The sequence below is a fragment of the Pseudomonas frederiksbergensis genome (genome assembly GCF_001874645.1).
GTDB lineage: Bacteria > Pseudomonadota > Gammaproteobacteria > Pseudomonadales > Pseudomonadaceae > Aquipseudomonas > Aquipseudomonas frederiksbergensis_B.
The window spans coordinates 3629343-3744685 of the sequence record NZ_CP017886.1 but is presented as its reverse complement, the minus strand read 5'-3'; the positions used below and the strand labels follow the sequence as shown (position 1 = coordinate 3744685).

The window sequence follows — 115343 nt, the reverse complement described above, 5'->3', positions numbered from 1 at the left end:
GAAACTTCATCACTGCGTCTGCCGCCTGGCCAACGTGCTGAAAAACCGTGGCGTGAAAAAAGGCGACCGGGTGTGCATCTACATGCCAATGATCCCTGAAGCCGCCTACGCGATGCTCGCCTGCGCACGCATTGGCGCCGTGCACTCGGTGGTCTTTGGCGGGTTTTCCCCCGATTCCCTGCGCGACCGGATCCTCGACGCGGACTGCCGCACCGTGATTACCGCCGATGAAGGGGTACGCGGCGGTAAATATGTACCGCTCAAGCAGAATGTCGACAAAGCCCTGCAAAGTTGCCCCGCCGTCAGCACCGTCGTAGTGGTCGAACACACTCAAGGCGAGGTCAATTGGGTCGAGGGCCGCGACCTCTGGTATCACCAGGCACTGCGCGACGTCAGCGACGACTGCCCGCCAGAACCAATGGACGCCGAAGACCCGCTATTCATCCTTTACACCTCCGGCAGCACCGGTAAACCCAAAGGCGTGCTGCACACCACCGGCGGCTATCTGCTGCAAGCGGCGATGACCTTCAAGTACGTGTTCGATTACCGCGACGGCGAAGTGTTCTGGTGCACCGCCGACGTCGGCTGGGTCACCGGTCACAGCTACATCGTCTACGGACCGCTGGCCAACGGCGCGACCACACTGATCTTCGAAGGCGTGCCGAGCTACCCGAACAGTTCGCGGTTCTGGCAGGTCATCGACAAGCATCAGGTGAACATCTTCTACACCGCACCGACCGCCCTGCGGGCCTTGATGCGCGAAGGCCTGGAACCCTTGAAAGACAGCTCGCGCAGCAGTCTGCGACTGTTGGGCAGCGTGGGTGAGCCGATCAACCCCGAAGCTTGGGACTGGTATTTCAACGCGGTCGGCGAGCAGCGCTGCCCGATCGTCGACACCTGGTGGCAGACCGAAACCGGCGGCATCATGCTCAGCCCGCTGGTTAGCGCACAACGGATCAAACCCGGCTGCGCGACCCAGCCGATGTTCGGCGTACAACCGGTGTTGCTCGACGAGCAAGGCAAGGAAATAAGCGGCACCGGCAGCGGCGTGCTCGCCATAAAATCAAGCTGGCCAGGGCAAATCCGCAGTATTTACGGCGACCCTCAACGCATGGTCGATACTTATTTCAAACCTTATCCCGGCTACTACTTCACCGGTGACGGCGCGCGACGCGATGAAGAGGGTGATTACTGGATCACCGGGCGCATCGATGATGTGATCAACGTCTCTGGACACCGCATCGGCACCGCCGAAGTCGAAAGCGCGCTGGTGCTGCATGACAGCATCGCCGAGGCCGCAGTGGTCGGTTACCCCCACGACCTCAAGGGTCAGGGCATCTACGCCTTCGTCACCCCAATGAACGGCATCGAGCCTGGCGACGCGTTGAAGAAAGAGCTGCTGGCCCACGTCAGCAAGGAAATCGGCAGTTTCGCCAAACCCGATCTGATTCAATGGGCGCCGGCCTTGCCGAAAACCCGTTCGGGCAAGATCATGCGACGCATCCTGCGCAAGATTGCCTGCAATGAGCTCGACAGTCTCGGCGACACCTCGACCCTGGCCGATCCCGGCGTGGTCGCCGGGCTGATCGACAAGCGTTTGAACCCATGAGCCAATGATCTGATCACCCAGGCGCGGCCGCTGGCCGCGCACTTTTTTAATGCCGTAGCCACCGAGTTGTCATGGAATTCATCCGTAGCCGTATCGAAACCCAGATCATGAGCCTGTCCGGCCTTTCGCTGGGCAAGCTCGACCTGGAAAACCCCAAGGGCGATCCCGGGCTTTTCGGCCCCGACTCGGTGAGCTGGCAAGTGCACGGCGACTTCAGCAGCATGCTCATCGGCGGTATCAGCGCCCTGATGCTGCAAGCCCTGCACCCGCTGGCACTGGCCGGGGTCTGGGACCATTCGAACTTCCGTGAAGACATGCTCGGTAGACTGCGCCGCACCGGGCAATTCATCTCTGGTACCACCTTCGGCTCGCGCCAGGACGCTGACTGGCTGATCGAGAAAGTACGCACCATTCACCTGCAAGTGGTCGGCACCGCACCCGATGGCCGCCCTTACGCCGCCAGCGATCCGGACCTGCTAACCTGGGTGCATGTGGCCGAAGTCAGCAACTTCCTCGCCGCCCATTTGCGCTACCGCAACCCGAATCTTTCGCCTGCCGATCAGGACCGCTACTACAGCGAAATTGCCTTGGTCGCCGAGCGACTGGGCGCCCGCGATGTGCCGCGCTCACGGCGGGAAATCAGCGAATACCTTGAGCGAATTCGCCCACAACTGCTGTGCGATGAACGCAGCCGCGAAGTGCTGCGGTTGCTACTGAATGCTCCGTCACCCAGTCGCCTGGCCAGACCCTTCGGCGGTCTGATGATGCAAGCGGGCATCGACCTGCTGCCCGACTGGGCCAGCGACATGCTGGGTGTCAGCCAGAACCCGTTGCAACGCAAACTGATTCGCGCCAGCGTCAATCGTAGTGCACCGATGCTGCGCTGGGCGGTGCGCAATGGTTCGATACAGCGGGCCAAACGGCGGATGGGCCTGCCGAGCTGACAAAAGCTTGCCCGCGAAGGGAGCACCTCGGTTTGGCGCCAAGCTGTTAAACTCTCGCGCCAAATTCCCCAGCAAGGCGCGTCCATGTCTTCCTTGAATCAGGCGCTGCGCGCCGCCCTCGAGCATCGCCAAGACTTGCTCGCCGAGCTGCACTCGCAAGGTACCGACTGCTATCGGCTGTTCCATGGCAGCCAGGAAGGGGCCGGCGGCCTGACCATCGACCGTTACGGCCCGCAACTGCTGGTCCAAAGCTTTCACCAGTCGCTGGAACGCGATGACTTGCTCGCGTTGCACGCGACCGTCGACCAGCATCTCAACCTGGACACCCTGCTGGTCTACAACGACCGCTCGCGGGGTAACTCGCGCATTGATCGCGAAGACACGGTTTACCGCGCAGAAGAGGCCGCGCTGGCAGACATGGTCGGCCACGAATGGGGCCTGAACTACCGGGTCCGTGGCCGCCACGCCGGGCAGGATCCTCTGCTGTTTCTCGACCTGCGCAACGCCCGCGGCTGGGTCAAGGACCACAGTGCCGGCAAAAGCGTACTGAACCTGTTCGCCTACACCTGCGGCGTCGGCCTTGGCGCGGCGGCCGGCGGGGCACGCGAGGTGTGCAATCTGGATTTCGCCGAGGGCAACCTGGCCGTCGGCCGTGAGAACGGTCTGCTCAACCCGCAACTGCCCACCATGCAGTTCGTGCAATCCGATTACTTCCCGGCCATCCGCCAACTCGCCGGCCTGCCGATCAGTCAGCGCCGCGGGCAGAAACTGCCCAGTTATCCGCGCCTGGAACAGTGTCAATACGACCTGGTCCTGCTCGATCCGCCAGCCTGGGCCAAGAGCGCATTCGGCACCGTCGATCTGCTGCGCGACTATCAGAGCCTGCTCAAACCGGCGCTGTTGACCACCGCCGAGAATGGCGTGCTGATCTGCTGCAACAACCTGGCAAAAGTCAGCATGGACGACTGGCGTGAGCAGGTGCTGCGCTGCGCAGAAAAAGCCGGGCGTCCGGTGCGTGACTGGAAAGTGCTGACACCTGGCAGCGACTTCCCGTCGATGGATCAGCAGCCGCCGCTGAAAACCCTGATCCTGCAACTCTGAGATCGCACAGAAAAATCTGAACAATCCTGATCAAGGTCATTACTTCGGAACCAGAATCGCGTGCCATACTCCAACGCACTCCCGATTCTGATAGTTGAAGCCGAACATGCCCAAAGGATTGAATCGCGCCATCGGCGCCTTGTTGATTGCCGTCGCCCTTTACAGCGTGTTGGGGTTTCTGATTTTACCGGGCATCGCCTTGCGGGTTGCCAATCAACAATTGGCCAACTTCGCGACGGTGCCGGCGCACATTCAACGAATCGAATTCAATCCTTTCAGTCTTGAACTGACCGTGTGGGGCCTGAACATCGGCGAGCCGGGCAAGGAACAGATCGCCTTCGAGCGCCTGTACGCCAACCTGCAAATCGATAGCCTCTGGACCCGCGCACTGCACCTGGTCGATGTGCAGCTGGACAAGCCGAAAACCGAGATCCTGTTCAACAAGGACGGCAGCCTGAACCTTACGCAACTGTTCAAGTTGCCGGCCAGCGAACCGACACCCGCTGACCCGAATGCCAAACCCTTCCCGCTGCGCATCGACCACATCAACCTGGCCGGTGGTTATGTGCACTTCCAGGATCTGCGCCCGAGCGAACCGATCGAATTCCTGTACGACAAGCTCGATCTGGAGCTGAACAATCTCAGTACTCTGCCCGACGACAACGCCGCCATGACCCTGGTCGCGGCCGGCCCTGCGGGTGGGCGAATCGACTGGACCGGCCACATCAGCCTGGCGCCCTTCAGCTCCGAAGGCACACTGAAAGTCACCGATGGCCAGATGAAGTCCTGGTGGCCTTACGTGCATGACGCGTTACCGCTGGTGCTCGAAGACGGAACCCTGAATCTAAGCACCGATTACAAGCTTAACCTGGACAAGGGAACCGAACTGCTGCTGAACAATGCCTCGGTGAGCGTTGCACCGTTCGCCATCAAGGCCCCGGATGGCCGGCCACTGGTGCGCCTCGAACGTCTGGACGTCAGCGAAACCACGGTCGATCTGGCCAAGCAACAAGTGATCGTCGGCAAGATACGCAGCCAGAAACTCGAAACCTGGGCCGCCCGCGAAGCCGATGGCCAACTCGACTGGCAGAAACTCTTCGCCAGCCAACCGGCCAAACCCGCCACAAAACCCGAGTCCACCAAGGCCCCGGCTGCCGCAGACTCGCCGCAACCAAAACCCGACCCCGCTGCGCCGAGCAAACCCTGGCAAGTACTGCTCAAGGATGTCGAGTTGCGCAACTATCAAGTGCACCTGGCCGACCGTCAGGCGCAACCGGCAGTGGCACTGGAGCTCGGCCCGCTGAACGTCGACGTGAAGAATTTCGATAGCCTCAATGGCTCGCCGTTCACCCTCAAAGTCGATACCGGCCTGGGCAAGCAGGGCAAGATTCTCGTCGATGGCGAAGTCAACCTGGCTCCGATCAGTGCCAAACTCAAGGTCCAGACCAAAGACATCGACCTGCGTGTCGCACAGGCCTATATCAACCCGTTCATTCGTCTGGAGCTGCGTTCCGGGATGCTCGGGAGCGATCTGGCGGTTGACCTGAAAAGCACCGAGCCACTGGCATTCAGCGTCACGGGCAGGGCCCAGGTCGATCAATTGCACACCCTTGACACCCTGAAAACCCGCGACTTTCTCAAGTGGCAGCAAGTGGTGGTCGAAGGCCTGAACTACCAACACGGCGATAGCCTGTCGATCGACAAGATCAACCTGCAACAGCCGTATGTGCGCTTCATGATCAACGATGACCACACCACCAACATCAATGACCTGCTGATTCCGCAACCGGCCGACAGCGGCAGCAAAACCGCCGCCGCAAAACCTGCCGCAAGCAAAGACAAACCGCTGGGCATCCACATCGGCGCGATTGCCATCAACGACGGCTCGGCGAACTTCGCCGACTTCAGCCTGACCCCGAACTTCGCCACCGCCATTCAACAGCTCAACGGCCAGATCGGCACCATCGACAGCCGCCAGATCAAACCCGCCGCCGTTGACATCAAGGGCAAGGTCGATCGCTACGCTCCGGTGACCATCAAGGGCAGCGTCACCCCGTTCAACCCGATGGCTGCGCTGGATATCGCCACCAGTTTCAAACGGGTCGAACTGACCACCCTGACGCCCTACTCCGGCAAGTTTGCCGGTTACCGGATCCGCAAGGGCCGACTCAATCTCGACCTGCACTACCAAATCACCATGGGCCAGTTGAAAGCCGAAAACAAAGTGGTCGTTGAACAACTGCAATTGGGCGAAAAAGTCGACAGCCCGGACGCCGTGAGTTTGCCGCTAAAACTGGCCATTGCGCTGCTCAAGGACTCCGATGGCAAAATCTCCATCGAGTTGCCGATTACCGGTGACCTGAACAACCCGCAGTTCAGCGTGATGCCGATCATCTGGCAAACCCTGCGCAACCTGATCGTGCGCGCGGCCGAGGCGCCCTTCAAGTTCATTGGCGGGCTGATCAACGGCAGTGGGGCCGAGGATCTGGGTAGCGTGTCGTTCGCACCCGGTTCAAGTGAGCTGAGCAAGAACGCCGAGTCGGCGCTCGATACCCTGGCCAAAGCGCTCAAGGCACGTCCTGCCCTGCGCCTGGAAATCGAAGGCACCGCCGCCGAAAAGAGCGATGGTGCCTTGATTGCCGAACAGCGACTGGAACGTGAGTACCAGTACAACTACTACAAAATGCTCCAGCGTCGCGGCGACAAAGTCCCTGCGCAAGCCTCGTTGCTGGAAGTTCCAGACAGTGAAAAAGGCGCGTTGCTCGAAGCCATCTACCGCACGCGCCTGAAAACCCAGCCACCGGCCGAATGGACGCCGCTGGGCAAAGCCGAGCGCACCGCCAAACTGCGCGAAAGCGTGATCAAGTTCTGGGCTTCAGACAACGTGCTGCTGCGCAAACTGGGTCAGGACCGCGCCAGCAGCATCAAGGACTACCTGGTCGACAAAGCCCAACTGGCCGATGACCGTGTGTATTTCATCGACGCTAACCTGGGTGAGGCCGAAAGCGATGGTCGGGTCGTCACGCCCCTGCACCTGGACGCGGAGTAAGCATGAATAACCGATTGCTGATCAGCCTGGCACTGGCGTTCTTCGCCAGCCAGGTACAGGCCCAGACCGATACCTTGCGCTGCGGCAGTCAGTTGATCAGCGTCGGCGATCGCGCCGGTGAAGTACTGCAAAAATGTGGTGAGCCGGTTGCGCGTGATGCATTGGGCTACAAACGCAGCGCCAATCGCCGGGAAGAAGTCCCGGTTGAAGAGTGGACCTACGGCCCGAACAGCGGCATGTACCAATACCTGCGCTTTGAAGGCAACCGCCTGGTTCAGATCACCAGCAAACGCGGCAACTGACACAACTGATTGGAAAGGATCGCAGCCTGCGGCAGCTCCTACTGATCATGAGTTCGGCGTAGGAGCTGCCGAAGGCTCGGGCCGCGTTCGGACGATCTTTTGCGACTCCCGGTTCAGGCGAGAAGCCTTGAGTCTTACTGGGTCATCAGGCCATCAGCCGAAACGGCTTTGACGCCTTTGATTTTCTTGGTGATGGTCACTGCTGTGTCCTTTTGAGTCTTGGTAAGGGCTACAGTCGACGACAGCGAGACTACGCCCTTGTTGGTTTCGACTTTGATGTCGGTGCCAGGAATACCTTTCTCGGTGACCAGATCGCTTTTCACTTTAGTGGTGATCCAGGTATCGGAAGTAGCGTCCTCGGCCTTGGTCATTTCACCGGCAGCTACCACCATCGGCGACTGTGTGGTTTGAGTGGTCTGCGCAAATGCAGCGTTGGCCATGGTCAGGGTCAGAGCGGTTGCAGTGGCGGCAGCGATAGCGAACTTCTTCATACGAGTCACTCCTGTTCTTCCAAAAAGTCTGCTGCATGCCTTCTCAGCAGGGTTACGAGAGATATTGCAGAGGCTGTGCCAATTTCAATTCGCCAAATAATCACTTATAAATCAAAAAGTTATTAAAAATACAAGAAACCGTAATCATGCAAAATGCATGACCTGGCGATTCTCTACATGCAAGTTGCGGTTTTTATCGCAGGCCTAAGGCCATAAATTTTCGGGAGTTTCCCCGCTCAGCATCCGGTCGCCCATCAGCCAAAAAAAACCCCGCCCTCCAGGGCGGGGTATTCATCTGCAACCCTCGTCAATCAAACGCCAGGGCAGCCAGTGGGCGCGTAGTCTTTCAAGGCCGTGGTCGCACAAGACCAAGAGCCAGTCTGAATGCGAGTCAGCGTAATGACCTTACCCTGTATAATCGAAGGGGCATTAATCAGGGTGCAGGTAATGGTCCCGGCTCCACTGGCGACAGTACCCGTTACGCCCAGCGTGCAGTTCGAGGTTGTAGCCCCCGCAGGCGAAACAGTGCCGATCACCGGGTTCGTAGTACCTGTATTCATAATATCTTCGTAAGCCACTTTGAGCGCCGATACTTCCTCGACCCCGGCGGTGACCTTGGCCCGTGCCTGGTATTTGCTATAAGCCGGCAACGCAAACGTCGCCAGAATCCCGATGATCGCCACCACGATCAACAGCTCGATCAGGGTAAAACCTTTTTGATTATTCATAGACAGGCTCCATGCATGAGTCGGAATCTCATGATCAAAACCAGCTACAGCATCGATCATGCCAAGCCGCTCGGACCCTGCTGACGGGGCGCGGCACCACGGCTGCGCCCTTTCCTATCGCCTTGATCCGCACTATCTGACACTTATTGTCACCTCAACGCCGCTGGTTTCACGCCGTCCCTTGACTAGGCTATAAGTCATGAACTGTCTGCGCCTGGAATCCCCATGAATGACATCGCCCTCAGCGGTCTGGCCAAGCAATTGGTGCTGGCCGAACTGCTCACTGACCAAAGCGCGCAACAAGCGGATCAGCAAGCCCACCGCAATCGCGTTTCCCTGGTCAGCTATCTGGTACAAAACAAACTGGTGAACAGCCGCCAGGTCGCGGAAATCGCCTCTGAGCATTTTGGCGTCGCCTTCCTCGACCTCAACTGTCTCGACCAAGACTCCCAGCCCACGGATCTGGTCAGCGAAAAGCTGATTCGCCAGCACCATGCCTTGCCGCTCTGGCGGCGCGGTAACAAACTGTTCGTGGGCATTTCCGACCCGAGCAATCACCAGGCGATCAACGATATCCAGTTCAGCACCGGGCTCACCACCGAAGCGATCCTGGTCGAAGACGACAAGCTCAGCGACGCCATCGACAAATTCTTCGACACCCACAGCTCGGGCATGGAAGACATGGCTGAGGTCGACCTCGAAGGTCTGGACACCGACGCCGTCGACGAGCAGCACCAGAACGCTGTCATCGGCCAGGATTTAGACGATGCCCCGGTGGTGCGCTTCGTCAACAAGATGTTGCTGAACGCGATCAAAGGGGGCTCCTCGGACTTGCATTTCGAACCCTACGAAAAAACCTATCGGGTGCGGATACGTACCGATGGCATACTGCGCGAAGTCGCCAAACCGCCGATTCAACTGGCCAATCGCATCGCCGCACGCCTGAAAGTGATGGCTAGCCTGGACATCTCGGAACGTCGCAAACCCCAGGACGGGCGGCTCAAGATGCCCCTGCCGGAAAGCAAATCCATCGATTTTCGGGTCAACACCCTGCCAACGTTGTGGGGCGAAAAAGTCGTCATCCGGATTCTCGACCCCGCCAGCGCACAGATGGGCATCGACGCGCTGGGTTACGAGCCCGATCAAAAAGACCTGTACCTGACGGCGCTCAAGCAGCCTCAGGGACTGATTCTGGTCACCGGGCCGACGGGTTCGGGGAAAACCGTATCGCTGTACACCGGGCTGAATATCCTCAATACCGTCGACATCAATATCTCCACCGCCGAAGACCCGGTAGAGATCAACATGGAAGGCATCAACCAGGTCAACGTCAATCCAAAGCAGGGCCTGGACTTTGCTCAAGCGTTGCGTTCATTTCTGCGCCAGGACCCAGACGTGATCATGGTCGGCGAAATCCGCGACCTGGAAACCGCCGAAATTGCGATCAAGGCTGCGCAAACCGGGCACCTGGTGCTTTCCACCCTGCACACCAACAGCGCGGCTGAAACCCTGACCCGGCTGCACAACATGGGCATCCCGGGGTTCAACATCGCCACTGCCGTACACCTGATCATTGCGCAGCGCCTGGCTCGCAAGCTATGCAGCCACTGCAAAAAAGTCCTCGCGATTCCCGACGAAGCACTGATCAAGGAAGGCTTCCCGCGCGAACGCATCGGCTCCTTCACGATCTACGAACCCACTGGTTGCGATCACTGCAACAACGGTTACAAAGGGCGAGTCGGTATTTATGAAGTGGTGAAAAATACTCCGGAGCTGCAACGGCTGATCATGGCTGAAGGCAATTCTCTGGAAATCGATACGCAGATGCGCAAGGACGGCTTCAACGACCTGCGCACCTCGGGCCTGCTCAAGGCCATGCAAGGCATCACCAGCCTTGAAGAAATCAACCGGGTCACCAAGGATTGAGTCATGGCGATCAAAGCAATCAAGGTCAGCGTGTACGCCTGGGAAGGCACCGACAAGAAAGGCAGCAAAATAACCGGCGAGTTGAGCGGTCATAACCCGGCCTTGATCAAGGCGCAGCTACGCAAACAAGGCATCAACCCGGGCAAGGTGCGGAAAAAAACCACTTCACTGTTCAGTGTCGGCAAACGTATCAAGGCGCTGGACATTGCCCTCTTCACCCGGCAAATGGCGACCATGATGAAAGCCAGTGTGCCACTGCTGCAGTCGTTCGACATCATCGGCGAGGGCTTCGACAACCCGAACATGCGCAAGCTGGTGGACGAGGTGAAACAGGAAGTCGCCGCCGGCAACAGCTTCGCCACCGCGCTGCGTAAAAAGCCGCAGTACTTCGATGAGCTCTACTGCAACCTGGTCGATGCTGGCGAACAGGCCGGCGCTCTCGACACGCTGCTGGAGCGGGTTGCGACCTACAAGGAAAAAAGCGAAAACCTCAAGGCCAAAATCAAAAAAGCCATGACCTATCCGCTGGCCGTGGTCTTTGTCGCAGTCATCGTCACCGGCATTCTGCTGGTCAAAGTGATCCCACAGTTTCAGTCGGTATTTTCCGGATTTGGTGCAAAACTCCCGGCCTTCACCGTGATGGTGATCGGTCTGTCCGAGTTCATGCAGGCGTGGTGGTGGCTGTTGCTGGGCGGTCTGATCGTCGGGTTTCTGGGCTTTCGCCACGCGCTAAAACGCTCACAACCCTTCCGTGACTGGCTGGACACTCAACTGCTGAAACTTCCAATCGTCGGAGCGCTGCTCTACAAGTCGGCGGTGGCCCGTTATGCCCGCACACTGTCGACCACCTTCGCCGCTGGCGTCCCCTTGGTCGAAGCCCTGGATTCGGTGGCTGGCGCCACTGGCAATATCGTGTTCAAACGGGCGGTGTTGCGTATCAAACAAGATGTCTCCACCGGCATGCAGTTAAACTTCGCGATGCGCACCTGCGGGGTTTTCCCCAACATGGCGATTCAAATGGCCGCCATTGGCGAGGAGTCCGGCGCACTGGACGACATGCTCGACAAGGTTGCGACCCACTATGAAGCTGAAGTCGACAATATGGTCGACAACCTGACCAGCCTGATGGAACCGTTCATCATGGTGGTGCTCGGCATCATTGTCGGCGGGCTGGTGGTTGCCATGTACCTGCCCATTTTCCAACTCGGCTCAGCGATTTGAACATGCCCTTGAGTGAATTTATGGCCGCTTATCCACTGGCGTTTGTTGTCGCCGCGCTAGTGCTCGGGCTGGTGATCGGTAGCTTTCTCAACGTGGTGGTCTGGCGCCTGCCAAAAATGCTTGAGTGCGACTGGCGGCAACAAGCCCTGGATGTACTGGGTTTACCGCCCGAAGCAGCGGTCCCGACCTACAACCTGATGCTGCCGCATTCACACTGCCCGCAGTGCGCCCATCGAATCCGCGCCTGGGAAAACATTCCACTGCTCAGTTACCTGGCACTGCGCGGCCGATGCTCAAATTGCAAAGCGCCGATCAGCGTCCGCTACCCCTTGACCGAACTGGCCTGCGGCGTACTGTCGGCGTTTGTCGCCTGGCACTTCGGCTTCGGTTGGACAGCAGCGTGGGTGCTGGTCTTGAGTTGGGGGCTGCTGGCAATGTGCCTGATCGACGCCGACCACCAACTGCTGCCTGATGTGCTGGTGTTGCCGTTGTTATGGCTGGGCCTGATCGTCAACAGCTTCGGGCTTTTCGTGCCTTTGCAGGCGGCGATGTGGGGTGCGGTGACTGGCTATCTGCTGCTGTACTCGGTGTATTGGCTGTTCAAACTGATGACCGGCAAGGAAGGCATCGGTCACGGCGACTTCAAGCTCCTGGCGCTGCTCGGTGCCTGGGGCGGTTGGCAGATTCTGCCGCTGACGGTCCTGCTTTCATCGCTGGTGGGCGCCGTGGCGGGGGTGATTTTACTGCGTCTGAAAGAGGCCAAAACCTCGACGCCGATCCCTTTCGGACCGTATCTGGCAATTGCCGGCTGGATTGCCTTGCTCTGGGGTGGTCAAATAACCGGCTTCTATTGGCAGTTTGTCGGTTTCAAATGAATACCCCTGTGGAAAAACCCTGGATTCTCGGCCTGACCGGTGGCATCGGCAGCGGCAAAAGCGCGGCTGCCCGGCATTTCATCGATCTGGGTGTGCATGCCGTGGACGCCGATCATGCCGCGCGCTGGGTGGTCGAACCCGGTCGCCCGGCACTGGCACAGATTGCCGAGCACTTCGGTGTCGACGTGCTGCAAGCCGACGGCCAATTGAATCGCGCGACTCTGCGCAAGCTGATCTTCGAAGTGCCCGAAGAACGCCGCTGGCTCGAAGCATTGCTGCATCCGCTGATCGCTCAGGAAATCGCCACTCACCTGGCACGCGCACAATCACCTTATGCGATTCTGGTGTCGCCGCTGTTGATCGAGTCCGGGCAGTACGCCATGACCCAACGAGTGCTGGTGATCGATGCACCAGAACGCTTACAGATCGAACGAACCTTGCAGCGTGACCAGACCAGCGAACAGCAGGTTCAGGCGATCCTCAAGGCCCAGTCCAGCCGTCAGGACCGCATCAGCCACGCCGACGATGTGGTGGTCAACGACCGCGACCTCGCCTGGTTGCACAGCGAAGTCGAACGCCTGCATCACTTTTACCTTACTTTGCGTGGAGGCCAGTCATGAGCCAACCCCCTGTCGTCGAATGTCCAACCTGCGGCGCCCCTGTTGAATGGAGCGCGACCAGCACTTTCCGACCGTTTTGCTCGGACCGTTGCAAACTGATCGATCTGGGCGCCTGGGCCTCGGAAGAGCACAAGATTCCGGTCAGCCCGGATGCTGAAGACGATCTGTTCAGCGAAGATTTCGACCCGCGCCACTGATTCCGACCATCAGGGCCGCATGAACCCGTAGTCCTGGCCGTCATCGAGATTCTCGGCCAGAAACTGCAACTCATCGGCCAGGTCCTCGACACTGCGCACCGCCTTGCTCTGCTGCACCACCGCACTGAGCAAGGCACGCAGGCTCAACCCCTGTTCAAACCCTGCTTCATGCGCCGACTCCAGGCTGTCGCGCAACTCCTGCCTTGCCCACTCATAAACGCTCATGCCACTGCTCCTGAGGATTTTCCAGAGCATGGGATCGCAGGCCATTTGAGCATTTGATATGGATCAAGGCTTGTCGTCGTCCTTCCACGGCGCCGACAAATAACGCGTGCGGTTAAAGGTCTCCAGCCACTCGGGACAGAACACCACCAGGGCACTGATCACCATGCCGTTGATAAACGCCTCGGGGAAGAGGATCAGCCACAGGTAACCGACAAAATCCTCCAGCCATTCCGGCATCGCAAAACGCTCGTCGAACCACAACAGACCAAGCCCCACCAGCAGGCAGAGTAACGCCGAGAGCGCGGCGGCCAAAAAACCTGAGCAAAAGATATACACAAAAGGATTACGCGGTTGCGCCCGCTCCACCAGGATCGCGCAGCCTTCGGTGACCAGCACCGGCAACAGCATCAGCAACGCGCCATTGACCCCCATTGCGGCCAGATCCTGACGTCCGAGCAGCACCAGTCCCACCTGCGCCACCAATCCGCCGACAATCGCCAGCGGCCAATCGAGTAACAAGGTTACCGCTGTCATGCCAATAAAGTGATACGACACGCCGGTGTCGAAGTCCCGTCGCACCAACCAGAGGACGAACAGCGCGAACACGGTGCCAAACAGCAAATGTTGACGTCGTCTGTCGGTAAACAGCTCGACCCACGGCGCTCGTGCTACGGCCCAGATCAGCACCGGCACGTAGATCAACCAACCGACCGTGAGGGTTTCGGGTGACAGTAATGCAGCACTGATCATGAGGGTAAATCCTTCGACTCCACCGCTGACTCCTTGGCAACAGACCCCTATGCAGCAGTTTACACCGTCCCCAAGTCATGCCACTCGATGCAAAGCTTCAGCTTGTCGCATTTGGACGCTAAGCTTGAGCCATGGATGACTCAGATTATTTGCGCCTGCTGACCATCGCGGCCGAGCAAGCCAACGCGTTCCTTTCCAATGCCCGCAAATGGGAGCGTGAGCGTTGGGTTTGCCAACGCCTGCTGCAAGGCTTGAATATTCCCTACCGCGTCGACGAATTCAGCCCTGCCGGTGAGCCGCCGGACGTATTGTTTCGCGAGGCGAACTTCGAAGTGTTCTTCGTGCTCGACGAAGGTCGACGGTTGAACGACGAGTGGCGCGACGAACTGCAACGCCGGCGCAGTGCCTTCTCCCTGAGCCAACTGGTGCGCCGCGAAGCCAAGCCCAGGCGCATTCCAGCCAACGAATTCTTGCTGAGACTGGCACCGACCTTGCGCAAAAAAGCCCACAACTACAAAGAACGCGGCATGGACCTGGGCGAACTGGACATCATCGCCTTTGCCAGCCTCAAGCGCGAAGTGCTCGACCTCAACAGCCATTTCCCGCCGCCCACCGAATACCTGCGCCAGGGTTGGCGCTCGCTGTCGCTGGTGGGCCCGACCTTCGCCCGGGTGCTGTTCGCCCACCCCGAAGCGCCGGACTTTCTACGCGGCAATCTGGGACGCAGCATCCTCTTCGACGTCGGGATCAGCCTGTGAGTGCGTTGCCGGAATGACTGCCGCAGTACCAGCGCAAGGTCGTGCGCGGACATGGCGCAATCACCGCCCGAGTGATACAAAGTGCAATCATTCGCCTGGACGGTACGCTGTGCGTCGAGCCCCTGCCCGCTAGCGGCTATGCTCCGTTCAACGCGGGCCAGCTCGTCACTGGGCGCCGCGTTGTAGCTTCAACACATTTTGCAACGTCTACCTGACGAGGCCTTATATGACCAGCCGCCTGAAACCCGACGACCAGCAGCGTGTCGAAGAGTACCTGCAACTGTCCCAGCACCGAGTCGAGCGCCGGCCTTTCCGGCCGTGGATGCTCCTCGTGGTGTTACTGGCAGTGATCATTGGCTTGGGCCTGTTGAGCCGACTTGTGAGATACCTGACGCTATGAGCTGCCTCGCGCTCGCTCGGGTAACTGCACCGATTTCTTTTAGCCTTGCGAGATATCCCCATGACTCATCGTATTGTCATCGTTGGCGGCGGCGCCGGCGGTCTGGAGTTGGCTACCCGTCTGGGTAAGACTCTGGGCAAGCGTGGCACGGCCCGTGTGATGCTGGTCGACGCGAACCTGACGCACATCTGGAAACCGCTGTTGCATGAAGTGGCGGCAGGTTCCTTGAACTCTTCCGAAGACGAACTCAACTATGTCGCCCAGGCCAAATGGAACCACTTCGAGTTCCAGCTGGGGCGCATGAGCGGGCTCGATCGCGCACAGAAGAAAATCCAGCTGGCCGCCACCTACGACGAGAACGGCCTGGAACTGGTGCCAGCACGCGAAGTGGCTTACGACTCGCTGGTGATTTCAGTCGGCAGCACCACCAACGATTTCGGCACTCAAGGCGCGGCGCAGCACTGCCTGTTCCTCGACACCCGCAAACAGGCCGAACGCTTCCACCAACAATTGCTCAACCACTATCTACGTGCCCACGCCGGGCAATCCGATGCGGTTCAACAGATCAGCGTGGCCATCGTCGGCGCGGGTGCCACTGGCGTCGAACTGGCGGCGGAACTGCACAACGCGGCCCACGAACTGGCGGCGTACGGCCTGGATCGCATTCTGCCGGAAAACATGCACATCACCCTGATCGAAGCCGGCCCACGGGTACTGCCCGCCCTGCCGGAACGGATCGGCGGCCCTGTGCATAAAACCCTGGAAAAACTCGGGGTCAAGGTGCTGACCAACGCGGCGGTCAGCGAAGTCACCGCCGATGCACTGATCACTGCCAGCGGCCAGGAGATCAAGGCCAGCCTGAAAGTCTGGGCTGCCGGGATTCGCGCACCCGGTTTCCTCAAGGACATCGATGGCCTGGAAACCAACCGGATCAACCAGCTTCAAGTGCTGCCGACCCTGCAAACCACCCGCGATGAAAACATCTTTGCCTTCGGTGACTGCGCGGCCTGCCCGCAACCAGGCACTGACCGCAACGTGCCGCCACGCGCGCAGGCAGCGCATCAACAAGCCTCGTTGCTGGCCAAATCGCTGAAACTGCGCATCGAAGGCAAGCCATTGCCTACCTACAAGTACACCGACTACGGGTCCTTGATTTCGCTGTCGCGTTTTTCGGCTGTGGGTAACTTGATGGGCAACCTGACCGGCAGCGTGATGCTCGAAGGTTGGCTGGCGCGGATGTTTTACGTGTCGCTGTACCGCATGCACCAGGTCGCGCTGTACGGCCCGTTCCGCACGGCGATGCTGATGTTGGGCAGCAGGATTGGCCGTGGGACTGAACCGCGTCTGAAGCTGCATTAACCCTAAAAGATCGCAGCCTGCGGCAGCTCGATGAACCGTTGGTGGTGGAGCTGCCGATAGGCTGCGATCTTTTTTTGCGCCACAACCGAGACGGTACTTTATTCAACGCAAAAAAAATCCCCGTATCTTTCGATACGAGGATTTTTAATATGGTCGGGGTAAGGGGATTCGAACTCCTGACATCCTGCTCCCAAAGCAGGCGCGCTACCGGACTGCGCTATACCCCGGTAAAAAAAAGGCACCCTTCTAAAAGAGCGCCTTCTTCGATCAGCGCTTTTGGCCTCTGATCTTAAGATTCGATTCCAGCGCTAACTGGTTTCAAAAATGGTGGGTCGTGTGGGATTCGAACCTACGACCAATTGGTTAAAAGCCAACTGCTCTACCAACTGAGCTAACGACCCAAAAATGGTCGGGGTAAGGGGATTCGAACTCCTGACATCCTGCTCCCAAAGCAGGCGCGCTACCGGACTGCGCTATACCCCGGTTTGAAATTGGCTCCGTGACCAGGACTCGAACCTGGGACCCAATGATTAACAGTCATTTGCTCTACCGACTGAGCTATCACGGAACTACATATTTCAATTACAACTGTGAAGCTTGCTTCACCTCTTCGACCCGTTCGCATCGCTGCGTTCGTGTGTCTGAGGCGCGCTATTCTACAATCTTAAACACCTCTGTCAACCCCCTAAATTGCTTTCAAGACAATGATTTGCAACTTATTTCAGATTTCGACTTGGGGAGTAGAAACCCTTGGGGCGACTTACTGCGGGGCGCACTTTACAAGCCTTTTCCTTACAGTTCAACACCCTAAGAAAAAAAGACCCCGCAATGCGGGGCCTCCTCTATTGCCGTGCAGCGAACGGTCAGTTGAAAACGATTTCGTCGTTCGCAACGGTGGCCGTCACGGTGGCACCTGGCAGGAAACTGCCGGACAGAATCAGCTGCGCCAACGGGTTTTCGATCCAGCGCTGGATCGCTCGTTTGAGCGGCCGCGCGCCATAAACCGGGTCGTAACCTACCGCAATCAACTTATCCAGTGCCTCGCTGCTCAGATTCAGTTTCAGCTCGCGCTCGACCAGGCGGCTGCGCAGGCGACCCAACTGGATCTCGGTAATGCCGGCAATCTGATCACGCGCCAACGGTTCGAAGATCACCACTTCGTCGATCCGGTTGATGAACTCCGGACGGAAGTGCGTCGACACCGCATCCATCACCGCCGCACGTTGCGCTTCACGATCACCGACCAGTTCCTGGATCTGCACCGAGCCCAGGTTGGAGGTCATGACGATCACCGTATTACGGAAATCCACGGTACGTCCGTGACTGTCGGTCAGACGACCATCTTCCAGCACTTGCAGCAACACGTTGAACACGTCCGGGTGGGCCTTCTCGACCTCGTCCAGGAGGATCACCGAATACGGCTTGCGACGCACCGCCTCGGTCAGGTAACCGCCCTCCTCGTAGCCTACGTAGCCCGGTGGTGCCCCGATCAACCGCGCCACGGAATGTTTCTCCATGAACTCGGACATATCGATGCGCACCATTGCCTCTTCGGTATCAAAGAGGAACTCGGCCAAGGCTTTGCACAACTCGGTTTTACCGACACCGGTCGGGCCGAGGAACATGAACGAACCGCTTGGGCGATTCGGGTCGGACAACCCGGCACGCGAACGTCGCACGGCGTTGGCCACCGCCACCACGGCTTCGTTCTGGCCGATCACGCGTTGGTGCAACAGGCTTTCCATCTTCAGCAGTTTGTCGCGCTCGCCTTCGAGCATTTTCGACACCGGAATACCGGTCCATTTCGACACGACTTCGGCGATCTCTTCTTCAGTCACCTTGCTGCGCAGCAACTGGTTTTCGCTCTTGCCGTGCTGGTCGACCATTTGCAGGCTGCGTTCCAGGTCCGGGATCACCCCGTACTGCAACTCGGCCATGCGGTTAAGATCGCCTTTGCGGCGGGCGGCTTCCAGTTCCTGACGGGACTGTTCGATTTTCTGCTGGATTTGTGCCGAGCCCTGCACTTCGGCTTTTTCCGAATTCCAGATTTCTTCGAGGTCCGAGTACTCACGCTCGTGACGAACGATTTCTTCCTGGAGCTTTTCAAGACGCTTCTTCGCCGCTTCGTCGCTTTCTTTCTTCAGCGCCTGAGATTCAACCTTCAGTTGAATCAAGCGCCGCTCCAGACGATCCAGTACTTCCGGCTTGGAGTCGATTTCCATGCGAATGCGGCTGGCCGCTTCGTCGATCAGGTCGATAGCCTTGTCCGGCAACTGACGGTCAGTGATGTAGCGATGACTCAACTTGGCCGCCGCAATGATCGCGCCGTCGGTAATTGCCACCTTGTGGTGAACCTCGTAGCGCTCTTTCAGGCCACGCAGGATCGCGATAGTGTCTTCTTCGCTCGGCTCGTCCACCAGGACTTTCTGGAAGCGCCGCTCAAGGGCCGCGTCCTTCTCGATATATTGGCGATACTCGTTGAGCGTGGTTGCGCCGACACAATGCAGCTCGCCACGGGCCAGGGCCGGTTTGAGCATGTTACCGGCATCCATTGAGCCTTCGCCTTTACCGGCACCGACCATGGTGTGCAGTTCGTCGATGAACAGGATGATCTGGCCTTCCTGTTTCGACAGCTCGTTGAGCAGGGATTTCAGGCGTTCTTCGAACTCGCCACGGTACTTGGCACCGGCAATCAGCGCGCCCATGTCCAACGACAGCAGGCGCTTGCCTTTCAGGCCATCGGGCACTTCGCCATTGATGATGCGTTGGGCCAGGCCTTCGGCGATGGCGGTTTTACCCACGCCAGGCTCACCGATCAGCACCGGATTGTTTTTGGTACGACGCTGCAGAACCTGGATGGTCCGGCGAATTTCGTCATCACGGCCGATCACCGGGTCGAGCTTGCCTTCTTCAGCACGCTTGGTCAGGTCAATGGTGTATTTGTCCAACGCCTGACGCGACTCTTCGTGATTAGCGTCATTCACCGCTTCGCCGCCACGCAGGTTGTTGATCGCGTTTTCCAGGGCTTTCTTGCTGACGCCCTGACCGAGCAGCAATTTGCCGAGCTTGCTGTTCTCGTCCATGGCGGCGAGCAGTACCAGCTCGCTGGAGATGAACTGGTCACCCTTCTGCTGAGCCAGACGATCGGCCTGGTTGAGCAGGCGCGCCAGGTCCTGCGACATGTTCACGTCGCCAGTGGGATTCTGGATTTTTGGCAGATGGTCGAGCTCTTTGCTCAACTCTTTGCGCAGGCTGTTGATGTCAAAACCGACTTGCATCAGCAACGGCTTGATCGAGCCGCCCTGCTGCTCAAGCAGCGCTTGCATCAGATGCGCAGGTTCAATGCCCGGATGATCGAGACCGACAGCCAGGGATTGGGCATCGGACAAGGCTAACTGTAATTTGCTGGTTAAACGGTCTATACGCATTGGTCACCTTCCTAAATGGGCAGGCCGGAGCGATAAATACACCTTAACGAAGAAAACCTGCCAGATACCCCACTAGATGCGGTCGATTCTGGGAGTTTCAAGCGTCATACAGTTGATGCAGATCAGGAGAGTCTAGCGTTCGAGCCAGATCAGGGAGGCAAACCGACCGGTGCGAGGACTGCGGCGGTAAGAAAAGAAGCGTGGATCGGTCACGGTACAAAAACCACCACCATAAACAGCAGTAACACCGCAGGCCGCCAGGTGCAGGCGCGCCAGCATGTAGATATCGGCCATGAACTTGCCGGCATTATGGCTCGGGACAAAGGCTTGAACGGTTTCCGGGAGTCGCTGGACAAAGGCCTCACGAACCTCCGGGCCAACTTCGAAAGCTTTTGGACCAATGGCAGGACCCAGCCAGACGAGCACCTCGGCAGGGTCTACGGCCAGGCTGTCGACGGTTGCCTCAAGCACACCCGCCGCCAGACCGCGCCAACCGGCGTGAGAGGCGGCGACTCGCGTGCCGGCCCGGTCGCAGAACAATGCCGGTAAACAGTCAGCCGTCATTGCCGCACAGGCAACGCCCGGCGTGGCAGTCCAGCTGGCATCCGCCGTTGCCACGGTAGTCGGGTCGGCATGGGCCACGGCAATGCCGTGAACCTGTTGCAACCAGGCTGGCCGAATAGAAAAGTGTTCGGTCAGACGTCGGCGATTCTCGGCGACAGCCGCAGGACTGTCCTCGACATGATCGCCCAGGTTGAGGCTGTCGAACGGCGCCAGACTGACGCCGCCCGCACGGGTGGTGACGCAGGCTTTCACCCCGGCAGGCAGAGGCCAGTCAGGAATCAGCCAGTCAATCATCCGATGAACGCCTCACGGTCTTGCTTGAGCAGCGACAGCAACCAGACGAAGTCGTCCGGCAGTGGCGATTCCCAGCTCATGCGCTTACCGGTGGTCGGATGATCCAGTTCCAGGAAACGCGCATGCAGCGCCTGACGCGGGAAATGTTTCAGGGACTCGACCATGGTCACACTGGCTGCCGGTGGAATGCGGAAACGACCGCCGTAGGCAGGATCTCCAACCAACGGGAAGTTGATGTGAGCCATGTGCACGCGAATCTGATGCGTACGACCGGTTTCCAGTTTGACCCGCACATGGGTGTGGGAGCGGAAACGCTCGAGCACGCGGTAATGACTGACCGCCTGCTTGCCACCTTCCATCACCGCCATGCGCTGACGTTGCTGGCCGTGACGACCGATCGGCGCGTTGATCTTGCCGCCGGCGGTGACCACACCAATCACGATGCATTCGTAGATCCGGCTGACGCTGCGGCTCTGCAACTGTGTGACCAGCTGCGTCTGCGCCTGAATGGTCTTGGCCACCACCATCAGACCGGTAGTGTCCTTGTCCAGACGGTGCACGATACCGGCGCGCGGCACATTGATGATGTCCGGTACGTGGTGCAGCAAGGCGTTGAGCAAAGTGCCGTCGGCGTGACCGGCAGCAGGATGCACCACCAGGCCCGCAGGCTTGTTGATCACCAGGATGTCGTCATCTTCATAGACAATGTCCAGGGCGATGTCCTGAGCAATCCATTCTCCTTGAGCTTCCTGCTCGGCAGTCAGCTCAAGGATGGCGCCGCCGTGGACGATGTCTCGCGGGCGGATAACCGCTCCATCCACAGTCAGGTGGCCGTCTTTGATCCAGGCGGAAAGGCGCGAGCGCGAGTGCTCAGCGAATAGTTGTGCGGCGACTTGATCGAGGCGTTGGCCGCCCAATTCGGACGGCACCTCTGCGCGAAGTTCAATTTTATCGGACATGCTCAGACTAGGCGTCGGCTACAGCCTTTGGTTTCGGCTGCGCGCTTGTGGTTAAATACGGCGTCTTTTGCCCCGAGGCTTTCAACGGGGCACTCATCATAACAGGACGGCCCCGCCCAAGACAGCGGCCGTCATAGGGACGCAAGCCGCCATGCAAGTGAAACACCTGCTGCTGATCGCCATCCTCGCATTGACCGCTGCTTGCTCATCGAAGGAAGTCGTCGACGAAAACCTGAGCGAGGTCGAGCTGTACCAGCAGGCTCAGACCGATCTGGACAAAAGCAGCTATACCAGCGCCACAGCCAAGCTGAAGGCTCTGGAGTCGCGCTATCCGTTCGGTCGCTACGCTGATCAGGCTCAACTCGAACTGATTTATGCGAACTACAAGAACGCCGAGCCCGAGGCTGCCAAGTCTGCGGCCGAGCGCTTTATCCGTCTGCACCCGCAGCACCCGAACGTCGATTACGCGTACTACCTCAAGGGCCTGACCTCCTTCGATCAGGACGTCGGCCTGCTGGCGCGCTTCCTGCCGCTGGACATGACCAAGCGTGACCCGGGCGCCGCACGTGACTCCTACAACGAGTTCGCCCAGCTCACCAGCCGTTACCCGAACAGCCGCTACGCGCCAGACGCCAAGCAGCGCATGATTTATCTGCGTAACCTGCTGGCGTCCTACGAAATTCACGTAGCCGACTACTACCTGACCCGTCAGGCGTACGTTGCAGCGGCCAACCGTGGTCGTTATGTGGTCGAAAACTTCCAGGAAACCCCTTCGGTCGGTGACGGCCTGGCGGTGATGGTCGAGTCGTACCAGCGCCTGCACCTGGACGAGCTGGCCAACAGCAGCCTGGAAACCCTGAAGCTGAACTACCCGAACCACCCGACGCTGGTCGACGGCCAGTTCGTGCCACGGGTAGCCGAAGCCGACAACCGTTCGTGGTTGAGCAAGGCCACTCTGGGCCTGATCGAATCCCGTCCACCGCTGCCGCCGGGCGAGACCCGCGCCAACCAGGACGTGATGAAGCAATTCCAGGATGCCAAGGACGCGATCCCTGCCGAGCTCAAGCCTAAAGAAGGTGATGCGGTTGAAGAGCAGCACGAGGCCGAAGGCAACCACAGCGACCGTTCGTGGTTCAGCCGCCTGACCTTCGGTGTGTTCGACTGACCCCCGAGGTGCCAAAAAGGGAGACTTTCGAGTCTCCCTTTTTTATGACCGCGTTTTATTGCGCTGTGCGCTTCTCTGGTCCTTGGCTAAACTGCCGGATTATTCATTGCAAAGCGGCTCATCATGCTTCGTTTACTGTTCTGGATTGCCCTGATTGCTGCAGCAGTATGGTTCTGGCGCAAGTTCAAGCGCCCAGCCGACACCTCGCATACGTCCAGCGAACTCGATGCGCCGCCCATGGTTCGCTGCGCCCATTGCGGTGTACACCTGCCTCGCGACCGCGCACTGAGCCTTCAACAACAGTGGTATTGCAGCCAGGCTCACCTTGAGCAAGGCCCGAGCTCACGTGATCGCTGAGGCCTCAAGCCCTGGCATCAAACAGGCCCAGCGGCTGCTGCGCCTCTATCATCTCTACCGTTTAAGCATCGGCTTGATTCTGGTGCTGTTGGTCTCCAGCAACCTGGACAACCAGTTGCTGGAATTCGCCAACGGCGATCTGCTGCGCACCGGCAGCTGGTTGTACCTGATACTGAACATCCTGCTGCTGGTGTTTTTGCAGAACCCCAGACAACCCGTACAGATCTTCAGCCTCGCGCTGGCCGACATCCTGCTGTTGTCAGTGCTGTTCTATGCCGCAGGTGGCGCCCCCAGCGCCATCGGCAATTTGCTGATTGTGTCAGTGGCGATCGGCAATACTCTGCTGCGTCGGCGCATCGGTCTGCTGCTCGCGGCAGTCGCCGCCATCGGCATCATTTCCCTGACTTTTTCCCTGAGCGGCAGCCACCCGACGGGGGCCAATCACTACTTGCAGGCCGGCACCCTCGGCGCCCTGTGCTTTGCCGCAGCCTTGCTGGTGCAAGGTCTGACCCGACAACTGGAGGACAGCGAGAGCCTGGCCGAGCAGCGCGCCAGCGAAGTGGTCAGCTTGGAAGCGCTCAATGCGCTGATCCTGCAACGCATGCGCACCGGCATTCTGGTGCTCGACAGTGAGCGACGGGTTCAGTTGGTCAATCACAGCGCATTGAGCCTGCTGGGCCATGCACGCCTCGACGGCCAGCTCATCGACGATTACTCGACAGCCCTGGTCGAGCGCCTGCAACTCTGGCTCAACAACCCGACCTTGCGTCCACAAAGCCTGAAAGTCGCCAGTACTGGCCTGGAACTGCAACCGAGTTTCATTGCGCTGGGCCTGAACGAACAACGTCAGACCCTGGTATTTCTCGAAGACCTCGCCCAGGTCGCGCAACAAGCTCAGCAACTCAAGCTTGCAGCACTGGGCCGGCTGACCGCAGGCATTGCCCATGAAATCCGTAATCCATTGGGTGCCATCAGCCATGCGGCGCAGTTGCTGAACGAGTCTGAGGAGCTGATGGGCGCAGATCGGCGTCTGACGCAGATTATTCAAGACCACTCTCAACGCATGAACCGAGTGATAGAAAATGTCTTGCAGCTTTCACGCCGCCAACAAAGCGTACCGCAACGGCTCGACTTGAAACCGTGGCTGGAGCAGTTCGTGTGCACAGTGCGCGACGGTGCAACGGATCGCCAACAGATTCATCTGAACGCAGGCTCAGGCCCCTTCACCACATTGATGGACCCTGACCAACTGACCCAGGTGCTCGACAACCTGCTGCGCAATGCCTGGCGCCACAGCGCCCTTGCGCACGAGCAGGCCGAGGTCTGGCTCACGCTGTTTATCGACCCCGACAACCAGCTTCCCACCCTTGATGTGCTGGACAACGGCCCCGGTGTTTCAGCGGAGCAGCAAGCACATCTGTTCGAACCGTTCTTTACCACCAGTAGCCAGGGCACTGGCCTGGGTCTCTATCTGTCCCGTGAGCTGTGCGAAAGCAACCAGGCCCGCCTAGACTTCAAACCACGCCCAGACGGCGGCTGCTTTCGCATCACCTTTGCTCACGGACGGAAACAAAGTTGAAGACAAGCCCACGGCAAAAAGTCCTGATCGTCGATGACGAACCGGATATTCGCGAACTCCTGGAAATCACCCTCGGCCGAATGAAGCTCGACACGCTGAGCGCGCGCAATGTCGGCGAAGCCCGGACGTTGCTGGGCAAGGAGCGGTTCGACCTGTGCCTGACCGACATGCGGTTGCCCGACGGTACCGGCCTGGAGCTGGTGCAGCACATTCAGCTGACCCATCCACATGTGCCCGTGGCGATGATCACCGCTTATGGCAGCCTCGATACCGCCATCAACGCGTTGAAGGCCGGGGCCTTCGACTTCCTGACCAAACCGGTGGACCTTACCCGACTGCGAGAACTGGTGGTCAGCGCCCTGCGTTTGTCAGGCGCGGGCGACGCTGCCAATGCCATCGACCGCCGGTTGCTCGGCGACTCAGCGCCCATGCGCAACCTGCGTAAACAGATCGACAAACTGGCGCGCAGCCAGGCACCGGTGTACGTCAGCGGCGAATCCGGCAGCGGCAAGGAACTGGTCGCCCGACTGATTCATGAACAAGGTCCACGCAGCAGCCAGCCGTTTGTGCCGGTCAACTGCGGGGCGATTCCGTCCGAATTGATGGAAAGCGAATTTTTCGGTCATCGCAAAGGCAGTTTCAGCGGTGCCATCGAAGATAAACCCGGCCTGTTCCAGGCGGCCAACGGCGGGACGCTGTTTCTCGATGAAGTGGCCGACTTGCCGCTGGCGATGCAGGTCAAATTGCTGCGCGCGATTCAGGAGAAGGCCGTACGCAGCATCGGCGGACAACAGGAAGCCATCATTGACGTGCGAATACTCTGCGCCACTCACAGATATCTGGACGCCGAAGTGGCCGCCGGGCGCTTTCGGCAGGACTTGTACTATCGGTTGAATGTGATCGAGCTGCGCGTCCCGCCGTTGCGCGAGCGCCGTGACGACATCGAACTGCTGGCCAGTCATGTGCTCAAGCGTCTCGCGGCAGTCAGTGGCTTGCCGGCCGCCCACCTGCATCCGCAAGCCCTCGATGCGCTCAAGCGTTACCGTTTTCCGGGCAACGTCCGCGAGCTGGAGAACATGCTCGAACGCGCGTACACCCTTTGCGAAAACAAGCAGATCGAAGCCAGCGACCTGCGCCTGACTGACGGTAATTGCAGCGTCGAAACCGGATTGCCGGACCTGACGAAAATCGACAATCTTGAGCAGTATCTGGAGAACGTCGAACGCAAACTGATTCTTCAGGCCCTCGAAGAAACCCGCTGGAACCGCACAGCGGCGGCCCAGCGGTTGAAGCTGTCGTTTCGGTCGATGCGTTACAGGCTGAAAAAGTTAGGCTTGGATTGAGACCTTAAAAGATTGAAAGATCGCAGCCTCCGGCAGCTCCTACCAGGCGTCCAGCGTAGGAGCTGCCGCAGGCTGCGATCTTTTGATCTTCGCCCTAAATCCGGCCGGCTGGCGCATAGGGCGTCGGATCGATAACCGGTTCGCGCCCGAGCATCACGTCGGCGAACAGCTGGCAGGAGGCCGGCGCCAACACCAGACCATTGCGGTAATGCCCGCAATTGAGCCACAACCCGGCAAACCCGGGCACCTCGCCAATATACGGAATTCCCTCCGGCGAACCCGGGCGCAACCCCGCCCAATGCCCGACCACCTCGGCCTCGGCCAGCGCCGGAATCAGCTCGACCGCCGAAGCCTTGAGACTTTCCAGCGCCGACTCGGTCGGTGTCTTGTCGAACCCTTCGTGTTCCAGTGTGCTGCCGATCAGGATGTGCCCGTCTCGGCGCGGAATGGCATAACGACCCTTGGCCAGAACCATGCTCGACAGGAAGTCCGACGCGCACTTGTAGAGGATCATCTGACCTTTGACCGGCTCGACCGGCAAATCCAGGCCCAGGGTCTTGAGCAAATCACCACTCCAGGCACCAGCAGTCAGCACTATCTGATCGCCATGGATCGGGCCCTTCGAACTCTCGACACCCACCACCGCATCGCCATCACGAATGAACGCACTGACTTCGCACTGTTCATGAAGGGTCACGTTAGGCAGCGCCAGCAATGCCGCCTTGAGGGACTTCAGCAGTCGCGGATTACGAATATTAGCCACATCGGCCATGTAGATCGCCCGTGAAAAACCCGGCCCTAATACCGGCACGGCATCGTGGGTGGCCGAGATATCCACAACGCTCAGCGGACGGTTTTCCCGTTTGGCCCAGGCCAGCGCCTCGGCCTCGTCATCCAGATCCAGCCAATACAGGCCCGTGGTGTGCACCTCGGGATCGATTCCGGTGCTAGCAAACAGACGTTCAGCCAGTTGTGGATAAAAATCCTGGGACCAGTGGGCCAATGCGGTGACAGCCGGGTTGTAGCGCCACGGATACAGCGGTGAAACGATGCCGCCGCCGGCCCAGGAAGACTCCTGGCCCAGGTTTGAGCGATCCAGCAGGATCACGCTCTGCACCTGCGACGCCAGATTAAACGCAGTCAGCAGGCCGATTACCCCGCCGCCGACAATCACCACTTGCTGTTGCTTGGCCATCATCTGATCCAACCATAAAAAAGACAGAGGGCACAAAACGCGCCCGTGGAAAGGTACTCAGCGACCCCAGCAATCTTTGGTGGTCAGCCCGGTCGTCGCATTGTTCATGCCTCTGACGCCGGTATTGGTGAGGGTGAAATCCCCACACTTGTCACTGGCCATCGTTGACCCGGCCTTGCGCACGGCAGTCAGCAGGAAGGTCTGATCGGTCAGCGTCGGGGTGAGGGTGTAATAGTCGTTGCCGACACTCAGCCCCGTAGCGTTGGTGTACACATTGTTCTTCGAATAGAACCGTTCAAGGTTTTGCGCCTGCTCGGACAGCAGCCCGGCAACTTCGGTGCGATGGCTTCTATTCACGTACTCAGTCAGGAGCGGAGCGGAAATGGTCGCCACAATCCCGATGATCGCGATCACGATCATGATTTCGATCAGGGTAAAACCTTGGTTGGATCTGCGCATTGCCTCAACTCTCACTTACTGTATTTGTCGCCACATGATTCGACGGCTGCCGCCGCCGGATTTTTCAACCAGGGTAGTGATGCCACCACTGGAGTCGTTCACGATTTTGCGGGCCGCACTGTTGACGATCGCGTTCAGCGTCGGGATGCCACCGGTAAAAATCACCCCGCTGGAGATCGTGTCGTGAGTGTCGACCAGGCCATCGCCATTGGTGTCGAGCACCGCGTAGCTGAGCATCTTACCGCTGAACGCATCGAGTTCGACCAGTTTGCCGGTGCCAAAACTTGAACAGGGGTCCGTGGTGTCGACGCTGGCCGTGGTAAACACAATCCGCCCGAGCACCAAAGCAGCCTGACTGATCACCCGCTCGCCCGTGAGGACGTTGTTGTACACCAGCGGCAAGTACCAGCCGTTCTGTGCTGGATAGGTCACGGGGTTCTGCGAAGTGGTGATGAACTGCCCCCCGGCAGTTCCCGTGAACACCCCGGTCACAGCCTGGGCCTGCAAGCTCGACACGGTGATCTGCCCCGGACCGCCATCGGCATCCCAGACCCCATAAAACGCTTGCAGGTCCTTGCTGAGCTTGTCAGCGGTCTCGTTGAATTTCCCGGTACCGAAGAACACTTCTTTGCCGTTGATCGGATGGTCCGCCAGCAACGGTTGCGCAGTGATCGGCTGCGTCGCGCCGCCCGGCGCAGTGAATAGCGGCTTACCGGAAAAGGCCACGCCCCAACTGCTGGTGCTTGCACTGCTCAAGTCGAACTTCCACAACCGGCCTTTCAAGTCGCCGCCATAGGCCGCCTGCACAATGCTTTGCGAGTCGACCTTGAGCTTGACCGATGACAGGCCATTAGTGGTCTCGGTGCTGTCGATAACGATTTTCCTGATCAGCGAACCGTCGCGAATATCCACCACGTACAACGCAGCAACGCCCGAGTTACTCCCGTAACCGTTGGAGATGAACGCCGCCCAACGACCATCGGCCAAGCGTGCCACTTCCGGCCGCGCATAGGCATAACCCAGGTCATTGAAAGCGTTCGCGGTGTTGGCGGTGGCCGGCGCACTGATTTCCCACAAAGCATTGGTCACGTTCCCCGCTGTCCCGTCGAACAGCTGCACAGCGTAAAAAGTCTTGCCGCCCGCCCCTACGCCGCCCAGGGCCAGGGTTTTCCAGGCGCTGTTTAGCTGGGCATCGAACACGCCGACCTGACCATCATTGAGAAACTTGTGGCGGATGCCATTGATATAGCCGGTATCGGCAATGAAGTGCAGCGACGGCAGCACGCTGGAGGGCATGTAGGCGTAACGCCGCGCACCGTTGCCGGCATTGATGACATTCACGAAGCCGTCGTTGGCATTCACCACCAGGCTGGTGTTCATGTTCGCGGCTTTGCGGGTCAGGAACGTGCTGTAACTGGTACTACCGGCCAGATCAGAAGCGGTTTTGTCAGTGGGCGATGCCAGCGCCAACGGCGAGTTGATGATGTCCCCAAGCAGCACGGTACGAGCCTTCAAGCCGGTTTTGTTGGTGCCCTTGCTCCACTCCACCAGATCACTGCCGCTGATACCGGTCGGCAGGCTCTGGCTGAGGCTGGTTTGCTGGGTGCTGGAGAAGTTGCCGTAGGCCAGAGTGACCGCCGCGTTGGTCGTGGTGTTCCAGGACTGATAGGTCGGCGCTGTCGCACCGGGAACGATGGTCGTGTCGGTGGTCCACAGCACCGAGGCGGTGTTCACGGCACCACTTGCGGTGAAGCCAAAGGATTTGATGGTGCCGCGCCAGTCCTTGGGGTCGTAGCTGGTCTGGTAATAACTGGAGCCACTGGCCACTGTGTTGCTGCTGGTAACGCCGCTGCCACCCGAGCCGGCCTTGGCGGTAATGTCGCTCAACGCCGCTGACAGAGCGGTGTTGAGGCTGGCGCTGTCGGTTGCCTGATAATACTTGCCCTGCCCGTAGTTGGCGGCATCCGACAACATCTGATTGGCGGTTGTGAACCCCACCGTATAGGTGTTCATGTTCTGCTTGGGGAAATCTGGTGAGTTCCAGGCTTTACCCGCCAGATCGGTGCCGGTGGAGCGCATATCGATATCAAAAGCGAATTTGGCGATATCGTCCAGGTACAGGGTGTCACCCTCGTTATCGCCGTTAAGGTTGTTGCCATCGTTGTTGATCCCGTCCCAGTTGGGTAATCGGGTGCCACCCAGTGGATCATTGGTCGGGAAAGTCCGGTCGTAGGTCGGAAGACCATCGGTAATGACCACGCCGTAGTTCTTCTGGCAGCGGTACTGGATCGGGCTGGTGTAGGTGGCTGGCGTGGAGTTGTAGTACGGCGTCATGCCGCGAAAATAGCGGGTGATTTCGTAATAGGTTTCCGCCAGCGGTGTATTGGCTATCGCGCTCAAGCCGCTGATTGCGGAGATCATCGCGTTGTAGTTGGCGTCCGCCTGGGCCTGGGTCACGCTGCCACTGACCGGGGACAGATCACTGATAGCACGGGCGATGTATCCGCCATTGGCGGGACTGTGGTTGGTAGGTGGATTGAACGTCGACAGACCGAAACGCAGCCCGCGATTGCTGGCAACCAGCGCCGTGGCAACGTTACGCGCCACGTTGACTCGGTAATCGTTGGGAATCGAGCCATTGGTGAAGTCGCGATTGCTGCCATTGGCCAGGCTCACCAGATAAGAGATGTAGTCGTCGTAGTAACGGGTGTTGCCATTGCCCACCGGATCAGGGAGCTTGAGGCACAGCGGTGTCGTGCTGTTGTTGTAGAACGCGTAGTAACCGCTGGAACAACCGGATTGCGACAAACTGGACAGCAGGATCGGGTCGCCGATGATGTCTGAACCGCCATTACACAAGCCGGAAAACCCATTGCATTGCTTGGCTGGGGTCCGCGACACCGTTGGATCAAAACCGGGGGCATAGATGATGCTGTTCATGCTCCCCGAATTGTCGAGCAGCAGCATCACGTTCGGTGCGACTGCCGCAGCGCTGAGCAGCGGTGAATCCGATGGCGTGAAGGCATAGGCCCGTACGGCCAGATAAAGCCCCAGCAGCCCGCCGCACACTATCTGCGATAACCAACGGCGCCATGCCTGGCGACGAACATCAGTATTTCGCATAGATGCTCTCCACCACACTGCGCGAGGTGCCCGCCAACCCGACGGCAGTCACCCGATAGAGCGTCGCCGAGGTGTTGCTCGGAATATTCACGGCGCCCTGCGTGGTGCCGATGTTCTGTACACCATAAAAACCGTTGCCGGCAGCGATCCAGGTCACCCCGGAGGTTGAATTGAGCCCGGCAGCCGTGATCGCTGAAGATTCGGCCGGCGGTGCACACTGGGTGATGTTGGCACACGCAGCCAGGGTGTAAGCGCTCAACTGCACGGCGCTTTCACCCATACGCAACGCCGCCTCTGCGCCCTGGAAGGATTGATTGCGCAGCGTCACGCTGCCGGCCATTTTTTCCTGAAGCGTGGCGTTCTGCATCGACGAAATACCGATCAGCGTCAACAACAACAGAAACACCAGGCTCATCAGCAGCGCCATGCCGCGCTGAGCGTGTGCCTTGAGGGGAGAAAGAATCATCGGCATCGCCCCTACATCAACCGGTTGCGCAAAGCGGCAACCACGTTGAAGGTCTGATTGCGCACGCGGTTGCTGGGATCCGTCAGGGTCAGCGTCAAGCGCACGCTGCGGATTCGCGTCGGGTCGGTCGGATTGCTGCTGTAACTCGACGCTGCCACGTCGGTGGCGCTGGTGGCCATGCCGAAGGTCACGTTGAAAGCACTGACGTTGCTCACCAGCACCGCCGACGTGGTGCCGGTGCCTGTGTTCGTAGTCATCAGGATCTGGCCGTTGTTGAGGCTGTAGGCGAGCCGCCGGATCGGGAACCCCATCTGCCCGGCCGCCGGGGTGTGCGCACTGGTGTAGGCCGTTGCGCTGGTTCGGCAATCAGACACCACGGTCCAGGTGGGCGAGCCACCATTGCCGCCGACATCCGAAGTCACCAGGGTCAATTTGAGCGCGGTGTTATCCCAACTGATGGGGGTGATCTGACTGGCATTGAAGTCACCGGCCGAACTCGCATCGGTAATCGCCCCCAGGCAGCCGAACATCCCGACCACGCGGATTTCCTGAATCATTTTGCTCAGGACAAACCGCGCATCCTCCTGCATCCCGGCAGCCGTGTTCTGGCTGACATAGGTGCTTTTCGCCGAAATAAAAATTTGCGCCACGCCGAGCACCACGATCAGGCTGATCGACAGGGCGATCATCAGCTCGATCAGACCAAACCCTCGGGACGAACGCCTCATGGCGTCACCACCGGATCGACGGTGGCGCGACTGCTCAGGACAAAACTGCGGGTCGAATTAGCGGCGGCTGCCCGCGAGTCATCCCACGTTATGGTGATCGTGTACACCCGCTGGTTCAGGGTAATGCTGCCCGTGGCGGTCGGGCCGCCGAAACTGACAATATTGGTGGTGAAGTCGTACAGGTCCTGATCCCGAGCAACATTCAAATTGCCCGAGGTCGGCGGCGTGACGGTGTAGTCGGCCCCTGAATTGGCGCGAATCCGGTCCATCATGTCGTAGGCGATAAAACTTGCCTGGCTGGTCATCAGCGAGCTGTCGGTGTACTTCAGCGCATTGAGCTGAATCGCCGCCGCCCCCAGTAGCCCTACACTCAAAATCAACAGCGCAACCAACACTTCGATCAGTGTCATGCCGTCCTGTGCACGCGATCCCGACCCTGTCATCCGCAGCTTCCACCCAAGACAATCCGTCCGTTCAAACACACGCTGAGCGTCCGGCTCTGCGCCCCCAATACATAATTGATCACCACCGCCGTGGCGGGTGCCGACAACCCACCAAGGTTGTTGAAATCGACGCTGGTCACCCCAGAGGTTAGCGTCAGAGTGGCGCCGCTGCTCATCGCTGGAACAACCCGCAATACATTCGCCGGCGTGCCGGTGCTGTCGTACACCGTCAACTCCCCGGTCCAGGCGCTGCCGCCAGCGGTTGGCCGGATCCGCGTGGTGATACCCCGGTCAATCGCCTCCAGCCGGGCGTAATTGAGTCCTCGCTGCAGATCACTGATTTCGGTATCGGCTTTGGCGTTCTGTACTGAACTGTTGAACGCCGGCACCGCCAGGGTGAGCAGAATCGCCATGACCGCAAGGGTCACCAGCAACTCGACCAACGTGAAACCTTTTGTACGATAATTCATCGCTGCCCTCCACTGCCAACGACTACACCTAGCTGTATCAAGCTAGAACATTCGACCGAGGACCGTCGGGTTGTTTTGACATTCGTTGCACAACTCAACGCCCTCTCCAGGGAAGGAGATGTCATGCATCAGAAGGGTTTCGGCCTGATCGAACTGCTTGTCGGGCTGGCAATCGCGGCGATCGCTCTGCAACTGGTCAGCCCGGCGCTCAGTGAATACACCCAATCGGTGCGTCGGGAAAACGCGGCGCAATCGCTCGCCAGCGGCATGCGCAACGCCCGCACAGAGGCGATCCTGCGCAATCAGACCATTGTCATTCACGGGTTGAACGACGACTGGGGCCAGGGCTGGCGAATCACTCTGGACATCAATGGCGAGGGGCATAAGGACAGCCGTAATCCGCTGCTGATCGAGCGCCAGGCAGTCGCACGGGTACCGATTGTGGGCAATCGGCCGGTGAAGAGTTTTGTACGATTCAGCGGTCTGGGCGAGCCGCTGTTACCCGGCGGTGCGTTTCAGGCCGGGACGCTGCACATCTGCGCGGAACGCGAACCGGTCAGCCACCACCAGGTGGTGCTGTCCAGCAGCGGCCGCGTCAGCCTGCGCAGCGACAAGGCCGAGCAGGCCTTGTGTGCGGGAGGCGAAGAATCAGAGCAGGGAACGAACGCGTAGCTCTTTGGGCATGGAGAAGGTGACGTTCTCCTCACGACCGGCCAGTTCATCGGCACCGGTGGCGCCCCAGGCCTGCAGCTGTTCGATGACGCCACGAACCAGCACTTCCGGTGCCGATGCCCCGGCAGTGATGCCGATACGCTCGACGCCCTCGAACCAGCTGCGTTGCATGTCTTCTGCGCCGTCGATCAGGTACGCCGGGGTGGACATGCGCTCGGCCAATTCGCGCAAGCGGTTGGAGTTGGAGCTGTTCGGGCTACCGACCACCAGCACCACGTCGCATTCGTCAGCCAGTTGCTTGACCGCGTCCTGACGGTTTTGCGTGGCGTAGCAGATGTCGTCCTTGCGTGGGCCGCCAATGGCCGGGAAACGAGTGCGCAAGGCATCGATCACACGACTGGTGTCGTCCATCGACAAGGTGGTTTGCGTGACGAAGGCGAGTTTTTCAGGGTTACGCACGTTCAACGCGGCGACGTCTTTTTCGTCTTCGACGAGGTAAATCGCACCACCATTGCTGGCGTCGTACTGCCCCATGGTGCCTTCGACTTCCGGGTGACCGGCATGGCCGATCAGAATGCACTCACGACCGTCGCGGCTGTAGCGCGCCACTTCGATGTGCACTTTGGTCACCAATGGGCAGGTCGCATCGAATACCTTCAAGCCACGGCCTGCGGCTTCCGTACGAACAGCCTGGGAAACCCCATGGGCGCTGAAAATCACGATGACGTCGTCCGGCACCTGATCCAGTTCTTCAACGAAGATCGCCCCGCGTGCGCGCAGGTCTTCAACGACGAATTTGTTGTGGACCACTTCGTGGCGCACATAGATCGGCGGCCCAAAGACTTCCAGGGCGCGGTTGACGATTTCGATCGCCCGGTCCACACCGGCACAGAAGCCACGGGGGTTGGCGAGTTTGATTTGCATACTGTGCCTCGTGTCTTGCGCGCAAGAAATTAGATCATTTGTAGGCGCTGAGCTTGCTCGCGATGACTGAGTGTCAGTCAACATCAATGTTGAATGTCAGGCCCTCATCGCGAGCAAGCTCTGCGCCTACAGGTTACAGCGCTTTGACGTCGATGATTTCTACGTCAAAGGTCAATGTCTTGCCAGCCAGCGGGTGGTTGAAGTCGATGGTCACCTGAGCGTCATCGAACGCTTTGACCACACCGGGCAGCTCAGTATTCGCCGCATCGTTGAAGATCACCAGCAGGCCTTCGGACAGTTCCATATCCTGGAACTGCGAACGCGGGATGATCTGCACGTTTTGCGGGTTAGGCTGGCCAAAAGCGTTTTCTGGCTGAATCGTCAGATTACGCTTGTCGCCCGCCTTGAAGCCAAACAGCGCGGCTTCGAAACCTGGCAGCAGGTTACCGTCGCCGACCTTGAAGGTCGCCGGGGCTTTGTCGAAGGTGCTGTCGACGGTGTCGCCGTTCTCCAGGCGCAATGCAAAGTGCAAGGTGACTTCCGTGTTCTGGCCGATGCGTTGCTCAGCCAATACCTGTTCAGTCATGAACGGCTTCTCCGGTCTTCTTACTTTTGAACATATCCAGCGCGAGCATCACGGCCCCGACGCTGATGGCGCTGTCGGCAAAGTTGAACGCAGGGAAATACCAGCGGTTCTGCCAATGCACCAGAATGAAATCGATCACATGGCCCAGGGCAATGCGGTCGTACAGGTTACCCAGCGCGCCGCCAAGCACCAGTGCCAGCGCAATCGCCAGCCAGGTGTCGTTGCGCCCCAAGCGCTTGAGCCAGACCACCAGCACGGCACTGACCACCACGGCGATCAAGGCGAACAACCAGCGCTGCCAGCCGGAACTGTCAGCCAGGAAGCTGAAGGCCGCGCCCGTGTTGTAGGCCAGGGTCCAGCTGAAGTAATCAGGGATCACCACGATTTGCTGGTACATCGTCAGCGAGCTTTCGAAGTGGAACTTGCTGGCCTGGTCGATGACCAGAACCAGCACGCTCAACCAGAGCCAGCTCAGCCGTCCGAAACGGCTAGCAGCATTAGGCATAGTGACGAACCTCACCGGCACCGCTGATGTTGTCGACACAACGACCGCAGATTTCCGGATGCTCCGGGTTCACGCCAACGTCTTCACGGCAGTGCCAGCAACGGGCGCACTTGGCGAAGCTCGACTTGACGATTTTCAGTTTCAGACCGCTGACTTCGGTGACAACGGCATCGGCCGGAGCCTGCACGAATGGCGCAACGCTGGCGGTCGAGGTGATCAGTACAAAGCGCAGTTCGTTGCTCAGCTTGGCCAGGTCGGCGCTCAGCGCCTCTTCGGTGAACAGCGTCACTTCGGCTTGCAGGTTGCCACCGACGGCCTTGGCCGCGCGCTGGATTTCCATTTCCTTGTTGACCGCGACCTTCACCGCCATGATCCGCTCCCAGTAAGCGCGGCCCAGTTCGACGTTGTCCGGCAACTCGGTCAGGCCTTCGTACCAGGTGTTGAGCATGACCGATTCGTTGCGCTCGCCCGGCAGGTATTCCCACAGTTCGTCGGCGGTGAATGCGAGGATCGGCGCGATCCAGCGCACCAGCGCTTCAGAGATGTGGAACAGCGCGGTTTGCGCCGAACGACGGGCCTTGCTGTTGGCACCAGTGGTGTACTGACGGTCCTTGATGATGTCTAGGTAGAAACCACCCAGCTCCTGCACGCAGAAGTTGTGGATCTTGGAGTAGACGTTCCAGAAACGGTATTCGCCGTAGTGCTCTTGCAGCTCGCGTTGCAGCAGCAAGGTACGATCCACGGCCCAACGGTCCAGCGCGAGCATTTCTTCTGCCGGCAGGATGTCGGTGGCCGGGTTGAAACCGGTCAGGTTCGACAGCAGGAAGCGCGCGGTATTACGGATCCGCCGGTAGGCGTCCGCACTGCGTTGCAGGATCTGGTCGGAAACCGCCATTTCACCCGAGTAATCGGTGGAAGCGACCCACAGACGCATGATGTCGGCGCCCAGGGTGTCGTTGACCTTTTGTGGCGCGATCACGTTGCCCAACGATTTGGACATCTTGCGACCGGACTCATCCACGGTGAAACCATGGGTCAGCAGTTCGCGGTACGGCGCGTGGTTGTCGATGGCGCAACCGGTCAGCAACGACGAGTGGAACCAGCCGCGGTGTTGGTCCGAGCCTTCCAGGTACAGATCGGCACGCGGACCGGTCTCGTGGCCCATCGGGTGCGAACCGCGCAGGACGTGCCAATGCGTGGTGCCTGAATCGAACCAGACGTCCAGAGTGTCGCTGATCTTGTCGTACTGCGGTGCTTCGTCACCGAGCAGCTCGGCAGCGTCCATCTTGAACCAGGCTTCGATGCCTTCTACTTCGACGCGTTTGGCGACTTCTTCCATCAGCTCAACGGTACGTGGGTGCAGTTCGCCGCTTTCCTTGTTCAGGAAGAACGGGATCGGCACACCCCAGTTGCGCTGACGGGAGATGCACCAGTCCGGACGGTTGGCGATCATCGAGTGCAGGCGCGCCTGGCCCCAGGCCGGAACGAACTTGGTTTCTTCGATGGCTTTGATCGCCCGCTTGCGCAGGGTTTCGCCAGACGTCGGCTCTTTGTCCATGCCGATGAACCACTGCGCGGTGGCGCGGTAGATCAGCGCGCTCTTGTGGCGCCAGCAGTGCATGTAGCTGTGTTCGATGACGGTGGTATGCAGCAACGCACCGACTTCGGTCAGCTTGTCGACGATGGCCGGGTTGGCCTTCCAGATGAACTGGCCGCCAAAGAACTCCAGCGACGGCACGTACACGCCGTTGCTTTGCACTGGATTGAGGATGTCGTCGTTGACCATGCCATACGCTTTGCAAGTCACGAAGTCGTCCACACCGTAGGCTGGCGCGGAGTGAACCACACCGGTGCCGGCGCCCAGCTCGACGTACTCGGCCAGGTAAACCGGCGACAGACGATCGTAGAACGGGTGACGGAAATTGATCAGTTCCAGCTCTTTACCGGTGGTGGTCGCGATGACCGAACCTTCCAGGTTGTAGCGGACCAGGCACGACTCGACCAGCTCTTCAGCCAGTACCAGCAGCTTGTCGCCGACATCGACCAGCGCGTAGTTGAATTCCGGGTGAACGTTCAGCGCCTGGTTGGCCGGGATGGTCCACGGGGTGGTGGTCCAGATCACGATCGAAGCAGGCTTGGCCAGTGATGGCAGGCCGAACGCGGCAGCCAGTTTGGCTTCATCAGCAATCGGGAAGGCAACGTCGATGGTCGAGGACTTTTTGTTCTCGTATTCAACTTCGGCTTCAGCCAGGGCCGAACCGCAGTCGAAGCACCAGTTCACAGGCTTGAGGCCCTTGAACACAAAACCACCCTTGACGATTTCAGCCAAGGCACGGATTTCACCGGCCTCGTTCTTGAAATCCATGGTCTTGTACGGGTTGGCGAAATCGCCCAACACGCCCAGACGGATGAATTCGGACTTCTGGCCTTCGATCTGCTCGGTGGCGTAGGCACGGCACAGTTCGCGGGTTTTGTCCGCGCCCAGGTTTTTACCGTGGGTCACTTCGACTTTGTGCTCGATCGGCAGACCATGGCAATCCCAGCCCGGAACATAAGGCGCGTCGAAACCCGACAGGGTTTTCGAGCGGATGATCATGTCCTTGAGAATCTTGTTCAGCGCATGACCGATGTGAATGGTGCCGTTGGCGTACGGAGGACCGTCGTGAAGCACGAACTTCGGACGATCCTTGCCAATCTCGCGCAACTTACCGTACAGGCCAATGCTGTCCCAGCGCTGCAGAATCTGCGGTTCGCGCTGGGGCAGGCCGGCCTTCATTGGGAAGGCGGTGTCCGGAAGGTTTAGCGTGGCTTTATAGTCGGTCATTTAAGGCTCTTCATTAGCGATTGGCGCTAGGTGCGGCATAGGCACGGGCGGCGGCGATATCCGCATTGATCGCCGTCTTAAGCGCCTCCAGAGAGGCGAAACGCTGCTCTTCGCGCAGCTTGTGGTGGAAAACCACCGTCAAACGCCGGTCATACAGATCGCCGGCAAAATCTAGAATATGGACTTCCAGGTGGGCTTTGCCATCACCTGCGACCGTTGGCCGAACGCCGATATTGGCGACTCCGGGCCAAGTCTTGCCGTCGACCTCGACGCTGACCAGATAAACCCCGGTCAGCGGTACACGACGACGCTTGAGTTGCACGTTGGCCGTTGGCGTGCCCAGTTGGCGCGCCAGCTTCTGCCCGTGCAGAACCCGTCCGGTAATTCGGAACGGACGACCGAGCAATCGCTCGGCCAAGGCAAAATCGGCAGCGGCCAAGGCATTACGCACCTGGGTGCTACTGACACGCAAACCGTCCAGTTCAACGGTCTGCGCCGCTTCGACGGTGAAACCCTGAACAGCCCCGGCCTGTTGCAGGAAATCGAAATCCCCTACCCGATCACAGCCGAAACGGAAGTCGTCACCGACCTCCAGATGCTGCACGCCCAGACCATCGACGAGAATGGTGTCGACGAACTCGGCGGCGCTGAGCTTGCTCAATCGATGATTGAAGGCCAGGCACAGCACCCGGTCGACGCCTTCGGCGGCCAGCAGTTGCAGCTTGTCGCGCAAGCGCGCCAGACGGGCCGGAGCCGTATCCGGGGCGAAAAATTCACGCGGCTGTGGCTCGAAAATCACCACGCAGCTGGGTACACCCAACTCGAGCGCACGCTCACGCAGCCTGGCCAGGATAGCCTGGTGGCCACGGTGAACACCGTCAAAGTTGCCAATAGTGGCGACACAGCCCCGATGCTGGGGGCGCAAATTGTGGAGGCCTCGAACCAGCTGCATAACGCGCTTCTTGCTCATAAAGTGGTCGATTATAACCACACCCGGCGGCCGACAACAGGCAACACCGTAACCCAAAGCGATCGAACCGACAAAACTGACGCCCGACCCGTGATTATTGACGCACTATCTTCAATTCAGCGCCTTGCGATTGAAGTCCCGCAGACGGAAGCCCATCAACGCCAGCATACCGAAATAGGCCACCACACCGGCGCCGACCAACGCTCCCAGACGCAGGAAGCGCTCCGGCATGTGCCCTTCGCCCCAGGCCGGCATGAAATACATCAACCCCAGCAGAACCGCGGACATCACCGTCACCGCAACGACCAGCTTGAGCCCGAACATGCCCCAGCCCGGCTGTGGCTGATACATCTTCTGTTTGCGCAACTGATAGAACAACAGACCGGCATTGAGGCATGCACCGGCACTAATGGCCAGGGCCAGCCCTGCGTGTTTCAACGGGCCGATAAAGGCCAGGTTGAAGAGCTGAGTGACGATCAGCGTGAAAATCGCGATTTTTACCGGCGTGCGAATGTTTTGTTGCGCATAGAAACCCGGCGCCAGCACCTTGATCACGATTATCCCGAGCAAACCGACCGAGTAGGCAACCAGGGCACGTTGGGTCATCGAGGCATCAAATGCGCTGAACTGACCGTACTGGAACAGCGAAACGGTCAGTGGCTCCGCCAGAATCCCCAGCGCCAGGGAGCACGGCAGTACCAGCACGAAGCACAGGCGCAGTCCCCAATCGAGAATTCGCGAGTACTCATGGCGATCCTTGCTGGCGTAGGTTTTGGCCAGTGTTGGCAGCAAAATCGTGCCCAGCGCCACACCGAGCACACCGGATGGCAACTCCATCAGGCGGTCGGCGTAATACATCCAGGACACCGAGCCCGCCACCAGAAACGAGGCAAAAATGGTGTTGATGATCAGCGAAATCTGGCTGACCGAGACCCCCAGGATCGCCGGCAGCATCTGCTTCATCACACGCCAGACACCGGTGTCGCGCAGATTCAGGCGCGGTAGCACCAACATGCCGATTTTTTTCAGGTGCGGCAGTTGATAGAGCAATTGCGCCAGGCCACCGGCCAGTACCGCCCAGCCCAGAGCCATGACTGGCGGGTCGAAGTATGGTGTCAGGAACAGCGCGAAAATGATCATGCTGACGTTGAGCAGGGTCGGCACGAAGGCCGGCACCGAAAAACGGTTCCAGGTATTGAGGATCGCCCCGGCCAGCGAGGACAGCGAGATCAGCAATATATAAGGAAAGGTCACTCGCAACAGGCTGGAGGTCAGCTGGAATTTTTCCGGCGTGTTGGTAAAGCCCGGGGCTGTCACCCAGATGACCCAAGGCGCAGCGATCATCCCGAGAATCGTGACCAGCGCCAGTACCAGCGTGAGCAAACCCGAAACATAAGCGATGAAGGTTCGTGTCGCCTCTTCGCCCTGCTGACTTTTGTATTCCGCCAGAATCGGCACGAAGGCCTGGGAAAACGCCCCTTCGGCAAATATTCGCCGCAACAGATTGGGCAGTTTGAAGGCAATAAAGAAGGCATCCGTGGCCATCCCGGCGCCAAATATGCGTGCGACGAGCGTGTCACGGACGAACCCCAGAACCCGGGAAAGCATCGTGATAGAGCTGACAGCGGCCAACGATTTAAGCAGGTTCATTGAAGAGTTTTTGCCTGTCGATAAACAGCAGGCGAACAAACCGCCCACTTATGCGATACTCCGCGCCGCAACAGCACAGAGCCAAAGCTCGCGAGTTTACAGGTCAAGCGCCGGAAATAAATATCCCGCCTCTTTAGATCGACCACTCAGCGGAACGCATCACCCGCCCTTGACAAGACTTCAACTCATCGGCATGATTCGCGGCCTATTTTGTTTGCTATTTCCTAAAAAGTCTTTCGAGGAGCTCGACGGTGGCCAACACACCTTCCGCCAAAAAACGTGCAAAACAGGCTGAGAAGCGTCGCAGCCACAACGCCAGCCTGCGTTCCATGGTTCGTACCTACATCAAGAATGTAGTTAAAGCCATCGACGCAAAAGACGCTGAAAAAGCGCAAGCTGCTTACGTTCTGGCCGTGCCAGTTATCGACCGTATGGCCGATAAAGGCATCATCCACAAGAACAAAGCTGCTCGCCATAAGAGCCGCCTGAATGGCCACGTCAAGGCTCTGAACGTTGCCGCTGCTGCTTAAGCGACACGCTCATTAAAAAACCGACCCCAGGGTCGGTTTTTTATTGTCTGCGATTTAGTGCGCAATGATCGCTCCCACGCTCCGCGTCACAGCGATTGCTGCGCGTCCGTGGCGACATTCCCACGCAGGGCATGGGAACGATCATCTTCAGATCACTGATGCGCCCAAGGCAAAATCGGAATCGCGGTCACGGCATTCTGCGGGCTACCCTCGATCAAGCGGTCGCTGTAGACCAGATACACCAGGGTGTTGCGCTTCTTGTCGAGGAAACGCACCACCTGCATGGTCTTGAACACCAGAGACGTGCGCTCCTTGAACACCTCTTCACCATCCTTGAGCTCGCCCTTGAAGCTGATCGGCCCGACCTGACGGCAAGCGATAGACGCGTCCGACCGATCCTCGGCCAACCCCAGACCACCCTTCACCCCGCCCGTCTTGGCTCGCGACAGGTAGCAGGTCACGCCATCAACCTTGGGATCGTCGAAAGCCTCGACGACGATACGGTCATTCGGCCCGACGAATTTGAACACGGTCGACACCTGACCGATTTCTTCCGCCGAAGCCAGCAGCGGCATCGCCAACAGCAACCCCAACAATCCTTTTGCCATGCGCATTCGCGTTTTCCTTAAACCAGAATCAGATTATCGCGGTGAACCAGCTCCGGCTCCGCCATATAACCCAACAGACCGACAATCGCCTCAGACGACTGACCGATGATTTTTTGCGCCTCAAGCGCACTGTAGTTAGCCAACCCGCGGGCGATCTCACGACCATCCGGTGCCACGCACACCACCATCTCACCGCGACGGAAACTGCCTTGAACCAGCTTTACACCCACCGGCAGCAGACTTTTATTGCCCTGCGACAACGCCGCGACCGCACCCTCATCCAGCACCAGCGTGCCGCGGGTCTGCAAGTGCCCGGCTAGCCACTGCTTGCGTGCCGCCAGCAGGCCGCGCTCAGGCGACAACAAGGTGCCGATGCGCTCACCCGCCTTCAAACGATCCAGCACACGCTCAAGACGCCCACCCACGATGATCGTATGAGCCCCCGAACGCGCCGCCAGACGCGCCGCACGCAATTTGGTTTGCATACCGCCACGCCCCAACGCACCACCCGTGCCGCCCGCGACCGCGTCCAGCGCCGGATCATCGGCACGCGCCTCGTAAATCAGCTTGGCGTCAGGGTTGTTGCGCGGATCGGCGTCGAACATGCCGTCACGATCGGTGAGAATCACCAACAGATCGGCCTCGACCAAGTTAGCCACCAACGCCGCCAGCGTGTCGTTGTCGCCGAAACGGATTTCGTCAGTGACCACCGTATCGTTCTCATTGATCACCGGAATGACCTTGAGCTCGACCAGCGCACGCAAGGTGCTGCGGGCGTTGAGGTAACGCTTGCGGTCGGACAAGTCATCATGAGTCAGGAGAATCTGCGCCGTGTGCCGGCCATGCTCGGCAAAGCTCGACTCCCAGGCCTGCACCAACCCCATCTGACCAATGGCGGCAGCCGCCTGCAACTCGTGCATCGCACTGGGTCGTGCGGTCCAGCCAAGGCGACTCATACCTGCCGCTACTGCCCCGGAGGACACCAGCACCAGCTCGACACCCGCCTCATGCAGCGCGACCATCTGCTCAACCCAGACGCTCATTGCCGCGCGATCCAGACCCTTGCCGTCAGCCGTCAGCAAAGCGCTGCCGATCTTCACGACCCAACGCTGCGCACCTGTCACCTTGCTCCGCATCATCTTCAACCTTAGCTTGAGGACAGCGCGACCCAGCGCTGCCCGTAACGTTATTCGTGACTACCGATTTCCAGATACCAAAACGCCGCTCGATTGAGCGGCGCTTAAGTTTACTGCAACGAATCAGTCACGCACGTAAATGATTTCTGGACCATCTTCATCATCCACATCCTCTTCGTCCCAGTCATCGTCGCCAATGTCATGGACCGACTTCACGCCGCTGCGGCGCAGCGCACGCTGGTCATCCAGCGCCTGCAACTGAGCACGGGCTTCGTCTTCGATGCGCTGATCGAGATCCGCCAGTTCTTCCTTGTAAACCGGGTCGTTAGCCAGACGATCGGCACGATCTTCCAGGTAACGCATGATGTCGCGCGTCAAGCGCTCAGTGCCTTCTTTGGCAATGGCCGAGATCACGTAGACCGGACCGGTCCACTCCAGACGATCAACGATTTCCTTGACCCGAGCCTCATGCTCCTCCTCAAGAATCTGGTCGCACTTGTTCAGCACCAACCAGCGATCACGCTCAGCCAGGGACGGACTGAACTTGGTCAGCTCGCTGACGATCACTTCGGCAGCATCTGGAGCACTGGCGTCATCCAGCGGCGCCATGTCCACGAGGTGCAGCAGCAGACGGGTACGCGACAAGTGCTTGAGAAAACGAATCCCCAGACCCGCACCATCGGAAGCACCTTCGATCAGACCCGGAATGTCCGCGACCACGAAGCTTTTCCAGCGATCGACGCTGACCACACCCAGGTTCGGCACCAGCGTGGTGAACGGATAATCAGCCACTTTGGGCTTGGCCGCCGAGACTGAACGGATAAAGGTACTTTTGCCGGCATTTGGCAAGCCCAGCAGACCGACATCGGCCAACACCTTCATTTCCAGCTTGAGGTCACGCTGCTCGCCCGGCTTGCCCGGCGTAGTCTGGCGCGGCGCGCGGTTGGTACTGGACTTGAAACGGGTGTTACCCAGACCGTGCCAGCCACCATGAGCCACCAGCAGACGCTGGCCAGCCTTGGTCAGGTCGCCAATGACTTCTTGCGTAGCAGAGTCAATAACCGTGGTGCCGACCGGAACCCGCAACACCAGCTCTTCACCCTTCTTACCAGTACAGTCGGTGCTGCCGCCGTTGGAACCACGCTCAGCATCGAAGTGCCGGGTGTAACGGTAGTCGACCAGGGTGTTGAGGTTTTCGTCGGCGATCATGTAGACCGAGCCGCCGTCACCACCATCACCGCCATTAGGACCGCCGTTTTCGATGAATTTTTCCCGACGGAAACTCATGCAACCATTGCCGCCGTCGCCAGCTTTTACTCGAATCGATACTTCATCAACAAACTTCATAACAGAACGCCTCTCGCCATACGGACGAGCCGAAAAACACTAAGACATAAGACTCTTGCAAAAATGAGCGCAGCGACCTCAATCAACGACCGCACAATCCAGCGCCGGCAGCCCATACAAACAGTTTTGCAAGAGACTCACCCCACAAACGAAAAAGCCCCGTCGCAAGACAGGGCTTTTCCAGCAACTACGTAATTATGCCGCGACGACTGCAGTCTTCGGGACAATGCTCACGTAACGGCGACCGAAGGCGCCTTTTACTTCGAACTTGATCACGCCGTCGATTTTAGCGAACAGAGTGTGATCTTTGCCCATGCCAACGCCGTAGCCAGCGTGGAATTGGGTGCCGCGCTGACGCACGATGATGTTGCCCGGAATGATAACCTGGCCGCCATACATCTTCACGCCAAGGCGTTTGGCTTCTGAGTCGCGACCGTTACGGGTACTACCACCAGCTTTTTTGTGTGCCATGAGTTCAATTCTCCTAGTGAGGAATTAGGCTGAAATTAAGCCTGAATACCGGTGATTTTGATCTCGGTGTACCACTGGCGGTGGCCCATACGCTTCATGTGGTGCTTACGACGACGGAACTTGATGATGCGGACTTTATCGTGACGACCTTGGGAGATCACTTCAGCCACAACGGTAGCACCAGCAACAACTGGAGCACCGATATTCACGTCATCGCCATTGGCGACCAACAGAACGCGATCAAAAGTTACGGATTCGCCGGTAGCGATTTCCAGTTTCTCGATCTTCAGGTATTCACCTGGGGCGACCTTGTATTGCTTGCCACCAGTAACGATTACTGCGTACGACATGGTATTTCTCCGATAATCCTGCTCACCCAGCTCTTTATAAGAAGAGGTATTGGCTGGCATGGCTGCATGGGATGGAACGACCCAAATGCAATTGCGTAAGGCAGGTGCTGCCCAGGAAGTTCAGGGTGCGCGATTGTACGCAAGGCACGAGCACGTTGCAAGAGGCCGTCCATCGCGCCTTGACAGGCCCCGACGCGGGTCCTAGCATGCCGCGCAACCCTTCTGGAGCGACTGTCGCTGATGCAACCCCAAGCTTTCTACCGCTCGGTGGCGGACGATTTTAACGCCGTCGACGGCATCATCAAGAAGCAGCTGACTTCCCGAGTGCCGCTGGTATCGAAAATCGGCGACTACATTACCTCGGCCGGCGGTAAACGCCTGCGTCCTCTATTAGTGTTGCTGTGTGGCAAGGCCCTGGGTCGCGAAGGCGACGACATGCGTCTGCTGGCCGCAACCATTGAGTTCCTGCACACCGCGACCCTGCTGCACGATGACGTGGTCGACATGTCCGGCATGCGCCGTGGCCGCTCGACCGCCAACGCCATGTGGGGCAACGCCCCGAGCGTGCTGGTCGGTGACTTCCTGTACTCGCGCTCATTCGAGATGATGGTCGAACTGGGCTCGATGCCGGTGATGAAGATTCTCTCGCAAGCCACGCGGATCATCGCTGAAGGCGAAGTCCTGCAGCTGTCCAAGGTGCGCGACGCCAGCACCACCGAAGAAACCTACATGGAAGTCATCCGCGGCAAAACCGCGATGCTTTTCGAGGCGTCGACCCACAGTGCCGCGGCCTTGGCTGGCGCTACGCCAGAACAGAGCGAAGCCTTGCGCACCTTTGGTGACCACCTGGGTGTAGCCTTCCAGTTGGTCGACGACCTGCTCGACTACCGTGGCGACGCGGAAACCCTGGGCAAGAACGTCGGCGACGACCTGGCTGAAGGCAAGCCAACCCTGCCGCTGATCTACACCATGCGCGAAGGCACACCGGAGCAAGCGGCACTGGTGCGCCAGGCGATTCAGAAAGGCGGTATCGAAGACCTGGAAAGCATCCGCGCTGCCGTGGAAGCCTCGGGCTCTCTGGACTACACCGCACAGCTGGCCCGCGATTACGTGGCCCGCGCGATCAAATGCCTCGAAATGCTGCCCGCCAGCGAATACCGGGACGCATTGGTCGAACTGAGCGAGTTTGCAGTCGCTCGCACGCACTAAGATCAAAAGATCGCAGCCTACGGCAGCTCCTACGCGTAAATCTGTAGGAGCTGCCGTAGGCTGCGATCTTTTGCCGTCAGCCCCCGCCTCCGGTAAAACCCTATATAATGTGCGCTTTTTAGCCATCCTGAATCCAAGGAGCTTTAGTGAGCACGCTGCCACCCTGCCCGAAATGCAATTCCGAATACACCTATGAAGACGGCGCCCAGCTGATCTGCCCAGAGTGCGCCCACGAGTGGTCCGCCAATGGTGAAGCGCAAGCTGCGCCCGATGAAACCGTGAAAAAGGATTCGGTCGGCAATGTCCTGCAAGATGGCGACACCATCACTGTGATCAAAGACCTCAAGGTCAAGGGCACTTCGCTGGTGGTCAAGGTCGGCACCAAGGTCAAGAACATCCGCCTGTGTGATGGCGACCATGACATCGACTGCAAGATCGACGGTATCGGCCCGATGAAGCTCAAATCCGAGTTCGTCAGAAAAGTCTGAACCTGCCGTATTCCATCCCACGCCCTGCGTGGGATGGCGCTTCACCCTCGCCTGACTCCCCTGCAATCGCGCCCAGTAGCAAAACGCCAGCCGTTTTGACTTTCAGCCATTCCCACACAGAAAACAGCAGAAACCGCTAATAGGCACTTGCTATTAATTAAATAAGAATTATTCTCATCAAATCATTAAAAAGGAGATGAGCATCATGACTTACTTGATCGATGCATGGCTGGATCGCCCACACCCTTACCTCAGGATCCTGCATCGGGAAACCGGGGAAGTGTGTGCGGTGTTGGAAGAAGAAGCCTTGAGCGAGCTGCAAGACCAGGGCGACCTCGACCTCAATGGCCTGAGCTCCAGCGAGCCGGTGGTGCTCAAGGAACTGGTGCGCAACCTGTTTCTATTCTGCTACGCCCGGGCATTGCGCCCGATGAATGATCTGAATACCAAGTTCGAGATATGAAGGTCGCTGTAAAAACTGTAGGAGCTGAGCTTGCTCGCGATGGCATCAATACGGTTTCAAGGTTAAACCGAGTCGACAGCATCGCGAGCAAGCTTTGCTCCTACACATTCGAGGCTTACAGAACGTCGAGCAGCTCGACGTCGAAAACCAGAACGCTGTGTGGCGGAATGCTGCCAACGCCTTGTGCGCCGTAAGCCAGTTCGCTCGGCACGTACAGGCGCCATTTGCTACCGGCGTTCATCAGTTGCAGAGCTTCGGTCCAGCCAGCGATCACGCCGCCAACCGGGAATTCTGCAGGCTGACCACGATCATAGGAGCTGTCGAACACAGTGCCGTCGATCAGCGTGCCGTGGTAGTGGGTACGCACTTGATCTTCACGGGTTGGCTTGGCGCCTTCACCTTGAGTCAGTACTTCGAACTGCAGGCCGGAAGCCAGAGTGGTGATGCCGTCACGCTTGGCGTTTTCAGCCAGGAATGCCAGACCTTCGCCAGCAGCCGCTTCAGCCTTGGCAGCGGCTTCGGCTTGCATGATTTCGCGAATAACCTTGAAGCTGGCAGACATGGCTTCCTGGCCAACACGGCTTTCCTTACCGGCGAATGCGTCGGTCAGACCGGCCAGGATCGCGTCCAGGCTAACGCCCGGTGGCGGGTTGTCACGCAGTTGGTCGCCCAACTGACGGCCGATACCGTAGCTGACGCGGGTTTCGTCGGTGGACAGATTTACTTCGGACATGACACTGCTCCGCTGTGCGGACGGCTCGGGACATTGCCGTGCGTGCACAGCGCATCCCGGAGCGCCCGGAACCAAAAGGGCGAGCAGACTAGCACAGATGCCATTGCGGTGATCAGGGGTGTCAGCGCTATCAGGAGATGGGCACCTTCAGACTCTCTTGCGCGCTGATGCCCAGACCGCACATCTCGTCGTGCACCGAGGTGTGAATCAGATTGAATGTCAGCTTGGGAAAGGCATGAAGGACTTCACGGGCATGTTCCACCGAACGCAAACGCAGTGTTTGCCCGTGGGTGTCGTCGAGCGGATGAGCGGCGCCATGTATCCGTGCCTCCAACAGATAAATCCCGCCTTCCATCGAGATCAGATTCAGCTCATCGACCTTCCCGGCGATGGCATAGGCGTTCAACTCTTGCAGGTTCATGAGCACACCCCGCGCAATGGCGAGCCAAGACACTTATAGGGATATGCCTCGGCGCACAAAAGCACAAGCCAGAAACGCCGCCGCCCGTCCGTTTCACAACGGCCGGGCGGCACGATACGACGCGGGAACGACAATCAGTGCTTGGTCAGCTTGTCCAGGTAACCCATGGCAAACGCCGAGATCACAAAGGTCATGTGAATGATCACGTACCACTTCAAGTGCTCGGGATCGACATTCCTGGCGTCCATGAAGATGCGCAGCAGGTGGATCGAGGAAATGGCCACGATCGAGGCCGCAACTTTCATCTTCAGGGAAGAAGAGTCCATCGTGCCCAACCAGTTGAGTTTTTCCTTGCCATCATCGATGTCGAGCTCGGACACGAAGTTTTCGTAGCCGGAAATCATCACCATCACCAGCAACCCGCCTACCAGCGCCATGTCGATCAGCGACAACAGCACCAGAATCAGATCGGACTCGGCCATCGAGAACACGTTGGGAATAACGTGGAAGACTTCCTGAAAGAACTTCAGCGCCAGGGCCAGCAGGCCCAGGGACAAACCGAAGTAGATCGGCGCCAGCAGCCAGCGCGAGGTGTACATTGCATTTTCGACAAAACGTTCCATTGAATCTCACACAAGGGTTTAAACGGCGGCGAGTATATCAGCCGCTCAAAACCCCATAAACCGCAGACAAATCCATAACCTGCGAGTCTGCCAAAGCGTTTTTCTGCTAGTGTCCAAGGCATTCGCATCGCTCATTGCGTTATAGAGGAAAACCGGAAAATGGATTTGCGATTGCCTTTAACGACTGTCGGCCTTTGCCTCGCGGTACTGATCAGCGGCTGCTCACCCAGCGATGAGAAGCGCCCGCAGAGCCTTGAGGAGAAAACCGCACAGTTCGAGAAGTCGCTGGACGCGATTCAGGATCCCAAGCTCAAGGACGCCGTGGCCAACCTTGGCGGCTCATTGCTGCTACTCGAACGCGCACAGCAAAAGCTTGCCATCAAGCCGATCACAACCGAGTACGGCGAAGACGCCATGGCCCTGCTCAAGCACTATCCAACCCCGCAGGCGCTGGTCGACACTTATATCAACGGCCTGTTCGTACTGCGCAAGGACTCCAGTTCCGACTACCTGACCGACTTGCAGCCGGTGTTCCCCTTCAACTTCAACATGCCCTCCGAGTTCCCCTTCCCCCATGGGCTGGAATGGCAATCGGTCACGCTAAGCAACAAGAAGGTCATCCCTTTTCAGCCCGAATGGTCGGAAACCGATCCTGGCATTCAGTTGAGCCCTTCAAGTTCCAGCCTGACCAATCCGGACGACCTGACCGTGGCCTACCCCTTTGTCGAGGGCGAGGAAGTCGACAACAAGAACCAGCCGCAACCGGCGACCCTGAAAGGTAAAGTCGAAGTCATTGCACCGCGCAAGGTATTCACCTTCGACCTGACGCACAAGGACGTGGGCCAAACGCGTACCGACGACAACATCAGTGTCACTCTGCGGGCCTTGGAGAAGAACTACGCCGAGGTTGAAGTCAACAACAGCACAGCGCTGGCGCCAGACGTCAGCGACACCCCGCTCAATCCGCTGATCGTCCAGGCCAAGGACACGACCGGCCAGTTCCTCTCACGCTCGGGCTCGATCAACGAAGACGCCGCACACATCGCGCTCTATCAAAAACAACTGGCCGAGATGCAGAAGCAAACCGCCTGGAGTGATGCGTTCGAAAAACAGCTCGACGACGAACAGCAGGCGTTCGAGCACAAGCAGACTCATCATTACACCAAGGTGTACTTCAACGGTCCCATCGACAGCCTCGAAGTCAACGTTCTCGACTTCTCGGCTGTCACCGTCACCCGCAAGGAACTGGAGCTTGCGGTACGCCGCTTCGACCGCAATACCACCGACAAAACCATCCAGAGCCTGAATCTACCCGTGGTCGTGTACGACGATCAGGCTGCAGCCTGGCTCAAAGGCTCCACACTGGATGAGGAACAGCTGAAAAAGAATATCCACGTCAACCAATCGGTCGAGGACGCCAGTGCGGCACGCATCGAATTCGATCACCCGAAAAGCTTCAACGACGAACTGCTTGGCACCTCATTCAGCCCCGGTGACACCCCCGTGACCTTCTTCACCCAGGACGATAAGGGAAAACGCGGCGAACCCATTGAATTGCCACCCGAAGCCTTCGAAATCGACCCGCTGCACGCCACTATCACGTACGACCTGACGCTGTTCCCCGAGACACCGGCTTACGCCGTCGGCTCGATGCCGTTGTTTCTGGCCAATATTGCAAAAAGCAGCCTCGACACCCAGAAGCTGCCCAAAGGACTGGAGCTCAAAGGCAATGCCTTGGTGGTTGACCAGAAAGTATTCCCCGCCCAGGACTGGCGTTTCTTCGCCAAGGACGCAAGTGGTAACTACCTGAAGGAGATTCTTGCTGTCAGCCACGACGCCAGCGCAGAAGGCCCGGCGATGGTTGAGGTGCATTATTTCTACGGCCAGCCGACTAGCCTGGAAACCTACCAGCGCACCAACCTCAATACCGTCGAATATGGATTCGAGGTCAAACTCGACAAGGCCGAAAACCCCAACCCTGTCGAATAGCTACTAATGCTCGGGGTTGAACTCAAAACCACCCGGATTGCGGCAGCGTCCACCATTGATTTCCCGCAGCTGGGCTTGCAAGTGCAAACACCAGATTTGCGGGTCATCGGCCAGCTGATAACCGTGCAGGGTCAGGCTTTCAACGATGGTTTCGAGTATCGATTCGGCCACGAAAGGACCATGAAACGGGCCCTGGGCCTTGATGGCGGAAGGTTGCTCGCCGGCCATTCCGGCGGCAAACAACAAGGTCCACATACCGGTGTCCCCCGCAAGCGGGCGAATACTGCATTCGATACGGGTAACCAGGCCCAGGCATTGGCGGGTGAGGCAGAGGTTGCGCGACATGGCGGCGACCCTCGGTAAATCTGGTATTCAGCCTCCACGGGAAGGCTGTCTCGATCCAGTGATGACTGTCGATGTCCATGACCTGAGCATAGAAGAAAAGTCGAGTCAGCAAGTTGACGGAGGTCAGAAGGCGCCGAATGGTCGTTGTTGGTTTTTTGACGTCATCCGGGCGGTAATGAGGTTTACCTAGAGGGTGAGGATGCCGCTGAAAAGATCGCAGCCTGCGGCAGCTCCTACCCGGGAGTTCACCGCAAGCTGCGACTTTCAATCAGGCAGGCTTGGTCTCGGCCAATGCTTCCTGGGCCTGCTCCTTCTCGGCCTCTTTCAAGTCATCTTCGCTGATCATTTCCGCGATCACCCGCAAGCGCTCCACCACGCGAGCATTGACGCTGCCCTCCGGGAACTGACCCTCTTCGTCCGGTTCGCCGGCCGGCTCGCCCACCAGCAGGCTCAAGGCCTCATCGGCCTGACGCACCGCATAGACATGGAACTGCCCGGCACGCACGGCCGCCAGCACCCGCTCATCGAGCATCAACGTGGCAACGTTGGCCTGAGGAATGATCGCGCCCTGCTCGCCGGTCAAGCCGCGAGCCTCGCAAAGACGGAAGAAGCCTTCGATCTTCTCGTTGACCCCGCCCACCGCCTGCACTTCACCGAACTGGTTGATCGAACCCGTGATCGCGAAGCACTGCTTGAGCGGGGTTTTCGACAACGCCGAAATCAACGTGCACGCCTCGCCCAGCGAGGCACTGTCGCCATCGACGTAACCGTAGGATTGTTCCAGCGCGATACTTGCCGAGATCGCCAACGGGAATTCCTGGGCGTAACGGCTGCCCAGATACCCGGTGAGGATCATCACGCCCTTGGAGTGGATCGGCTGCCCGAGGTTGACCTCACGCTCGATGTCGACGATGCCGCTGCCACCGGGGTAAACCGTGGCGGAGATTCGCGCCGGTATACCAAAGGCCGAATCGCCGACTTCCAGCACCGTCAGCCCGTTGCACTTGCCGACCGCCGCGCCGGCAGTGTCGATCAGGATGATCCCCGCCAGCATGTCATCGAGAATCCGCGCCGAAACGCGCCCGGTGCGGGTGGCCTTGGCTTTGAGCGCACGCTCGATGTGTCCGGCGTCGGTCATCTCGTCGCCAGCCAGATCGCGAATGAAGTCCGCCTCGCTGACCAACTGGAACAGATCGCCAATGCGCGCCGACAAACGGCCCTGGTGCTCGGCCAGCCGCGCACTGTAAGTCGCCAGACGCGCCACCGCGTCGGCAGTCAGCGGCGCCATGCCTTCTTCCGAGGTCCGGGTTTTGAGCAACTGAGCAAACTGCTCGAGGCTCTCATCGACCATCGGGATGTCTTCGTCGAAGTCCACCAACACCCGGAACATCTCCTGGAAGTCCGGATCGAGGTCTTGCAGCGTGTAATACAACTGACGTGCGCCGATGATGACGACTTTGACCTGCAACGGAATATGCTGCGGCGTCAGGGTCACCGTGGCCAGTCGCCCCAGCTCGCCCAGCGGCGATTCCATTTTCAGTTTGCGTGACTGCAAGGCCCGCTTCAGCGCATCCCAGACAAAGGGTTCGCTGAGCATTTTTTCGGCTTCCAGAATCAGGAAGCCGCCGTTGGCCCGGTGCAGCGCACCCGGACGCAACTGCCGATAAGTGGTGTAGAGCGCCCCCTGGTCAGTGCTGTACTCGATACGGCCGAACAGGTTGTCGTAAGTCGGATGCGGTTCGAACACCACGGGGGCACCGCCGCTGAACGGATGACCGACCACCAGGCTCGGGCCATATTGTTCTTCAAGCAATTTACGGGCAACCGCGTCGGTCTTGCTGTCATCGACCAGTTGCTCGACCACCGTCTTGAGCAGATACACCTGCATCGCTTGCAGGTAACCGCACACCGCAGCGTTTTCTGCGTACTTTTCCGACAACGGCGAAAGCAATGGCTGCAAGGCCAGGGTGATGGTTTCTTCATTGAGCTGACGCAGTTGGTTGCTCGACTCGCGCTTCCACTGCGGCAAGCTGGCCAACTCTTCGTTCAGCCGTTCTTCCAGCCCGGAAATGTCTTCGTGGAAGCGCTCGCGAACGGCTTCCGGCAACTGGGCGAATTCAGCCTCGTCCAACGCCTTGCCTTCGCTCATCGGGGTGAAGGCAATGTTGGTGCTGTCACGGTACAACGCGACTTCTTTCTCCAGCGCCAGGCGCTCGATCACGTCCAGTGCGCGGTCGTAGCGCTGGTTGAAGGCGCGGTCGATGGCGCTTTTCTTTTGCTGGTAGGACGGATGTTCGAAGACCGCTGGAAACGTCGCCAGCAGGTTGTCGATCAGGCCGTTGATGTCGGCGATGAACGCACCGGCCGTCCCGGACGGCAACTCCAGTGCGCGAGGTTCGCGCGGCTCATCGAAATTGTTGACGTAGACCCAGTCCGCCGGGGTCTGCAGGCGTTTGCCTTCGGCTTTCAGGTAGCGTTTGACGAAAGAGAACCGGCCAGTACCGGGCTCCCCCATGACAAACACGTTGTAACCAGGGCGTGGCATAGCCACACCGAACTGCAAGGCTTCAACCGCACGCTCCTGGCCGAGCACACCGCGAAAAGGCTCCAGATCATTGGTGGTAGAGAAGCTGAACTGTTCAGCGGAAAACGGACGAGTCAGCGCTTCAGGCGCTAGACGCAAGCTGGCAGCAACAGGATCAGGCATCGGGCTTCCTTACATCAGGCGGGGCAATTGAAGGCATTCTGGCGCTGCCCGTGCCTGACTGGCAAGGCGCGCCTTGGGTAAAAGCATAGTCAAGGGCCAAACCCTCGGCGGGCCCGGGCTAAATCAATGGTTTCGAGGAATGTTCGGCAAAAAATCACGGAACCCCTGGATCGTGCCTAGACTCCAGACTGCGTGGCTGGACTAATCACCGGCCCAATCAGGCCGTGTGAAAACGTAGCGAGCGAAGGCAAGACAAGGCAAAAACAGGCGAGGAAGCGGAGTTTACGGGTTGTAAATGAGCATTCCGAGCCTGTTTTTAACGCAGGATTGTCGAGCGCAGTAGTTTTCACACCGCCTGCAATGGCGTCAGAGCGGCGCCAGCCCCCCCTGTTCATCGGTACGCACACAAAAGAGAACACAGCTATGAAACGGATTCTTCTTGGTACTCTCTTCACCGTCGCATCCCTCAACGCCATGGCCCAGGCGCCAGGCGGTCCGGATTGCGGTTGGGGCAACATGCTGTTCGAAGGTCAGCGTGGCACCCCGGCGCACTTCCTGGCATCCACCACCAACGGCACCTCTGGCAACGCCACCTTCGGCATGACGTCCGGCACCAACGGTTGCGCCACCAATGCCGCGCTGACCTACGGCGGCAAGTCCTGGTTTGCCATGAACGGCATGATGAACGAACTGTCCGAAGACATGGCCAAAGGTCAAGGCGAAGCGCTGACCACCTATGCGGTGGTACTGGGCGTCGCACCGGAAGACCGTGCGTATTTCGCCACCGTCACCCACAAGCACTTCCAGCAGATTTTCAGCAAGGCTGACGTGACTGCTGACGACGTGCATACCAATACCCTGGCCGTGCTCAAAGGCGATGCTCGTCTGGCCAAATATGCTACCCCGGCTTAAGCTCGATCCCACCCGCTCTGTTACCGGAGCGGGTTTTGTTTTTTGGACCTAGTCCTCTTTGGGTCTTTTTTTGAATTAAGTAGTCCACCATGCTCAAACGCCTTGTCTGTCTGGCGCTGTTTGTCTGCGCCCCGCTGTCCGCCGCGCCTCATCTCGACAACCAACGTTTGCAGCCACTGGCCAACGACCCGTTCTGGATTTCCCTGGGCCACTACGAAACTGCAAAACTCGGCGGCTGGCGCAGCTATGTCAGCGACAAGAAATTCTTCCTCGCAGCCAATGGCGCCGAGCACCCCGACGCAGAACTGGCGGCCACCGTACAAGCGCTCTACGCCCCGGCCAGTAAAGGCCAGCAGCATGCGCAATGCGTTTACCCGGCGCGCACTCGCTGGCTGAAAGCGCAACTGAACCTGAACGATTTACCAACAGTGGACTGCAGCGAATTCAAACAATGGTTCAAGGACGTGTCGCCCCACAGCGCGGTGATGATCTTTCCGGCGGCGTACCTGAACAGCCCATCATCAATGTTCGGCCACACCTTGTTGCGCATCGATCAGACTGACGTGCAAACCGACCACACCGCCCTGCTCAGTTACGCGATCAATTTTGGCGCCTATATCGAAGGTTCGGACAACAGCATTCTGTATGCCTGGAAAGGCCTGATGGGCGGCTATCCGGGGTTGTTCGCGCTGGTGCCCTATCAGGAAAAGCTCTCGGAATACCGTAGCCTGGAAAACCGCGATCTGTGGGAATACCGACTGAATCTGACGCAGGCAGAAACCGAGCGTATGGTCGAGCATGTCTGGGAGCTCAAGCAGATTCAGTTCGATTATTTCTTCTTCGATGAAAACTGCTCCTACCGCTTGCTGGAGTTGCTGCAAGTCGCGCGGCCGAGCCTCAGGCTCACCGAACAGTTCCCGTTGACCGCGATTCCCACCGACACCGTCAAAGCCGTGAAAGACGCAGGACTGGTGGAAAAAATCGATTACCGCCCATCCCGCGAACGCGAGCTGCTGAACCGCGCTAAACCGCTCAGTGACGATGAGCAGCAATGGGTGCTGAAGGTCAGCGCCGACCAAAAACAATTGCAGGAGCCGACCTTCCAGGCGCTGCCACGGGACCGGCAGGCGCTGATCATCGACGCGGCCTACCGTCTTGAACGCTACCGCGCCAACGGCCAGGAACGCGATCCGCAGCGCGCACAACGCAGTTTCGAGTTACTGCGGGCGATCAATCAGAACCCGGCACCGGAGCTGTCCATCGAACGCCCAGGCTTGCCGGAAAACGGTCACGAATCGCGTACCTGGCAAGCGGGCATCGGCACCCGTGGCGACAAAGCCTTTGGCGAATATGGCCTGCGCATGGCCTATCACGACCTCAACGACAATGCCGAAAGCTTCCCCCTTGGCGCGCAGATTGAAATTCTCCAGATGAAACTGCGCCAGTACGAAGGCAATCACTGGCAGTTGCAGCAACTGGACCTGGCGACCATCCGCTCACTGACCCCGCGCAATGAACTGCTGCAACCCTGGTCCTGGCAAGTCACCGGCGGCCTGGAACGGGTGCCGGGCAAGCATGACGGCGAAACCCTGGTCAGCCATGTCAACGGCGGCGCCGGCGGCACCTGGCAACTGGGCGACGACGTGCTCGGCTTCGCCCTTGGCACAGTACGTATCGAACACAACAACAACTTTGCCGGTTTCATCGCACCCGCCGCCGGTTTCAACAGCGGGGTACTCTGGACGAACCCACTGGGCAATCTGAGCCTGGAAACCAAAGGTGATTACTTCACCAATGGCGAAGTGCGGCGCAGCCTGAGTCTGAACCAGCAGTGGGAACTGTCGCGCAACCTCGGCCTGCGCCTGAGTGCCCAACGCGAGTTCAGCCACCTGGCGCCACCCGAAAACGAAGTTATGCTGGAGGTAAAGTGGTATCACTATTGACTCGAGCAGTGCAGCGTTGCCAGAAAGATCGCAGCCTTCGGCAGCTCCTACAGGTGTAAACAATCCCATGTAGTAGCTGCCGAAGGTTCGGGCCGCGTTCGGACGATCTTTTGATCTTGCTTTTCACCACATCCCGATTTGCTCCATAGGCCATTCCTTATCGCTCGCAGCAGGTCGTTTTCGGACAACCTTCGAAACCAAAAGCCTGCGACGATGGACTGAACCCCATTCAGGGAGAACCGCCATGAGCCGCGCTTTCGTCAATGAAGATAATGCCGCTGCGCAAGCCGACCAGCCGGTAGAACGCCAGGTCAGCACGCAGCCCAACTACGTCACGCCCGAAGGGCTGGCCCTGCTGCAGGCCAAAGTCGCCGAGTTGCAAACCCTGCACGGCGAACAGTCCGTCCGCGAGGAAGCTGACCCACAGTGGCTGGCTGATCTGGAGCGCGATCTGCGTTACTTCAATCAACGCCTGCAAAGCGCTCAAGTGGTGACACCGGCCACTTCCACCCAAAAAGTGCAGATTGGCAGTTGGGTGACGTACGCCGATGAACTCGGCACCGAACGACGCGTGCAACTGGTCGGGGAAGATCAGGCCAATGCCGCCAAAGGCCTTATCAATTGGAGCTCACCACTGGGGCGGGCGCTGCTCGGCGCACAGTTGAACGACGAAGTGCTGTGGCAACGACCGGCCGGTGATCAGTTGATCGAAATCATCCGCATCGAACCGACCTGAATCACACCCTGAGCCAAGGAATGATCGTGCATAAAAAACGGAGCCCGAAGGCTCCGTTCTTGATGCAACCAGCCTGATCAGGCCAGTTTCTTGTGACGCACCCGGTGCGGCTGGGAAGCGGCATCGCCAAGACGCTTTTTGCGGTCGGCTTCGTACTCGGTGTAGTTGCCTTCGAAGAACACGGCTTGCGAGTCGTCTTCGTACGCCAGGATGTGAGTCGCGACGCGGTCAAGGAACCACCGATCGTGAGAAATCACAATGGCGGCGCCCGGGAAGTCCAGCAGGGCTTCTTCCAGGGAACGCAAGGTTTCAACGTCGAGGTCGTTGGACGGTTCGTCGAGCAGCAGGACGTTGCCGCCCTCTTTCAGGGTCAGGGCCAGGTGCAAGCGACCACGCTCACCACCGGACAGGTCCTTGACGAACTTCTGCTGATCGCCGCCCTTGAAGTTGAAACGGCCAACGTAGGTGCGCGACGGGATTTCGTAGTTGCCGATGCGGATCTGGTCGGAACCGTCGGAGATCTGCTGGAACACGGTCTTGCTGCCGTCCAGGTCTTCGCGGCTCTGATCCACACAAGCAAGCTGCACGGTTTCACCGACTTCGATGCTGCCCGAATCCGGTGTTTCCTTGCCCATCAGCATGCGGAACAGCGTGGATTTACCCGCACCGTTACCACCAATCACACCAACGATGGCGCCTTTCGGCATGGAGAACGACAGGTTGTCGATCAGCACGCGATCGCCATAGCCCTTGCTGACGTTCTTGAACTCGATGACCTTGTCGCCCAGGCGTGGACCGGCCGGGATGTAGATCTCGTTGGTTTCGCTGCGCTTCTGGAATTCCTGCGATTGCATTTCTTCGAAGCGTTGCAGACGAGCCTTGGATTTCGACTGACGGGCCTTGGCGCCTTTGCGCACCCACTCCAGTTCTTCTTTCATGGCTTTTTCGTGAGCCGACTGCTGCTTGGATTCGGCAGCCAGACGATCGGACTTGGCTTCCAGCCAACCCGAATAGTTGCCCTCGTAAGGAATACCGGCGCCGCGGTCGAGTTCCAGAATCCAGCCCGCGACGTTGTCCAGGAAGTAACGGTCGTGCGTGATCGCAACCACGGTACCCGGGAAGTCGTGGAGGAAATGCTCCAGCCAGGCCACGGAGTCGGCGTCCAGGTGGTTGGTCGGCTCGTCGAGCAGCAGCATGTCCGGCGCGGACAGCAGCAAACGGCACAGGGCCACACGACGCTTTTCACCACCGGACAGGTGTTCGATCTTCGCATCCCAGGCCGGCAGACGCAGCGCATCGGCAGCGACTTCCAGTTGGCGATCCAGATTATGACCGTCGCCCGCCTGCAAGATGGCTTCGAGTTTGGCCTGTTCAGCGGCCAGTTTGTCGAAGTCGGCATCCGGGTCGGCGTATTCGGCGTAGACCTGATCCAGACGAGCTTGCGCGTCCTTGATCACGCTGACGGCTTCCTCGACCACGTCACGCACGGTCTTGGTCGGATCCAGCAGCGGCTCTTGCGGCAGGTAGCCGATGTTCAGTTCTGGCATCGGACGGGCTTCGCCGTCGAACTCGGTGTCGACGCCGGCCATGATTTTCAGCAGTGTGGATTTACCCGAACCGTTGAGGCCGAGCACGCCGATCTTGGCGCCCGGGAAGAACGACAGCGAAATGTTTTTCAGGATTTCCCGCTTCGGCGGAACAATTTTTCCCAGCCGATGCATGGTGAAGACGTATTGAGCCATGGAGAACCTAGGGTCAGTGACTGATGAATATAAGCACGGGCGAAGCCCGGGCCAGGCCATACGCGCCGCCAGCGATTGATCGCTATCAATACGTGCGCGCGAAAAAAGCCTGAGTCTAAGAGCTGGAACGCTCCCGCGTAACCGGTAAAGCTACCTTAATGATGAAAGGCAGTCCAGCCAAGAGGGGCTGGCACTTTGCCACAACTCAAGGCATGCTAGCCGCCCTCCGGGCGTCCGGCTTATAGTGCACGTCGCGCCAATCCAGCCAAACCGCAGGATCACAGATTGTCCAATGTCACTCCGCCTTCGTCCGTGAGCGCACCGAGTCCTGCGACCGGATCCCCCCTGCGCGGCACCTTGAAAGGTGCATTGGCGACGCTTGTCCTGCTGTTGATCGGATTGCTGCTCTGGCAGTTGTTCGACCAACTGAGCGAAACCCAGAAAAGCCAGCGCCAGTACACCATCGACTACACCGCCGATCTGGCCGCACACGTCAGCCTGAACATGGCGCTCAACGCTCAGATCGCACTTAATCTGCTACCGATCGTCGAGCAACCACAAACTGCTGATCAGCAGCAGGCGTTGCTGCGCAAACTGCAGCAGTCCTTGCCTGACTTACTCAGCCTGGCGCTGCTCAGCCCCTCGGGGAAAATCCTCAGTGACAGCGCCAGCGACAGCCAGGATGCCGACTACCTGAGCGACCTGGTCCGACGCAGTCACACGCAGGCGCATTACTTCAGCAATGCCAACGACGGCTCGAGGGTGAACCTGTTACTGCACCAGGCCAGCGGCAGCACTCGCGGCTACTGGGCCTTGCGTCTGCGGCCGACGTTTTTCTCTTCACTGACCAAACAGAGTGACACAGGAATCCGTCCGCTGTGGGTGGTGGAAAACCGTATCACCCAACAGATCATCAGCCGCGACGACGGGTTGCCATCGAACAAACCGAACACGGTAAACGCCGATGACCTGGTGAACAGCGTGCTGGTCGTTCCACTCAGTAACAGCGACTGGCAGTTACGCGGGCTGTTTGACCGGCAACGAGTGATCGAACAACTGCTGCCGGTGTTTATCGGCAAATGTCTGCTGGGTCTGGCCTTCTCGCTGCTACCGCTCATCGCATTGTTGAATATGCGCCGACGCCAGCGTCAGGTGCACGACGGGCGTCGGCGCTATCGGGACATTTTCGACGGCACCGGTGTTGCGCTCTGCGTACTGGATCTCTCCGGGCTCAAAGCCTGCCTCGACAAGGCGCAACTGCAAACCAGCGAGCAATTGGGGCGGTGGCTGGAGAACGCCAAACAACGCCAGCAATTGCTGCAAGAGTTGCGCATCACTGAAATCAACCAGGTCGCCCTGTACCTGCTCAACGTGCAGTCCAGCGAGCAAGCCTGGCAGCTGTTGATCGAAGGCGGGCCACTGGATGGCAATGCCATCGGCAATCAGTTGCTCGACGCCGTACTCAACCAGCAGAAACAGCTGGAACTGGAAATCAAGCTCAAGGACACCCACGGCCGCGACCAACATCTGTGGCTGGTGTTGCGTTTGCCGCAAGCACAGCACGACGCCAAAGCGGTGATCCTCAGCATCAGCGATATCACCAGCCGTAAAATTATCGAGCTGTCGCTGCTGGAGCGTGAAGGCTTCTGGTCGGATGTTGTGCGCACCGTCCCGGATCACCTCTACGTGCAGGACGTGATCAGCCAGCGGATGATTTTCAGTAACCATCACCTGGGCCAGACGCTGGGTTACAGCAAACCCGAACTGCACCAGATGGGCGAGTACTTCTGGGAGATACTGCTGCACCCCGAAGACGCCGATCACTACCACCGCTTACGCCAGGAACAGCGCCAGGCCGGTTACACTCAACTGCTGCAGTGCCAGTTGCGCTTTCGTCACCGCGACGGCAAATGGCGGCGTTTCGAAATCCGCGAGCAGGCGCTGGCGCGGGACAAACACGACCAGGTCACCCGCATCATTGGCGTGGCCAAAGACATTACCGATCAGATCGAAGCCAGCGAATGCTTGCGCGACAGTGAGCAGCGTTACCGGATGCTCGCCGAAAGCATCAGCGACGTGATTTTCTCCACCGACAGCAAACTCTCGCTCAATTACGTCAGCCCGTCGGTGAACGCCGTGCTCGGCTATGACGTTGACTGGATTTTCCAGAATGGCTGGCAATCAACTATCGCCAACCCGCAACAATTGACCGGCATCTACAGCCTGATGGACCGGGTCAGCAAGGCCCTGGATAAACCCGAGCAGCTGGCGCAACTGCGCAGTCAGGTGCAAACCCAGCTGTTTCTGTTCGATTGCTTGCGCGCCGACGGACGCAAGATCCCGATCGAACTGCGCCTGGTACTGGTGTGGGATGAACATGGCGCATTCGAAGGCGTGCTCGGGGTCGGTCGCGATATCAGCCAGCAGCGCCGCGCCGAAAAAGACCTGCGCATGGCGGCCACGGTTTTCGAGCACTCGACGTCAGCGATTCTGATCACCGACCCGGCCGGCTACATCGTGCAGGCCAACGAAGCCTTCAGCCGCGTCAGCGGTTATGAGGTAGCGCAGGTCCTTGACCAGTTGCCGAACATGCTGACCGTCGATGATCAGCAGGAAGCCCACCTGCGGTATGTGCTCAAGCAACTGCACCAGCACAGCACCTGGGAAGGCGAAGTCTGGCTCAAGCGTCGCAACGGTGAACACTACCCGGCGTGGGTCGGCATTACGGCGGTACTCGATGACGAAGGCGACCTCGCCAGCTACGTGTGTTTCTTCAGTGACATCAGCGAGCGCAAGGCCAGCGAACAGCGGATTCACCGCCTCGCCTACTACGACGCCCTGACCCACCTGCCCAACCGCACCTTGTTCCAGGACCGGTTGCACACCGCGCTGCAATCGGCAGAGCGGCAGAAATCGTGGGTCGTGCTGATGTTTCTCGATCTCGACCGTTTCAAACCGATCAACGACTCCCTCGGCCACGCCGCCGGCGACCGCATGCTCAAGGAAATGGCCACCCGCCTGCTCGGTTGCGTCGACGATGACGACACGGTGGCGCGCATGGGCGGCGATGAGTTCACCTTGCTCCTGCAACCGCGTGCCAGCCGTGAGATCGCGCTGAACCGGGCGATTCATGTGGCAGAGCAGATCCTTGCCAGCCTGGTGAAGCCGTTTGTCCTCGAAGGCCGCGAGTTCTTTGTCACCGCCAGTATCGGCATCGCCTTGAGTCCGCAGGACGGTAACGAACTGAGCCAATTGATGAAGAACGCCGACACGGCGATGTACCACGCCAAGGAGCGCGGCAAGAACAACTTCCAGTTTTATCAGGCGGACATGAACGCCAGCGCCCTGGAGCGCCTGGAACTGGAAAGCGACCTGCGCCACGCCCTTGAGCAAAACGAATTCGTTCTGTACTACCAACCGCAATTCAGCGGCGACGGTAAACGCCTGACCGGCGCCGAAGCCCTGCTGCGCTGGCGGCATCCACGTCGCGGACTGGTGCCGCCGGGAGACTTCATTCCTGTGCTCGAAGAGCTCGGGCTGGTGGTGGATGTTGGCGACTGGGTGATCAGCGAGGCCTGCCGTCAGCTCAAGAGCTGGCACCAGAGCAAGGTCCGCGTCCCGAAAGTCTCGGTGAACATCTCTGCACGGCAATTCTCCGACGGCCAGCTCGGTACGCGCATCGCCACCATCCTCAACGACACCGGCCTGCCACCGGCCTGCCTGGAGCTGGAGCTGACCGAAAGTATCCTGATGCGTGAAGTCAGCGAAGCCATGCAGATTCTCGCCGGGCTGAAAAACCTTGGCCTGAGCATCGCGGTCGACGACTTCGGCACTGGCTATTCATCGCTGAACTACTTGAAGCAGTTCCCGATCGACGTGCTGAAAATCGACCGGACCTTCGTCGACGGCCTGCCGTCCGGTGAACAGGACGCGCAGATCGCCCGAGCGATCATCGCCATGGCCCACAGCCTCAACCTGGCAGTAATCGCCGAGGGTGTGGAAACCCACGAACAGCTCGACTTCCTGCGGGAACACGGTTGCGACGAGGTGCAGGGTTACCTGTTCGGCCGCCCGATGCCGGCCAGTCGTTTCGAAGCGCAGTTCAGCAATGATGCGTTGTTCATGCTTGATTGAAGAGCCGAGATTTGTGGTGTCCCGGAAAAGATCGCAGCCTTCGGCAGCTCCTACGTCGAGCGCGTGCCTCTGTAGGAGCTGCCGAAGGCTGCGATCTTTTCCGGCCATCCCCCCAATCTCGCTCCTCATGAACGCCACTTGTCCGCGACATGATGTCCTTTCATATGCCAGACAAAAGCCATTGGGTTAGAATGCCTTCCTTTTCTGCCCCCGATCCTTGAGGACCGCCATGTTCAGCCGTGATTTGACTATTGCCAAGTACGACGCCGACCTTTTTGCCGCCATGGAGCAAGAAGCTCAGCGCCAGGAAGAACACATCGAGCTGATCGCTTCGGAAAACTACACCAGCCCAGCGGTGATGGAAGCTCAAGGCTCGGTACTGACCAACAAGTACGCCGAAGGTTACCCAGGCAAGCGCTACTATGGCGGTTGCGAGTACGTCGACGTGGTTGAGCAATTGGCCATCGACCGTGCCAAGGAACTGTTCGGTGCCGATTACGCCAACGTTCAGCCACACGCCGGTTCGCAAGCCAACAGCGCCGTTTACCTGGCCCTGCTGCAAGCGGGCGACACCATCCTGGGCATGAGCCTGGCCCACGGCGGTCACCTGACCCACGGCGCCAGCGTTTCCTCCTCCGGCAAGCTGTACAACGCCGTTCAGTACGGTATCGATGCCAACGGCCTGATCGACTACGACGAAGTCGAGCGTCTGGCGGTAGAGCACAAGCCAAAAATGATCGTGGCCGGTTTCTCTGCCTACTCGCAGATTCTGGATTTCCCGCGCTTCCGTGAAATCGCTGACAAGGTTGGCGCGTATCTGTTCGTCGACATGGCTCACGTAGCCGGTCTGGTCGCTGCTGGCGTCTACCCGAACCCGGTTCCATTCGCTGACGTGGTCACCACCACGACCCACAAGACCCTGCGCGGTCCACGTGGCGGCCTGATCCTGGCTCGCGCCAATGCCGACATCGAGAAGAAACTGAACTCCGCCGTATTCCCGGGCGCCCAGGGCGGCCCGCTGGAACACGTGATCGCCGCTAAAGCGATCTGCTTCAAGGAAGCCCTGCAACCTGAGTTCAAGACCTACCAGCAACAAGTGGTCAAGAACGCCCAGGCCATGGCCGGTGTGTTCATCGAGCGCGGTTTTGACGTGGTCTCCGGCGGTACTGAAAACCACCTGTTCCTGCTGTCGTTGATCAAGCAGGAAATCTCCGGTAAAGACGCCGACGCCGCTCTGGGCAAAGCGTTCATCACCGTGAACAAGAACTCGGTACCGAACGATCCACGCTCCCCGTTCGTCACCTCCGGTCTGCGCTTCGGTACTCCGGCTGTGACCACTCGCGGCTTCAAAGAAGCTGAGTGCAAAGAGCTGGCCGGCTGGATCTGCGACATCCTGGCGGATCTTTCCAACGAAGCGGTGATCGACGCCGTTCGTGAAAAGGTCAAGGCCATCTGCAAAAAGCTGCCGGTATACGGCGCTTAATCAGCCCGCTAAACCGCAGCAAAAAGAAACCGGCCAGTGATGGCCGGTTTTTTTTCGCCCGCCGACCCTCGCTATCCGACGGAGCTGCCGCAGGCTGCGATCTTTTGATCTTCTGGGCCAACTAATTTTGGTAAAGCGGCGGGGCCTTGAAAAGATCGCAGCCTTCACGTTGAGGACCTCTGGCCCTACTCCGCCGCCACCCGCGCAAACCCCTCGCGGATTTTCTCTTCCGGCAGATCATCGGCGATAAACACGATCACACTTTCCCGCGCATCACCCTCGGCCCATTCGGTGTCCCAATCGAAGCCGTACAACTTCAGCACCCCCTGAAACACCATGCGTCGTGGCTCACCGACGATGTTCAGAACGCCCTTGTAGCGCAGCAGTTGCTTGCCGTGGTCTTCCAGCAGTTCGTTCATGAACTCGCTGAGCTTGTCGATATCCAGCGGTTGGTCAGTACGCAGCACCAAGCTGGAGATGCGGTCGATAGACGGCGCCTTGCTCACCGGACGCAGGCTTATGCCACCGCCGAGGTCGGCATTGAGGTTGAAACCACGCACGTCAAGCAACTCGGCCAGATCGATCTTGCCGTGCTCAACCACGCGGATCGGCGCACGACGATTGATACGGGTCAGACGTTCGCTCAACGCAGTGAACGTCGCCTCGTCGACCAGATCGCGTTTGCTCACCAGTAAGCGGTCGGCAAACCCGATCTGCGCCTGGGCAATGGTCTGGGTCAGGTGCTGCTCGGCGTGAGCCGCATCGACCAGGGTGATGATGCCGTCGAGGATATAGCGTTCGCGCAGCTCTTCATCAATGAAGAAGGTCTGCGCCACGGGTGCCGGATCGGCCAGGCCGGTGCATTCAATCACCAGACGGTCGAAGGCGATTTCGCCGCTGTCCAGACGTTCCAGCAACAGGTACAGGGCCTTGGTCAGGTCGGTGTGAATAGTGCAGCAGACGCAGCCGTTGGACAGCGTCATGACTTGCACCGGATCAACGCCCAATAGCTGGGTGTCGATGCCGGCGTCGCTGAATTCGTTTTCGATCACGGCGATTTTCAGGCCGTGCTCGGCTTTGAGCAGGTGACGCAGCAGCGTGGTTTTGCCGGCGCCGAGGAAGCCGCTGAGAACGGTGACGGGGATAGGGGTTAACAAAATGAAGATCTCCCAGACGCTGAAACAACTGTAGGAGCGCAACTTGCTGGCGATGGCGTCCTGAAGATCGCTATCGCCGGCAAGCCGTGCTCCTACAGTGTGTATTTATTGCTCAAATGCGCTGCATCAACAGCACTTCGGCCCACCCTTGCCACCATAACGAGCCTCCTGGCGTTCCCGGAAGAACGCCTCGTAGCTCATCACCGGTTTGTCCGGGTGTTTGGTATGCATATGCTCGACGTAGGTGTCGTAGTCGGGCATGCCGACCATCAGGCGCGCGGCCTGACCGAGGTATTTACCGAGGCGACTCAGGTCATTGAACATGTTTGCAATCCTCGATTACGCGTCTGGAATAGCCTGGAATGGCGATTCTTTATCCGTGCGCTCTTTGCTGCCCCAGGCCGAAACACCAACCTTGATCGCATAGAACAGGATGCTGAAGACCACGAACAGGAACAGCGCCGTCAGCGTTGCGTTGGTGTAGGCGTTGTAGATCACATGCTGCATCTGCGTGATGTCCTTGGCCGGCGCGAGGATCTGACCGCTGGCCAGCGCATCGCTGTATTTCTTGGCCAGCGACAGGAAGCCGATTGCCGGGTTGGCATCGAACAGTTTGATGAAGCCTGCGGTGGTGGTGCAAATCAGCAGCCAGACTGCTGGCAGCAAGGTCACCCAGATGTAACGTTGGCGTTTCATTTTGATCAGCACGACAGTGCCGAGCATCAGCGCGATACCGGCCAGCATCTGGTTGGAGATACCGAACAGCGGCCACAGGGTGTTGATACCACCCAGCGGGTCGATCACGCCTTGATACAGCAGGTAACCCCACATCGCCACGCAACCGGCGGTCGCGATCAGGTTGGCGGTCCAGGATTCCGTGCGTTTGAGCGCCGGAACGAAGGAGCCGAGCAAATCCTGCAGCATGAAACGCCCGGCACGCGTACCGGCGTCGACCGCAGTCAGGATGAACAGCGCTTCGAACAGGATCGCGAAGTGGTACCAGAACGCCATGGTGTTTTCACCCGGCAGAATATTGTGCAAGATCTGCGCAATACCGACCGCCAGGGTCGGCGCACCGCCAGCACGCGCCAGGACGGTGGTTTCACCGATGTCCTTGGCCACCGCTTGCAGGGCTTCCGGGGTAATCGCAAACCCCCAACTGCTGACGGTCTGCGCGACTTGCATCACGTCACCGCCGACGATCGCCGCCGGGCTGTTCATCGCAAAGTACACGCCCGGCTCGATCACCGAAGCCGCCACCATCGCCATGATGGCCACGAAGGATTCCATCAGCATGCCGCCGTAACCGATGTAACGGGCATGGCCTTCACTGGCCAGCAGCTTGGGCGTAGTCCCGGAAGCGATCAGCGCGTGGAAACCCGATACCGCGCCGCAGGCAATGGTGATGAACAGGAACGGAAACAACCCGCCCTTCCACACCGGCCCGGTGCCGTCGGTAAACTGGGTCAGTGCCGGCATTTTCAGCTCGGGCATGGTGATCAGGATCCCGATAGCCAAAGCAATGATGGTACCGATCTTGAGGAAGGTCGACAGGTAGTCACGTGGTGCCAGAATCAGCCAGACCGGCAAGACTGCTGCGACGAAACCGTAGCCGATCAGCATCCAGGTGATCTGGATCCCGGTGAAGGAGAAGACCTTGGCCCAGACCGGATCAGCGGCAATCTGCCCACCCAGCCAGATCGAACCGAGCAACAGCAGCACGCCGACGATGGAGATTTCACCGATGCGGCCCGGGCGGATGTAGCGCATGTACACGCCCATGAACATTGCGATCGGGATGGTCGCCATCACCGTGAAAATGCCCCACGGGCTTTCGGCCAGGGCCTTGACCACGATCAGCGCCAGCACCGCGAGGATGATGATCATGATCAGGAAGCAGCCGAACAGCGCGATGGTCCCCGGGATGCTGCCCATTTCTTCACGGACCATGTCGCCCAAGGAGCGGCCGTTGCGGCGGGTGGACATGAACAGGACCATGAAGTCCTGAACGGCACCGGCCAGCACCACGCCGGCGATCAGCCAGAGCGTGCCGGGCAAGTAGCCCATTTGCGCCGCCAGTACGGGGCCGACCAGTGGCCCCGCACCCGCAATGGCGGCGAAGTGGTGACCGAAAAGAATGTGCTTGTTGGTCGGCACATAGTCCAGACCATCATTGTTGAGCACTGCGGGGGTGGCTCGCAGTGAATCGAGCTGCATCACATTGTTAGCGATGAACAGACTGTAGTAACGGTACGCAACCAGATAAATGGCCACTGCCGCGACCACAATCCACAAGGCGTTGATCGCCTCGCCGCGGCGCAAGGCCACTACACCCAGGGCGCACGCGCCTACGATTGCCAGCAGCAGCCAGGGTAAGTGGCGTAGCAGGCTATTATTATTTTTCATTTTTTTATTCCAGCCAGAGTGGACAAAAAAGACAGCCACACCGAGTTTAGCGCTACTGGCGCCAAAGACCATACCCCAACATTGGTCTAGAACCCTGCCTTGAGTGGCAGCCTGTGCTGATGCGGGTCTATAGTCAGCGAACACCCAGAGGATTGCGCCATGAGGGATCACCCCGCCAATCGCCGCCGCTTCAAACGTATTGCATTCGATGCCAAAACCGAGCTCAGCCAGGGCGAGCATCGCTGGCCGGTGAAACTGCTCGACCTGTCACTCAAGGGCCTGTTGATCGAGCGTCCCGAACCTTGGCTTGGGGACGAAGGGAAGATGTTTTCGGTCGACATTCACCTGAGCAAGGACGTCGAGATCCGCATGGACGTACAACTGTCCCATGACAGTAACCGCCAACTGGGCTTCGTCTGTCGGTACATAGGCCTGGAGTCCGTCAGCAGCCTGCGACGCTTGATCGAGCTGAATATGGGTGATGAGGCCGAACTTGAACGAGAGCTCGGGGTATTGATCGACATTTGACCGCTTGCGTAGGAGCTGCCGCAGGCTGCGATCTTCTGATCTCAGCGATACGACTGACGCCAAAATCAAAAGATCGCAGCCAGCGGCTGCGTCTACAAGGGTTGGGATTATTCGAATAGCGCGTCCAAGGCTTGCTCCAGGCGGGTCACCGCGATGATCCGCAACCCGGCAGGCGCTTCCTTCGGCGCATTGCCTTTGGGTACGATGGCGCGTTTGAAACCGTGCTTGGCAGCTTCCTTCAAGCGTTCCTGACCGCTCGGCACCGGTCGTACTTCACCGGACAAGCCCACCTCACCAAACACCAGCAAATCGTGAGGCAATGGCCGATTGCGCAGGCTGGACATCACGGCCGCCATCAACGCCAGGTCGGATGCCGTTTCCAGCACCTTGACCCCGCCGACCACGTTGAGGAACACGTCCTGGTCGTGGGTCGGTATACCGCCATGACGGTGCAGCACTGCCAACAGCATGGCCAGTCGATTCTGATCCAGGCCGAGGGTGACACGGCGCGGGTTGGCCAGGTGACTGTCGTCCACCAGTGCCTGAACTTCCACCAACATCGGTCGCGTGCCTTCCCACGTCGCCATCACCACGCTGCCCGGAACTTCTTCCTGCGCGCGCGTGAGGAAAATTGCCGACGGGTTGGAGACTTCCTTCAGGCCCTTGTCGGTCATACCGAACACGCCCAACTCGTTGACCGCACCGAATCGGTTTTTCACTGCTCGCAATAGACGCAAGCGTCCATCCGACTCACCTTCGAAATACAGCACCGTGTCGACCATGTGCTCCAGCACTCGGGGGCCGGCCAATGCGCCTTCCTTTGTCACGTGGCCCACGAGGAAAATCGCCGTGCCGCTCTGTTTGGCATAACGCACCAGCAACGCCGCGCTTTCACGAACCTGGGAGACGCCGCCCGGTGCCGATTGCAATTGCTCGGTGAAAATCGTCTGGATCGAGTCGATCACCATGACCTTGGGTTTTTCCACCCGAGCCGTGGCAATGATGGTTTCGATGCAGGTTTCGGTCATGACCCGCAGTTGATCTTGCGGCAAGCCCAGACGTCGAGCGCGCATGGCCACTTGCTGCTGGGACTCTTCGCCGGTGACATAGAGCGCCGGCATCCGGGTCGCAAGGTTGCACAGGGTTTGCAGAAGGATGGTCGACTTGCCGATACCCGGATCACCGCCGATCAACACCACCGAACCATCGACCAGACCGCCACCGAGCACGCGATCCAGTTCACCGGAGGCGGTGGAGAAACGTGGAATCTCTTCGACACTGACTTCGGCCAGGGTCTTGATTTGCGCCTGCTGCCCGGCCCAGCCGGTGCGACCGCTGGGGGCTGCGGCACCGCCACTTTCCACCAGCGTTTCGGTCAGGGTATTCCAGGCCCCGCATTCGCCGCATTGGCCGGCCCACTTGGGGAAGGTCGAACCGCACTCGGTGCAGCCGTACATGCGCTTTGCCTTGGCCATCTGAACTCCTGGAAAAAACCGCGATGATAGCTCAGCTGGAGAGGTTCAGCGCACTGACCTGATGGCCGTTGTACACCGCAACTTTTTCGGCCAGATGGAACGTATTCGCAGGATGACGCTTAAGATGTATTTGTATAACTTCTGGCTGAAAATTTGAAATCGATCCTGGCAGCACTCAACTATTCGCCGCAAAACTTGTACACCCCTTAAAAACTTAAGACCTGCAAGTACAAGATCCACCCTGAAAGTTACCAACACTACGTCGCCAAGAATTCTATCCGGTATATTAGCGCAGACGTTTTTCATCACCTTGAGCAAGTCGTTTTTTTGATCAAGCGTTTTAACGCCTGCACACCCCACATAAAATTTCAAACAACGCACGTCTTCTATTGCACTCATCAATTTACAGGTACTGGATGGAATCAGCCTCGAAATGAGTCCGCAAAATGGGTATGCACAAACACTGGTGGTTCCTCGCTGACCACCAGAACGTTGGTCTTCGCCAGGTCGCTACGGTCAAAGCTCACGATAAAGTTGCTGAGGGAAGCGCTAACCTAGACCACGGTGACGATCCGAGTGAAAAAGGGCCGATCACAACCGGACGCTTGAGAATTTTCTCTAACCAATCAAAGGGTTGATGCGTGTTTCACGCAAGATTGATGGCACTTTGTAAACTATTTGCCGGCAAGCGGGTCGATAGCAGCGATCGCTATAAGCCGTTGTGTCGAGCAAGACCCGACGTGCTGATTTACACTGCGTTCATCAACCTCATCTGTAACAAGGAATAACCTATGGGCGTGCTCAGTGAGTTCAAGGCCTTCGCGGTCAAAGGTAATGTAGTCGACATGGCCGTCGGTATTATCATCGGCGCCGCGTTCGGCAAGATCGTTTCGTCGTTTGTCGGTGACGTTGTCATGCCGCCAATCGGCCTGCTGATCGGTGGGGTGGACTTCGCGGACCTGGCGGTCACGCTGAAAGCGTCACAGGGCACTGTCCCGGCCGTGGTGATGGCCTACGGTAAATTCATCCAGAGCATTATCGACTTCCTGATCGTCGCGTTCGCGATCTTCATGGGCGTGAAAGCCATCAACCGCCTGAAGCGTGAAGAGGCCGTGGCACCCAGCCTGCCGCCGGTTCCGACCAAGGAAGAAGAGCTGTTGAGCGAGATTCGTGACCTGCTCAAAGCGCAGAACAACAAGCCCTGAAGGCTGCGCTGCGAAATAAACGGCGCCTGACGGCGTCGTTTTTTATCACCAGTAATTCTCCACGGCCACCTGACCAGGTCGCCGAGTAAGACTCAGTTGCATGTCGCGCTCTTTCAGCAGATTGCGCGTGTCATCGATCATCTGCGGATTACCGCAAAGCATTACCCGCGAATGTTCGGCCGTTATTGCGACGCCAGCCACCCGCTCCAGTTCACCATTTTCGATCAACTGGGTGATTCGCCCGTTCAACGCTTGCGGATGCTGCTCGCGGGTAACCGTGGCGATAAATTGCAGTTTATGGTGGTGTTCCGCCAGATAGTCGCGCGCTGCCAACTCGGCAATCAGCGCCTGATACGCCAGCTCCCGCGCTTCGCGCACGCTATACACCAGAATGATTCGCTCGAATTTCTCCCAGACCTCAAAGTCCTGCAGGATCGACAGAAACGGCGCGATACCCGTCCCTGTGGACAGTAACCAGAGATCACGCCCATCGACGAAGCGATCAAGTGTCAGGAAACCAAAGGCCTGACGGTCGACTAACAAGGTATCGCCCGCCTCCAGACGACTCAGCTCGCTGGTAAATTCGCCACCGGGAACGACGATGGAAAAGAACTCAAGAAACTCGTCATGGGGTGAAGACACCATGGAATACGCACGCCAGACCGTGCTGCCGTCAGCCTTGGTAACCCCTAGACGGGCGAATTGCCCGGCACGAAAACGAAAGCCGGCGTCTCGCGTGATACGCAGTGTGAACAGGCCCGGCGTCAATGGCTGGACATCGAGCAGGGTCTGGCGGGTGAACTTCTCTGCGCTGGCGGTCATGGGGCGCTCCATAGGTCTGATCGCTCCAGTGTCCCGCAACGCCGGGCGAAGAAACACCGTCGGTTTGTAGTGGTATTAATGAACAGACGACGAACTGTTAACTCAAGAGTTGAAGGTCGAGTTCGCGACTAGACGTTAAGGATTGTTTTAATACTCTACAGATGGCGTACAAAACATCATGCCCTGTACAGGTACTGTTCCTCTAAGAACCAGGCATCCATTTGAAGGGCCCATCAAGAGCAAAAATTCACTTCACATATGTAAGATTTATCCTACACTCGCGACGTGAAGTCTTGGATCCAATCAACGCCTACGAAGTTGAATACAGAGAGCGGTTTCTATGGATACCTGGAAAGAGACTCAGCTAAAACTGTTGACTTACGAGTCTAATATTGGCAATGCCTACAAGATAGCACTCGATTTCTTTAATAATCTTGGCTACGAGTACTGTGCGTTTTCGATGTTTCCTCATGCACCAACCCGCTGTGTTGACAAGGTAAACCTTAATAATTACTCACACGGCTGGAACACCCACTACGAGCAAAACAACTACTGCGCGATAGACCCGATAGCGGCCCATTGCAATCACTCAATACTGCCCTTTCTCTGGGATAGCGAGACCTTCATCAACGTCCCCGATCTGCGGCGCGCACTCGCGCAGCAAGGCATGCAGTACGGTTGGGCGCTGCCGGTACATGACCTGAACAACCACAACAGCGGCATGCTCAGCGTCGCCCGAAGCCATTGCCGCATCACCGCTTTTGAACTCTATGAAAACCTCGGCTATGCGACGTTCATCAGCCATAAGCTGCATGTTCTCGCGACGCAAGCCCTGGCCAGCAAGCATTCAGATGGCTTGAGCGCGCCCCAATTATCGTCACGAGAAATAGAGGTGCTGAAGTGGTCCGCGGCAGGCAAGACCGCAGTGGACATCGGAACCATCCTCAATCTCAGCCCGCGCACGGTGAATTTCCACATGAGCAATACGATCAAGAAGCTCGGCGTCACCAACAAAATTTCTGCCGTGGTGCAGGCAGCGAAGAACCATTTGATCTGAACGCGGACCAACGCCACTGCTTTTCAGTGCCGAGCACGACGGAAAAACCAGCGAGTAATCCAACGGAAAAAAACGTACCATTTACGCCCTTTCTGAGTGATGAAGCGAAAGACACCGCGACGCAGTCCACTCAGGCGGTCCCGTCCAGCATTGAATACGTGCAAAACCGCGGGACACCCGTTGATTATCCAGAGTCCCCGCCTCATGCCCCTGCTCGAAAGCCCCTTCGCCCAACTCGACCTGATTCGCCAACCCGAACAGCAGAACGAACCGCTGCAAGCGTTCGATGCGGCCGACGAATACCTGCTCAATCATCTGGCCGATCAGCAGCCCGGCACCGATACCCGGGTTCTGGTGCTCAATGACAGTTTTGGTGCATTGGCGGCGAGCCTTGTCGGCAAGGTTCAGGTCAGCAGTAGCGGTGATTCGTTTCTCGCAGCCCAGGCATTGGAAAAGAACCTGGTACGCAATGGCCTTCCCTTTGATGCCGTGTCAGTGCTACCGGCTAGCGCGCCGTTGGCCGGACCGTTCGACCGGGTGCTGATCCGCGTACCGAAAACCCTGGCGTTGCTGGAAGAACAATTGATCCGTCTGCAGGATCAATTGGCCCCCGGCGCTCAGGTGGTTGCCGCTGCCATGGTCAAACACCTGCCACGGGCAGCCGGTGATCTGCTGGAGCGCTACATCGGCCCGGCGCAAGCCTCGCTGGCGGTCAAGAAAGCCCGCTTGTTGATTGCCACACCCGACGCCAGACAACCTGCACAGTCGCCCTACCCGACTCGCTATACGCTCGACGAACCGGCGATCGAACTGCTTAACCACGCCAACGTATTCTGCCGCGAAGGCCTGGACATCGGTACCCGAGCGTTTCTGCCTCATCTGCCGAAAAACCTCGGTAGCGCGCGGGTCGCCGACCTGGGTTGCGGCAACGGAGTGCTGGCCATCGCCAGCGCCCTGCAAAACCCTCAAGCCCACTACACGCTGGTGGACGAATCGTTCATGGCCGTGCAATCCGCTGCCGAAAACTGGCAGGCCGCCCTCGGTGAGCGCGACGTCATCGTGCGCGCGGGCGATGGTCTGGCCGGGCAGGAACCGCAGTCGCTGGACGTGGTGCTGTGCAATCCGCCTTTCCATCAGCAACAAGTGGTCGGTGACTTCCTCGCCTGGCGGATGTTCCAGCAAGCGCGCGAAGCGCTGGTGGTGGGCGGCGCGCTGTACATCGTCGGTAACCGTCATCTGGGCTATCACAGCAAACTGGCGCGGCTGTTCCGGGGTGTCGAGCAGGTGGCGGCAACGCCGAAGTTCGTGATCCTCAAGGCCCGCAAGTAACGGCCAACGCCAAGGCAAAAAAAACCCTCCAGCGGAGGGTTATAAATCCGTGCCGCGAGGCACGGGATGGGATGTTCGAAGCGTTCAGTTCAGTGAGTGCTCAAGCCAGCAGCATTCATGAACATGCGCATCAGACTGGCCACGACAAACAGCGCCAGTACGCTGCCGGCCCAGATCATTGCCAACCAGCCGAGTCGCTGCCAGAGCGGCTTCTTTTCAGCCTGCTCGATTTCCTGCAGATCAGGTTTGCCCGCCATCATCTGAATCTCCTCTGAGCGTCGGCGCGAGTCACGGGCCCGCGCCGTCATCGTGTGACTAGTGATAGCCGTCTTCGTGAGTCACCTTGCCGCGGAACACGTAGTAGCTCCAGAAGGTGTACCCCAGAATGAACGGGATGATGAACAAGGTGCCAACCAGCATGAAGCCCTGGCTTTGCGGCGGTGCGGCGGCGTCCCAGATCGAGATCGACGGCGGCACGATGTTCGGCCACAGGCTGATACCCAGACCGCTGTAACCCAGGAAGATCAGCACCAGGGTCAACAGGAACGGCGTGTAGTGTGCATTTCGCGCCACGGCACGTATCAAACCGTACATCGTCACCAACACCAGGATCGGCACCGGCAGGAACCAGAACAGGTTCGGCAAGGTAAACCAGCGCGCGGCAATCTCGGCATGAGCCAGCGGGGTCCAGATGCTGACAATACCGATCACCGCCAACAACACGAACGCCAGCGGTCGTGCCAGGTTGTGCATCTGCTCCTGCAACTTGCCTTCGGTTTTCATGATCAGCCAGGTGCAGCCAAGCAGCGCATACCCCACCACCAACGCCGCACCGCAGAACAACGCGAACGGTGTCAGCCAGTCCAGCGTGCCGCCGGCGAACTGCCGATTGACCACCGGTATGCCGTCGATGAACGCCCCCAGCGCTACGCCCTGGAAGAAGGTTGCAGTCAACGAACCGCCGATGAAGCACTTGTCCCAGATGTGCCGCTTGTCGTCCTTGGCCTTGAAACGGAACTCGAAGGCCACACCGCGGAAGATCAAGCCGATCAGCATCAGGATCAGCGGCAGGTACAACGCCGACAGCACCACCGAATACGCCAGCGGGAATGCGCCGAACAACGCCGCGCCCCCCAGTACCAGCCAGGTTTCGTTACCGTCCCAGACCGGCGCGACGGTGTTCATCATCACATCGCGGTCGCGGTCGCCCTTGATGAAGGGAAAGAGAATGCCGATCCCCAGGTCGAAACCATCCATGACCACGTACATCATGATTCCGAAGATGATGATCACGGCCCAGATCAGCGGAAGATCAATACCCATGACTCAATTCCCCTTGTTCAGGCTGTGGCTGTGATCACCGTTATCGTCGGCAGCGGAAAGCGGACGGGCCGGTGTACGTTGCTGCCCAGGACCACCGTGGCTCGGTTCGGCACCTTCGTTGATTTTCGGCCCTTTGCGCACCAGGCGCAGCATGTAGCCCAGACCGACACCGAACAGCGAGAAATACACCACGACGAACAGCGCCAGGGTAATGCTCATCTGCAAGAAACTGTGCATGGATGAAGCGTCGGCGGTCCGCATCAACCCGTACACCACCCACGGCTGACGCCCGATTTCAGTGGTGAACCAACCGGCAAGAATCGCGATCAGGCCCGACGGCCCCATCCACAACGCCAGGTAGAGGAACGCACGGTTCGAATACAGCCTGTCACGCTTGCGCAGCCACAGACTCCACAGACCGGTGAAGATCATCAGAAAGCCCAACCCGACCATGATCCGGAACGACCAGAACACAATGGTCGAATTCGGCCGGTCTTCAGGTGCGAACTCCTTGAGCGCCGGGACCTGCTTGTCCAGCGAGTGAGTCAGAATCAAGCTGCCCAGGTACGGAATCTCTACCGCGAATCGGGTCTTCTCGGCTTTCATGTCCGGCCAGCCGAACAGGATCAGCGGGGTCGGCTCATTGCCGACGTTTTCCCAGTGACCTTCAATCGCGGCGATTTTTGCCGGTTGATGCTTGAGCGTGTTAAGGCCGTGGAAGTCACCGATCACCGCCTGAATCGGCGCGACGATCAAGGCCATCCACATGGCCATTGACAGCATGGTGCGGATCGCCGGGTTATCACGACCCCGCAACAGGTGCCAGGCGGCCGACGAGCCGACAAAAAATGCGGTGGCCACAAAGGCGGCCGTGGCCATGTGCATCAAGCGGTACGGGAACGACGGGTTGAAAATCACCGCCAGCCAGTCCACCGGAATCACCTGGCCGTTAACGATTTCGTAGCCCTGTGGGGTTTGCATCCAGCTGTTGGAGGCGAGAATCCAGAATGTCGAGATCAGCGTGCCGATGGCCACCATGACGGTGGCGAAGAAGTGCAGTTTGCGCCCGACCTTGTTCCAGCCAAACAGCATGACGCCGAGGAAACCGGCTTCGAGGAAGAATGCCGTGAGTACCTCATAGGTCAGCAGCGGCCCGGTGACGGAACCGGCAAAGTCCGAGAAGCGGCTCCAGTTGGTGCCGAACTGATAGGCCATGACCAATCCGGAAACCACACCCATGCCGAAGTTGACGGCAAAGATCTTCGACCAGAAGTGGTACAGATCACGGTAGGTGTCGTTGTGGGTCTTCAGCCACAAGCCTTCGAGCACTGCCAGGTAACTCGCCAGGCCGATGGTGATCGCCGGGAACAGGATGTGGAACGAGATGGTGAACGCGAACTGAATTCGGGCGAGATCAAGTGCCTCCAAACCGAACATAAGTCTTCCTCTGTCAGGTAATACGGCTGCTGGCTGGAAGCCTGCACCCACCGCCCCCACGGTTATGGAGTGTGGCGAATTCAAATTCGTTGTTTTTTTACTACCATCGCAACGCAGGGAGTCTGGCCATCTGGCCGTCAGAGCAAATCCACCAAGGGCTTTGATCTGGATCAAGTAACGATGAAAGAGTAGTCCCATTTTCCGCGCCCGACCGTGTGGTCTTTTGCCGCGTGACAGGTTGCCTCACCGTTGTGTTCAGGGCGGTGGTATTCGCTGTGGCGAAGGTAGGACGTGGGTTCCAGGACAGGTGTCTGGCTAACAGAATTCTCCGCACACGCAACTTCAGGTTACAACTTGGTGATAATCTCGATTTTTCGCCGCCCAGACCTGCCTGCCGATGCCAACCCAAGCGCCGTTGTTGTTGCGTCATCACCGCCCGTTCATTGCGTTCTGGCTGGCACGGGTGTTCACCGCCAGCGGTTTCCAGATGCTTACCGTGGCCATCGGCTGGAACCTCTATCAACTCACCGGCAACGTGCTGGACCTGGGGCTGGTCGGGCTGGTGGAGTTCGCGCCACGGGTGTTGTTCATGCTCCACACCGGGCATGTGGCAGACCGCTATGATCGGCGCAAGGTCGCAGCCATCTGCCAGTCCTTGCAGGCGATGATCGCCCTCGCCTTGGCCATTGGCAGCGCCACTGACCACGTCACCCGCGAAATGATCTTCATCCTGGCATTCCTGCTCGGCGCCGCCCGTTCATTCGAAATGCCGACCACCCAGGCGTTATTGCCGACGATTGTCCCTAATGCGCTGTTTCCGCGCGCGGTGGCCGCGTCCCAGTCGGCTCAGCAGTCAGCCACCATCGTCGCGCCAGCGCTGGGTGGTCTGCTGTATGCCTTCGGCAGCGTCTGGGTGTATGGCCCGACGGTGATTCTGTACCTCATCGCCTGCACCCTCATGCTCAATCTGCCCGCACGGCAAATCCTGCTGAACAAGGGCAAGGCAACCCTGGATTCGTTGCTCGCAGGGATTCGTTTCATTCGCAGCCGCCCGGACATTCTGGGCGCAATCTCACTGGACTTGTTCGCGGTATTGCTCGGGGGCGCCACGGCGCTGCTGCCGGTTTTTGCCAAGGACATCCTGCTGACCGGTCCCTGGGGGCTGGGGCTGCTGCGCTCGGCGCCAGCGGTCGGTGCCTTGCTGATGTCGTTATGGCTGGCGCGGTTTGCCGTGGAACGCAACGTCGGACGCATCATGTTCACGGCCGTCGGGGTGTTCGGCGTCGCGACCATCGCCTTCGGTCTATCGACCTCGTTCTGGTTCTCGTTGGCGGTACTGGTGGTGCTCGGCGCCGCCGACATGATCAGCATGGTGATCCGTGCGTCCTTCGTGCAACTGGAAACCCCGGACGAGATGCGCGGTCGGGTCAGCGCCGTGAATGGTTTATTCATCGGTGCCTCGAATCAGTTGGGCGAGTTCGAATCCGGCCTCACCGCCCACTGGTTCGGCACCGTACCGGCAGTGGTCATGGGCGGGATCGGTACCCTGCTGGTCACCGGGACGTGGATCAAACTGTTCCCGACCCTGGCCCAACGCGACCGCATGCATGTGCCGGTGGCTGAGCCGCAAACCTCAATGGAGTCCGCTAAACCAGCAACTCCGATGTCACCGCAGCCCTGACGGCCTTGCCACACAGTCGTTCGACCAGCGCCAATGCAAACGCCAGGGCAGCGCTCGAACCTTGGGCGGTGATGCAGTTGCCGTCGACGACCACGGGTTGATCGACGAACGTGCAGCCAAGCAAATGATGGCTGGCCGCAGGCAGGCAGGTCATACGCCGCTGACGCAATACGCCAAAGGCTTGCAGCGCCAGCGCCGGTGACTCGGCGATACCGGCGAACAGGCGCCCGGCGGCGGACTGATCCTTGACCAGCTGTAACAAGGGTTGATGAGCGGCCAGGCGCTGAGCACCTACGGCGCCACCGGGCAAAACGACCAGATCGAACGGTTGCGCCAGCACATCGACGAGCATTGCGTCGGCAGTCAGACGGGTGCCACGGGCGCAGGTGAGCATGCGCCGAGATTCTATGCTCGCCACCACCACTTCGACTTTCGCACGACGCAACACGTCGATCAGTGTCACGCCTTGCAGGTCGTCGATACCTTCGGCAAGGGTAATCAGGGCTCTAAAGGTCATGGTCTGCGTCCACAGGGTGATCTTTAAAGCGTAGTCAGCTTTGCTGGCAGATGTTCGAGCGGTGCTGTTACCCAATGAAAGCTACTTGATGTACAGCTGCGTCGACATCGTATTGCCGGGGGCATTGATCGAGGTATTGCTGAAGCTGAACGTCCCTTCCTGCTTACCTGCCAGATCAAAGATGTAGAGATTGCCGACGATCTTGCTGGCCATGCCGGAGCATTCCGTCAGATTGCCGTTACCGTAGGCACAGACGCGGGTCCGTACGCCATCGACTTCAAAGCCGTCCAGCGTTGCAGTCGGCAGACGGCCGTAGCCGATCTCCAGCACATAAACCTTGATGCCGGGGCCTGCGTGATCGCACTTCGTCTTCTCTTGCCCTGGCGCAATATCTTCAATGCCGCAGGAAGTCGACTGGACCTTGAGGACCTTGACTTCACTCAGCGGCGGTGCGGACGCTGCCAGTGCGGTGTGTGCACCGACCAACACGCTGCCAGAGAGGCCAAATGCCAGAATCATCCTGCTCTTTATAGAAGACATATCCACTCCCAAAACCAGCACGCAGTATGCCCCACTCCGGTTTATGGCAAAACATCGCCGACGATCGCAACCATTACCCCACGCTGCTGGTATGATGCGCGGCTTTTTCCGACCGACAGAAAATACTCAGGCGCCTGCAGTGGCCTGTGCTTTGCTGTTGAAGTCGATACATTCACGGCGCCGGGCGCGCCACGGGGAGCAGACATGCTGGAAAGGCTGTTTCAACTCAAGGCACACAACACCAACGTGCGTACCGAGATTCTTGCCGGTATCACGACCTTTTTGGCCATGGCCTACATTCTGTTCGTCAACCCGAGCATCCTCGGCGAGACCGGCATGGACAAGGGCGCGGTGTTTGTCGCGACGTGTCTGGCAGCGGCCATTGGTTCGACGGTGATGGGCCTGATCGCCAACTACCCGATCGCGCTGGCGCCGGGCATGGGGCTGAACGCCTTCTTCACCTACACCGTGGTTCTGCACATGGGCCACACCTGGCAAGTGGCGCTGGGGGCGGTGTTCATCTCGGCGGTCATGTTTTTCCTATTGTCGATCTTTCGCATCCGCGAATGGATCATCAACAGCATCCCGCTGGCGTTGCGCTCGGCGATTGCCGCCGGTATCGGCCTGTTCCTGGCGCTGATCGCCTTGCATAACGCGGGCATCGTGGTCAGCAACCCGGCCACCATGGTTGGCCTCGGCGACCTGAAACAACCGGCACCGATCCTCGCGACCCTGGGTTTTGCGCTGATCGTCGCCCTCGAAGCCCTGAAAGTGCGCGGTGCAGTGCTGATCGGCATCCTGGCCGTGACCATCGCTTCCATCGTCCTGGGCTTCACACCCTTCGGCGGCGTGATGGCGATGCCACCTTCGCTAGCGCCGACCTTCCTCCAACTGGACATCAAAGGCGCGCTGGACATCGGTCTGGTCAGCGTGATTTTCGCTTTCCTGTTCGTCGATCTGTTCGATAACTCCGGCACCCTGATCGGCGTCGCCAAGCGCGCCGGCCTGATGGGCAAGGACGGCCACATGCCGAAAATGGGTCGTGCGTTGATCGCCGACAGCACCGCGGCCATGGCCGGTTCCCTGCTGGGCACCTCGACCACCACCAGTTACATCGAGTCGGCAGCGGGCGTCAGCGCCGGTGGCCGTACCGGTTTGACGGCTGTTGTCGTAGCGATCCTGTTCCTGTTGGCGCTGTTCTTCGCACCGCTGGCCAGTAGCGTCCCGGCCTTCGCCACCGCACCTGCCCTGCTGTTCGTCGCCGTACTGATGACTTCTGGCCTGGCAGAAATAGACTGGGACGACATCACTGTTGCTGCGCCTGTGGTGGTCACCGCCCTGGCCATGCCATTCACTTATTCCATCGCCAACGGTATCGCGTTCGGGTTCATTGCCTGGACTGCAATCAAGTTGCTGTCCGGCCGTGGCCGTGAACTGAACCCGGCGTTGGTGATTCTGTCGATTCTGTTTGTGATCAAGTTGGGTTGGTTCAACGCATGACTTTCGATTCCCAGGCTTACACGGCTCAGCTCGAAGAAAAGGCCACGCGCTTGCGTGACCTGCTGGCGCCGTTCGATGCACCAGAACCTGCGGTGTTCGACTCGCCGCTGGCGAATTTTCGCCTGCGCGCCGAATTCCGCCTGTGGCGCGAAGCCGGCGAGCGTCACTACGCGATGTTCTCCCAGGAAGACAAACGCACGCCGATCCTGATCGAAGAGTTCCCGATCGCAAGCCTGCGCATCAACCAGTTGATGCCGCAGCTCAAGGCCGCCTGGCAAGCCAGCGCCGCCCTGAGTCACAAGCTGTTTCAGGTGGAATTCCTGACCACCCTGGCCGGCGATGCAATGATCACCTTGTGTTATCACCGCCCACTGGACGAGCACTGGCACGCGGCGGCGTCGAAACTGGCCGCGGACCTGAATGTCAGCGTGATCGGTCGCTCCAAGGGCAAACGCGAAGTGATCGGCCATGATTATGTGGTCGAGAAACTTGAAGTCGGTGGTCGTACCTTCAGCTATCGCCAACCGGAAGGCGCGTTCACCCAGCCGAACGGCACGGTGAATCAGAAGATGCTCAACTGGGCCTATGACGCCCTTGGCGATCGTTCCGACGATTTGCTGGAATTGTATTGCGGTAACGGCAACTTCACCCTGCCGCTGGCGACCCGCGTGCGCAAAGTGCTGGCCACCGAAATCAGCAAAACCTCGGTGAATGCGGCGCTGAGCAACCTCAGTGAAAACGCTGTGGATAACGTCAGCCTGGTGCGCCTGTCTGCCGAAGAGCTGACCGAAGCGCTGAATGAAGTTCGCCCGTTCCGCCGTTTGCACGGCATTGATCTCAAGAGCTACGAGTTCGGTAGCGTGTTCGTCGACCCACCACGCGCCGGCATGGACCCGGACACGTGCGAGCTGACCCGACGCTTCGAGAACATTCTGTACATTTCGTGCAACCCGCAAACGCTGGCGGCCAACATTGCCCAATTGCACGACACCCACCGCATCACCCGCTGCGCGATGTTCGATCAGTTCCCGTGGACGCACCACATGGAATCCGGGGTCTTGTTGACCCGGCGTTGATTGCACACCCTCACGACAAAACAGCCGTCTTGATGACGGCTTTTTTATTGTCCGAAATAAACCTATCCCATCCGAGAATCCACCTGATAGCCTAGCTATTACGGGGTGCTAAGGCATCCCCTTGTCCGATGGCGTTCAACGCCATATGACCTCATCCGACGATGAAGTGGGGGGACAGGTGGGGGGACAAAAGGGACGACAGGGGAAAAACAATGGGTAAGCTGAATCCGAAACAAGTCGAAAACCTGACCGAGCCCGGCACCTATGAAGATGGTGACGGCCTCCGGTTGGTCGTCAAACCTACCGGTCGCAAGTCTTGGCTACTTCGCTTTCAACTGGCAGGCCGTCGCAGAGAGATGGGCTTGGGCTCATTCCCTGAAGTGAGTCTCAAGAAAGCCAGACAAGAAGCCAGCACTAAACGAAGCCAGTTGAGCGACGGTGTAGATCCTCTAGCAGCTCGCGACATTGAGCGTGCTGCCCAACGCGAAGCACAGCGAACCAACGAAGCAAAGCAGCTGAAGTTCGAGACACTTGCGAAAGAGTACTGCGAGGCACACGGAAGCATCTGGTCAGATAAGTGGCGTAAAGGCTGGCTGCGAAAGCTGGAGCTGTATGCCTTTGACCACATCGGCAAGTTGTCAGCCGAGGAGATAGGGACTACGCAGGTGCTCAAAGTACTGCAACCCATCTGGGCCACCAAAACCAGAACCGCCGACGAGGTACGCGGCCAGATTGAACAGATCCTAGACGCGGCCAAGGCCCGCAACCTTCGTGTGGGAGAAAACCCCGCCCGTTGGCGCGGCCACCTGGACAACCTACTGAGTCGCGCTGAAAAGAAGAAAGCTCGAAAAAGCACGCACTTTGAAGCGTTGCGCTGGCAGGACGTGCCCGCCCTGATGGCTAAACTCGCCCTAAACACCACTCCAGCGTCTTGGGCCGCTCAACTGCTGATCATGACCAGCGCACGTGCACACATGGTGAGACTTGCTCGTTGGGATGAGTTTGATCTGGAAGCCGGCACCTGGTCGCTGCCTGATGAGCGTATGAAAATGCGAGTGGCCTTTGTAGTGCCACTTGCCGATGAGGTCGTAAAACTAGTACAGAGCATTCCACGAGTTGCAGGTAGCCCATACTTGTTCCCAGGCCAGGGCAAGAGCGGGGTAATGCACGAAAATGCCATACGAACGCTGCTGCATGCCATGGGCCACAAACAGATCACGCGACATGGTTTTCGCTCCTCATTTCGTGACTGGGCGGGCGAATGCACTCACTACCCACGTGAGGTTTGCGAGATGGCGTTGGCGCATGACGAACGTGACCAAACTGAGGGGGCGTACTCTCGCTCCGATTTCCTCGACAAGCGACGTACACTCATGACAGATTGGACTTGTTTCCTCACCCAACCGTCTAAGAAGAACTGCTAACGTGGTTAAATTCACAAATCTTGAATCCATCTTTGAACTCGCAAACCCTGAAACTGTTTTTGAATTCAAAAATCAGGAAACTATTCTTGAAAGCAAATCAAACTTAAGCCTTGACACAATCATAGAGAACAGCCTCACCAGCCTTAAAGACATATTAGAAATAGTGCGTCCAGATGACAACTTCAACGAAGTATTGGACGAAGTTTCTTGTGCCATTGAGGATGAAAAAACCAATCACGAAACGTTAATAACCCTTAACTTTGAAAGCGTCTTTCCGGGAACAGAATTACCACGTAAAAATGACGCCTTGTTCTGCCTCGCCTGCGCCGCATGCTTGCAAGCAAAAAAACTTAATATTTCCGACAACAAAAACAAGGCCTGGGCATTAATCACCTATGCCAACCAGCTTATCGGACAAGCTATGGAGAGCTTTAACCAAGAACACAAAGCTAATGAGGCGTTATCTCGTCAGCGTAAGGGTGGCGAAGCAACTAAAGAGAAACACCTCATTGTACGGGACGAAATGATCCGACTCCTCAGGGAATTGGCTCCACCTCCTACCGGATGGAAAAATAAAAAACAGGCCGCTGAGGTGATCGGAGAGGCGTTGGAGCGCTTCATTATGGAAAAGGGTTTGGGGACGATTATTACAGACCCAGAAGCTACGGCAAAAAATTGGTTGTACGCGTTAAAAGAAACGGAAATCCAAGAGGCTTTTAAAGCATCGTCGACAAAGCACAAAACCCAAAAAACGGAGGAGCCGCTGACTTATTCGATCTTGCGCATGCAGGTAACTCGTTGAGTTTCCAACATGCAGCAAGCAGAAACTTGAATAATTCAGTGCCCCCCCTAAAACGATGCAAGGATAAGCCTATGCCACAGCAGTGGCTTTCCTTGGCCTCCCTCGCCGGTCATTCTTAGGCTTGGGTTTACCTCCCTTCCCAAACGTTCTCCCGTTGTCCGGAATAACCGTTCTGATGTAGTAATCAGTTTTTGTGAGATAGGCTGCCGCCCTCTCTAGATTTTTCCTTAAGATATAATCATCATGATTGATCATGCCTATACCGATACCAAAGCCAATCTTTCTATACCCTTCCTTTTCGGCATTACAGTTATGGAAAATCCCTTTATTGTCGGACACCACCTCCCGCCAATGTCGCCCGATCATAAAAGCAAGGGTTTCATCTTCACGAACTAGTGAACCATCAAAAAAAACCAGCAGATGATAGTGATAACCCTTACTTAAGCCGTACTCCAACTTCCACACATAACCGACCATCGAATCTGAAAACAGCTTATTTTTTAGATCATATAAAAGTCGCTCCCTATGTACTCTTACTTGCTCACAGGCTATACCCTCCGCAGACTTGTAGCTACCACAATATTTATTTTCATAACTCAAGTCCACCCTAACCACAAGCAGCCTAGCGTAGCGTTCAAACAGCGCGTTAATGTATTCACGCATTCCTTTAAAATTTTTATTCGAAGTGTGGTTGTAGCTATTTATTTTCTTTTTGAACTTATCGGAGAGCACTCTCTTTCTAAGACTGCCTACGAAACAATTAAACACCTTAACTGACTGTTCCACCGTTTCAAAAGGCGCCGAATTAAATTCAGCCTTCAATTTAAACTTTTTCACGCGCCGTATAAACGCATCGACATATGGATTTAATACATGACAGGGAAAATACTTTTTCATTTTATAAAAGTCTGTCTTTAGCGCTCCCAACACAAGTTTTCCAACATGCGTACTCACCATCACAGGGGGCGCCTTCGCCAATTTCATTGTTTTCCTCTCTAATGAAAACAAAATATCAGCTGTACCAACGACCTTCCTAACGACCCTTTCGATTCGTTCAATAGCACAAAGTATGTCACGCTCTTCCGTAATGACGGATACCCCGTCCATTTCAATTATGCCACCATCGATTAAAGCCCTTTTAATCTCCGCCTTCAATAATTTATCAATCGCAATTCACCTTAATAAATAGGCCAGATTCAGTGCCTGATCTGACCGAATTAATGTCACCCGAAATCAGCCATTTCACCCCACTGACTATTAAGCCCTTAACCAAGCTGAAACCACAGCTTCAGCACATGAGATCAAGACCATTACAACTACAAGATAATTACAATAATATAAACTCCAGAATTACAAGCAATAAAAAACGGGGATCACCCCGTCTTTTAGAAAAATAAACACAGTAAAAAGCCAGCTTTCATCTAAGAGCGCATTCTAAAGTTAGTGCCATTTACCCCCTTAAAGTAAACCGCTTTATTACTACTTTATCCAGAGCAACCTCCAAACATTCGGCTCTCAATCCAAGTAGTAATATTTGCTTCAATCCACCCAACAGCTGACACGCCCAGTTTAATCGGCTTGGGGAATGAGCTGTCATAACGAGGCGACTTTGGATTTATACGATCATAGATTGTCGAGCGTCCCAGCCCTACTCTTTCCTGCACCTGCTTCAAACGTAAAATCCTAGGATGGGCAGTGACTCCTGAACTCACGATTAGCCTCCGAAGGCGTACTAGACTTGACGGAGGAAACTGTAAATCAACGAACCTTCCGAATCTCAACAAGCGCTGCCTGTAAAAAAAAATACTGCGCAGCGCGCGCATGTTTTTTTCTACCGGAGGGGCTCTACGCCCCGTACGTGACGGGCTGCTCTGCTGAACGGAGGGCCGAGGGGATTGAGCGGCTTTCGATTACTTCTAGCTCTTCACTGGCTGGCGGTAAGCCCTTGACAACACTCACAAGTCATCACGATTTCGGGCCTCACTGCGGCCCTTCATCCAGGACGCGTCACATAGCGGAGGCAGGAGACCTATGTGATAATTCCACGTACGGATTTTTGCGGGGAATGCCACGTGACTGTCCCTCCTATCGGGACCGCTCATCTCCTTACCCTGCGTTTTTCAATAACTCGCGATGTCAAATATTAGGGCCTTTCTTGAAAAGTTAAGTCCTTTTTGGGCTTTTTCGACGTTAACTCCCTATCAGCACGCGACAGGATCTCCGAATTCGGCGCCAGGAAGCTCATCTGGCTCATGCGGGGCGACTGAGGTCGGTGGCTGACTATTTCAGCAGATTTACGGGTGGGTGGCGGCTTGGTCAGCCCCCCAAGAAGCAGTCAGGCAAACTGAGTCCAGAGCCCCCCCTTCCAGTCACCACCCAGCGTCTTCATTTAAATTCTACTCAATAAAGTTTCAAGCCTATATCACTCGAATGAACGCTCAACGATGAGTGAGTCATTGAGCCCTCACGCGTGAAATAGAGAGGAATTTAAAAATGAATATTACCTGCCCTAACTGCAACTCCGACCGAGTAACCACCAAAGACTTCGGAAGGAAAACAGGCGGACTTATCGGCTCTGTCGGTGGCGCCGCCGGTGGTGTTACTGGTGCTTTATCCGGCGCTGAAGCTGGCGCCGCTTTGGGCGTCGTCGGTGGACCGGTTGGAATTGCTGTAGGCAGCATTGCCGGGGCTATTTTTGGTGGACTCTTTGGCGCAGCCGCTGGCGGTGTAGCCGGCGCCACGCTTGGCGAACAAGTTGATGAGCGAGTTCTGGATAACTATCAATGCCTACAGTGCGACTACACATTCAGAGCTCGTAACTAAACCACAACGCCCCGTCATCACTTCGTACCCATCCACTATTCGGTATACATCACATGGCTCATCTCATTGAACAAATGGCTTACGTTGGCGCCACGCCCTGGCATGGCCTGGGCAGTCAGCTCTCTCCCAAACAACCGCTGGAAATCTGGCAGCGCGAAGCCGGTATGAACTGGCAGATTCAGGAAAGTCCGGTTCACTTCAAAGCCGATAATGTCGGCAACCTTGGCACCATTCACTCGTTTGCAGAACAGAAAGTGCTCTTTCGCTCCGATACCAAAGCTCCACTGTCGGTGGTCTCGCAACGCTACCAGGTGGTGCAACCGCGTGAGGTTCTGGAGTTTTACCGGGACCTGACCGAGCACTCGGGTTATGAGCTGGAAACCGCTGGCGTGCTGAAAGGCGGGCGCAAACTCTGGGCGCTGGCGAGGACCGGACAGTCGACCGCCCTCAAGGGCAATGACGTGGTCAATGGCTATTTGCTGCTGGCCACCTCCTGCGACGGCACGCTGGCCACCACGGCGACCCCGACCACCATTCGGGTGGTCTGCAATAACACCCTGAGTATTGCCATCAATGGTGCCAGCCAGGCGATCAAGGTGCCGCACAGTACGCGTTTTGATCCGCGAGCCGTGAAGCAACAGTTGGGCATCACCGTTTCGCAGTGGGACGACTTCATGTACCGCATGCGGACACTCGCCGCACGCCCCGTAAAAGCCCACGAAGCCAAGGACTACCTGCGAAGCGTGCTGTGCGAGGCGGCAACCGGTAACCCGGAGCGGACTGGGCTCTCGAATGAACGGGCCTTAACCAAGGTGCTGAGCCTGTATGAGGGGCATGGCCGAGGGGCGGAGCTGGAAGCCGCTAAAGGCACCGCCTGGGGCCTGCTCAACGCCGTCACCGAGTATGTCGACCACGAGCGTCGCGCCCGCAGCAACGAGTACCGCATGGATACAGCGTGGTTCGGCCAAGGCGCGGTCATCAAACAACGAGCGCTCAGCACGGCCCTGCAACTGGTGGCTTGAAAAGCCCGCCGCATAAAGGGAGGCCTACGCCTCCCTCATCCATAGGTTTTCTCTCAGTGATTTAACCCTTTCACCGGAGGTTCAACATGACCCTATGCTGCCTGATCTGCGAATCAAAGGCTGTACTGTCCCAGGAGGCGGCCAACGCGGCCGTCCTGCTGATTGGGACCATTGATAGCTTTCTATTTGGCGTTCGCCAGGTACATACCCAAGGACTGGAAGTCACCCCGGAAACTCGACCTGAAAGCCTGCTCGTGCAACTGCTCGACCTCATCGGCGAGAGCGTTTCCAGTGCGACCTCTGGTTACACCGCCATGACGGCCTTTGCCAAGGACGTGCAGAAATATCAGTTCGGCCACTATGACTATCTCTGCTTACGCTGTGGCGCCAGGTTCGATCGGAACGCCGATATCTGAACGCGCCACAACCCCACCGGGCAATCCGACGGTCATGTCTTCCCTAGGCGTTCGGCCAGGCGTTCAACCAGGTCCACGATCAGCTGTCGATCATCATGACTCAGAGGGGTTAATAACCGACTGATCCGGGTCGCTTGGTCGTCCGGGCGCGAACTGACCTCGGTCAACAGTTCTGCCGCCTCGCAGTCAAAAATTCCTGCGAACTCCAGTAACCGCGCAATGTTGGGAATCACGATACCGCGCTCAATGCGGGAAACCGCTTCGTTGCCGACGCCCAGACGCTCAGCCACTTCCTCCTGCGTCAAGCCACTGCGTATGCGCTGCTTGGCAATCGCACGCCCCACCACACCCGCCAAATACTTCTGATCAGTCTCTATCACGGCGCCTCCCCATCTCAACCTAGATGGTTGGGCACCACCTCATTGACATGAAGAGCTATAAAGGTTGAGAATCGACCTTAAAGGTTGATATTCGTTCATTTATCTCCACAGGGAAGTGCAAAGGTATTTTTCATGCAGGAAATGAATGGCAGTAACCAATGGTTCTACGAAGAAAAAGGCGAGCGCAAAGCCGTCGATGAACAACAGATGGTCTCCCTTATCCATTTAGGGGAGCTGACCTATGGAAGCATGATCTTGAATATCGCCCCCAGTCTATTCGCTGAAGAGCACGACACCAGTCGCTTCAAGGGATGGGTAACCAGGTTCGTTACACACACAAGACTAAATCACTAAACCATTAACAAGGACACACCATGAGTTTGCCTGAAGATTTTTCTGCTGAACAATACCTACAGCTACATCCCGATGTCAGAATGTCTGGGCTTGACCCCGCACAACACTATTTGGCTTGGGGCCGTGGAGAAAACCGCAACTACAAACGAGACCCTAACTCCCTTTATCCAAAGGTAGAAGGACAGTATGCCTCGGATGGATTATCTTCGGTGCATAATCACGACTTCATGAGCGACGAGAGCTATATCACAGCGTATGCACGCGGAGTAGAAGCTGTCGGTTCTGACTACCAATGGTTTTGGCGTGTGCATATCGGGTTGTGGGCGGCGCGGACAGCCGCAAAACACAGCGGTGATTTTGTTGAGTGCGGAGTCAACTATGGCTTTCTGAGCTCAGCGATCATGAAAGATTTGAACTGGAACAATACAGGGAGAACCTTTTACTTACTTGATACATTTTCTGGAATTGATGATCGGTATCTGTCGGAGCAGGAGAAAATTGGTGGCGTCGCGGACAAGAACCAAAAATTAGTTGAAGACGGAACATATACGTCAAATATTGAATCTGTGAGAGCGAATTTTTCAGAGTGGCCAAATGCAAAAGTCATACAAGGATCCATTCCCGACACACTTGTTAATATAGACTCAACCCAAATCTCTTATTTGCACATCGACCTGAACTGTACCATTCCTGAAGTTGCTGCGATTGAGTTTTTGTGGGACCGCTTGGTATCCGGAGCAGTAATTTTACTAGATGACTATGCTTACTACGGGTATCAGCCTCAGAAAGATGGCATGGATCAATGGGCAGAAAAAATGAATATATCCATAGCTAGCTTGCCAACTGGCCAAGGACTTATTATCAAGCCTTAACTTTATTAAGGTTGCTCCACGGTACAACTCAAAGCGTAAGCTAACATTCCAGCACACCGTCCTGGCGTATTTGAAGTCGGAAAGCTCATCCGACTCATGGGCGGCTCGGCCAAGTAGCGAGCGCACACTTCATCACATTCAGGGACTTATTCGCCGCAGGGAGTAGCTTTATGGCTATTCAGTGAATAGTCCAACCAAGTATCTAAATTAAATCTTTCGATATTCGACCTGATCTCGCCCCTTAACGACCAAGGCATTCAGGAACGAAGATAGCAGACTATTTTTTGTCGCGCACACTTCTAAACAACATTGGAAGCATCACGATGCTCCCACACTCCAACCAAAGGAATAGAAATGAAAATCTTAATCAACACGATATTGCTCACCGCGTTCACGCTGATCTCTGCGTGTGGCCAGACCGAAACCTCACCAATTGAAGTCTCTCTTGGCGAGCACATAGGTTTCCCTGCAATTTACTTAGAAGCAGTTACTGACAAAGTAAGAATTGAAGGCTTTGAGATAAATCGAGGCAATTGCAACCATAGCAGCCCGCAAATACCAGCAGACTTAATATTTGGAGGGCGGCTCGAAATATTGGCGTTTGGATGCAATGTGAAAGAACTTTCAGTTAACACCAACCATGGAAATTTTACTTACTCTTTCTAGATTTTTATATAAACTACTACGCCAATGAACTTCCAGAAACACCACGAAAACCGCAAATCCTGAATAGCTCGACGAAACCGAAATCCATAAAAACAAGGATGCATATGAAGTTTTTTTACGCAATATCACTGACTGCCTTAGTATTGGTTGGTTGCGACAAACAGTCGGGATCAGTGGCCCCAACCACCTCTGCACCAGCAGCGCCATCCGTCACCTATAAGCCGCTTATTGTTTCCGGTTCCGGCGTGGGAAACGTCTTCACTTTCAGTAACCGTGAAATGGGCGGTCAGGCAATCAACTACCAATCGCGCACTGGCGCAGTCAATGTCATGGATTTCGTAGTCGACAATCCTGATGACACAGGCTATGTCAGCGTCGAGAAAGCCTATGCTTTCGGCGCGAAGTATCTGCTTATTGTTTCAACAGGCGAAAATGGCATGAGCTGCCCGGCCACTACTTACGCGTTCACCTATGACAGCGAATCGGAGTCGGTTACTGGTAAAAAGCAGATCGATGGCTGCTCTGAAAATATCGAAACTCTCACTGAGGGCAACAAGCTGACAGTAAAGAAAGAAGGTCAATCGACCATTTTCTACAACGGCGAAGTCAAATAACCCCAGGGTAGGCACCACCGCTGATCGGAGCGCTCACCCCCCCAATACGCCCGTTTGAGGGAACTGGTTTTATCCTGCCTTCCTGATATCGCTGCCTGCGACAGCGTCAATTCAACATTTTAGGTAAGAAGAGAACAGCGGATGTTCAACCCAGCCAATCAGACACATTTCAGTTTAACCATCGACGGTTTCGAGCACGACTTTCAAGTGCTTGCTTTCACCGGTCAGGAGGCGATCAGCAGACCGTACTTCTTCAACGTGGAGTTGGTCAGCGAGCGGTCTGATCTGGACCTCAAAAGCCTCTCCGACAAACCGGCTTTTCTGGCCTTCGACACGCAGGGTAGCGGTATTCATGGGCGGATCTACCACATCGCTCAAAGCGGTGCTGATCAACGTTTGACGCGCTACAGCCTGGCCCTAGTCCCGCACTTGTCCTACTTGCGCCACCGCATCAACCAGAGGATCTATCAACAGTTCTCGGTGCCGAAAATCGTCGCCTTGATACTGGAAGAGCACGGTATCGTGGGCAACGCTTACCGGTTTCATCTGGGTTCGACCTACCCCGAGCGCGAATACTGCGTGCAGTACGACGAGTCCGATCTGCACTTTATTCAACGCTTGTGCGAAGAAGAAGGCATTCATTACCACTTCCAGCACAGCGCTCAAGGCCACGCGCTGGTCTTTGGCGATGACCAGACGGTGTTCCCCAAGATTGGGCAACCCACAGCTTATAGGCAGGAGAGTGATCTAGTGGCCGACGAGCCGCTGATCAAGCGCTTCAACCTGCGTTTGGGGACCCTCACCAGCCGTATCGCGCACCGCGACCATGAGTTTGAGCAACCGCGTCTGTTGTTGGGGTCAGCCTCTCGCCCAGAGAGAAACGAGCGACACCAGGAGGACCTGGAGCGTTTCATAGGCCGCGAGCACGGTAAGCAAATCAGTCTGCGTACTCTGGAACGCCGCCACGCGGCTTATCGTCAAGCCGAAGGGCAAGGTGACCAGACCCGGTTGGCCAGCGGCCACGTTCTGGAAATATCAGGCCACCCGCGCCAAGAGTGGAACGACCTATGGCTACTGACTCAGGTCATCCACGAAGGCAAGCAACCCCAGGTATGGAACGAGAACATCGCCAGTGGCCACCCTGACAACAAGGATGACTTTCATCAGGGCTATCGCAACCGATTTATGGTTCTTCCGTGGGACGTGTTCTATCGTCCGCCTCTGACCCACAAGAAGCCTCGGGCGCCAAACAGCCTGACCGCTGTGGTCACCGCCCTGGCAGACGAAGAGATCCAGTGCAATCAGTTCGGCAGGGTCAAGGTCAAGTTCCCCTGGGACCACGAAGGAAGATTTGACGACAAGAACAGTTGCTGGCTGGGAGCGTCCTCCAGTGGGAGCGGTGACATTGCGCCCCCTCGAATGGGAATGGAAGTGTCGGTCACATTTCTTGAAAGCGACCCTGACCAACCGCTAATCAGCGGTTGTCTGTCGTCGTGATAGTACTCAAGGGCACATCGCCCTTGAGCTGATTCTCTCTTTGAACATTCATTAGCAGCGCCAAGCACTGTTAGGGGGAGTAATTGCACCGATTTGCACACCCAATTGCATTTCCACTAATTATTCGATGATCTTGGACTCAGGTCTTTTGAGTGGATGCCATTTCTGGTGCTGGGATTCACAGTGGAAAACACGGCTTATTGTCAGTACCGCCCACTCTAGATACTTATCGAATCCCTATGTACTTGCGCCGCTTATGGCTATTGCGACACTTGGCCAAAAAAGAACACAGCGGACACCAGCTCCCCTGCGCAATGGAGTTAGGAATCGCAGCCCAGGTGTGCCCGATACTGCACATCCACTGCAACTTGGTTTGCGAATCGACATAGCGTTCCGAAAGACACTGGCCACCGCGTGTCTGGGCCATGGCCTGCATAGCTTTAATGCCGCTGCGCATGCGGTCGTAATAACACTGGCGACACCAAGCGCCTTGCATGATGCGTGCAGGCCCTGCGTCCCAGATGTGACCTTCAGCACAACGCCAGGTAAGTGGCGTAACACCGTTGATGTAGCGTGAAGACAGGCACTCGCCACCGTGTTCTCGGGCCACGGCCTGAACCTCCTCCAAGGTGTTGCAACGCGCCTCCACGGCACAGACTGGGCACCAGCTTCGGTGTTTGACACTGGCGGGCACCGCTTCCCAACGATGTCCTTGTCCACACTCCCAGAGCAGGGCGCTTGCACTGTCGACATAGGTCTCGGACAAGCAGCGACCTCCCCGTTGAGCCGCAATCTGTTGCATCGCCTCTAGCGTGTCGCGTTTACCTAAGCGGAAACAGGTTGCGCACCAACTGCCCCGCTTGATACTCGCCAGCGTCGTCTGCCAGCGATGCCCCTGTGCACACTGCCACTCCAGGGGCATACGACCCGACTCGCAATGGGTCGACAGGCAATGGCCACCCCGTTCGGCGGCAATATGCTGGGCTGTCTCCAGAGTGCTGCGTCGTTGCAGACGAGCACATACCGGACACCAACTGCCTCGGATGACGCGGTAAGGCTCGGCCAGCCACTCATGACTATGTGCACAGCTCCAGGACAGCCGCGTAGACACGTTATGATAGGTGTCGGACAGACACCGTCCTCCTCGCGACTGGGCCAGTTGCTGCATACCTTCAATGGTTTTAAGACGCGGTTCGGTCATGCTGAAGATCTATGGGTCATGGCTGTGGTCAGCGTGATATTGGTTCGTCCTGTTTTCACAGTTTACGTTGTGTCGTGCATGGTCAAGCTCCCATGCACGTTGCCATGTTGTGCGACCATGACGATATACCAAGTGCAATCATCGGCCTTTCAGGGTGGACCACCAATGTTATTGAATCCCAAACGGAAATTGGAGTCAGCACACTGATGATATATTTCAGCCCACCCCTAATTCGGGAAACTCCCTTGCGTGTAGGCCTTCCAAAGATCGTTAATGAAATCAATGTCAACTTTATTCTTGAATGCCTGCGCAATCAGACCCAGATCGTCTGATACACATCCTGCAAGATCAGGGTTTTTAGTTATTTGATAGACCTTTTTGAACGCGGACTCTCTTATCTCCTTAATTGATCCATCTTCAGGCGGACATGACGAAGTTATTGTTTCATAGCTAGCGTTCCACGCGCTAAAAAACTCAACGGAATCCCTTGAGCCCAATTCAGCATCCCAGTCGGGGTTTTCCTTAAAAACAAGCTCAAGAAAAACACCATCATTTATCCTAGATAAAATCTCACTTGCGGTTATCATCTTAACCCTGCCTCCGTTAACCAGCTCTCTACCAGATCTATAGGTTCAACTGGAGTGACGCCTTCATCTAAAACATGAGTTTCATTAGGAGAGTGTACATCGACTTTTATTTCATTAAAATCTTTACAAGCATTCCGCCCCCTAATGGCACGATACTTCTGGTTAATAATGCGAGAGTTCATACGATGGATTAATATACCTCTTCAAGAGCTCGTTGATATTTTTTCGCGCTTGGCTGTCTAGCTTTTTTTAAATAAGCCGAAAGATGATTTTTTCTATCCCCAAGCAATAAAAACAGTATTGAAAATGTAAGCAAAAAAGTTGGGCCATGCCCTACGTAACTTTCATGACTGTCTTCTTCTTTTTCTTCGGGCTCAGACGGAGTAAATTCTTGCTCAACGCGAAGTGAATTTTCAGCTTTTATAAGCGCGACACTGAACTTCTCTAGCAAGAGAGAATTTTGCTCTATAAGTCTGTCAACATCGAGCAAGTTTAGTTCCGCATCATTTAAAGAGCGCCTACTGAACTCAACTTCAACTTCATACAAGTCCACGCACAACGTCTTCCTTGTTTTTTTAATTATTTCTCTCGCTAGCTCGGTGTATTTTTTTGACCCTAAAAACACCCTGACTTCTTCAGTTGCATTCACCATTAATTTTTAGCTCAGGCTAGAAACTTATTTAGGAGACCGGGCCCTAGCGATCATTAGCCACTTACACTTAACAGCTAGCCGTAAATATTTTTCTCTTGCGCTTTTTCAATAAAAATATCCATAAGATCACCTTGAATTTCTTCCCCATCATAAGCGACGACAAAATCCCCATCTATACCATCAGGAAAATGGACTCCATCTAGTGCACCCAATATTACAGAAGCACTGTCTGCGATAACGACATCAAAAAAAGCAAATACATCAGCTCTTTCATCATCACTCAACGCAGCCAAGGCATTTCTAGCTTTCGCGTAAGGATCGCTATCGCTATTAACCGATTTACTCAGAGATTCCTTATACTGCTCAGAATTTTTCTCAAACAACTCATCAAATATAGCGCACACAAATTTTTGATCTGACTTCATAAAGCCTCCTCATTAACGCATTTCTGGATACATGGATTTATTGAGTGATATCAGCTCTTGGAGCTTAGCATTGGGCACATCGGGATAAACCCGTCTAAGCTCTCTTATGTCACGAGCTACTACATCGCGCGCACTAGTAAAAGGCAAGCCAGTCTTCCCATTCACACCACTCCTGGACAATATTCCTACTCCCTCTTTAGAAACAGTATGCCCCACACGCGGAACCAGCATTGCAGGAGCAGTAGCCGGATCATAGCCCTCAACTAAATCTTTCATGAGGTTTTTTTGTCCAACGTGGTGAGAGTCTAATCCCAGATTTTTACCCTTTACAGCACTCTTATTACCTTGATGCGAGTTTACATCCCATTTATTACACGTAAGACCCAATAAGTCGATCCAGGCATTTGGATTAGGTGCATATTGGTAAAGATTGTCCCCGCCCATCAACCCAATCGGATCCTGCGTGGTAAACCTCCCCACCGCCGGATCGTAGTACCTGAACGTGTTGTAGTGCAGCCCGCTTTCCCGGTCGTGGTACTGCCCCTGAAAGCGCAGGTTCTGTTCCACCAGATTCGGCGACAACGCCTCCAGCCCACCCCACGCCTTGTAATAGGCGCGCCACACCACTTGGCCCTCGGCGTTGGTCATTTCCTGCGGCGTACCGATCTGGTCGGTGTGGAAGTAGTAGTGCCTCGCTTCTTGCTCCGGCAGTTCGGGGTCGTTGTCGATACGGGCCAGCGGAGCGTAGCTGCCGGGTTCGTAAAGGTACAGGCTGTGTAATTGCGGCTGCTGTTCCTGGAGCAGGCGCAAGCCTTGCCAGAGGAACTTTGTTTCTTGAGTCTGGCCGTCTTGGGTAACGTGTTTGCCAATACGCCGGCCCAGGGCATCGTAGTGGTAACGGGCCTCGCTGTGCAGTGTCAGGCCTTGCCAGGTTTGCGCTTTGATCAGACGGTTTTCACTGTCGTAGTGGAAGCGTTGCATGCCCCCGGCTGCACTGCTTTTCTCGCTGAGGTTGCCCCAGGTGTCATAGCTGAAGCGCAGATCCTTGAAGGCCACGAGGCGATTGTCCGGCAGGCTTTCAAATTGCCAGCGACCGCTGCCACTGAGGTTGCCTGCGGGATCGTAGGAGAAGTCTTCCGTCTGCAACTGCGGATGATCGGGTTGACGACTGCGCAGTTGGCCGCTGGCGTCATACGTGAAGTTTGTCACCCCACGCTGTTTGTCGGTCACGCGCTGCACTTCGCCGCCCGGACTGTAGTGGTAGCGACGGTGCAGGGCTGTGGCCGGATGCTGCGGATGGCCAAGCAGGCTGTCGGTTTTTTCCTGAAGCTGGCTGAGCTGCTCGTGAGGGAGGTGGATTGCCGCCTGCCACACCTTGCGCCCCTTGGTGTCGTAGCCATAGCGACTGGTGAGCGAGCCTTGGGTACGCAGGGTCTCGCGGTGCAAGGCGTCACGCTCGAAGTCGCTGATCAGATGACCGTCGAGGTTGATCTGGTGCAGGTGACCGCTGCCATAGTAAAGGTGATTGACCTTGCGCCCGTCAGGTAACGCCAAACGGGTGAGATTACCCAGTTCGTCGTAGCGGTAACCAAGGTTGCCGGTGCTGCTATCTTCGCTCAGCAGTTGGCCGGCGGCGTCGTAGCTGAACGCCAGATGGTCACTGCCGATTCCCAGGGCCTTGCCTGCTGCACTGGGTTGGCGGTCGACGGCAATCAGGCGATCGACATCGTCGTAACGGTAGTCCAGACGCGCATCGTCGGTGATGCGGCTGACCAGGCGCCCGGCGGCGTCGTGCTCGAAGTGTTGCTGACGTGAGACTTCATTGAAGCCCTGCCGAGCAAGTTCGTTCAGATGCGTCAACGTGCCACTGACGCTATAGCTGAAGCGTCGGCGCAGGCCATCCACCCGAACTTCTTCTTGCAGGCGATCGCTGGCGTCATAGCTGAAGCGATACACCGCCTTGTTCTCGTTGAGCAACCCGATCAGGCGTTGGCATTTATCGTATTCATAGTGAACGTGCTGACCCCGTGGGTCTTGGCGTTTGCTGAGTAAACCGCGTGATGTGCGGGTCACGTAGGTGGTGCGATCATCGGCATCGGTGTGGCTGAGCAGTTGGCCAAGAGCGTTGTAGCTGTAGCTGTCGTGGCTGCCATCAGGGTGTTCAATGCGCGTCACTTCACCGTCGGCCTTGCGGGTCAACCGGGTGGTGCGTTCCAGGGCATCTTTGATGCTGACCAGATGCATGCGCTCGTCGTAAGCATAGTAAGCACGATGGCCGGAACAATCCTGATACTGCTCAATTTGACCCAGTCCGTTCCACCACAGGTGCGTGGTGTTCCCCAGCGGGTCGGTACAGCTATGGGGCAGGCCATCATTGGTGTTGAGGTACTGGGTGAGCTGCCCCAGCGGGTCAACACTATCGAGCAGCGTACCGCTGCGGTCGTAGACCCAGCTTTGGCTGCTGCCATTCGGGCGCTGGATGCTGGCAATCAGGCTGGTGTTGAGGTGGTAGCTGTAGCAGGTACTGCGGCCCAGCGGATCGATTTCCTCGACCAGGCGAGAATAGTCATCGTAGGCGAATGCCAGTTTGTTGCCGTCAGGCAACTCCAGGCCGGTCATATTGCCCGAGGCATCCAGCTCGAAGCGGTATTGCTCGCCACCGAAGTCGCGACTGGCAACCACCCGACGCCCTTCGTTGTAGTGGATCTGGGCGACACGGTCGAGCACGTCACGGATATCGGTTTGTCGCTGTGCAAGATCGTAGCGGAAATGGTAACGCTCACCGTCGCTGGTCCAGTGCTCGACGACACGAGGCTGATGATCGTCGAAGCGGTTTGACCAGCGATAATGACAAACCAGCCCCAGAGCATTCTCGTGGGCAACCATCAGCCCATGCTCGTAGGCGAAGTGGCGCACGCGATCGCCGTTGCGATTGATTACGTGCTGGAGCTGCCCTGCGGCGTCGTACTGGTAGTGAACCAGGGTTTCCACTGGCCGGTTGTCCACCACCCGCTCAACCCGACTCAGGCGTCGTTCATGATGGTCGTAGCACAGGTGCAGACGAATGCCGCCGGTAGCACAGACATCGCTCAGACGCTCCTCCGTGTCGTAATGGAACGTGAGGAAGTGACCGAGTGCATTCTCGATGCGGCGCAGCGGCGAGGGTTGGCCGCTTTCGGACAACTCACCGAAATAGAAGAAGGTATTGTCGAGGGTCTGAATCAGGTAGTGCCCGCCTTCGGAGCGCACCAGGAACATCTGCTCGCTGGCCAGGAAAAAGCGCTCCCCAGGCTCAAGGCCTGGCAGATTCAGATCTCGCCCCTGATTGTCGCGCAGGTAAAGCTGATCATCTTCCAGGCGTAGGCTTTGCTCCCACGGCAGTACCCAACCGCGTCCCAGCAGACCTTCATGACTGATGTCGCTGGCATAGAAACGCGCCCAGACAATAGGCATGAGGCCCGGAAGAGCAAAGTCTGTTTCGCTCTCTTCCAGAAGCAATTTACGCCCGCTGATAGCATCCACCGGGTTGCCGATCAGGCCGCCGGCCACTCGGCTAATAGCCGGGCCGATGACAAACCGGGAAGCCAATTCACCCGCCACAAAACCCGCGGCGAATTGCAAGGCACAGGGGGCGGCGGCCTTGAGCCCCACTTCACCGACCTTGATTGCTAGTTGCGCGAGGCTACCGGCAAGGCCGGCGACGATCATCAGGATGTCGACCGTGTTGCGCAAAAACTCGGGGACTTCGTCTTCGATCGGCAGGTACTGTTCTTTTTCGGCGCCGATAAAGACGTTCTCCGAACCACTGTCGATCACACTGCCGCAGGTCAGTTTGTCACCCTTACGGGCAGCAGGCAGACCGTTGATAAAGACCTTGGCCGACCCCTCCGCCACCATCGGCGGCGTCGAGTGTTTTTTGCAGATGCCGAGACTGTCTTGTACGTAGGCAGCCTTGAGGCCATTGATACGCACGTTACTGGAACCACTCGTGATCCCTCCGGCGGGCGCCTTGCACATTCGCCCTATCGCTTCACCCGCCTTAACCAGCCCCGCACCTCCCAGGCCCGCCAGTAACCCCACCAACAACCCGGCCCCGAAGCCGCAGGTAGCAACGACAAAGATCGATGCTGCTGCGACCAGTGCTAGTCCCAGCGCGGCGCCCACCAAAAACCCCACGAGAGCGTTGGTATGAGCAATCTCATCGTCAAAACGTGCTGCTTCAAACATCGGAAACTTCCATGTCATACCGACCTTTCAAGTCGGGTGTCCTTAAGGGATTGCGGTAACAGGAGGGTGCTGCTGAAAGCTCGCCAGAACATTCGTCCATAGCTGATTCAACTGATCGTCGAACGGCACCTGGCTGGTGGCGGTGAAAATCAGCGCCCGGTCAGGTGCCACAATGAAAGCCGCCTGGCGCTGATAAACCGGTCGACCATCGCTTTGATAGTGAGCATCGACTTGCAGGCCCGGTATCGGCGATTGCGCCGACAGCTCGACAGGGGTGGTGCTCTGGCGCTGGTACTTGCGCAGCTTGGCCGCAATCAGGCTGACCTGACGCTCGACGTAGTCGGGCAAGGCCTCGCTCGGTAGTGTGTTATCGCGTGAGAGGGTCAGGCTGAAAGGTGCAGGTAGGGTGATACCCGGAACAAACATATTGACGCTGCGGTCTTGAAAACCTGTTGGCAACGTGAGCTTGCCTTCCTGAATCAAATATTCCATTTACGGTGCTCTATTCTGTTGGGGGTCGGGATCAGGAGGCCGGTTGCGGCGGATTTGAAAAAACGCCGTCGACCTTGCCATCGATGGTGCCCTTGGCGCCATCGGCACCGGGATCCGTGGCGGCGGCCCCGCCGGGCATGTTGATATCGAGATTGCCGCCGGTATTGATCTGAGCGTCGCCTGTCACCGAAAAGTTGAACTTCGTGCCATAAAGGTTGATCTCCCCACTGGCATTCATCTCGATAACGCTCTGGCCGCAGACCAGACGCAGTTGCATCCCCGCTTCCATCAGGTATTGAGTGCCAACACTGTCTTGTTTGGCGCCGCCGACGAGCAGCGTGTCATTGACCTTGACCGTCCTGACCCGGTTCTGACCGATGGTGACGGTTTCATTCTGACCGACGGAATGGGCACGATTAACACCGACCCAATGACTTTCATTGTTCCCGACGGTGCAATCCTGATCGCGCTGGGCGTGGATGTAGATTTGCTCCTGGCCAGCCCGGTCTTCGACGCGAACCTCGTTGGAGCCGCCACCTCCAAGACTGCTGTTGGTCTTGAAGACGCTCCGGGTTTTGTTCGCCGGTAGCGGATACGGCACAGGCGTGATTTTGTTCGGGACGCAACCGGTAATCAGCGGTTTGTCTGGATCGCCTTCCTCGAAGGTGATGAACACTTCCATGCCGATGCGCGGAATCACTACCTGACCAAAGCCCGGCCCCGCCCAACTGGAGGCCACGCGCACCCAGCAACTGCTATTTTCGTCGAAGCGGCCTTCGCGGTCCCAATTGAACTGAACCTTGACTCTACCGTACTGATCGCAATGTATTTCCTCTCCCGCAGGCCCCGTCACCTTCGCCGTTTGGCTGGCCAGAACCGGCTTGCGGGTCGGCATTGACGGCCGGTAGAAGGTGTCCCAGGGGATGGCAGAGAACGTGTTGCGATAGCCCTGCACAAAACCATCCGCTGGCTTCGCATCGCTGGTGATCGACTCTTCGAGCACTTGGGGTTGCATGCCTTCGTGACAGACCTCGGTCAGCAGCCAGAGATCGTTCCAGGCGGTACGGGGATGGTTGGCCAGGGTCAAGAAGTGACCGCTGACCAAGGCCGGTTCGTCGCTGTTGCCTGCCACCAGACGGTAGTCGGTACGGTGACGCTCCAGTGCCCGCTGACTCAGCAGCTTGCCGCGATCGCGGCTGATGAATTGACCAGGGTAGTCATAATCTTCCAGGTCAGGCTGCGGGGCCTGACTTTCTGTCTGGTGCTTTGATTCCAGCAGTATGCTCGGCTTTTCAAAGTCATAGTCACGGCGCGTGGTACGGCTGGTACGAGCCTCGACCCGCAAATCAAACCCTTTGACCACAGGCCTGTCGGCGACCATGCCACTGCCGGCCTGATACTCGGTCGGTTGATCCAGCTTGGGAAACACTGTCTGGTCATCACCGAACACCAATAGGTGGTCCGTTTGGCTGTGATGATGGTGATAGTGAATACCTTCCTCGCTGCACAAACGCTGGACAAACTGGAGGTCGGATTCGTCGAACTGCACGCAGTAGTCGCGCGCCGGGTAAACCGTGTTCAGTTGGAACTGATAGGCATTGCTCAGAATTCCGTGCTCTTCCAGTACCTGCGCGATGATTTTGTTGACCGGCAAGTGTTGGAAGATGCGCTGGTTGATTCGGTGACTCAGGTAAGTGAGGTGGGGCACCAGCGTCAGGCTGTAGCGGGTCAGGCGTTCGCCGCTGGCTCCTTGTTCCACCCGATAGATGATACCGTGGATGCCATCACCTCTGTCGCTGAATGCGAGAAAAGCGGGCTTGTGGAGCAAGCTTTCAAGATCCAGTTCGTGTCGTTCGCTGACCAACTCCACATCGAAGGCATAGGGTGTGCTGATAGCCTCCTTGCCGGAAAAGGAGAGCACCTGGAGATCACTCTGAATCCCCTCGATGGTCAGACTGAAGTGTGTCTGATTGGCTAAACTGAACATCCATTGTTCCTTATTACAGTGACCTCGCACGAGGCTTCATCGCTGATACGACGGGCGGCAAAGGCGCGATGACCATGCCATACCTAGCCTTCATACGCATAATTGCCGAACACGCTAACAGGGAGGTAAAAGAATTGCTGTAGGAAATACCCTACAATCATCCGAATTTTCAATTATTCATAATGTCGCGCCAGCGAATGACAGGACAGCGAGAAGGATGCCGAGTTCATTCGGCACACCTGTATCCCCTACTGCAACCAAACGCACGGCATCGATTGCCGAGTCCCTGGTCTGTAGTGGGCAACTGATCCCGGACACGCCATTAGGTTTTTCTTCGTCTCGCGCTAGCGGTGCCTATCATTGAATTGATGTGGCCGAGTCGAGCTGAATCCGCACCCATGCTCTACTTGTCACTGACGGCTACAATTGACCATCACTACTGATCGTCAGGTTACGCAGCGTACGCGTGGGGGGACAAATGGGGGGACAGAATAGAATCGCACAAAGAAAGCTAATAAAATAAGGCCTAAACCAAAAAATAACGCCGCCTTGATGACGGCTTTTTTGTGAGTGGCGCCCACGCCTGTCCGATCATCGAACACTTATTGCAGTCTTGCGAGACTTGGCGCTCAGCTTCAATTGACCAAATTAACCGGCTAGTACAATTTATCTCCACCGGCACGGGTCCCTCGACCCAGCCCACAATAACAATGGAGATCCCCTGATGCCCCCTATCGTTCTGGTGCTCAATGGCCCGAACCTGAACCTGCTCGGCAGCCGTGAGCCGGCGACGTATGGCCACGAGACCTTGGCCGACATTTCGGCCTTGTGCGGTCGCGCCGCCGAAGAGTTCGGTCTGGCGGTGGAGTTTCGCCAGACCAACCACGAGGGCGAATTGCTCGACTGGATTCACTCGGCACGCGGTCGTTGTGCCGGGATCGTGATCAACCCGGCAGCCTGGACGCATACCTCGGTAGCAATCCGTGACGCGCTGATCGCCAGCGAGTTACCGGTGATCGAAGTGCACCTGTCCAACGTGCATGCTCGCGAGCCGTTCCGCCATCACTCGTTCGTGTCGGCCATCGCTACCGCAGTCCTGTGCGGGTTCGGCAGCCACGGCTATCGTCTGGCGCTGGAGCATTTCAGCCAACGCTTGAAGGGATGAACCACATGTCGCAGAACAACACAGTACTCGCAGGACTCATCGGCGCCGGCATCCAGGCGTCTCGAACCCCTGCGCTGCATGAGCGTGAGGGCGACGCCCAAGGCCTGCGCTACCTCTATCGGTTGATCGACCTCGATCAGCTGAAACTCGACAGCGGCGCCCTCCCCGACCTGCTGATGGCAGCGGAACGGATGAACTTCACCGGTCTGAACATCACCTTTCCCTGCAAACAGGCGATCATCCCGCTGCTCGACGAACTCTCGCCTGAAGCCCGAGGCATCGGCGCAGTCAACACCGTGGTGCTCAAGGACGGAAAGCGCATCGGGCACAACACCGACTGCCTGGGCTTTGCCGAAGGTTTTCGTCGGGGCTTGAACGGGGTTGCTCGCGAGCGCGTCGTCCAAATGGGCGCCGGTGGTGCCGGCGCTGCGGTAGCCCACGCGCTGTTGAGCGAAGGTGTGCAGCAGCTGAGTATTTTCGACGTCGACGTCAGTCGCGCACAAAGCCTTGCGAACCACCTCAACCAGCATTTTGGCCGCAGCCGGGCCGGTGCCGGCAGCGATCTGCCGAGTGCGCTGGCGCAAGCAGATGGCCTGGTGAACACCACACCGATGGGCATGGCCAAACTGCCCGGCATGCCGGTGCCAGTGGCATTGCTGCGGGCCGAATTGTGGGTCGCGGAGATTGTTTACTTTCCGCTGGAAACCGAACTGCTGCGCAACGCCAAAGCGTTGGGTTGCCGTACCCTGGATGGCGGCAACATGGCGGTGTTCCAGGCGGTGAAGGCCTTCGAACTGTTCAGCGGCGTGGTGCCGGATGCGCAGCGGATGCTCGCGCAATTTCAAAGCATGAATGGTTGAAGATCAAAAGATCGCAGCCTACGGCAGCTCCTACAGACGGCGGGGTGTCATGCCGTTCCGCAGCCCGTAGGAGCTGCCGAAGGCTGCGATCTTTTTGGTAACTTCAGGCCTGTAAATAGCGAAGTACCGACTCGCAAATCATCTGGCGATGGCGCTGCTTGATCGTTTCATCCGGCAAGTCGATTTGAAAAATCTCGCCAAAGGTATGACGGTTCGACACCCGGTAAAAACAGAACGAGTTGATCAGCAAATGCACGTCCAGCGGATCCAGCGCGCTGCGGAATATACCTTCCTCGGCACCGCGACGCAGAATCACGCCCAGCGAATCGAGGATCGTATTGTTCATGGCCTTGATCGCTTCGGACTGCTTCACATACTCGGCGTTGTGGATGTTCTCGATACTGACGATGCGCACAAAATCGACGTTGCGGTCATGGTGATCGAAGGTGAACTCCACCAGCCGCCGGATCGCCTCACGCGGTTCCAGCTCAGCCAGGTGCAAGCGACTTTCAGTGCTGCGGATGTCGCCGTAAAGCTTCTCCAGCACCTCGACGTAGAGCTGTTCCTTGCTACCGAAGTAGTAATAGATCATTCGTTTCGAGGTGTGGATGCGCTCGGCGATGGCATCGACACGAGCACCGGACAGGCCCTGCTGGACGAACTCGACAATGGCTTCTTGAAGAATGTTCTCGCGGGTCTTTTCCGGGTTGTTCTTGCGACTCTTGCGCGGCTCGATCAAGGGTTCGTCGGGCGCAACGGTGAGTTCTGTGGTCATTCTCATTCCGGGCTCAAGGCCATCACTGCACAGTTGGCGATTATGGGCCGCACGCTGCAGTGAAGGAAGCTTCGCCACGGCCGTTTGCCCCCTGCGCTTACGATTCTCCTACAACTTGGCGTGACGCACGCCACCGCTGCGTGATTTCGCCATCGCCGCCAGACGCACCGCGACGTTGGCCGCGCCATAACCCATGTAGCCATTCTTGCGCTGGATGATTTCGAAGAAGAAACGCCCTTCAAAGGGCTCGGTGTACACATGAAACAGCTCACCGCCCTGAGCGTCGCGGTCATACAGCACGTTGTAATAGGCGAGTTTGCTGAGAAACTCGTCATCGAAATCAAAGCGTGCTGCAAGGTCATCGTAATAGTTGAGCGGGATGTCCAGCAGCGGTACGCCGGCCTCTTTGGCGCGACTGACTTCAGCGAATATATCGTCGCAGTCAAAGGCAATGTGATGCACACCCGAGCCGCGATAACTGGACAAGGCGTGAGAGATAGCGGTGTTGCGGTTCTCGGAAATGTTCAGCGGCAAACGGATCGAGCTGCACCGGCTGCGCAGCGCGCGGCTTTTCACCAGGCCGTAAGGGTCAGGCAGCACCACTTCATCGTCGGCCTCGAAATCCAGCAGACTCTTGTAGAACAGCACCCAACTGTCGAGGCTGTCCGCCGGCAGCGCCATCGCCATGTGGTCGATCCGTTTGAGCCCGCCACCGGAGGCCACCGACGGTTGCAAGCGGAAGTCGGTGCCATAGACATCGGCGTGTTCATCCACCAGATAAATCAGGCTGCCATCCGGCGCACGGACCGCCGCCAGTTCCAGCTCATTGGGGCCGACCAGCCCGCGATAGGGTTGCCCCTTGTAGGCCACCGCTCGGGCCAGCGCGCTGGCGCTGTCCTTGACCCGCACCGCAGTCGCGCACAATGACGGCCCGTGCGCTTCAAAAAAGCTGTGGGCAAACGAATAGGGTTCAGCGTTGAGGATCAGATTGATATCGCCCTGACGCAGCAATGTGACGTTCTTGGAGCGGTGCTCACCGGCCTTGACGAAACCCAGCCGCTCCAGCCAATGCGCGAGTTTGGCGCCGAGGCTTTCGTCCACCGCGAACTCAAGAAACTCGATGCCGTCGTATTCACTGGCCGGCGGCGTGGCAAACAGAATATCCAGATTCGGCGCGGCCGTAGCGTGTTGCTGCTGCAAACGCGCTCGGGTCTTCTCTTCCAGATACAGCAAGGATCGCAGGCCATCTGCGGCGTTGGCGCGGGGTGGTGCGGCGCGGAATCCGTCATTGAAGATTTCCAGCGACAACGGCCCGGTGTAACCGCTCTGGATGATCGGAGCGAGAAAACCCGGCAAGTCGAATTCGCCCTGTCCGGGGAAGCAACGAAAATGCCGGCTCCACTCCAGCACGTCCATGGCCAGAATCGGCGCATCGGCCATTTGCACAAAGAAAATCTTCTCGCCGGGAATGTCCGCGATCGCCCGTGGATCACCCTTGAGCGACAAGGTATGAAAGCTGTCCAACAATACGCCCAGATTCGGATGATCCGCCTGGCGGACGATATTCCAGACCTGTTGATAGGTGTTCACGTGCCGCCCCCAGGCCAGCGCCTCATAACCGATCCGCAAGCCACGAGCCCCGGCGCGCTCTGCCAGCAGTCGCAGATCGTCGACCAGAATCTGCTCGTCGCCAACGCTGTCGGCCAAGGCGTTACTGCACACCAGCACCAGGTCGGTGCCCAGTTCCTGCATCAGATCAAACTTGCGCTCGGCGCGTTCGAGGTTGCGCGGCAGGCGGTCGCGGCGACAGCCTTCGAAATCACGAAAGGGTTGAAACAGGGTGATGTCGATGCCTAGGTCAGCGCACATCTGTTTAATTTCACGCGGGCTGCCGTCGTAGTACAGAAGGTCGTTCTCGAAAATCTCCACTCCATCGAAACCCGCGGCGGCAATAGCTTCAAGTTTTTCCGGCAGGGTACCGCTCAAGGAAACGGTGGCAATGGAACGCTGCATGTTTCGACTCCCGGTGGTGGGCGGTTTTTGTTAGAGATATTGCAGGCTTTCTGTAGCAGCTGCCGAAGGCGGCGTTCGGCTGCGAAGCAGTCGTGAAATCAGACGATGCGGTGAACCAGGAGGACCGTGCACTCAGGATTTACGACTGCTGCGCAGCCGAACGCAGGCTTCGCCAGCTGCTACGGGATCTCATTCGCTGGCGAAGCAAATTATTGGCTGCATGAATGATCAGAGCAATTCAAAGCGTACCAACTGGTTAGTTTACCGTGCGATTATCGAACGCAATGGTTGTTGGCGAATTGACGATTTTTCGCTCACTGCGCACCATCGACAGCACATTGCGTCCGGTCATTAACCACCGGTCGAAGTGACCAAAGACCCAGAACACACCATAAAAAATCCAAAAATCGGGTACACGCATGATTCCTTCTCAAAGTTCCATGGCCGCACGCCCTGGCGTCGCGACCGGCGGCATCGGCGACAAAATCCGCGGCGCCATGGCGGTCGGCAAAACCCGTTGGGGCATGCTGGCGCTGGTGTTTTTCGCTACCACCCTGAATTACATAGACCGCGCCGCACTGGGCGTCATGCAACCCATCCTGGCCAAGGAAATGAGCTGGACGGCGATGGACTACGCCAACATCAACTTCTGGTTTCAGGTCGGTTACGCCGTCGGTTTCGTGCTGCAAGGCCGGTTGATCGACCGGGTTGGCGTGAAGCGCGTGTTCTTCTGCGCAGTCTTGCTCTGGAGCCTGGCGACCGGCGCCCATGGTTTGGCGACCTCGGCCGTCGGCTTTATGGTTTGCCGCTTTATCCTCGGGCTGACCGAAGCCGCCAACTACCCGGCCTGCGTGAAAACCACCCGGCTGTGGTTCCCTGCCGGTGAACGTGCCGTGGCCACTGGCATCTTCAATGCCGGGACCAACGTCGGCGCGATGTTTACGCCGATGCTGTTGCCGCTGATCCTGCACGTCTGGGGCTGGCAAGCCGCGTTTTTGTGCATGTCGGCACTGGGCGGGATCTGGTTGCTGTTCTGGGGCCTGAAGTACTTCAACCCGGAAGATCACCCATCGGTGAAGCAATCGGAACTGGACTACATCCAGAAGGACGTCGAACCGGAACAAACCCGCGTACCGTTCTCACGAATCCTGCGGATGCGTGGCACCTGGGCCTTTGCCCTCGCCTACTCGATGACCGCGCCGGTGTTCTGGTTCTACCTGTACTGGCTGCCGCCGTTCCTCAATCAGCAATACAACCTGGGGATCAACGTCACGCAGATGGGTATCCCGCTGATCGTCATCTACCTGACCGCCGATTTCGGCAGCGTTGGCGGCGGCATTCTGTCTTCGCTCCTGATCGGTCGCGGGATCAACCCGATCAAGGCGCGGCTGATGTCGATGCTGCTGTTTGCCTGCTGCATCATCGGCGTGATCATGGCCGCCGGCTCCAGCAACCTGTGGGTCGCAGTGTTTGCCATCTCCCTGGCGATCGGCGCGCACCAGGCCTGGACCGCGAACATCTGGAGCCTGGTGATGGACTACACGCCCAAGCACATGATGAGCACAGTGTTCGGTTTCGGCGGGATGTGCGCTGCCATTGGCGGGATGTTCATGACCCAACTGGTCGGGCACATTCTGACGGTCACCCATAACAACTACACCGTGCTGTTCACCATGATTCCGGCGATGTACTTCATTGCGCTGACCTGGCTGTACTTCATGGCACCGCGCAAGATTCCGAACCACGCCAGCCACGCATGCCCGGAGGCGGTGTAGCCTTTCATCCGGCATAGTCTGACGATCGGGCTGGCGACTATCTCTCTCACCAGCAACACTCATCACTATGCTCAAAGAGAGGACTCCCACATGCAAACCTTGCTCGGCGTATCTGCCAAGATCCAGGCCGCACGCCAACAGGGCCAGGTCAGTCAATGCGCTACCTTCGCGACGAAGAACCTCTAAATGCACACGCGCTGGCTGCTGGTATTCGCTCTGTTGTTCGGCAGCGCCAACCTTCTGGCTGCCGAGCATGGGGTCAAGGTCATCAGCCCTGGTCGCCTGAATCTGGGCGACTCCGAGCTGGCGGTTGGCGTGAGCCAATCATCACCGCAGATTCAGCGTGTACTGATCGTGATTCATGGGCGCTTGCGCAACGCTGAAACCTACCGCCAGAGCGCGGAAAAAGCCGCCGAGCAGGCCGGACAAAGCGCGACCACCCTGGTGATCGCGCCGCAGTTTCTTAATGAGAGCGACATCGCACGCCATCAACTGCCCGACAGCCTGCTGCACTGGCGCGGCGATGACTGGATGGCCGGCGACCTGTCCATCGGACCGAATCCGCTGAGTTCCTTTGCGGTGCTCGACAAGATTCTGGAGCGCCTGAGCGATCGCCAGCAGTTTCCAACCCTGAAAGAAATCGTCATCGCCGGCCACTCTGGTGGCGCGCAAGTGGTGCAACGTTATGCACTGCTCGGCCACGATCAGCCAGCACTGCAATCGGCAGGCGTCAGCGTGCGCTACGTGATCGCCAACCCGTCGTCGTATGCGTATTTCGATGAGCAGCGACCGGTGCCATTCAATGTTGCGCATTGCCCAGGTTTCAATGACTGGAAGTACGGACTGCTCAAGCTGCCGGACTACGCCAATGGGCAAACGGCGCAGCAACTGGAACAAGGCTACGTACAGCGCAACATCACCTATTTGCTGGGCCAGCGAGACACCAACCCGCATCATCCGGCACTGGACAGAAGTTGCGCCGCCGAGACGCAGGGCGCGTCTCGGCTGGTTCGTGGGCATCAGTACGTTGACTACCTACAGCAGCGCCATCCCGAAGGTCTGAATCAGCGGCTGATCGAAGTGCCCGGTGTCGGGCATAACGGGGACAAAATGTTCACCTCGCCCGAGGGGCAGAAGGCGTTGTTTCAATAACGTCAAAAGATCGTCCGAACGCGGCCCGAACCTTCGGCAGCTCCTACGTAGGAGCTGCCGCAGGCTGCGATCTTTTGATTTTAAGCCGACAGCATCTGCCGCAATTCCACACAATCCTGCGCATGCCAGTCGGCCAATTCCGGCCATGGATTCTCCGGCAAATTCACCAGCACCGTCCGTGCCCCCGCCGCGCGCCCGCAATCCAGGTCAAAGCGATAATCGCCGACCATCACCAACTCGCTCGGCGCTACGTCCCAAGCCTCGGCCAGTTTCAGCAGACCACCCGGATGAGGTTTGGGCGGCGCCTCATCACGGCCCAGTACATCCTCTGCTGCAAAACAGTCAGCCAGGCCGATCGCCTCAAGCGTGACATGGGCCAGCTCGCGAGCATTACGCGTGAGAATACCGAGACGATAGCCGCGCCCGGCCAGCTCACGCACCAGTTCCACGGCACCGGGTGCCGGTTTGGAGCCCAGTGCCAGGTCCCGTTCATGCTCCAGCAACCAGGCGTGTTTCGCCGCGGCTTCATCGGCCGGCAGCGCCGCGAGGTGGGTGAGGATGTCGTGTTCAGCGGGAATCGCCAGCGCCTGGCGAATCGCCACGAAATCGTGCACGGCAACGGTCAGCGTGCCGTCCATGTCGAACACCCAGTGCCGCACTTCGGAGAGACTCATGCCCAATCCTTGCGATGACGAATCAGGCCTTCCTGCGTCACCGACGCCACCAGTTTGCCTGCGCGGTTGAACACACTGCCGCGTGAAAAGCCGCGAGAATTGCCGGCCCATGGACTGTCCATGGCGTAAAGCAGCCAGTCATCGGCGCGCAGGTCGGCGTGGAACCACAGCGCGTGGTCAAGGCTGGCGACTTGCATATCTTTCTGCCAGACCGACTTGCCGTGCGGCAGCAGCGAGGTGACCAGTAAACCGAAGTCAGAAGCGTAGGCCAGCAGGTATTTGTGCAGCGCTGGCGAGTCGGCCAACGTACCGTCGGCTCGGAACCAGACGTACTGGACCGGATCTGTCGGTTGCGGGTTGTAGGGGTCTTTTTTCGTCACCGGGCGAAACTCGATCGGCTTCGGGCACAGCAGCTTGTCGCGCATGTGCTCGGGAATCAAATGCGCGCGTTGCTGGGTGATTTCCAGCTCCGACGGCAGATTTTCCGGGCCCACCACGTGCGGCATCGCGCTCTGGTGATCGAAGCCTTCTTCGTCGTACTGGAACGACGCGCTGCAGGTGAAGATCGGGTTGCCCTTCTGGATTGCCGTCACGCGGCGGGTGCTGAAGCTGCCGCCATCACGCACCCGATCCACCTGATAGACCACCGGCAAACCCGCGTCGCCCGGGCGCAGGAAATAACCGTGCATCGAGTGCACATGGCGCGATTCTTCGACCGTCTGGCTGGCTGCGGAAAGGGACTGGCCCAACACCTGACCGCCGAACAGCTGACGAAAACCCAGGTCTTGGCTGCGGCCGCGAAACAGGTTTTCTTCGATCGGTTCCAGGGTCAACAAGTCGACCAGATCATCCAACACATGGCTCATTCAGACTCTCCTCACACAGAGCAATGCCGCGCAGTCTTGGCTGCGGCGGTCGATTCAAATAGTGGCCAGGGCCAACCATGAGCCCATTGTAAACATCTTATCCATGCAAGGTTTCCAACCATTGCTCACGGGTAATGCGGTACAGCACATGATGACGCAACGGATCATCACGCCCGACCCTTGGGTGTTCGAAATCCGCCGACGGGTCGTGATGCATGCCAATGGCCTGCATGACTTTCTGTGAAGGCAGGTTGGCCTCGGTGGTAAACGCCACGATGTCGTCCAGCGCCAAACGGTCAAAGCCGCAACGCAAAGCAGTCCAGGCGGCTTCACTGGCGTAACCCAGCCCCCAATGCTCGCGAGCCAGACGCCAGCCGATTTCGGTGGCCGGCGTGAAAGAAGCCTCGAACCCGACCACCGCCAATCCGGTAAAACCGATGAACGCACCGGTGTCCTTGCGCTCCAGCGCCCACAGGCCGTAACCGTGCTCAGCGAAATGACCACGGATTCGCCCGATCAATGCAGCGCTTTCCAGACGGCTCAAGGGTACCGGGAAATAGCGCATGACCTGCGGGTCGGCGCACATCTCCGCAAACGCCGGCAAATCCTCGTCACGCCATTGGCGCATCAGCAGCCGCGCGCTCTCTAGTTCCAGTATCGGCTCCATCGTTCCCCCTCCGTTCCCCTGCAAACAAGTCTACATCGCTGGTAGGATCCTTCACTCATTCACTCCATGAAATCGCCATGTCGCTGCCGCTGATTTACCACGAAGACTACAGCCCCGAGTTCCCGGCGGAACATCGCTTTCCCATGGACAAGTTCCGACTGCTGCGCGATCACCTGGTGGACAGTGGCCTGACCGCTGATCACCAATTGCTGCGCCCGGAAATCTGCCCGACCGAGATTCTCGCCCTCGCCCATGACCCTGCGTACATCGAACGTTATATGGGCGGCGAGTTGTCCCGCGAAGACCAGCGGCGTCTCGGCCTGCCGTGGAACGAAGCACTGGCCCGACGCACCGTACGTGCGGTCGGCGGTTCGTTGCTGGCCGCCGAACAGGCACTGGAACACGGTATGGCCTGCCATCTGGCCGGCGGCACCCATCACGCCCATTACGATCACCCGGCGGGCTTCTGCATCTTCAATGACCTGGCGGTAATCAGCCATTATCTGCTGGAAAGCGGCCGGGTCGGTCGGGTACTGATCTTCGATTGCGACGTGCACCAAGGCGATGGGACGGCACGCATACTGGAACATACCCCGGACGCGGTGACGGTTTCCCTTCATTGCGAAAAGAACTTTCCCGCACGCAAGGCCAAAAGCGACTGGGACATTCCGCTGCCCATGGGCATGGGCGACGAGGATTACCTGAAAGTGGTCGATGACGCGCTGAATTACCTGCTGCCGCTCTATCAGCCCGACCTGGTGTTGTATGACGCCGGTGTCGATGTGCATAAAGACGACGCGCTGGGCTACCTGAAACTGACCGATGAAGGCGTCGCCGCCCGCGATGAAAGCGTACTGCGCCATTGCCTGGGGCGCGACATTCCGGTGGTGGGGGTGATCGGCGGCGGCTACAGCAAGGACCGCCAGGCCCTGGCGCGACGGCATGGCATTCTCCATCACAGCGCGCAACGGGTCTGGCAGTCATCAGGTTGTCATTGAGGTGTGGATGCTTTACCCACAATGCCTGTGGAACGGCCTGTGGATAACCTGAGTGAAAGGGCCTACAGACCATAGCGCGTATACCCTGCAAGCCATTGAGCATTTTTTAACCAGAAAAAAGCACTTCTCGTAGGAGCTGGCGTAGCCTGCGATCTTTTGATCTTGAGATCCCGCGACCAACGAAACGTCAAACGATCGCAGGCTACGCCAGCTCCTACGGACCGGCGCGGGGCTGCCAAAGGCTGCACTCCTGATAGAATGCCCGCCCTATTCCG

107 protein-coding genes, 4 tRNA genes and 1 pseudogene (1 of these 112 only partly in view) are annotated in these 115343 nt (G+C 57.8%); 51 read left to right on the top strand and 61 right to left on the bottom strand.

Annotated features, from left to right (window positions below; all coding sequences use genetic code 11):
• The 5 genes from acs to BLL42_RS17965 form a co-directional block, all read left to right on the top strand.
• Positions 1–1609, top strand: partial view of an acetate--CoA ligase gene (gene acs, locus BLL42_RS17985; RefSeq protein WP_071553282.1) — the 3' portion only. Its footprint begins 329 nt before the window's first position; the window shows 1609 of its 1938 coding nt (coding positions 330–1938); its start codon lies beyond the left edge, outside the window; the stop codon is at positions 1607–1609.
• A 71-nt stretch (positions 1610–1680) separates the two neighbouring features.
• Positions 1681–2553, top strand: a complete 873-nt coding sequence (locus BLL42_RS17980) for an oxygenase MpaB family protein (protein ID WP_071553281.1) — start codon at positions 1681–1683, stop codon at positions 2551–2553.
• Positions 2554–2637: 84 nt separating this feature from the next.
• Positions 2638–3654: a class I SAM-dependent rRNA methyltransferase gene (locus BLL42_RS17975; RefSeq protein WP_071553280.1), complete on the top strand. Its 1017-nt coding sequence runs from the start codon at positions 2638–2640 to the stop codon at positions 3652–3654.
• A gap of 106 nt (positions 3655–3760) precedes the next feature.
• The gene (locus BLL42_RS17970) at positions 3761–6703 is read left to right on the top strand and encodes a DUF748 domain-containing protein (RefSeq protein ID WP_071553279.1); all 2943 of its coding nucleotides are present in this window, start codon (positions 3761–3763) and stop codon (positions 6701–6703) included.
• Positions 6704–6705: 2 nt separating this feature from the next.
• Positions 6706–7005, top strand: coding sequence for a DUF2845 domain-containing protein (locus BLL42_RS17965; RefSeq protein WP_071553278.1), 300 nt, complete (start codon positions 6706–6708; stop codon positions 7003–7005).
• Between the two features lie 134 nt (positions 7006–7139).
• Here BLL42_RS17965 and BLL42_RS17960 read toward each other — a convergent pair whose 3' ends face one another.
• Both BLL42_RS17960 and BLL42_RS17955 read right to left on the bottom strand, forming a co-directional pair.
• Complete coding sequence (locus BLL42_RS17960) at positions 7140–7496, bottom strand: BON domain-containing protein (RefSeq protein WP_071553277.1); 357 nt, start codon at positions 7494–7496, stop codon at positions 7140–7142.
• 311 nt (positions 7497–7807) lie between these two features.
• Positions 7808–8224, bottom strand: coding sequence for a pilin (locus BLL42_RS17955; RefSeq protein WP_071553276.1), 417 nt, complete (start codon positions 8222–8224; stop codon positions 7808–7810).
• Positions 8225–8449: 225 nt separating this feature from the next.
• On the opposite strand from BLL42_RS17955, the gene pilB reads away from it, so the two are divergent.
• The 5 genes from pilB to yacG are packed head-to-tail and all read left to right on the top strand — an operon-like array spanning position 8450 to position 13063.
• Positions 8450–10150: a type IV-A pilus assembly ATPase PilB gene (pilB, locus tag BLL42_RS17950; RefSeq protein WP_071553275.1), complete on the top strand. Its 1701-nt coding sequence runs from the start codon at positions 8450–8452 to the stop codon at positions 10148–10150.
• Positions 10151–10153: 3 nt separating this feature from the next.
• Positions 10154–11371 (top strand): type II secretion system F family protein, encoded by a 1218-nt coding sequence (locus BLL42_RS17945; protein WP_071553274.1) that lies wholly within the window; start codon positions 10154–10156, stop codon positions 11369–11371.
• 2 nt (positions 11372–11373) lie between these two features.
• A complete protein-coding gene (locus BLL42_RS17940) occupies positions 11374–12246 on the top strand; it encodes a prepilin peptidase (RefSeq protein ID WP_071553273.1) in 873 nt (290 codons plus the stop codon).
• Positions 12243–12866, top strand: a complete 624-nt coding sequence (coaE, locus tag BLL42_RS17935) for a dephospho-CoA kinase (RefSeq protein ID WP_071553272.1) — start codon at positions 12243–12245, stop codon at positions 12864–12866. Before BLL42_RS17940 ends, coaE begins: the two co-directional genes overlap by 4 nt.
• Positions 12863–13063, top strand: a complete 201-nt coding sequence (yacG, locus tag BLL42_RS17930; protein WP_071553271.1) for a DNA gyrase inhibitor YacG — start codon at positions 12863–12865, stop codon at positions 13061–13063. The genes coaE and yacG overlap by 4 nt, the downstream gene beginning before the upstream one ends.
• Positions 13064–13072: 9 nt before the next feature.
• On the opposite strand, the gene BLL42_RS17925 is transcribed toward yacG, so the two are convergent.
• Both BLL42_RS17925 and BLL42_RS17920 read right to left on the bottom strand, forming a co-directional pair.
• On the bottom strand, positions 13073–13288 hold the full coding sequence (locus BLL42_RS17925; RefSeq protein WP_071553270.1) for a hypothetical protein: 216 nt from the start codon (positions 13286–13288) through the stop codon (positions 13073–13075).
• A 63-nt stretch (positions 13289–13351) separates the two neighbouring features.
• Entirely contained in the window at positions 13352–14038 is a 687-nt protein-coding gene (locus BLL42_RS17920) for an energy-coupling factor ABC transporter permease (RefSeq protein ID WP_071553269.1), read from the bottom strand.
• Between the two features lie 131 nt (positions 14039–14169).
• On the opposite strand from BLL42_RS17920, the gene BLL42_RS17915 reads away from it, so the two are divergent.
• From BLL42_RS17915 to BLL42_RS17900, 4 genes and pseudogenes are all read left to right on the top strand, one after another.
• Positions 14170–14796, top strand: coding sequence for a DUF1780 domain-containing protein (locus BLL42_RS17915; RefSeq protein WP_071553268.1), 627 nt, complete (start codon positions 14170–14172; stop codon positions 14794–14796).
• A gap of 35 nt (positions 14797–14831) precedes the next feature.
• Positions 14832–15011 (top strand): annotated as a pseudogene (locus BLL42_RS30510) (hypothetical protein); the annotation flags it as partial.
• A gap of 11 nt (positions 15012–15022) precedes the next feature.
• Positions 15023–15196, top strand: coding sequence for a DUF3094 family protein (locus BLL42_RS17905; RefSeq protein WP_071553267.1), 174 nt, complete (start codon positions 15023–15025; stop codon positions 15194–15196).
• A 60-nt stretch (positions 15197–15256) separates the two neighbouring features.
• Positions 15257–16555, top strand: a complete 1299-nt coding sequence (locus BLL42_RS17900) for an NAD(P)/FAD-dependent oxidoreductase (RefSeq protein ID WP_071553266.1) — start codon at positions 15257–15259, stop codon at positions 16553–16555.
• A 150-nt stretch (positions 16556–16705) separates the two neighbouring features.
• On the opposite strand, the gene BLL42_RS17895 is transcribed toward BLL42_RS17900, so the two are convergent.
• The 7 genes from BLL42_RS17895 to rluD all read right to left on the bottom strand — a co-directional run bounded on the left by BLL42_RS17895 (position 16706) and on the right by rluD (position 21800).
• Positions 16706–16782: transfer RNA gene (locus tag BLL42_RS17895), tRNA-Pro, on the bottom strand.
• 98 nt (positions 16783–16880) lie between these two features.
• Positions 16881–16956 (bottom strand) — tRNA-Lys (locus BLL42_RS17890).
• Between the two features lie 5 nt (positions 16957–16961).
• A tRNA-Pro gene (locus BLL42_RS17885) sits at positions 16962–17038 on the bottom strand.
• A 9-nt stretch (positions 17039–17047) separates the two neighbouring features.
• Positions 17048–17123 (bottom strand) — tRNA-Asn (locus tag BLL42_RS17880).
• A 295-nt stretch (positions 17124–17418) separates the two neighbouring features.
• Entirely contained in the window at positions 17419–19983 is a 2565-nt protein-coding gene (gene clpB, locus BLL42_RS17875; RefSeq protein WP_071553265.1) for an ATP-dependent chaperone ClpB, read from the bottom strand.
• A gap of 132 nt (positions 19984–20115) precedes the next feature.
• Positions 20116–20841, bottom strand: coding sequence for a peptidoglycan editing factor PgeF (gene pgeF, locus BLL42_RS17870; RefSeq protein ID WP_071553264.1), 726 nt, complete (start codon positions 20839–20841; stop codon positions 20116–20118).
• On the bottom strand, positions 20838–21800 hold the full coding sequence (rluD, locus tag BLL42_RS17865) for a 23S rRNA pseudouridine(1911/1915/1917) synthase RluD (protein WP_071553263.1): 963 nt from the start codon (positions 21798–21800) through the stop codon (positions 20838–20840). The genes pgeF and rluD overlap by 4 nt, the downstream gene beginning before the upstream one ends.
• A 151-nt stretch (positions 21801–21951) precedes the next feature.
• Here rluD and BLL42_RS17860 point away from each other — a divergent pair, with 151 nt between their 5' ends.
• The 4 genes from BLL42_RS17860 (at position 21952) to BLL42_RS17845 (ending at position 26244) form a co-directional block, all read left to right on the top strand.
• A complete protein-coding gene (locus BLL42_RS17860) occupies positions 21952–22965 on the top strand; it encodes an outer membrane protein assembly factor BamD (RefSeq protein ID WP_071553262.1) in 1014 nt (337 codons plus the stop codon).
• Positions 22966–23088: 123 nt separating this feature from the next.
• A complete protein-coding gene (locus BLL42_RS17855; RefSeq protein WP_071553261.1) occupies positions 23089–23322 on the top strand; it encodes a PP0621 family protein in 234 nt (77 codons plus the stop codon).
• Positions 23312–24901, top strand: a complete 1590-nt coding sequence (locus BLL42_RS17850; protein ID WP_071553260.1) for a sensor histidine kinase — start codon at positions 23312–23314, stop codon at positions 24899–24901. Before BLL42_RS17855 ends, BLL42_RS17850 begins: the two co-directional genes overlap by 11 nt.
• On the top strand, positions 24898–26244 hold the full coding sequence (locus tag BLL42_RS17845; protein ID WP_071553259.1) for a sigma-54-dependent transcriptional regulator: 1347 nt from the start codon (positions 24898–24900) through the stop codon (positions 26242–26244). The genes BLL42_RS17850 and BLL42_RS17845 overlap by 4 nt, the downstream gene beginning before the upstream one ends.
• Before the next feature lie 94 nt (positions 26245–26338).
• On the opposite strand, the gene thiO is transcribed toward BLL42_RS17845, so the two are convergent.
• Genes thiO through BLL42_RS17810 form a run of 7 tightly spaced genes read right to left on the bottom strand, consistent with a single transcriptional unit; the run spans position 26339 to position 33128 of the window.
• Positions 26339–27439, bottom strand: a complete 1101-nt coding sequence (thiO, locus tag BLL42_RS17840; RefSeq protein WP_071553258.1) for a glycine oxidase ThiO — start codon at positions 27437–27439, stop codon at positions 26339–26341.
• Positions 27440–27496: 57 nt separating this feature from the next.
• Positions 27497–27898: a type IV pilin protein gene (locus BLL42_RS17835; RefSeq protein ID WP_071553257.1), complete on the bottom strand. Its 402-nt coding sequence runs from the start codon at positions 27896–27898 to the stop codon at positions 27497–27499.
• A 15-nt stretch (positions 27899–27913) separates the two neighbouring features.
• Positions 27914–31021, bottom strand: a complete 3108-nt coding sequence (locus BLL42_RS17830; protein ID WP_071553256.1) for a pilus assembly protein — start codon at positions 31019–31021, stop codon at positions 27914–27916.
• Positions 31008–31493 carry a pilus assembly PilX family protein gene (locus tag BLL42_RS17825; protein ID WP_408004001.1) on the bottom strand — a complete coding sequence of 162 codons (486 nt, stop codon included), beginning with the start codon at positions 31491–31493 and terminating at the stop codon, positions 31008–31010. The genes BLL42_RS17830 and BLL42_RS17825 overlap by 14 nt, the downstream gene beginning before the upstream one ends.
• A 5-nt stretch (positions 31494–31498) precedes the next feature.
• Complete coding sequence (locus BLL42_RS17820; RefSeq protein WP_071553255.1) at positions 31499–32215, bottom strand: PilW family protein; 717 nt, start codon at positions 32213–32215, stop codon at positions 31499–31501.
• On the bottom strand, positions 32212–32658 hold the full coding sequence (gene pilV, locus BLL42_RS17815; protein ID WP_071553254.1) for a type IV pilus modification protein PilV: 447 nt from the start codon (positions 32656–32658) through the stop codon (positions 32212–32214). Before pilV ends, BLL42_RS17820 begins: the two co-directional genes overlap by 4 nt.
• The gene (locus BLL42_RS17810) at positions 32655–33128 is read right to left on the bottom strand and encodes a GspH/FimT family pseudopilin (protein ID WP_071553253.1); all 474 of its coding nucleotides are present in this window, start codon (positions 33126–33128) and stop codon (positions 32655–32657) included. The genes pilV and BLL42_RS17810 overlap by 4 nt, the downstream gene beginning before the upstream one ends.
• A 123-nt stretch (positions 33129–33251) precedes the next feature.
• Here BLL42_RS17810 and BLL42_RS17805 point away from each other — a divergent pair, with 123 nt between their 5' ends.
• The gene (locus BLL42_RS17805; protein WP_071553252.1) at positions 33252–33800 is read left to right on the top strand and encodes a GspH/FimT family pseudopilin; all 549 of its coding nucleotides are present in this window, start codon (positions 33252–33254) and stop codon (positions 33798–33800) included.
• Here the strand turns inward: BLL42_RS17805 and ispH are convergent.
• From ispH to murJ, 6 genes are all read right to left on the bottom strand, one after another.
• Positions 33777–34724 carry a 4-hydroxy-3-methylbut-2-enyl diphosphate reductase gene (ispH, locus tag BLL42_RS17800; RefSeq protein ID WP_071553251.1) on the bottom strand — a complete coding sequence of 316 codons (948 nt, stop codon included), beginning with the start codon at positions 34722–34724 and terminating at the stop codon, positions 33777–33779. The two genes, BLL42_RS17805 and ispH, sit on opposite strands and share 24 nt — an antisense overlap.
• 133 nt (positions 34725–34857) lie before the next feature.
• Positions 34858–35295, bottom strand: a complete 438-nt coding sequence (fkpB, locus tag BLL42_RS17795) for an FKBP-type peptidyl-prolyl cis-trans isomerase (protein ID WP_174553362.1) — start codon at positions 35293–35295, stop codon at positions 34858–34860.
• A 7-nt stretch (positions 35296–35302) separates the two neighbouring features.
• The gene (lspA, locus tag BLL42_RS17790; RefSeq protein ID WP_019691622.1) at positions 35303–35815 is read right to left on the bottom strand and encodes a signal peptidase II; all 513 of its coding nucleotides are present in this window, start codon (positions 35813–35815) and stop codon (positions 35303–35305) included.
• A complete protein-coding gene (gene ileS, locus BLL42_RS17785; protein ID WP_071553249.1) occupies positions 35808–38639 on the bottom strand; it encodes an isoleucine--tRNA ligase in 2832 nt (943 codons plus the stop codon). The genes lspA and ileS overlap by 8 nt, the downstream gene beginning before the upstream one ends.
• A 13-nt stretch (positions 38640–38652) precedes the next feature.
• Positions 38653–39591: a bifunctional riboflavin kinase/FAD synthetase gene (gene ribF, locus BLL42_RS17780; RefSeq protein WP_129586961.1), complete on the bottom strand. Its 939-nt coding sequence runs from the start codon at positions 39589–39591 to the stop codon at positions 38653–38655.
• 129 nt (positions 39592–39720) lie between these two features.
• A complete protein-coding gene (gene murJ, locus BLL42_RS17775; RefSeq protein ID WP_071553247.1) occupies positions 39721–41259 on the bottom strand; it encodes a murein biosynthesis integral membrane protein MurJ in 1539 nt (512 codons plus the stop codon).
• A 251-nt stretch (positions 41260–41510) separates the two neighbouring features.
• Between murJ and rpsT the strand changes: the two genes are divergently transcribed.
• Positions 41511–41789, top strand: coding sequence for a 30S ribosomal protein S20 (gene rpsT / locus BLL42_RS17765; protein ID WP_003185593.1), 279 nt, complete (start codon positions 41511–41513; stop codon positions 41787–41789).
• Positions 41790–41941: 152 nt separating this feature from the next.
• On the opposite strand, the gene BLL42_RS17760 is transcribed toward rpsT, so the two are convergent.
• From BLL42_RS17760 to rplU, 5 genes are all read right to left on the bottom strand, one after another.
• Positions 41942–42403: a CreA family protein gene (locus BLL42_RS17760; protein ID WP_071553246.1), complete on the bottom strand. Its 462-nt coding sequence runs from the start codon at positions 42401–42403 to the stop codon at positions 41942–41944.
• Positions 42404–42414: 11 nt separating this feature from the next.
• Positions 42415–43533 carry a glutamate 5-kinase gene (gene proB / locus BLL42_RS17755; RefSeq protein WP_071553245.1) on the bottom strand — a complete coding sequence of 373 codons (1119 nt, stop codon included), beginning with the start codon at positions 43531–43533 and terminating at the stop codon, positions 42415–42417.
• A 123-nt stretch (positions 43534–43656) separates the two neighbouring features.
• A complete protein-coding gene (cgtA, locus tag BLL42_RS17750; protein WP_071553244.1) occupies positions 43657–44880 on the bottom strand; it encodes an Obg family GTPase CgtA in 1224 nt (407 codons plus the stop codon).
• Between the two features lie 195 nt (positions 44881–45075).
• Positions 45076–45351 (bottom strand): 50S ribosomal protein L27, encoded by a 276-nt coding sequence (gene rpmA, locus BLL42_RS17745; RefSeq protein WP_071553243.1) that lies wholly within the window; start codon positions 45349–45351, stop codon positions 45076–45078.
• A 35-nt stretch (positions 45352–45386) separates the two neighbouring features.
• Complete coding sequence (gene rplU, locus BLL42_RS17740) at positions 45387–45701, bottom strand: 50S ribosomal protein L21 (RefSeq protein WP_003176051.1); 315 nt, start codon at positions 45699–45701, stop codon at positions 45387–45389.
• A gap of 240 nt (positions 45702–45941) precedes the next feature.
• On the opposite strand from rplU, the gene BLL42_RS17735 reads away from it, so the two are divergent.
• From BLL42_RS17735 to BLL42_RS17725, 3 genes are all read left to right on the top strand, one after another.
• Positions 45942–46910, top strand: coding sequence for a polyprenyl synthetase family protein (locus BLL42_RS17735; RefSeq protein ID WP_071553242.1), 969 nt, complete (start codon positions 45942–45944; stop codon positions 46908–46910).
• 146 nt (positions 46911–47056) lie between these two features.
• On the top strand, positions 47057–47398 hold the full coding sequence (locus tag BLL42_RS17730; RefSeq protein WP_071553241.1) for a zinc ribbon domain-containing protein YjdM: 342 nt from the start codon (positions 47057–47059) through the stop codon (positions 47396–47398).
• A gap of 205 nt (positions 47399–47603) precedes the next feature.
• Positions 47604–47861: a PA4570 family protein gene (locus BLL42_RS17725; protein ID WP_071555786.1), complete on the top strand. Its 258-nt coding sequence runs from the start codon at positions 47604–47606 to the stop codon at positions 47859–47861.
• 115 nt (positions 47862–47976) lie between these two features.
• Here the strand turns inward: BLL42_RS17725 and bamJ are convergent, their stop codons facing one another.
• The 3 genes from bamJ to BLL42_RS17710 all read right to left on the bottom strand — a co-directional run bounded on the left by bamJ (position 47977) and on the right by BLL42_RS17710 (position 49638).
• Positions 47977–48594, bottom strand: a complete 618-nt coding sequence (gene bamJ / locus BLL42_RS17720; protein WP_054595509.1) for a BamJ family beta-barrel-assembly machinery protein — start codon at positions 48592–48594, stop codon at positions 47977–47979.
• A 130-nt stretch (positions 48595–48724) separates the two neighbouring features.
• Positions 48725–49015: a DUF6482 family protein gene (locus BLL42_RS17715; RefSeq protein WP_071553240.1), complete on the bottom strand. Its 291-nt coding sequence runs from the start codon at positions 49013–49015 to the stop codon at positions 48725–48727.
• Between the two features lie 134 nt (positions 49016–49149).
• On the bottom strand, positions 49150–49638 hold the full coding sequence (locus tag BLL42_RS17710) for a TIGR00645 family protein (RefSeq protein ID WP_071553239.1): 489 nt from the start codon (positions 49636–49638) through the stop codon (positions 49150–49152).
• A 159-nt stretch (positions 49639–49797) separates the two neighbouring features.
• Between BLL42_RS17710 and BLL42_RS17705 the strand changes: the two genes are divergently transcribed.
• Positions 49798–51627: a hypothetical protein gene (locus BLL42_RS17705; protein ID WP_071553238.1), complete on the top strand. Its 1830-nt coding sequence runs from the start codon at positions 49798–49800 to the stop codon at positions 51625–51627.
• A gap of 3 nt (positions 51628–51630) precedes the next feature.
• Here BLL42_RS17705 and BLL42_RS17700 read toward each other — a convergent pair whose 3' ends face one another.
• Together BLL42_RS17700 and BLL42_RS17695 are read right to left on the bottom strand one after the other, a co-directional pair.
• Positions 51631–51972, bottom strand: coding sequence for a PA4575 family protein (locus BLL42_RS17700; RefSeq protein ID WP_071553237.1), 342 nt, complete (start codon positions 51970–51972; stop codon positions 51631–51633).
• Between the two features lie 268 nt (positions 51973–52240).
• Positions 52241–54679, bottom strand: coding sequence for a Lon protease family protein (locus BLL42_RS17695; RefSeq protein ID WP_071553236.1), 2439 nt, complete (start codon positions 54677–54679; stop codon positions 52241–52243).
• A gap of 423 nt (positions 54680–55102) precedes the next feature.
• On the opposite strand from BLL42_RS17695, the gene BLL42_RS17690 reads away from it, so the two are divergent.
• The 3 genes from BLL42_RS17690 (at position 55103) to BLL42_RS17680 (ending at position 58270) form a co-directional block, all read left to right on the top strand.
• Positions 55103–55591 carry a DUF3015 domain-containing protein gene (locus BLL42_RS17690; protein ID WP_071553235.1) on the top strand — a complete coding sequence of 163 codons (489 nt, stop codon included), beginning with the start codon at positions 55103–55105 and terminating at the stop codon, positions 55589–55591.
• Between the two features lie 89 nt (positions 55592–55680).
• Positions 55681–57534: an Lnb N-terminal periplasmic domain-containing protein gene (locus BLL42_RS17685; protein ID WP_071553234.1), complete on the top strand. Its 1854-nt coding sequence runs from the start codon at positions 55681–55683 to the stop codon at positions 57532–57534.
• A 244-nt stretch (positions 57535–57778) separates the two neighbouring features.
• A complete protein-coding gene (locus tag BLL42_RS17680; RefSeq protein WP_071553233.1) occupies positions 57779–58270 on the top strand; it encodes a GreA/GreB family elongation factor in 492 nt (163 codons plus the stop codon).
• A 77-nt stretch (positions 58271–58347) separates the two neighbouring features.
• Here the strand turns inward: BLL42_RS17680 and ettA are convergent, their stop codons facing one another.
• Positions 58348–60012 (bottom strand): energy-dependent translational throttle protein EttA, encoded by a 1665-nt coding sequence (ettA, locus tag BLL42_RS17675; protein ID WP_071553232.1) that lies wholly within the window; start codon positions 60010–60012, stop codon positions 58348–58350.
• Between the two features lie 285 nt (positions 60013–60297).
• On the opposite strand from ettA, the gene BLL42_RS17670 reads away from it, so the two are divergent.
• Positions 60298–64146, top strand: a complete 3849-nt coding sequence (locus tag BLL42_RS17670; RefSeq protein ID WP_071553231.1) for a sensor domain-containing protein — start codon at positions 60298–60300, stop codon at positions 64144–64146.
• A 229-nt stretch (positions 64147–64375) separates the two neighbouring features.
• A complete protein-coding gene (gene glyA, locus BLL42_RS17665; protein WP_071553230.1) occupies positions 64376–65629 on the top strand; it encodes a serine hydroxymethyltransferase in 1254 nt (417 codons plus the stop codon).
• 185 nt (positions 65630–65814) lie between these two features.
• Here the strand turns inward: glyA and yjiA are convergent, their stop codons facing one another.
• The 3 genes from yjiA to BLL42_RS17650 all read right to left on the bottom strand — a co-directional run bounded on the left by yjiA (position 65815) and on the right by BLL42_RS17650 (position 69192).
• Positions 65815–66786: a GTPase gene (gene yjiA / locus BLL42_RS17660; protein ID WP_071555785.1), complete on the bottom strand. Its 972-nt coding sequence runs from the start codon at positions 66784–66786 to the stop codon at positions 65815–65817.
• 126 nt (positions 66787–66912) lie between these two features.
• Entirely contained in the window at positions 66913–67110 is a 198-nt protein-coding gene (locus BLL42_RS17655) for a YbdD/YjiX family protein (RefSeq protein ID WP_071553229.1), read from the bottom strand.
• 15 nt (positions 67111–67125) lie between these two features.
• Positions 67126–69192, bottom strand: a complete 2067-nt coding sequence (locus BLL42_RS17650) for a carbon starvation CstA family protein (protein ID WP_071553228.1) — start codon at positions 69190–69192, stop codon at positions 67126–67128.
• Between the two features lie 159 nt (positions 69193–69351).
• Between BLL42_RS17650 and BLL42_RS17645 the strand changes: the two genes are divergently transcribed.
• Positions 69352–69720: a PilZ domain-containing protein gene (locus tag BLL42_RS17645; protein ID WP_071553227.1), complete on the top strand. Its 369-nt coding sequence runs from the start codon at positions 69352–69354 to the stop codon at positions 69718–69720.
• A gap of 107 nt (positions 69721–69827) precedes the next feature.
• Here the strand turns inward: BLL42_RS17645 and radA are convergent, their stop codons facing one another.
• Positions 69828–71195, bottom strand: a complete 1368-nt coding sequence (radA, locus tag BLL42_RS17640) for a DNA repair protein RadA (RefSeq protein WP_019691594.1) — start codon at positions 71193–71195, stop codon at positions 69828–69830.
• Positions 71196–71986: 791 nt separating this feature from the next.
• On the opposite strand from radA, the gene mscL reads away from it, so the two are divergent.
• On the top strand, positions 71987–72400 hold the full coding sequence (gene mscL, locus BLL42_RS17630) for a large-conductance mechanosensitive channel protein MscL (protein WP_071553225.1): 414 nt from the start codon (positions 71987–71989) through the stop codon (positions 72398–72400).
• Between the two features lie 45 nt (positions 72401–72445).
• Here the strand turns inward: mscL and BLL42_RS17625 are convergent, their stop codons facing one another.
• Positions 72446–73222, bottom strand: coding sequence for a ferredoxin--NADP reductase (locus BLL42_RS17625; RefSeq protein WP_071553224.1), 777 nt, complete (start codon positions 73220–73222; stop codon positions 72446–72448).
• A gap of 340 nt (positions 73223–73562) precedes the next feature.
• Between BLL42_RS17625 and BLL42_RS17620 the strand changes: the two genes are divergently transcribed.
• On the top strand, positions 73563–74279 hold the full coding sequence (locus tag BLL42_RS17620; protein WP_071553223.1) for an autoinducer binding domain-containing protein: 717 nt from the start codon (positions 73563–73565) through the stop codon (positions 74277–74279).
• 204 nt (positions 74280–74483) lie between these two features.
• Entirely contained in the window at positions 74484–75608 is a 1125-nt protein-coding gene (locus BLL42_RS17615) for a methyltransferase (RefSeq protein ID WP_071553222.1), read from the top strand.
• A gap of 89 nt (positions 75609–75697) precedes the next feature.
• Here the strand turns inward: BLL42_RS17615 and BLL42_RS17610 are convergent, their stop codons facing one another.
• The 3 genes from BLL42_RS17610 to BLL42_RS17600 are packed head-to-tail and all read right to left on the bottom strand — an operon-like array spanning position 75698 to position 78368.
• Positions 75698–75865 (bottom strand): DUF2474 domain-containing protein, encoded by a 168-nt coding sequence (locus tag BLL42_RS17610; RefSeq protein WP_071555784.1) that lies wholly within the window; start codon positions 75863–75865, stop codon positions 75698–75700.
• 58 nt (positions 75866–75923) lie between these two features.
• Positions 75924–76931, bottom strand: coding sequence for a cytochrome d ubiquinol oxidase subunit II (gene cydB / locus BLL42_RS17605; protein ID WP_071553221.1), 1008 nt, complete (start codon positions 76929–76931; stop codon positions 75924–75926).
• A 3-nt stretch (positions 76932–76934) separates the two neighbouring features.
• Positions 76935–78368: a cytochrome ubiquinol oxidase subunit I gene (locus BLL42_RS17600; RefSeq protein ID WP_071553220.1), complete on the bottom strand. Its 1434-nt coding sequence runs from the start codon at positions 78366–78368 to the stop codon at positions 76935–76937.
• Between the two features lie 397 nt (positions 78369–78765).
• Here BLL42_RS17600 and BLL42_RS17595 point away from each other — a divergent pair, with 397 nt between their 5' ends.
• Positions 78766–80049 carry an MFS transporter gene (locus BLL42_RS17595; RefSeq protein WP_071553219.1) on the top strand — a complete coding sequence of 428 codons (1284 nt, stop codon included), beginning with the start codon at positions 78766–78768 and terminating at the stop codon, positions 80047–80049.
• Here the strand turns inward: BLL42_RS17595 and BLL42_RS17590 are convergent.
• Together BLL42_RS17590 and BLL42_RS17585 are read right to left on the bottom strand one after the other, a co-directional pair.
• On the bottom strand, positions 80015–80566 hold the full coding sequence (locus BLL42_RS17590) for a DJ-1 family glyoxalase III (protein WP_071553218.1): 552 nt from the start codon (positions 80564–80566) through the stop codon (positions 80015–80017). The two genes, BLL42_RS17595 and BLL42_RS17590, sit on opposite strands and share 35 nt — an antisense overlap.
• Positions 80567–80647: 81 nt before the next feature.
• Entirely contained in the window at positions 80648–81085 is a 438-nt protein-coding gene (locus BLL42_RS17585; protein WP_408004032.1) for a DUF4879 domain-containing protein, read from the bottom strand.
• 225 nt (positions 81086–81310) lie between these two features.
• Here BLL42_RS17585 and BLL42_RS17580 point away from each other — a divergent pair, with 225 nt between their 5' ends.
• The 4 genes from BLL42_RS17580 to BLL42_RS17565 all read left to right on the top strand — a co-directional run bounded on the left by BLL42_RS17580 (position 81311) and on the right by BLL42_RS17565 (position 85908).
• Positions 81311–82606, top strand: coding sequence for an NCS2 family permease (locus BLL42_RS17580; RefSeq protein WP_071553216.1), 1296 nt, complete (start codon positions 81311–81313; stop codon positions 82604–82606).
• Positions 82603–83682 (top strand): tRNA (uridine(54)-C5)-methyltransferase TrmA, encoded by a 1080-nt coding sequence (gene trmA / locus BLL42_RS17575; RefSeq protein WP_071553215.1) that lies wholly within the window; start codon positions 82603–82605, stop codon positions 83680–83682. The genes BLL42_RS17580 and trmA overlap by 4 nt, the downstream gene beginning before the upstream one ends.
• A 212-nt stretch (positions 83683–83894) precedes the next feature.
• Positions 83895–85106 (top strand): tyrosine-type recombinase/integrase, encoded by a 1212-nt coding sequence (locus BLL42_RS17570; protein WP_071555783.1) that lies wholly within the window; start codon positions 83895–83897, stop codon positions 85104–85106.
• Position 85107: 1 nt separating this feature from the next.
• The gene (locus BLL42_RS17565; RefSeq protein ID WP_071553214.1) at positions 85108–85908 is read left to right on the top strand and encodes a hypothetical protein; all 801 of its coding nucleotides are present in this window, start codon (positions 85108–85110) and stop codon (positions 85906–85908) included.
• A 69-nt stretch (positions 85909–85977) separates the two neighbouring features.
• Here the strand turns inward: BLL42_RS17565 and BLL42_RS17560 are convergent, their stop codons facing one another.
• Positions 85978–87063, bottom strand: a complete 1086-nt coding sequence (locus tag BLL42_RS17560; RefSeq protein ID WP_071553213.1) for a YagK/YfjJ domain-containing protein — start codon at positions 87061–87063, stop codon at positions 85978–85980.
• A 329-nt stretch (positions 87064–87392) separates the two neighbouring features.
• Complete coding sequence (locus BLL42_RS17555) at positions 87393–87731, bottom strand: helix-turn-helix transcriptional regulator (protein WP_081427313.1); 339 nt, start codon at positions 87729–87731, stop codon at positions 87393–87395.
• A gap of 670 nt (positions 87732–88401) precedes the next feature.
• Here BLL42_RS17555 and BLL42_RS17550 point away from each other — a divergent pair.
• The 3 genes from BLL42_RS17550 (at position 88402) to BLL42_RS17540 (ending at position 90169) form a co-directional block, all read left to right on the top strand.
• Positions 88402–88731 (top strand): hypothetical protein, encoded by a 330-nt coding sequence (locus BLL42_RS17550; RefSeq protein WP_071553212.1) that lies wholly within the window; start codon positions 88402–88404, stop codon positions 88729–88731.
• Positions 88732–88784: 53 nt separating this feature from the next.
• Positions 88785–89753 (top strand): DUF932 domain-containing protein, encoded by a 969-nt coding sequence (locus BLL42_RS17545; protein ID WP_071553211.1) that lies wholly within the window; start codon positions 88785–88787, stop codon positions 89751–89753.
• Between the two features lie 86 nt (positions 89754–89839).
• On the top strand, positions 89840–90169 hold the full coding sequence (locus BLL42_RS17540) for a hypothetical protein (protein ID WP_071553210.1): 330 nt from the start codon (positions 89840–89842) through the stop codon (positions 90167–90169).
• 32 nt (positions 90170–90201) lie between these two features.
• On the opposite strand, the gene BLL42_RS17535 is transcribed toward BLL42_RS17540, so the two are convergent.
• Positions 90202–90549, bottom strand: coding sequence for a helix-turn-helix domain-containing protein (locus tag BLL42_RS17535; RefSeq protein WP_071553209.1), 348 nt, complete (start codon positions 90547–90549; stop codon positions 90202–90204).
• 132 nt (positions 90550–90681) lie between these two features.
• Here BLL42_RS17535 and BLL42_RS17530 point away from each other — a divergent pair, with 132 nt between their 5' ends.
• The 5 genes from BLL42_RS17530 to tssI all read left to right on the top strand — a co-directional run bounded on the left by BLL42_RS17530 (position 90682) and on the right by tssI (position 94552).
• Positions 90682–90903, top strand: a complete 222-nt coding sequence (locus BLL42_RS17530; protein ID WP_071553208.1) for a hypothetical protein — start codon at positions 90682–90684, stop codon at positions 90901–90903.
• 20 nt (positions 90904–90923) lie between these two features.
• The gene (locus tag BLL42_RS17525; protein ID WP_129586960.1) at positions 90924–91775 is read left to right on the top strand and encodes a class I SAM-dependent methyltransferase; all 852 of its coding nucleotides are present in this window, start codon (positions 90924–90926) and stop codon (positions 91773–91775) included.
• A 354-nt stretch (positions 91776–92129) separates the two neighbouring features.
• On the top strand, positions 92130–92441 hold the full coding sequence (locus BLL42_RS17520; protein WP_071553207.1) for a hypothetical protein: 312 nt from the start codon (positions 92130–92132) through the stop codon (positions 92439–92441).
• A 104-nt stretch (positions 92442–92545) separates the two neighbouring features.
• Positions 92546–93055 carry a hypothetical protein gene (locus BLL42_RS17515; RefSeq protein WP_071553206.1) on the top strand — a complete coding sequence of 170 codons (510 nt, stop codon included), beginning with the start codon at positions 92546–92548 and terminating at the stop codon, positions 93053–93055.
• A gap of 141 nt (positions 93056–93196) precedes the next feature.
• Positions 93197–94552 carry a type VI secretion system tip protein TssI/VgrG gene (gene tssI / locus BLL42_RS17510; RefSeq protein ID WP_071553205.1) on the top strand — a complete coding sequence of 452 codons (1356 nt, stop codon included), beginning with the start codon at positions 93197–93199 and terminating at the stop codon, positions 94550–94552.
• A gap of 226 nt (positions 94553–94778) precedes the next feature.
• Here the strand turns inward: tssI and BLL42_RS29720 are convergent, their stop codons facing one another.
• The 7 genes from BLL42_RS29720 to BLL42_RS17480 all read right to left on the bottom strand — a co-directional run bounded on the left by BLL42_RS29720 (position 94779) and on the right by BLL42_RS17480 (position 104123).
• Positions 94779–95753 carry a hypothetical protein gene (locus BLL42_RS29720; RefSeq protein WP_129586959.1) on the bottom strand — a complete coding sequence of 325 codons (975 nt, stop codon included), beginning with the start codon at positions 95751–95753 and terminating at the stop codon, positions 94779–94781.
• A 227-nt stretch (positions 95754–95980) separates the two neighbouring features.
• Complete coding sequence (locus BLL42_RS17505; protein WP_071553204.1) at positions 95981–96340, bottom strand: immunity protein PIM1 family protein; 360 nt, start codon at positions 96338–96340, stop codon at positions 95981–95983.
• 190 nt (positions 96341–96530) lie between these two features.
• Positions 96531–96992, bottom strand: coding sequence for a hypothetical protein (locus BLL42_RS17500; RefSeq protein ID WP_071553203.1), 462 nt, complete (start codon positions 96990–96992; stop codon positions 96531–96533).
• A gap of 74 nt (positions 96993–97066) precedes the next feature.
• Positions 97067–97417 carry a hypothetical protein gene (locus BLL42_RS17495; protein WP_071553202.1) on the bottom strand — a complete coding sequence of 117 codons (351 nt, stop codon included), beginning with the start codon at positions 97415–97417 and terminating at the stop codon, positions 97067–97069.
• A gap of 12 nt (positions 97418–97429) precedes the next feature.
• A complete protein-coding gene (locus BLL42_RS17490) occupies positions 97430–101644 on the bottom strand; it encodes an RHS repeat-associated core domain-containing protein (RefSeq protein WP_071553201.1) in 4215 nt (1404 codons plus the stop codon).
• 42 nt (positions 101645–101686) lie between these two features.
• Positions 101687–102136 carry a DcrB-related protein gene (locus BLL42_RS17485; RefSeq protein ID WP_071553200.1) on the bottom strand — a complete coding sequence of 150 codons (450 nt, stop codon included), beginning with the start codon at positions 102134–102136 and terminating at the stop codon, positions 101687–101689.
• A gap of 31 nt (positions 102137–102167) precedes the next feature.
• A complete protein-coding gene (locus tag BLL42_RS17480) occupies positions 102168–104123 on the bottom strand; it encodes a type VI secretion system Vgr family protein (RefSeq protein WP_071553199.1) in 1956 nt (651 codons plus the stop codon).
• Between the two features lie 724 nt (positions 104124–104847).
• On the opposite strand from BLL42_RS17480, the gene aroQ reads away from it, so the two are divergent.
• Together aroQ and BLL42_RS17470 are read left to right on the top strand one after the other, a co-directional pair.
• Positions 104848–105288 (top strand): type II 3-dehydroquinate dehydratase, encoded by a 441-nt coding sequence (gene aroQ, locus BLL42_RS17475; RefSeq protein ID WP_071553198.1) that lies wholly within the window; start codon positions 104848–104850, stop codon positions 105286–105288.
• Between the two features lie 5 nt (positions 105289–105293).
• Positions 105294–106148: a shikimate dehydrogenase gene (locus BLL42_RS17470; protein WP_071555781.1), complete on the top strand. Its 855-nt coding sequence runs from the start codon at positions 105294–105296 to the stop codon at positions 106146–106148.
• A gap of 103 nt (positions 106149–106251) precedes the next feature.
• Here the strand turns inward: BLL42_RS17470 and BLL42_RS17465 are convergent, their stop codons facing one another.
• The 3 genes from BLL42_RS17465 to BLL42_RS30055 all read right to left on the bottom strand — a co-directional run bounded on the left by BLL42_RS17465 (position 106252) and on the right by BLL42_RS30055 (position 109357).
• Complete coding sequence (locus BLL42_RS17465; protein WP_071553197.1) at positions 106252–106929, bottom strand: TetR/AcrR family transcriptional regulator; 678 nt, start codon at positions 106927–106929, stop codon at positions 106252–106254.
• 102 nt (positions 106930–107031) lie between these two features.
• Entirely contained in the window at positions 107032–108936 is a 1905-nt protein-coding gene (gene quiC / locus BLL42_RS17460) for a 3-dehydroshikimate dehydratase QuiC (RefSeq protein WP_071553196.1), read from the bottom strand.
• 256 nt (positions 108937–109192) lie between these two features.
• Positions 109193–109357: a hypothetical protein gene (locus tag BLL42_RS30055; protein ID WP_161492349.1), complete on the bottom strand. Its 165-nt coding sequence runs from the start codon at positions 109355–109357 to the stop codon at positions 109193–109195.
• Between BLL42_RS30055 and BLL42_RS17455 the strand changes: the two genes are divergently transcribed.
• Both BLL42_RS17455 and BLL42_RS17450 read left to right on the top strand, forming a co-directional pair.
• Positions 109356–110711: an MFS transporter gene (locus BLL42_RS17455; RefSeq protein ID WP_071553195.1), complete on the top strand. Its 1356-nt coding sequence runs from the start codon at positions 109356–109358 to the stop codon at positions 110709–110711. The two genes, BLL42_RS30055 and BLL42_RS17455, sit on opposite strands and share 2 nt — an antisense overlap.
• A gap of 186 nt (positions 110712–110897) precedes the next feature.
• A complete protein-coding gene (locus tag BLL42_RS17450; RefSeq protein ID WP_071553194.1) occupies positions 110898–111863 on the top strand; it encodes a hypothetical protein in 966 nt (321 codons plus the stop codon).
• 80 nt (positions 111864–111943) lie between these two features.
• Here BLL42_RS17450 and BLL42_RS17445 read toward each other — a convergent pair whose 3' ends face one another.
• From BLL42_RS17445 to BLL42_RS17435, 3 genes are all read right to left on the bottom strand, one after another.
• Positions 111944–112537, bottom strand: coding sequence for an HAD family hydrolase (locus BLL42_RS17445; protein ID WP_071553193.1), 594 nt, complete (start codon positions 112535–112537; stop codon positions 111944–111946).
• A complete protein-coding gene (tesB, locus tag BLL42_RS17440; protein ID WP_071553192.1) occupies positions 112534–113403 on the bottom strand; it encodes an acyl-CoA thioesterase II in 870 nt (289 codons plus the stop codon). The genes BLL42_RS17445 and tesB overlap by 4 nt, the downstream gene beginning before the upstream one ends.
• A 97-nt stretch (positions 113404–113500) precedes the next feature.
• Positions 113501–114070 carry a GNAT family N-acetyltransferase gene (locus BLL42_RS17435; RefSeq protein ID WP_071553191.1) on the bottom strand — a complete coding sequence of 190 codons (570 nt, stop codon included), beginning with the start codon at positions 114068–114070 and terminating at the stop codon, positions 113501–113503.
• Between the two features lie 77 nt (positions 114071–114147).
• Here BLL42_RS17435 and BLL42_RS17430 point away from each other — a divergent pair, with 77 nt between their 5' ends.
• Positions 114148–115068: a histone deacetylase family protein gene (locus tag BLL42_RS17430; RefSeq protein ID WP_071553190.1), complete on the top strand. Its 921-nt coding sequence runs from the start codon at positions 114148–114150 to the stop codon at positions 115066–115068.
• Positions 115069–115343: the final 275 nt, after the last annotated feature.

Bases quoted from the DNA above. Each gene is read 5' to 3' on its own strand.
- BLL42_RS17550 (WP_071553212.1), top strand. From the start codon at position 88,402: ATGAATATTACCTGCCCTAACTGCAACTCCGACCGAGTAACCACCAAA.
- glyA (WP_071553230.1), top strand. From the start codon at position 64,376: ATGTTCAGCCGTGATTTGACTATTGCCAAGTACGACGCCGACCTTTTT.
- BLL42_RS17470 (WP_071555781.1), top strand. From the start codon at position 105,294: ATGTCGCAGAACAACACAGTACTCGCAGGACTCATCGGCGCCGGCATC.
- BLL42_RS17955 (WP_071553276.1), bottom strand. From the start codon at position 8,224: ATGAATAATCAAAAAGGTTTTACCCTGATCGAGCTGTTGATCGTGGTG.
- BLL42_RS17735 (WP_071553242.1), top strand. From the start codon at position 45,942: ATGCAACCCCAAGCTTTCTACCGCTCGGTGGCGGACGATTTTAACGCC.
- BLL42_RS17465 (WP_071553197.1), bottom strand. From the start codon at position 106,929: ATGAGAATGACCACAGAACTCACCGTTGCGCCCGACGAACCCTTGATC.
- BLL42_RS17710 (WP_071553239.1), bottom strand. From the start codon at position 49,638: ATGGAACGTTTTGTCGAAAATGCAATGTACACCTCGCGCTGGCTGCTG.
- BLL42_RS17445 (WP_071553193.1), bottom strand. From the start codon at position 112,537: ATGAGTCTCTCCGAAGTGCGGCACTGGGTGTTCGACATGGACGGCACG.
- BLL42_RS17580 (WP_071553216.1), top strand. From the start codon at position 81,311: ATGCTGGAAAGGCTGTTTCAACTCAAGGCACACAACACCAACGTGCGT.
- coaE (WP_071553272.1), top strand. From the start codon at position 12,243: ATGAATACCCCTGTGGAAAAACCCTGGATTCTCGGCCTGACCGGTGGC.
- rpmA (WP_071553243.1), bottom strand. From the start codon at position 45,351: ATGGCACACAAAAAAGCTGGTGGTAGTACCCGTAACGGTCGCGACTCA.
- lspA (WP_019691622.1), bottom strand. From the start codon at position 35,815: ATGCCTAATGCTGCTAGCCGTTTCGGACGGCTGAGCTGGCTCTGGTTG.
- BLL42_RS17435 (WP_071553191.1), bottom strand. From the start codon at position 114,070: ATGGAGCCGATACTGGAACTAGAGAGCGCGCGGCTGCTGATGCGCCAA.
- BLL42_RS17615 (WP_071553222.1), top strand. From the start codon at position 74,484: ATGCCCCTGCTCGAAAGCCCCTTCGCCCAACTCGACCTGATTCGCCAA.
- BLL42_RS17540 (WP_071553210.1), top strand. From the start codon at position 89,840: ATGACCCTATGCTGCCTGATCTGCGAATCAAAGGCTGTACTGTCCCAG.
- BLL42_RS17610 (WP_071555784.1), bottom strand. From the start codon at position 75,865: ATGGCGGGCAAACCTGATCTGCAGGAAATCGAGCAGGCTGAAAAGAAG.
- BLL42_RS17915 (WP_071553268.1), top strand. From the start codon at position 14,170: ATGGATGACTCAGATTATTTGCGCCTGCTGACCATCGCGGCCGAGCAA.
- BLL42_RS17715 (WP_071553240.1), bottom strand. From the start codon at position 49,015: ATGAACCTGCAAGAGTTGAACGCCTATGCCATCGCCGGGAAGGTCGAT.
- BLL42_RS17810 (WP_071553253.1), bottom strand. From the start codon at position 33,128: ATGAATTATCGTACAAAAGGTTTCACGTTGGTCGAGTTGCTGGTGACC.
- cydB (WP_071553221.1), bottom strand. From the start codon at position 76,931: ATGGGTATTGATCTTCCGCTGATCTGGGCCGTGATCATCATCTTCGGA.
- thiO (WP_071553258.1), bottom strand. From the start codon at position 27,439: ATGGCCAAGCAACAGCAAGTGGTGATTGTCGGCGGCGGGGTAATCGGC.
- BLL42_RS17855 (WP_071553261.1), top strand. From the start codon at position 23,089: ATGCTTCGTTTACTGTTCTGGATTGCCCTGATTGCTGCAGCAGTATGG.
- BLL42_RS17570 (WP_071555783.1), top strand. From the start codon at position 83,895: ATGGGTAAGCTGAATCCGAAACAAGTCGAAAACCTGACCGAGCCCGGC.
- BLL42_RS17900 (WP_071553266.1), top strand. From the start codon at position 15,257: ATGACTCATCGTATTGTCATCGTTGGCGGCGGCGCCGGCGGTCTGGAG.
- BLL42_RS17980 (WP_071553281.1), top strand. From the start codon at position 1,681: ATGGAATTCATCCGTAGCCGTATCGAAACCCAGATCATGAGCCTGTCC.
- BLL42_RS17685 (WP_071553234.1), top strand. From the start codon at position 55,681: ATGCTCAAACGCCTTGTCTGTCTGGCGCTGTTTGTCTGCGCCCCGCTG.
- clpB (WP_071553265.1), bottom strand. From the start codon at position 19,983: ATGCGTATAGACCGTTTAACCAGCAAATTACAGTTAGCCTTGTCCGAT.
- BLL42_RS29720 (WP_129586959.1), bottom strand. From the start codon at position 95,753: ATGACCGAACCGCGTCTTAAAACCATTGAAGGTATGCAGCAACTGGCC.
- quiC (WP_071553196.1), bottom strand. From the start codon at position 108,936: ATGCAGCGTTCCATTGCCACCGTTTCCTTGAGCGGTACCCTGCCGGAA.
- BLL42_RS17970 (WP_071553279.1), top strand. From the start codon at position 3,761: ATGCCCAAAGGATTGAATCGCGCCATCGGCGCCTTGTTGATTGCCGTC.
- BLL42_RS17860 (WP_071553262.1), top strand. From the start codon at position 21,952: ATGCAAGTGAAACACCTGCTGCTGATCGCCATCCTCGCATTGACCGCT.
- BLL42_RS17485 (WP_071553200.1), bottom strand. From the start codon at position 102,136: ATGGAATATTTGATTCAGGAAGGCAAGCTCACGTTGCCAACAGGTTTT.
- BLL42_RS17725 (WP_071555786.1), top strand. From the start codon at position 47,604: ATGACTTACTTGATCGATGCATGGCTGGATCGCCCACACCCTTACCTC.
- pgeF (WP_071553264.1), bottom strand. From the start codon at position 20,841: ATGATTGACTGGCTGATTCCTGACTGGCCTCTGCCTGCCGGGGTGAAA.
- ispH (WP_071553251.1), bottom strand. From the start codon at position 34,724: ATGCAAATCAAACTCGCCAACCCCCGTGGCTTCTGTGCCGGTGTGGAC.
- ileS (WP_071553249.1), bottom strand. From the start codon at position 38,639: ATGACCGACTATAAAGCCACGCTAAACCTTCCGGACACCGCCTTCCCA.
- BLL42_RS17480 (WP_071553199.1), bottom strand. From the start codon at position 104,123: ATGTTCAGTTTAGCCAATCAGACACACTTCAGTCTGACCATCGAGGGG.
- BLL42_RS17905 (WP_071553267.1), top strand. From the start codon at position 15,023: ATGACCAGCCGCCTGAAACCCGACGACCAGCAGCGTGTCGAAGAGTAC.
- BLL42_RS17975 (WP_071553280.1), top strand. From the start codon at position 2,638: ATGTCTTCCTTGAATCAGGCGCTGCGCGCCGCCCTCGAGCATCGCCAA.
- BLL42_RS17545 (WP_071553211.1), top strand. From the start codon at position 88,785: ATGGCTCATCTCATTGAACAAATGGCTTACGTTGGCGCCACGCCCTGG.
- BLL42_RS17645 (WP_071553227.1), top strand. From the start codon at position 69,352: ATGAGGGATCACCCCGCCAATCGCCGCCGCTTCAAACGTATTGCATTC.
- rluD (WP_071553263.1), bottom strand. From the start codon at position 21,800: ATGTCCGATAAAATTGAACTTCGCGCAGAGGTGCCGTCCGAATTGGGC.
- BLL42_RS17530 (WP_071553208.1), top strand. From the start codon at position 90,682: ATGCAGGAAATGAATGGCAGTAACCAATGGTTCTACGAAGAAAAAGGC.
- BLL42_RS17940 (WP_071553273.1), top strand. From the start codon at position 11,374: ATGCCCTTGAGTGAATTTATGGCCGCTTATCCACTGGCGTTTGTTGTC.
- BLL42_RS17925 (WP_071553270.1), bottom strand. From the start codon at position 13,288: ATGAGCGTTTATGAGTGGGCAAGGCAGGAGTTGCGCGACAGCCTGGAG.
- yacG (WP_071553271.1), top strand. From the start codon at position 12,863: ATGAGCCAACCCCCTGTCGTCGAATGTCCAACCTGCGGCGCCCCTGTT.
- BLL42_RS17495 (WP_071553202.1), bottom strand. From the start codon at position 97,417: ATGAAGTCAGATCAAAAATTTGTGTGCGCTATATTTGATGAGTTGTTT.
- BLL42_RS17960 (WP_071553277.1), bottom strand. From the start codon at position 7,496: ATGAAGAAGTTCGCTATCGCTGCCGCCACTGCAACCGCTCTGACCCTG.
- trmA (WP_071553215.1), top strand. From the start codon at position 82,603: ATGACTTTCGATTCCCAGGCTTACACGGCTCAGCTCGAAGAAAAGGCC.
- BLL42_RS17520 (WP_071553207.1), top strand. From the start codon at position 92,130: ATGAAAATCTTAATCAACACGATATTGCTCACCGCGTTCACGCTGATC.
- BLL42_RS17690 (WP_071553235.1), top strand. From the start codon at position 55,103: ATGAAACGGATTCTTCTTGGTACTCTCTTCACCGTCGCATCCCTCAAC.
- aroQ (WP_071553198.1), top strand. From the start codon at position 104,848: ATGCCCCCTATCGTTCTGGTGCTCAATGGCCCGAACCTGAACCTGCTC.
- BLL42_RS30055 (WP_161492349.1), bottom strand. From the start codon at position 109,357: ATGCGTGTACCCGATTTTTGGATTTTTTATGGTGTGTTCTGGGTCTTT.
- BLL42_RS17965 (WP_071553278.1), top strand. From the start codon at position 6,706: ATGAATAACCGATTGCTGATCAGCCTGGCACTGGCGTTCTTCGCCAGC.
- radA (WP_019691594.1), bottom strand. From the start codon at position 71,195: ATGGCCAAGGCAAAGCGCATGTACGGCTGCACCGAGTGCGGTTCGACC.
- ribF (WP_129586961.1), bottom strand. From the start codon at position 39,591: ATGCAGCTGGTTCGAGGCCTCCACAATTTGCGCCCCCAGCATCGGGGC.
- murJ (WP_071553247.1), bottom strand. From the start codon at position 41,259: ATGAACCTGCTTAAATCGTTGGCCGCTGTCAGCTCTATCACGATGCTT.
- mscL (WP_071553225.1), top strand. From the start codon at position 71,987: ATGGGCGTGCTCAGTGAGTTCAAGGCCTTCGCGGTCAAAGGTAATGTA.
- BLL42_RS17650 (WP_071553228.1), bottom strand. From the start codon at position 69,192: ATGAAAAATAATAATAGCCTGCTACGCCACTTACCCTGGCTGCTGCTG.
- BLL42_RS17600 (WP_071553220.1), bottom strand. From the start codon at position 78,368: ATGTTCGGTTTGGAGGCACTTGATCTCGCCCGAATTCAGTTCGCGTTC.
- BLL42_RS17595 (WP_071553219.1), top strand. From the start codon at position 78,766: ATGCCAACCCAAGCGCCGTTGTTGTTGCGTCATCACCGCCCGTTCATT.
- BLL42_RS17500 (WP_071553203.1), bottom strand. From the start codon at position 96,992: ATGGTGAATGCAACTGAAGAAGTCAGGGTGTTTTTAGGGTCAAAAAAA.
- BLL42_RS17585 (WP_408004032.1), bottom strand. From the start codon at position 81,085: ATGATTCTGGCATTTGGCCTCTCTGGCAGCGTGTTGGTCGGTGCACAC.
- proB (WP_071553245.1), bottom strand. From the start codon at position 43,533: ATGCGGAGCAAGGTGACAGGTGCGCAGCGTTGGGTCGTGAAGATCGGC.
- BLL42_RS17830 (WP_071553256.1), bottom strand. From the start codon at position 31,021: ATGCGAAATACTGATGTTCGTCGCCAGGCATGGCGCCGTTGGTTATCG.
- BLL42_RS17490 (WP_071553201.1), bottom strand. From the start codon at position 101,644: ATGTTTGAAGCAGCACGTTTTGACGATGAGATTGCTCATACCAACGCT.
- BLL42_RS17705 (WP_071553238.1), top strand. From the start codon at position 49,798: ATGGATTTGCGATTGCCTTTAACGACTGTCGGCCTTTGCCTCGCGGTA.
- BLL42_RS17525 (WP_129586960.1), top strand. From the start codon at position 90,924: ATGAGTTTGCCTGAAGATTTTTCTGCTGAACAATACCTACAGCTACAT.
- rplU (WP_003176051.1), bottom strand. From the start codon at position 45,701: ATGTCGTACGCAGTAATCGTTACTGGTGGCAAGCAATACAAGGTCGCC.
- ettA (WP_071553232.1), bottom strand. From the start codon at position 60,012: ATGGCTCAATACGTCTTCACCATGCATCGGCTGGGAAAAATTGTTCCG.
- BLL42_RS17680 (WP_071553233.1), top strand. From the start codon at position 57,779: ATGAGCCGCGCTTTCGTCAATGAAGATAATGCCGCTGCGCAAGCCGAC.
- BLL42_RS17590 (WP_071553218.1), bottom strand. From the start codon at position 80,566: ATGACCTTTAGAGCCCTGATTACCCTTGCCGAAGGTATCGACGACCTG.
- BLL42_RS17450 (WP_071553194.1), top strand. From the start codon at position 110,898: ATGCACACGCGCTGGCTGCTGGTATTCGCTCTGTTGTTCGGCAGCGCC.
- BLL42_RS17555 (WP_081427313.1), bottom strand. From the start codon at position 87,731: ATGCGCGCGCTGCGCAGTATTTTTTTTTACAGGCAGCGCTTGTTGAGA.
- BLL42_RS17455 (WP_071553195.1), top strand. From the start codon at position 109,356: ATGATTCCTTCTCAAAGTTCCATGGCCGCACGCCCTGGCGTCGCGACC.
- BLL42_RS17920 (WP_071553269.1), bottom strand. From the start codon at position 14,038: ATGATCAGTGCTGCATTACTGTCACCCGAAACCCTCACGGTCGGTTGG.
- BLL42_RS17760 (WP_071553246.1), bottom strand. From the start codon at position 42,403: ATGCGCATGGCAAAAGGATTGTTGGGGTTGCTGTTGGCGATGCCGCTG.
- pilB (WP_071553275.1), top strand. From the start codon at position 8,450: ATGAATGACATCGCCCTCAGCGGTCTGGCCAAGCAATTGGTGCTGGCC.
- BLL42_RS17835 (WP_071553257.1), bottom strand. From the start codon at position 27,898: ATGCGCAGATCCAACCAAGGTTTTACCCTGATCGAAATCATGATCGTG.
- BLL42_RS17820 (WP_071553255.1), bottom strand. From the start codon at position 32,215: ATGAGGCGTTCGTCCCGAGGGTTTGGTCTGATCGAGCTGATGATCGCC.
- BLL42_RS17515 (WP_071553206.1), top strand. From the start codon at position 92,546: ATGAAGTTTTTTTACGCAATATCACTGACTGCCTTAGTATTGGTTGGT.
- BLL42_RS17695 (WP_071553236.1), bottom strand. From the start codon at position 54,679: ATGCCTGATCCTGTTGCTGCCAGCTTGCGTCTAGCGCCTGAAGCGCTG.
- BLL42_RS17945 (WP_071553274.1), top strand. From the start codon at position 10,154: ATGGCGATCAAAGCAATCAAGGTCAGCGTGTACGCCTGGGAAGGCACC.
- tssI (WP_071553205.1), top strand. From the start codon at position 93,197: ATGTTCAACCCAGCCAATCAGACACATTTCAGTTTAACCATCGACGGT.
- BLL42_RS17625 (WP_071553224.1), bottom strand. From the start codon at position 73,222: ATGACCGCCAGCGCAGAGAAGTTCACCCGCCAGACCCTGCTCGATGTC.
- bamJ (WP_054595509.1), bottom strand. From the start codon at position 48,594: ATGTCCGAAGTAAATCTGTCCACCGACGAAACCCGCGTCAGCTACGGT.
- BLL42_RS17505 (WP_071553204.1), bottom strand. From the start codon at position 96,340: ATGATAACCGCAAGTGAGATTTTATCTAGGATAAATGATGGTGTTTTT.
- cgtA (WP_071553244.1), bottom strand. From the start codon at position 44,880: ATGAAGTTTGTTGATGAAGTATCGATTCGAGTAAAAGCTGGCGACGGC.
- BLL42_RS17825 (WP_408004001.1), bottom strand. From the start codon at position 31,493: ATGCCGATGATTCTTTCTCCCCTCAAGGCACACGCTCAGCGCGGCATG.
- tesB (WP_071553192.1), bottom strand. From the start codon at position 113,403: ATGAGCCATGTGTTGGATGATCTGGTCGACTTGTTGACCCTGGAACCG.
- BLL42_RS17805 (WP_071553252.1), top strand. From the start codon at position 33,252: ATGCATCAGAAGGGTTTCGGCCTGATCGAACTGCTTGTCGGGCTGGCA.
- BLL42_RS17655 (WP_071553229.1), bottom strand. From the start codon at position 67,110: ATGTTCAATGACCTGAGTCGCCTCGGTAAATACCTCGGTCAGGCCGCG.
- BLL42_RS17620 (WP_071553223.1), top strand. From the start codon at position 73,563: ATGGATACCTGGAAAGAGACTCAGCTAAAACTGTTGACTTACGAGTCT.
- BLL42_RS17430 (WP_071553190.1), top strand. From the start codon at position 114,148: ATGTCGCTGCCGCTGATTTACCACGAAGACTACAGCCCCGAGTTCCCG.
- pilV (WP_071553254.1), bottom strand. From the start codon at position 32,658: ATGACAGGGTCGGGATCGCGTGCACAGGACGGCATGACACTGATCGAA.
- BLL42_RS17700 (WP_071553237.1), bottom strand. From the start codon at position 51,972: ATGTCGCGCAACCTCTGCCTCACCCGCCAATGCCTGGGCCTGGTTACC.